The sequence below is a fragment of the Corynebacterium pacaense genome (assembly GCF_900169525.1).
Lineage (GTDB): Bacteria > Actinomycetota > Actinomycetes > Mycobacteriales > Mycobacteriaceae > Corynebacterium > Corynebacterium pacaense.
Window position 1 is genome coordinate 930,237 of record NZ_LT821239.1, and the last position, 115,343, is coordinate 1,045,579.

The 115,343-nt window shown below is 59.6% G+C and carries 100 protein-coding genes, 1 tRNA gene, 4 pseudogenes and 2 other annotated features (2 of these 107 cut by a window edge); of the genes and pseudogenes, 69 read left to right on the forward strand and 36 right to left on the reverse strand.

What is annotated here, in order from left to right:
• Positions 1-1,284: the 5' portion of a type VII secretion integral membrane protein EccD gene (gene eccD / locus B7E02_RS04485; protein WP_245802158.1), read on the reverse strand. 66 nt of this gene lie to the left of the window's left edge; the window shows 1,284 of its 1,350 coding nt (coding positions 1-1,284); the start codon lies at positions 1,282-1,284; the stop codon falls past the left edge of the window.
• 191 nt (positions 1,285-1,475) lie between these two features.
• On the opposite strand from eccD, the gene B7E02_RS04490 reads away from it, so the two are divergent.
• The 13 genes from B7E02_RS04490 (at position 1,476) to B7E02_RS04555 (ending at position 19,534) form a co-directional block, all read left to right on the forward strand.
• Positions 1,476-2,870 (forward strand): cell division protein FtsK, encoded by a 1,395-nt coding sequence (locus B7E02_RS04490; RefSeq protein WP_245802159.1) that lies wholly within the window; start codon positions 1,476-1,478, stop codon positions 2,868-2,870.
• Between the two features lie 4 nt (positions 2,871-2,874).
• Positions 2,875-4,338: a recombinase family protein gene (locus B7E02_RS04495; RefSeq protein ID WP_080793458.1), complete on the forward strand. Its 1,464-nt coding sequence runs from the start codon at positions 2,875-2,877 to the stop codon at positions 4,336-4,338.
• Positions 4,339-4,731: 393 nt separating this feature from the next.
• Positions 4,732-4,935 (forward strand): helix-turn-helix domain-containing protein, encoded by a 204-nt coding sequence (locus B7E02_RS04500; RefSeq protein WP_080793460.1) that lies wholly within the window; start codon positions 4,732-4,734, stop codon positions 4,933-4,935.
• Complete coding sequence (locus B7E02_RS14000; protein ID WP_143336640.1) at positions 4,932-5,624, forward strand: hypothetical protein; 693 nt, start codon at positions 4,932-4,934, stop codon at positions 5,622-5,624. The genes B7E02_RS04500 and B7E02_RS14000 overlap by 4 nt, the downstream gene beginning before the upstream one ends.
• A 33-nt stretch (positions 5,625-5,657) precedes the next feature.
• Positions 5,658-6,946, forward strand: a protein-coding gene (locus B7E02_RS04510) for an IS3 family transposase (RefSeq protein WP_143336607.1) whose coding sequence is annotated in 2 segments (ribosomal slippage) — positions 5,658-5,931 and positions 5,931-6,946 — 1,290 coding nt in all. Because the reading frame shifts where the segments join, the coding sequence is not laid out codon by codon here.
• A 142-nt stretch (positions 6,947-7,088) separates the two neighbouring features.
• Positions 7,089-9,470, forward strand: a complete 2,382-nt coding sequence (locus tag B7E02_RS14320) for a hypothetical protein (RefSeq protein WP_179129653.1) — start codon at positions 7,089-7,091, stop codon at positions 9,468-9,470.
• Positions 9,471-9,472: 2 nt separating this feature from the next.
• Positions 9,473-9,772 carry a DCL family protein gene (locus B7E02_RS14925; RefSeq protein WP_080793464.1) on the forward strand — a complete coding sequence of 100 codons (300 nt, stop codon included), beginning with the start codon at positions 9,473-9,475 and terminating at the stop codon, positions 9,770-9,772.
• Between the two features lie 2,309 nt (positions 9,773-12,081).
• Complete coding sequence (locus B7E02_RS04530; RefSeq protein ID WP_080793466.1) at positions 12,082-14,016, forward strand: type I restriction-modification system subunit M; 1,935 nt, start codon at positions 12,082-12,084, stop codon at positions 14,014-14,016.
• Positions 14,017-14,021: 5 nt separating this feature from the next.
• Positions 14,022-15,125, forward strand: coding sequence for a restriction endonuclease subunit S (locus tag B7E02_RS04535; protein WP_179129654.1), 1,104 nt, complete (start codon positions 14,022-14,024; stop codon positions 15,123-15,125).
• 2 nt (positions 15,126-15,127) lie between these two features.
• Positions 15,128-15,832: a type I restriction endonuclease gene (locus B7E02_RS04540; RefSeq protein WP_080793471.1), complete on the forward strand. Its 705-nt coding sequence runs from the start codon at positions 15,128-15,130 to the stop codon at positions 15,830-15,832.
• Entirely contained in the window at positions 15,790-16,101 is a 312-nt protein-coding gene (locus tag B7E02_RS04545) for a transposase (protein WP_080792459.1), read from the forward strand. The genes B7E02_RS04540 and B7E02_RS04545 overlap by 43 nt, the downstream gene beginning before the upstream one ends.
• Positions 16,062-16,190: a sequence feature (AL1L pseudoknot), on the forward strand. Its footprint overlaps the gene before it by 40 nt.
• Complete coding sequence (locus B7E02_RS14325) at positions 16,113-17,006, forward strand: IS3 family transposase (RefSeq protein WP_245802197.1); 894 nt, start codon at positions 16,113-16,115, stop codon at positions 17,004-17,006. It overlaps the preceding feature by 78 nt.
• Positions 17,007-17,113: 107 nt before the next feature.
• Positions 17,114-19,534: a type I restriction enzyme subunit R domain-containing protein gene (locus B7E02_RS04555; RefSeq protein ID WP_245802160.1), complete on the forward strand. Its 2,421-nt coding sequence runs from the start codon at positions 17,114-17,116 to the stop codon at positions 19,532-19,534.
• 400 nt (positions 19,535-19,934) lie between these two features.
• Here the strand turns inward: B7E02_RS04555 and B7E02_RS04560 are convergent, their stop codons facing one another.
• The 5 genes from B7E02_RS04560 to B7E02_RS04575 all read right to left on the reverse strand — a co-directional run bounded on the left by B7E02_RS04560 (position 19,935) and on the right by B7E02_RS04575 (position 24,083).
• On the reverse strand, positions 19,935-20,417 hold the full coding sequence (locus B7E02_RS04560; RefSeq protein ID WP_003854469.1) for a DUF4411 family protein: 483 nt from the start codon (positions 20,415-20,417) through the stop codon (positions 19,935-19,937).
• Positions 20,417-21,562 (reverse strand): ImmA/IrrE family metallo-endopeptidase, encoded by a 1,146-nt coding sequence (locus B7E02_RS04565; RefSeq protein ID WP_003854472.1) that lies wholly within the window; start codon positions 21,560-21,562, stop codon positions 20,417-20,419. Before B7E02_RS04565 ends, B7E02_RS04560 begins: the two co-directional genes overlap by 1 nt.
• 340 nt (positions 21,563-21,902) lie before the next feature.
• Positions 21,903-22,745, reverse strand: a complete 843-nt coding sequence (locus B7E02_RS04570; RefSeq protein ID WP_245802204.1) for a hypothetical protein — start codon at positions 22,743-22,745, stop codon at positions 21,903-21,905.
• Positions 22,746-22,831: 86 nt separating this feature from the next.
• Positions 22,832-23,005 (reverse strand): hypothetical protein, encoded by a 174-nt coding sequence (locus B7E02_RS14330; RefSeq protein ID WP_003854477.1) that lies wholly within the window; start codon positions 23,003-23,005, stop codon positions 22,832-22,834.
• 67 nt (positions 23,006-23,072) lie between these two features.
• Positions 23,073-24,083: a recombinase family protein gene (locus B7E02_RS04575; RefSeq protein ID WP_080793475.1), complete on the reverse strand. Its 1,011-nt coding sequence runs from the start codon at positions 24,081-24,083 to the stop codon at positions 23,073-23,075.
• Positions 24,084-24,261: 178 nt separating this feature from the next.
• Between B7E02_RS04575 and B7E02_RS04580 the strand changes: the two genes are divergently transcribed.
• Positions 24,262-24,588 (forward strand): hypothetical protein, encoded by a 327-nt coding sequence (locus B7E02_RS04580; RefSeq protein WP_080793477.1) that lies wholly within the window; start codon positions 24,262-24,264, stop codon positions 24,586-24,588.
• A gap of 482 nt (positions 24,589-25,070) precedes the next feature.
• On the opposite strand, the gene B7E02_RS04585 is transcribed toward B7E02_RS04580, so the two are convergent.
• Positions 25,071-25,667, reverse strand: coding sequence for a hypothetical protein (locus B7E02_RS04585; protein WP_080793479.1), 597 nt, complete (start codon positions 25,665-25,667; stop codon positions 25,071-25,073).
• A gap of 399 nt (positions 25,668-26,066) precedes the next feature.
• Between B7E02_RS04585 and B7E02_RS04590 the strand changes: the two genes are divergently transcribed.
• The 3 genes from B7E02_RS04590 to B7E02_RS04600 all read left to right on the forward strand — a co-directional run bounded on the left by B7E02_RS04590 (position 26,067) and on the right by B7E02_RS04600 (position 29,617).
• Positions 26,067-26,315: a restriction endonuclease gene (locus tag B7E02_RS04590; RefSeq protein WP_080793481.1), complete on the forward strand. Its 249-nt coding sequence runs from the start codon at positions 26,067-26,069 to the stop codon at positions 26,313-26,315.
• 15 nt (positions 26,316-26,330) lie between these two features.
• Positions 26,331-28,391, forward strand: coding sequence for an nSTAND3 domain-containing NTPase (locus B7E02_RS14010; RefSeq protein ID WP_143336641.1), 2,061 nt, complete (start codon positions 26,331-26,333; stop codon positions 28,389-28,391).
• Between the two features lie 404 nt (positions 28,392-28,795).
• Positions 28,796-29,617: a TIGR02391 family protein gene (locus tag B7E02_RS04600; protein ID WP_080793484.1), complete on the forward strand. Its 822-nt coding sequence runs from the start codon at positions 28,796-28,798 to the stop codon at positions 29,615-29,617.
• A 300-nt stretch (positions 29,618-29,917) separates the two neighbouring features.
• Here the strand turns inward: B7E02_RS04600 and B7E02_RS04605 are convergent, their stop codons facing one another.
• Complete coding sequence (locus B7E02_RS04605; protein WP_080793486.1) at positions 29,918-30,670, reverse strand: ATP-binding protein; 753 nt, start codon at positions 30,668-30,670, stop codon at positions 29,918-29,920.
• Entirely contained in the window at positions 30,667-32,226 is a 1,560-nt protein-coding gene (gene istA, locus B7E02_RS04610) for an IS21 family transposase (RefSeq protein WP_080793488.1), read from the reverse strand. The genes B7E02_RS04605 and istA overlap by 4 nt, the downstream gene beginning before the upstream one ends.
• A 205-nt stretch (positions 32,227-32,431) precedes the next feature.
• On the opposite strand from istA, the gene B7E02_RS14015 reads away from it, so the two are divergent.
• Positions 32,432-32,983 carry a hypothetical protein gene (locus tag B7E02_RS14015; RefSeq protein WP_143336642.1) on the forward strand — a complete coding sequence of 184 codons (552 nt, stop codon included), beginning with the start codon at positions 32,432-32,434 and terminating at the stop codon, positions 32,981-32,983.
• Positions 32,984-32,996: 13 nt separating this feature from the next.
• On the opposite strand, the gene B7E02_RS04615 is transcribed toward B7E02_RS14015, so the two are convergent.
• Positions 32,997-33,686, reverse strand: coding sequence for a Fic family protein (locus B7E02_RS04615; RefSeq protein ID WP_080793490.1), 690 nt, complete (start codon positions 33,684-33,686; stop codon positions 32,997-32,999).
• A gap of 694 nt (positions 33,687-34,380) precedes the next feature.
• Here B7E02_RS04615 and B7E02_RS04620 point away from each other — a divergent pair.
• The 12 genes and pseudogenes from B7E02_RS04620 (at position 34,381) to B7E02_RS04680 (ending at position 45,413) form a co-directional block, all read left to right on the forward strand.
• The gene (locus tag B7E02_RS04620; RefSeq protein WP_245802161.1) at positions 34,381-35,058 is read left to right on the forward strand and encodes a hypothetical protein; all 678 of its coding nucleotides are present in this window, start codon (positions 34,381-34,383) and stop codon (positions 35,056-35,058) included.
• 89 nt (positions 35,059-35,147) lie between these two features.
• Positions 35,148-35,468, forward strand: a complete 321-nt coding sequence (locus B7E02_RS04625) for a hypothetical protein (protein WP_245802162.1) — start codon at positions 35,148-35,150, stop codon at positions 35,466-35,468.
• 786 nt (positions 35,469-36,254) lie between these two features.
• Positions 36,255-38,549, forward strand: a pseudogene (gene eccCb / locus B7E02_RS04635) (type VII secretion protein EccCb); the annotation flags it as partial.
• Positions 38,546-39,493, forward strand: a complete 948-nt coding sequence (locus tag B7E02_RS04640; protein ID WP_080793497.1) for a type VII secretion-associated protein — start codon at positions 38,546-38,548, stop codon at positions 39,491-39,493. The pseudogene eccCb and the gene B7E02_RS04640, both read left to right, overlap by 4 nt.
• A 128-nt stretch (positions 39,494-39,621) precedes the next feature.
• Complete coding sequence (locus B7E02_RS04645; RefSeq protein ID WP_080793499.1) at positions 39,622-39,948, forward strand: WXG100 family type VII secretion target; 327 nt, start codon at positions 39,622-39,624, stop codon at positions 39,946-39,948.
• Positions 39,949-39,986: 38 nt separating this feature from the next.
• Positions 39,987-40,277: a WXG100 family type VII secretion target gene (locus B7E02_RS04650; protein ID WP_080793501.1), complete on the forward strand. Its 291-nt coding sequence runs from the start codon at positions 39,987-39,989 to the stop codon at positions 40,275-40,277.
• A gap of 378 nt (positions 40,278-40,655) precedes the next feature.
• Entirely contained in the window at positions 40,656-41,099 is a 444-nt protein-coding gene (gene rplM, locus B7E02_RS04655) for a 50S ribosomal protein L13 (RefSeq protein ID WP_080793503.1), read from the forward strand.
• Positions 41,099-41,647, forward strand: coding sequence for a 30S ribosomal protein S9 (gene rpsI, locus B7E02_RS04660; protein ID WP_080793505.1), 549 nt, complete (start codon positions 41,099-41,101; stop codon positions 41,645-41,647). Before rplM ends, rpsI begins: the two co-directional genes overlap by 1 nt.
• Before the next feature lie 161 nt (positions 41,648-41,808).
• The gene (gene glmM / locus B7E02_RS04665; RefSeq protein ID WP_080793507.1) at positions 41,809-43,152 is read left to right on the forward strand and encodes a phosphoglucosamine mutase; all 1,344 of its coding nucleotides are present in this window, start codon (positions 41,809-41,811) and stop codon (positions 43,150-43,152) included.
• Between the two features lie 109 nt (positions 43,153-43,261).
• Complete coding sequence (locus B7E02_RS04670) at positions 43,262-43,585, forward strand: hypothetical protein (protein WP_080793508.1); 324 nt, start codon at positions 43,262-43,264, stop codon at positions 43,583-43,585.
• Entirely contained in the window at positions 43,582-45,129 is a 1,548-nt protein-coding gene (locus B7E02_RS04675) for a hypothetical protein (protein WP_080793510.1), read from the forward strand. Before B7E02_RS04670 ends, B7E02_RS04675 begins: the two co-directional genes overlap by 4 nt.
• Positions 45,129-45,413, forward strand: a complete 285-nt coding sequence (locus B7E02_RS04680; protein WP_080793512.1) for a hypothetical protein — start codon at positions 45,129-45,131, stop codon at positions 45,411-45,413. The genes B7E02_RS04675 and B7E02_RS04680 overlap by 1 nt, the downstream gene beginning before the upstream one ends.
• 15 nt (positions 45,414-45,428) lie before the next feature.
• Here the strand turns inward: B7E02_RS04680 and B7E02_RS04685 are convergent, their stop codons facing one another.
• Positions 45,429-46,283, reverse strand: a complete 855-nt coding sequence (locus B7E02_RS04685; RefSeq protein WP_080793515.1) for a poly(ethylene terephthalate) hydrolase family protein — start codon at positions 46,281-46,283, stop codon at positions 45,429-45,431.
• 115 nt (positions 46,284-46,398) lie between these two features.
• On the opposite strand from B7E02_RS04685, the gene alr reads away from it, so the two are divergent.
• The 12 genes from alr to groL all read left to right on the forward strand — a co-directional run bounded on the left by alr (position 46,399) and on the right by groL (position 58,016).
• Positions 46,399-47,499, forward strand: coding sequence for an alanine racemase (gene alr / locus B7E02_RS04690; protein ID WP_080793517.1), 1,101 nt, complete (start codon positions 46,399-46,401; stop codon positions 47,497-47,499).
• Positions 47,496-47,987 (forward strand): tRNA (adenosine(37)-N6)-threonylcarbamoyltransferase complex ATPase subunit type 1 TsaE, encoded by a 492-nt coding sequence (gene tsaE / locus B7E02_RS04695; RefSeq protein WP_080793519.1) that lies wholly within the window; start codon positions 47,496-47,498, stop codon positions 47,985-47,987. The genes alr and tsaE overlap by 4 nt, the downstream gene beginning before the upstream one ends.
• 171 nt (positions 47,988-48,158) lie before the next feature.
• Complete coding sequence (locus tag B7E02_RS04700; RefSeq protein WP_080793522.1) at positions 48,159-49,760, forward strand: aspartate:alanine exchanger family transporter; 1,602 nt, start codon at positions 48,159-48,161, stop codon at positions 49,758-49,760.
• Between the two features lie 52 nt (positions 49,761-49,812).
• Entirely contained in the window at positions 49,813-51,069 is a 1,257-nt protein-coding gene (locus B7E02_RS04705; protein WP_080793523.1) for an alpha/beta fold hydrolase, read from the forward strand.
• 6 nt (positions 51,070-51,075) lie between these two features.
• Positions 51,076-51,750 (forward strand): tRNA (adenosine(37)-N6)-threonylcarbamoyltransferase complex dimerization subunit type 1 TsaB, encoded by a 675-nt coding sequence (gene tsaB / locus B7E02_RS04710; protein ID WP_080793524.1) that lies wholly within the window; start codon positions 51,076-51,078, stop codon positions 51,748-51,750.
• On the forward strand, positions 51,747-52,235 hold the full coding sequence (gene rimI / locus B7E02_RS04715; RefSeq protein ID WP_080793526.1) for a ribosomal protein S18-alanine N-acetyltransferase: 489 nt from the start codon (positions 51,747-51,749) through the stop codon (positions 52,233-52,235). Before tsaB ends, rimI begins: the two co-directional genes overlap by 4 nt.
• Positions 52,232-53,266: a tRNA (adenosine(37)-N6)-threonylcarbamoyltransferase complex transferase subunit TsaD gene (tsaD, locus tag B7E02_RS04720; RefSeq protein ID WP_080793528.1), complete on the forward strand. Its 1,035-nt coding sequence runs from the start codon at positions 52,232-52,234 to the stop codon at positions 53,264-53,266. Before rimI ends, tsaD begins: the two co-directional genes overlap by 4 nt.
• 20 nt (positions 53,267-53,286) lie before the next feature.
• The gene (locus tag B7E02_RS04725; RefSeq protein WP_080793529.1) at positions 53,287-54,975 is read left to right on the forward strand and encodes a bifunctional ADP-dependent NAD(P)H-hydrate dehydratase/NAD(P)H-hydrate epimerase; all 1,689 of its coding nucleotides are present in this window, start codon (positions 53,287-53,289) and stop codon (positions 54,973-54,975) included.
• Between the two features lie 52 nt (positions 54,976-55,027).
• Positions 55,028-55,450 (forward strand): hypothetical protein, encoded by a 423-nt coding sequence (locus B7E02_RS04730; RefSeq protein WP_080793530.1) that lies wholly within the window; start codon positions 55,028-55,030, stop codon positions 55,448-55,450.
• A complete protein-coding gene (locus B7E02_RS04735; RefSeq protein WP_080793532.1) occupies positions 55,447-55,875 on the forward strand; it encodes a hypothetical protein in 429 nt (142 codons plus the stop codon). Before B7E02_RS04730 ends, B7E02_RS04735 begins: the two co-directional genes overlap by 4 nt.
• 216 nt (positions 55,876-56,091) lie before the next feature.
• Positions 56,092-56,391, forward strand: coding sequence for a co-chaperone GroES (groES, locus tag B7E02_RS04740; RefSeq protein WP_143336699.1), 300 nt, complete (start codon positions 56,092-56,094; stop codon positions 56,389-56,391).
• An 11-nt stretch (positions 56,392-56,402) separates the two neighbouring features.
• Complete coding sequence (groL, locus tag B7E02_RS04745; RefSeq protein ID WP_080793535.1) at positions 56,403-58,016, forward strand: chaperonin GroEL; 1,614 nt, start codon at positions 56,403-56,405, stop codon at positions 58,014-58,016.
• Positions 58,017-58,097: 81 nt separating this feature from the next.
• Here the strand turns inward: groL and B7E02_RS04750 are convergent, their stop codons facing one another.
• Positions 58,098-58,397: a WhiB family transcriptional regulator gene (locus B7E02_RS04750; RefSeq protein ID WP_080793536.1), complete on the reverse strand. Its 300-nt coding sequence runs from the start codon at positions 58,395-58,397 to the stop codon at positions 58,098-58,100.
• A gap of 384 nt (positions 58,398-58,781) precedes the next feature.
• On the opposite strand from B7E02_RS04750, the gene B7E02_RS04755 reads away from it, so the two are divergent.
• Together B7E02_RS04755 and B7E02_RS04760 are read left to right on the forward strand one after the other, a co-directional pair.
• Complete coding sequence (locus B7E02_RS04755; RefSeq protein WP_080794437.1) at positions 58,782-59,351, forward strand: sigma-70 family RNA polymerase sigma factor; 570 nt, start codon at positions 58,782-58,784, stop codon at positions 59,349-59,351.
• Positions 59,348-60,226 carry a hypothetical protein gene (locus B7E02_RS04760; protein ID WP_080793538.1) on the forward strand — a complete coding sequence of 293 codons (879 nt, stop codon included), beginning with the start codon at positions 59,348-59,350 and terminating at the stop codon, positions 60,224-60,226. Before B7E02_RS04755 ends, B7E02_RS04760 begins: the two co-directional genes overlap by 4 nt.
• 105 nt (positions 60,227-60,331) lie before the next feature.
• Here the strand turns inward: B7E02_RS04760 and B7E02_RS04765 are convergent, their stop codons facing one another.
• Positions 60,332-60,703 (reverse strand): DUF5319 domain-containing protein, encoded by a 372-nt coding sequence (locus B7E02_RS04765; protein WP_218672375.1) that lies wholly within the window; start codon positions 60,701-60,703, stop codon positions 60,332-60,334.
• Positions 60,704-60,888: 185 nt separating this feature from the next.
• Between B7E02_RS04765 and guaB the strand changes: the two genes are divergently transcribed.
• Positions 60,889-62,409, forward strand: coding sequence for an IMP dehydrogenase (guaB, locus tag B7E02_RS04770; protein ID WP_080793539.1), 1,521 nt, complete (start codon positions 60,889-60,891; stop codon positions 62,407-62,409).
• Here guaB and B7E02_RS04775 read toward each other — a convergent pair.
• The 5 genes from B7E02_RS04775 to B7E02_RS04795 all read right to left on the reverse strand — a co-directional run bounded on the left by B7E02_RS04775 (position 62,400) and on the right by B7E02_RS04795 (position 67,377).
• Positions 62,400-63,062 carry a response regulator transcription factor gene (locus B7E02_RS04775; protein WP_080793542.1) on the reverse strand — a complete coding sequence of 221 codons (663 nt, stop codon included), beginning with the start codon at positions 63,060-63,062 and terminating at the stop codon, positions 62,400-62,402. The two genes, guaB and B7E02_RS04775, sit on opposite strands and share 10 nt — an antisense overlap.
• Positions 63,063-63,178: 116 nt before the next feature.
• Positions 63,179-64,300 carry a sensor histidine kinase gene (locus B7E02_RS14020; protein WP_143336643.1) on the reverse strand — a complete coding sequence of 374 codons (1,122 nt, stop codon included), beginning with the start codon at positions 64,298-64,300 and terminating at the stop codon, positions 63,179-63,181.
• Between the two features lie 35 nt (positions 64,301-64,335).
• Positions 64,336-64,974 (reverse strand): ATP-binding cassette domain-containing protein, encoded by a 639-nt coding sequence (locus B7E02_RS04785; protein ID WP_080793547.1) that lies wholly within the window; start codon positions 64,972-64,974, stop codon positions 64,336-64,338.
• A 20-nt stretch (positions 64,975-64,994) separates the two neighbouring features.
• Entirely contained in the window at positions 64,995-67,091 is a 2,097-nt protein-coding gene (locus B7E02_RS04790) for a hypothetical protein (protein ID WP_143336644.1), read from the reverse strand.
• Positions 67,092-67,110: 19 nt separating this feature from the next.
• Positions 67,111-67,377 carry a lactococcin 972 family bacteriocin gene (locus B7E02_RS04795; RefSeq protein WP_080793551.1) on the reverse strand — a complete coding sequence of 89 codons (267 nt, stop codon included), beginning with the start codon at positions 67,375-67,377 and terminating at the stop codon, positions 67,111-67,113.
• A 266-nt stretch (positions 67,378-67,643) separates the two neighbouring features.
• Here B7E02_RS04795 and B7E02_RS04805 point away from each other — a divergent pair, with 266 nt between their 5' ends.
• A complete protein-coding gene (locus B7E02_RS04805; RefSeq protein WP_080793556.1) occupies positions 67,644-68,816 on the forward strand; it encodes a GuaB3 family IMP dehydrogenase-related protein in 1,173 nt (390 codons plus the stop codon).
• On the opposite strand, the gene B7E02_RS04810 is transcribed toward B7E02_RS04805, so the two are convergent.
• Complete coding sequence (locus B7E02_RS04810) at positions 68,740-69,651, reverse strand: EamA family transporter (protein ID WP_080793559.1); 912 nt, start codon at positions 69,649-69,651, stop codon at positions 68,740-68,742. The genes B7E02_RS04805 and B7E02_RS04810 overlap by 77 nt on opposite strands.
• An 85-nt stretch (positions 69,652-69,736) precedes the next feature.
• Between B7E02_RS04810 and B7E02_RS04815 the strand changes: the two genes are divergently transcribed.
• The 3 genes from B7E02_RS04815 to B7E02_RS04825 all read left to right on the forward strand — a co-directional run bounded on the left by B7E02_RS04815 (position 69,737) and on the right by B7E02_RS04825 (position 72,721).
• On the forward strand, positions 69,737-70,648 hold the full coding sequence (locus tag B7E02_RS04815) for a LysR family transcriptional regulator (protein ID WP_080793561.1): 912 nt from the start codon (positions 69,737-69,739) through the stop codon (positions 70,646-70,648).
• Between the two features lie 6 nt (positions 70,649-70,654).
• Positions 70,655-72,226: a glutamine-hydrolyzing GMP synthase gene (guaA, locus tag B7E02_RS04820; RefSeq protein WP_080793563.1), complete on the forward strand. Its 1,572-nt coding sequence runs from the start codon at positions 70,655-70,657 to the stop codon at positions 72,224-72,226.
• 144 nt (positions 72,227-72,370) lie between these two features.
• On the forward strand, positions 72,371-72,721 hold the full coding sequence (locus B7E02_RS04825; protein WP_425429787.1) for an imm68 putative immunity domain-containing protein: 351 nt from the start codon (positions 72,371-72,373) through the stop codon (positions 72,719-72,721).
• 88 nt (positions 72,722-72,809) lie between these two features.
• Here the strand turns inward: B7E02_RS04825 and B7E02_RS04830 are convergent, their stop codons facing one another.
• Entirely contained in the window at positions 72,810-73,952 is a 1,143-nt protein-coding gene (locus B7E02_RS04830) for a PspC domain-containing protein (RefSeq protein ID WP_080793569.1), read from the reverse strand.
• Positions 73,953-74,067: 115 nt separating this feature from the next.
• Between B7E02_RS04830 and B7E02_RS04835 the strand changes: the two genes are divergently transcribed.
• The 3 genes from B7E02_RS04835 to B7E02_RS04845 are packed head-to-tail and all read left to right on the forward strand — an operon-like array spanning position 74,068 to position 76,274.
• A complete protein-coding gene (locus B7E02_RS04835; protein WP_080793571.1) occupies positions 74,068-75,279 on the forward strand; it encodes an ATP-binding protein in 1,212 nt (403 codons plus the stop codon).
• Between the two features lie 38 nt (positions 75,280-75,317).
• On the forward strand, positions 75,318-76,010 hold the full coding sequence (locus B7E02_RS04840) for a response regulator (protein WP_080793573.1): 693 nt from the start codon (positions 75,318-75,320) through the stop codon (positions 76,008-76,010).
• Between the two features lie 6 nt (positions 76,011-76,016).
• On the forward strand, positions 76,017-76,274 hold the full coding sequence (locus tag B7E02_RS04845) for a hypothetical protein (protein WP_245802163.1): 258 nt from the start codon (positions 76,017-76,019) through the stop codon (positions 76,272-76,274).
• Here B7E02_RS04845 and B7E02_RS04850 read toward each other — a convergent pair.
• Both B7E02_RS04850 and B7E02_RS04855 read right to left on the reverse strand, forming a co-directional pair.
• Positions 76,266-77,027: a nuclear transport factor 2 family protein gene (locus tag B7E02_RS04850; RefSeq protein ID WP_080793575.1), complete on the reverse strand. Its 762-nt coding sequence runs from the start codon at positions 77,025-77,027 to the stop codon at positions 76,266-76,268. The genes B7E02_RS04845 and B7E02_RS04850 overlap by 9 nt on opposite strands.
• A gap of 16 nt (positions 77,028-77,043) precedes the next feature.
• Positions 77,044-78,477, reverse strand: a complete 1,434-nt coding sequence (locus B7E02_RS04855; RefSeq protein WP_080793578.1) for a gamma-aminobutyraldehyde dehydrogenase — start codon at positions 78,475-78,477, stop codon at positions 77,044-77,046.
• A 219-nt stretch (positions 78,478-78,696) separates the two neighbouring features.
• On the opposite strand from B7E02_RS04855, the gene B7E02_RS04860 reads away from it, so the two are divergent.
• Together B7E02_RS04860 and B7E02_RS04865 are read left to right on the forward strand one after the other, a co-directional pair.
• A complete protein-coding gene (locus B7E02_RS04860) occupies positions 78,697-79,440 on the forward strand; it encodes a FadR/GntR family transcriptional regulator (RefSeq protein ID WP_080793581.1) in 744 nt (247 codons plus the stop codon).
• Complete coding sequence (locus tag B7E02_RS04865; protein ID WP_143336645.1) at positions 79,437-80,111, forward strand: PDC sensor domain-containing protein; 675 nt, start codon at positions 79,437-79,439, stop codon at positions 80,109-80,111. Before B7E02_RS04860 ends, B7E02_RS04865 begins: the two co-directional genes overlap by 4 nt.
• A 118-nt stretch (positions 80,112-80,229) precedes the next feature.
• Here B7E02_RS04865 and B7E02_RS04870 read toward each other — a convergent pair whose 3' ends face one another.
• Positions 80,230-80,673 (reverse strand): hypothetical protein, encoded by a 444-nt coding sequence (locus B7E02_RS04870; protein ID WP_080793585.1) that lies wholly within the window; start codon positions 80,671-80,673, stop codon positions 80,230-80,232.
• A 115-nt stretch (positions 80,674-80,788) separates the two neighbouring features.
• On the opposite strand from B7E02_RS04870, the gene B7E02_RS14740 reads away from it, so the two are divergent.
• The 4 genes and pseudogenes from B7E02_RS14740 to B7E02_RS04890 all read left to right on the forward strand — a co-directional run.
• Positions 80,789-81,199 carry an ATP-binding cassette domain-containing protein gene (locus B7E02_RS14740; protein WP_179129655.1) on the forward strand — a complete coding sequence of 137 codons (411 nt, stop codon included), beginning with the start codon at positions 80,789-80,791 and terminating at the stop codon, positions 81,197-81,199.
• Complete coding sequence (locus B7E02_RS04875) at positions 81,084-81,653, forward strand: ATP-binding cassette domain-containing protein (RefSeq protein WP_179129618.1); 570 nt, start codon at positions 81,084-81,086, stop codon at positions 81,651-81,653. The genes B7E02_RS14740 and B7E02_RS04875 overlap by 116 nt, the downstream gene beginning before the upstream one ends.
• A 251-nt stretch (positions 81,654-81,904) precedes the next feature.
• Positions 81,905-82,825: pseudogene (locus B7E02_RS14025) on the forward strand (IS3 family transposase); the annotation flags it as partial.
• A gap of 45 nt (positions 82,826-82,870) precedes the next feature.
• Positions 82,871-83,739: pseudogene (locus B7E02_RS04890) on the forward strand (transposase); the annotation flags it as partial.
• Between the two features lie 2 nt (positions 83,740-83,741).
• Here the strand turns inward: B7E02_RS04890 and B7E02_RS14340 are convergent.
• From B7E02_RS14340 to B7E02_RS04905, 3 genes and pseudogenes are all read right to left on the reverse strand, one after another.
• Positions 83,742-84,647 (reverse strand): IS3 family transposase, encoded by a 906-nt coding sequence (locus B7E02_RS14340; RefSeq protein WP_342743706.1) that lies wholly within the window; start codon positions 84,645-84,647, stop codon positions 83,742-83,744.
• Positions 84,558-84,686: a sequence feature (AL1L pseudoknot), on the reverse strand. (Overlaps the previous gene by 90 nt.)
• Complete coding sequence (locus tag B7E02_RS04900) at positions 84,647-84,958, reverse strand: transposase (protein ID WP_080792459.1); 312 nt, start codon at positions 84,956-84,958, stop codon at positions 84,647-84,649. Its footprint overlaps the feature before it by 40 nt. The genes B7E02_RS14340 and B7E02_RS04900 overlap by 1 nt, the downstream gene beginning before the upstream one ends.
• 46 nt (positions 84,959-85,004) lie before the next feature.
• Positions 85,005-85,703: pseudogene (locus tag B7E02_RS04905) on the reverse strand (IS256 family transposase); the annotation flags it as partial.
• Between the two features lie 140 nt (positions 85,704-85,843).
• Here B7E02_RS04905 and B7E02_RS04910 point away from each other — a divergent pair.
• A protein-coding gene (locus tag B7E02_RS04910) for an IS3 family transposase (protein ID WP_143336607.1) occupies positions 85,844-87,132 on the forward strand; the annotation gives its coding sequence in 2 pieces (ribosomal slippage) (positions 85,844-86,117 and positions 86,117-87,132; 1,290 coding nt in all).
• Positions 87,133-87,232: 100 nt separating this feature from the next.
• Complete coding sequence (locus B7E02_RS14345; protein ID WP_179129656.1) at positions 87,233-87,394, forward strand: hypothetical protein; 162 nt, start codon at positions 87,233-87,235, stop codon at positions 87,392-87,394.
• Between the two features lie 81 nt (positions 87,395-87,475).
• Here the strand turns inward: B7E02_RS14345 and B7E02_RS04920 are convergent.
• A tRNA-Lys gene (locus B7E02_RS04920) sits at positions 87,476-87,548 on the reverse strand.
• Between the two features lie 389 nt (positions 87,549-87,937).
• Here B7E02_RS04920 and B7E02_RS04925 point away from each other — a divergent pair.
• Both B7E02_RS04925 and B7E02_RS04930 read left to right on the forward strand, forming a co-directional pair.
• A complete protein-coding gene (locus tag B7E02_RS04925) occupies positions 87,938-89,152 on the forward strand; it encodes a L,D-transpeptidase (RefSeq protein ID WP_143336646.1) in 1,215 nt (404 codons plus the stop codon).
• A 93-nt stretch (positions 89,153-89,245) separates the two neighbouring features.
• Positions 89,246-90,535, forward strand: coding sequence for an alpha/beta hydrolase (locus tag B7E02_RS04930; protein ID WP_245802164.1), 1,290 nt, complete (start codon positions 89,246-89,248; stop codon positions 90,533-90,535).
• On the opposite strand, the gene orn is transcribed toward B7E02_RS04930, so the two are convergent.
• Both orn and cmrA read right to left on the reverse strand, forming a co-directional pair.
• Positions 90,523-91,173 (reverse strand): oligoribonuclease, encoded by a 651-nt coding sequence (orn, locus tag B7E02_RS04935; protein WP_080793596.1) that lies wholly within the window; start codon positions 91,171-91,173, stop codon positions 90,523-90,525. The genes B7E02_RS04930 and orn overlap by 13 nt on opposite strands.
• Positions 91,174-91,176: 3 nt before the next feature.
• On the reverse strand, positions 91,177-91,977 hold the full coding sequence (gene cmrA / locus B7E02_RS04940; protein ID WP_080793598.1) for a mycolate reductase: 801 nt from the start codon (positions 91,975-91,977) through the stop codon (positions 91,177-91,179).
• 359 nt (positions 91,978-92,336) lie between these two features.
• Between cmrA and B7E02_RS04945 the strand changes: the two genes are divergently transcribed.
• From B7E02_RS04945 to B7E02_RS04955, 3 genes are read left to right on the forward strand one after another with little or no spacing between them, the layout of a single operon-like run.
• On the forward strand, positions 92,337-94,226 hold the full coding sequence (locus B7E02_RS04945; protein WP_080793600.1) for a beta-glucoside-specific PTS transporter subunit IIABC: 1,890 nt from the start codon (positions 92,337-92,339) through the stop codon (positions 94,224-94,226).
• A 17-nt stretch (positions 94,227-94,243) separates the two neighbouring features.
• Positions 94,244-95,686 carry a 6-phospho-beta-glucosidase gene (locus tag B7E02_RS04950; RefSeq protein WP_080793602.1) on the forward strand — a complete coding sequence of 481 codons (1,443 nt, stop codon included), beginning with the start codon at positions 94,244-94,246 and terminating at the stop codon, positions 95,684-95,686.
• A gap of 11 nt (positions 95,687-95,697) precedes the next feature.
• Positions 95,698-96,537, forward strand: a complete 840-nt coding sequence (locus B7E02_RS04955) for a PRD domain-containing protein (protein WP_245802165.1) — start codon at positions 95,698-95,700, stop codon at positions 96,535-96,537.
• A gap of 105 nt (positions 96,538-96,642) precedes the next feature.
• Here B7E02_RS04955 and B7E02_RS04960 read toward each other — a convergent pair whose 3' ends face one another.
• Positions 96,643-96,903: an anthrone oxygenase family protein gene (locus B7E02_RS04960; protein WP_080793606.1), complete on the reverse strand. Its 261-nt coding sequence runs from the start codon at positions 96,901-96,903 to the stop codon at positions 96,643-96,645.
• A 129-nt stretch (positions 96,904-97,032) separates the two neighbouring features.
• On the opposite strand from B7E02_RS04960, the gene B7E02_RS04965 reads away from it, so the two are divergent.
• Complete coding sequence (locus tag B7E02_RS04965; protein ID WP_179129657.1) at positions 97,033-97,647, forward strand: TetR/AcrR family transcriptional regulator; 615 nt, start codon at positions 97,033-97,035, stop codon at positions 97,645-97,647.
• 320 nt (positions 97,648-97,967) lie between these two features.
• Positions 97,968-99,680 (forward strand): CocE/NonD family hydrolase, encoded by a 1,713-nt coding sequence (locus B7E02_RS04970; protein ID WP_080793611.1) that lies wholly within the window; start codon positions 97,968-97,970, stop codon positions 99,678-99,680.
• Between the two features lie 5 nt (positions 99,681-99,685).
• Here the strand turns inward: B7E02_RS04970 and B7E02_RS04975 are convergent, their stop codons facing one another.
• Positions 99,686-101,458: an FAD-dependent oxidoreductase gene (locus tag B7E02_RS04975; RefSeq protein WP_080793614.1), complete on the reverse strand. Its 1,773-nt coding sequence runs from the start codon at positions 101,456-101,458 to the stop codon at positions 99,686-99,688.
• Positions 101,459-101,995: 537 nt separating this feature from the next.
• Here B7E02_RS04975 and B7E02_RS04980 point away from each other — a divergent pair.
• Both B7E02_RS04980 and B7E02_RS04985 read left to right on the forward strand, forming a co-directional pair.
• Positions 101,996-102,514 carry a DUF1707 SHOCT-like domain-containing protein gene (locus tag B7E02_RS04980; protein ID WP_080793616.1) on the forward strand — a complete coding sequence of 173 codons (519 nt, stop codon included), beginning with the start codon at positions 101,996-101,998 and terminating at the stop codon, positions 102,512-102,514.
• Between the two features lie 613 nt (positions 102,515-103,127).
• Positions 103,128-106,628, forward strand: coding sequence for a hypothetical protein (locus B7E02_RS04985; protein ID WP_143336647.1), 3,501 nt, complete (start codon positions 103,128-103,130; stop codon positions 106,626-106,628).
• A gap of 134 nt (positions 106,629-106,762) precedes the next feature.
• On the opposite strand, the gene B7E02_RS04990 is transcribed toward B7E02_RS04985, so the two are convergent.
• From B7E02_RS04990 to pglZ, 5 genes are all read right to left on the reverse strand, one after another.
• Positions 106,763-108,718 (reverse strand): hypothetical protein, encoded by a 1,956-nt coding sequence (locus B7E02_RS04990; RefSeq protein WP_080793621.1) that lies wholly within the window; start codon positions 108,716-108,718, stop codon positions 106,763-106,765.
• 408 nt (positions 108,719-109,126) lie between these two features.
• On the reverse strand, positions 109,127-110,878 hold the full coding sequence (locus tag B7E02_RS04995; RefSeq protein WP_245802205.1) for a hypothetical protein: 1,752 nt from the start codon (positions 110,876-110,878) through the stop codon (positions 109,127-109,129).
• 220 nt (positions 110,879-111,098) lie between these two features.
• Positions 111,099-111,413: a hypothetical protein gene (locus tag B7E02_RS05000; protein ID WP_080793623.1), complete on the reverse strand. Its 315-nt coding sequence runs from the start codon at positions 111,411-111,413 to the stop codon at positions 111,099-111,101.
• Complete coding sequence (gene brxL, locus B7E02_RS05005) at positions 111,410-113,536, reverse strand: BREX system Lon protease-like protein BrxL (protein ID WP_080793625.1); 2,127 nt, start codon at positions 113,534-113,536, stop codon at positions 111,410-111,412. Before brxL ends, B7E02_RS05000 begins: the two co-directional genes overlap by 4 nt.
• Before the next feature lie 14 nt (positions 113,537-113,550).
• Positions 113,551-115,343, reverse strand: the 3' portion of a protein-coding gene (pglZ, locus tag B7E02_RS05010) for a BREX-1 system phosphatase PglZ type A (protein WP_080793628.1). Its footprint extends 703 nt past the window's final position; the window shows 1,793 of its 2,496 coding nt (coding positions 704-2,496); the start codon falls outside the window, past its right edge; it ends in the stop codon at positions 113,551-113,553.

The window sequence follows — 115,343 nt, forward strand, 5'->3', positions numbered from 1 at the left end:
CGGCAGCGCGGCGGCCATGCACAGTGATTCCAGCCGCTCCAGCCACACCAGGGTGGTGGGTTGCAGAGTCGGCATCAGCGGCATCCACGCAGGAACGCCGACACAGAACCCGGTGAGCACCACCGCGAGCGCGAGCGGCGGCCAACCCTGGTCCTGCAGACAGCTCGACACCACTGTGGCGATCAGGGAGGCGCAGCCGAGAAGCACCAGCGACCACAACGGGATCGTCCGGTTGTGGCGCAGTCCGTGCAGCAGGCATGCCACCGCGATGCACAGGCAGAACGCGGTGGAGGCCCAGGTTCCGGTGAGCGCGGTGAGGATCACCATGGGGCCGCCGACCAGCGCCGTGGCCAGCAGCTGGACATCGTGGAGGGTCTGCGCGGCGCGGGCGCGCCTCTCCGGATCCGGCAGCTCGGCATCGGAGACGGACAGATCCTGGCCGGCGGTGGGCAGTGTGGGTACGCGCAGCCCCGCCAGTTGGGCCGAGACGCCAGGGGCGAGACTGATCAGGATGAGCGCGACCGCCACCGTCAGTGCGGCCGCACCTTCCGTCCTGATCGCCAGCGCCGAGGCGGTGACCAGCAGCAGGGCGTAGATGGTGGCCATCGTCATGCTGATGAGCAGGCGCGGTGCGAAGAACAGGTGCAGCAGCAGCGTGACGAGCAGCCCCGCCGCGCAGGCCGCAAGCAGCGGCCACGGGCCGGGGGAGGCGTCGACACGCAGTCCCGTTGCCACTGCGCACAGCAGGCTGGCCGCCACCGGCAGGGCGGCTGTGGACACAGGGGCCTGCACGCGGGGAAGCCAGGCCAGGACCAGCAGGCAGATCGCCGCGGTCACGGCCATGCTTATCGACGCCCCCAGCGATGCCCCCAGGCCGAGCAACAGGGCCACACCGCAGAGGCCGCTGAGGATGACCGCATCCGGGAGTCCGTGGGGGCTGGCACGCGTGGACAGCTCCACCAGGGCCTCGGCCGCGTCGCGGACAACCGGTGCCGGCAGTTCGCGCTGCGGCGACAGCACCAGCACCCCTCCCTGCTCCAGCTGGGTGCGGGCAAGCGGGATCCCGGCATCGATGCGGCCGCCCGCCGCGGTGCGGGCTATCCAGGGACGCGAGATCACCGGCGCCCCGGTGAGCTCGAGAACCTCATCGAGGATCTCGGCGAGACTTGACCCTGCCGGCAGCGCCAGATCGGCCACCGCGACAGGGTTCTCGCCCACCGTTAGATCGATGCGGACGTGGATCCGCAGCATATTGTCATTGACCATCTCCGCCCCTTCACGCATGAGTGTCCTGCCCGCCAATCTTGCATGCCGCACCCGGTTTTGCAAAGCTCGACCTCTTCAAAACCCCAGGTCAGCAGGGATCGGAGTGAGAATTCCCCCAGTTGTTTCCGGGAGGGAACCGGAGCGGGACTTTCGCAGTCAAACAGGAGAGACGAAGGTAGTTTCTCCGATCCCGGACAAGGGGATGATCCATGGGTGCGCAGATGTCCACCGCCGGTGCCGATCAGATTGTGCAGGAGGGTGATCCCACCCGGATCCTCGGCTATGTCGTGGAGCCGCTGGCCCTTCCCGAACGTGACCCCGCGCCACCGTTGCCGGGTACACCCCTGGTGGCCGAACCCGTTCCATCCGTGGAACGGCACCGTCCGGCACCGATCATCAGGGTCCTCATGCCGGTGATCATGGTCGTGGTCGTGCTCGCCATGGTTGCGCTCATGGTGATGAGCAGCGGGATGATCAATCCGATGATCCTGATCTTTCCGCTGATGATGGGACTGTCCATGATGATGATGTTCACGCCGCAGGACGGCGATGATATCGATGAGACCCGTCGCACCTACCTCCGCCACCTCGGTGCGCTGCGGGAGGAGGCGCTCGCCCACGCCCGTGCGCAGCGCAACCACGAGTGGCACCGGCATCCGGCCCCGGATCTGCTGTGGTCGCAGCTGGGCAGCCGGCGGATGTGGGAGCGGGCGCGGGAGGACCCGGACGTCCTGGAGGTCCGTCTGGGGTTGGGCGTGACAAGCCTGAACCCCGCGATCAAGGTCAGTGAGACGGGGGCACCGGAGGACCTGGACCCGGTCTGTGCCGTGTCACTGCGCCGGACCATGCGTGCGGTCGGCTCGGTGGCGGATATGCCGGTGGTCGTCCAGCTGCAGGCCTTTCGCTTCCTCGGCCTCAGCGGCCCCGGCGCGCAGGATCTCGCCAGGGCCCTGGTGGTCCAGTTGCTTTTTCACCACGGACCCGAAACGGTGGGGGTGCAGGTCCGCGGAGTCGCGGGGAACTGGGAGTGGTTGAAATGGGTGCCCCACGCCCGCGCACCGGAGCGCGCGGTGCACCGCGTGCTCATTCTGGATTCGGAACTGACCACCGGTACGGAGAGTTTCATCGATGATCCCGCCTGGACCTGCATCATCAACGTCGGGGCACTGGGTACCACGGCCCTGGGGCAGCGCGCGGAGCAGGAGGGACTGGTCATCCATGTCGATGAGCAGCTCAGTGTCTTCACCGCCCAGGGGCCAGAGCACCTGGGCGCGCCCGACCGTGTGGGGGAGGAGGGTGCAACGGTGTTCGCACGGATGCTCACCGGATACCGGCGTTCGGCGGGCGCGGGGGCGGGGACCTCGGGTGAACTGCTGCCGCTGCTCGGTATCGCCGATGTGGAGCAGCTGACCCCGGACCGGATGTGGCCGGTGAAGCGGCGCTCCCCGCGCACCCGGTTGAGCGTGCCCCTGGGCCTCACGGAGTCCGGCGCACCGATGTTGCTGGATCTCAAGGAGTCCGCGCAGGGCGGCATGGGTCCGCACGGATTGTGCATCGGGGCCACCGGATCCGGCAATAACGAATGTGGTTTGTGGGTACGATAGAATTATGACCCTCAGAGCAGCTATTTATGCACGTATTTCCCTTGATCGCAAAGATGAAGCAGGCGTCAAGCGTCAGGCTCACCTAGCTACAAAACTAGCTGAGGCTGAGGAAGCGACAATCGTAGCGGAGTACACCGATAACAACGCCTCGGCTTTCTCAGGTGCGTATCGGCCTGAGTATGAGAATTTGTTGAAGTCTATTGAAGCTGGTGAATTGGACGTTGTGTATGTGTACGCGCTGGACCGGTTAACTCGGCGTACGAAGGATACCCTTGCACTTTTTGAACTGTGCGAGAAACATAATGTGCGTATCAAAGCGACCCAAGGCTACAGCATCGACCCTTCTGACCCGTCTTCCCGAATTATTATCGTGATTCTGGGTTTGATCGCAGAGCAAGAAAGTATTGACCGCGCTGCGCGTATTCGGGCTTCTTACGTAGACCGTGCGCGGGTTGGGCGACCAAAGACGGGAGGTCGTCGCATGCTTGGATATGAAGCTGATGCTGAGACCATCATCGAGACCGAAGCTCAAGCAATCCGCGATGCAGCCGTCATGATTCTTGCTGGTAAGACTCTTCGTGAAACCGTCCGAGAGATTTTCAAAGCTAGAGGAATTACAGCGACGTCTGGGAGGGATATGACAGCCCCGACGTTGAGAGATATTCTGCTTAATCCTCGGGTCAGGGGCATTAGTACTTTCAACCCTACTGATCCTGTTACCGGTTACCGACTAATAAGAGATCGTCAAATCATTGGACCAGGGCAATGGCCTGCGATCATTGACGAAGCTACTGGAGAAAAGCTCGACGCCGTGCTGCGCGATCCGTCTAGGCGCAGATCCCATGCAGGTAACGCGCCGACGCGATATCTTGCTTCGGTGCTCACCTGTACCTGTGGTGATCCCATGTACTCACGCACTCGAGCACGCGAAGATGGTTCTAGAAAACGCTATTACGCTTGCGGACGCGGTATTCCCGGTGGAACTCATGTAACCATTGGGGATGAGGTTGATTCATTGATCGAACGCGTCATTATCGGGCGTATGTCTAAACCTGATGGTCTGGAGCTGCTACAACAGTCGTTGTCTACTAACAAGGACTCAACGGAGACTGAGGAGCTACAAGAGCTCGTTAGTCAACGTAACGCACTACTCGCTCGTCTTGAATTGCTTGAAGATTCACTTGTCGACGGTGAGATTGGTGTCGACGCGTTTACTCGCCTAGAAAAGAAAATTGCTGAGCAGCTCACAGGAATTGATGATCGACTCCAGAATCTGACTTCAGCGCGTAGCGCTGATCCGCTGGCAGCCGAGTTAATAGGTGTTAAAGACTTTGCGCAGTGGTGGGTAGGAGCTTCGGTCGAGGATAAACGCCGGCTCACTCGTATTTTGATGGACATCCATATTCTTCCAGGTACTCATGGTGCTAAGAAGTTCGACCCAACTCGTGTGCAGGTGACGTGGCATTAAGTGGGTTTGATGCGTGCCCTGTCGTTTAGACAGTCACCGGTTACATCGACATTGCACCGACGATGGGGTGCGCCTTCCGGGGGCTGTAATTTATCGACAAAATCCACTTTTATTGCTGCATAGGATCTGGTTACAGCGTAGTTCATCGCGTATGGTCGTAGATATCGACGAACATCGTCGACCACCCGCCGGATAAAAGGGATGGACTCCTCCGGTGCAAATTCTGTTTCCAGGCATATGGGGAGCGCGGCCGCTTGCGCGCAGAGATCCATATGAGAACGTCAAGCGTCGTGGGTTATCGTGCCCCGAAACAATGCGATAGCTGGCGGAAAACATCCTTGGCAGAGGCCGCGCGAAAAGTGACAGGTGGAATTCTGATTTTAGGGAATTCTTATGTCTATATCTGCCCACACACTAGATATTGCTTCTACTACAGAAGCTGCTACCTACTTGGGATTAAGCCCACGCACCCTCGAGAAGTGGCGATCGACTGGTAAGGGGCCTGTTTATGCTCGTCTCGGTCGTCTTATTGTTTATCGCTTTGAAGATCTCGACAACTGGGTTATGGCCAACCGCGTAGGCGGTGAATCAGAGTGACCGCAGAGAAAAACCCCGGAGTCGCAACCTCCGGGGCATCAAATGATCTGAACGGATCTGACTGTAATGATACCACTTCGGTATCACAAGACTACAGTGTCACAGCTAGAAAGACCGCAGTTGAAGCAGCCAAGAGAGGTTGGTCTTCGGAGATCCTCAGGGAAGGTGTTCGTGGAGACGGAGCAGCCTTTCAAGTCCTCTCGAGAAGGCGTCATCGATCGGAGAAAATATCATTTACGGACGAATCAGATGACAGCGAATCACACGACGATTCAGAGTCGTCGTGTGATTCAACTACCTCGGAGGGGGACGTTTGTGCATGTCAAAGCGTAGACAACTCGGTACGGTCGCAAGCCCCTATGGGGATCCCCATATTACGACCGTGCGACTGTACCGTCGCCGAACTTGAGACGGACGATGACAACGCAGTCGCTTCCTTGGCTGTTGCCGACTCGTCTAGATTCGGCGACTTGGCTTCGATGAAGGCCATGGGAACTGGACGTAAAGGACTGATTGTTGGTTTTGATACCGAGTTCTTCAGCATCGGAGGCGAAAAGGGACGGCGGGAGATTTTGTCATATCAGTTCGCTGTCGTTGACGTACATGACCCTGAGGTCATGGTCGAGGTTGTGATACTTCCACTAGAGGGAGAGCGGATCAGTATGCATGTTGAACCGGCCCAGGTTTGATGCCGCATCTTTTCGAGTTGAGAGGATGGCTTCATGCCAAAGAAGATTGATGCGCAGGTCCGTGAACGAGCGGTCAGGCTGGTGCGCGAGCACCGATCGGAGTACCCATCGAACGCGAAGGCGATCGCAGCCGTTGCGCGTCAGGAGGGCGTCGGCGTGGAGTCGCTGCGCCGGTGGGTGATCCAAGCTGAGATCGATGCCGGCACCAGAGAAGGTCAAACCAGCGAAGAGCACGCTGAGATCAAGCGGCTCAAAGCCGAGAACCGTCGGCTCCGTGAGGACGTAGCGATCCTGCGCGCGGCGACGACTTTCTTCGCGGGGGAGCTCGACCCCCGCAACCGTTGATGATGGGCTTCATCGACCAGATGCGTTCGGAGGGCTTCGCCGTCGAGTCGATCGTTCGCGTCCTGCGTGAGCAGGGCATGAAGATCGCGGCACGCACCTACCGGTCCTGGAAACGCCCCCGGATTTCGGCCCGTACAGTAGCCGACGCGATGGTCGTGGACGCGGTCCGTGACGCCGCCTGGACGACCGTCGAGGATCAGGCCGGTGAGCAACGTCGTCGGATGACTCCGGAGGGGTTGTACGGGCGGAAGAAAATGACCGCCCTGATCCGCCGCACCGCGCTCCCGGAGGCCTCCCGCGGGGCAGTCGACCGTGCCATGCGGGCATTGGGGCTTTCGGGCGTCACGCGGGCGAAAGCGATCCGTACGACGATCCGTGTGAAGGACGGGATCCGGGCCGGGGATCTGCTGAACCGGGACTTCACCGCCCCGCGGCCCGATCACACGTGGGTCACCGATTTCACCTATGTCCGCACTTGGGCGGGATGGGTGTATGTCGCGTTCATCCTCGACGTGTTCTCGCAACGCATCGTGTCTTGGCACGTCCAGACCACCAAGCATGTCGACCTCGTCATGATCCCGCTGCGCATGGCGCTCTGGGAACGTGACCGGCAAGGCCACCGAGTCGGCCCCGGACAACTGCGGCACCACTCGGATGCGGGGGCCCAATACACCTCCGTGATGCTCACCGAGCATCTCGCGCTCGAGGGTATCGCCGCCTCGATCGGGACCGTCGGCGATGCGTACGACAACGCGCTTATGGAGACGATCAACGGGCTCTACAAGGCCGAATGCGTGCGTACGACGATCTTCCACGACGGCCCCTACAAGACAATCGCAGACGTCGAGTTCGCGACCGCCGGATGGGTCGACTGGTACAACAACCGAAGGCTTCACGGTAGCCTTGGAATGGTCAGCCCCGACGAGTTCGAGGCGACCTACTACGCGGCCCTCACCGAGGAGTCGCTCCCCGCATAGAAGCGGCACAGAACCCGGGCCGGTTCATGTTGCTTTGTGGAAGGTTGTTGAAGTTGCCGGCCTCTGGGAATCTGACTTGGTACCGGAGGTTGTGACGTCGAAAGGGGTGGGTCTTCGTGACTTCTGGACGTTGGAAGACGAAATGGAATTCGATGAGAGGTATGGCGATGCACACCCAGATCGCACTGAGAATCTCCGGTTTGAACGAAATGAGGCTCTACTGAAGTCTCGTGCACGGGTGCCCATTACTCTCGTCTCTCACTTCGGTGCTGCTGACCTCAGTGCTTTTAAGCAGTCTCGATATCTTGTGGATCATATGCGAAATCTGACTTCTGCTGCCGGTGGGTTGGTCACGCTGATGCCCTTCAAACTTATTCGCAGCGATCACTCTCGGTGGTGGTGGCAGTGGATGACGGTTGATATTAGAGACACAATGGCTCATGCTCCTGCAGGACAGCAGTCTCTAGCAGCTCTTGGCCTAGCTTGCGGTGTTGAGAAGTTAAATGTGGATGACTCTATGAAATCTCATATGGATATCTACAAACGAGACCACCTGTTGAACTTCTTGGAATACGGTATCAATGACTCTGTCATTGTGGTGGAATATTTCGCACGGATGTGGGGCGATAGTATTGTGCCTCCGATTACACTCGGTGGTGGAGCCGCTCGTGCCATGGTCGCTTCTGGTATGGACTACCTCGGGTTGTCTAGTTCCGAAGAATTCAGACGAATCTTCTCAGGACTTGTTAGTGAGGATCAAGGCTTGGACGCCGTGGAAGAAGGGGATAAGTTGAGTTTCTACGCTAAACGTCGCCGTGCCCCTGTTGATGGTTCGGCAAATCAGTTTATGGCCGCTTTCGCTGCTGCGTATCACGGCGGGCTCAATGGTTGTCCTTCTCCTGGTTATTACACGACTCGAACATTGGATGTGGATGCGCAAAATGCCTATCCAACAACCATGGCGTGTGTTGAGGACATTGATTTCGAGGCTGGGTGTATCGAGGAGGTTATTCATGAGCGAGAGCTGACTCTTGAGGACGTACCCAGTCCCGTGTCACCGGTTGTGGCTTTCGTGAATTTTGAGTTCCCCGACGATGTTAAATACCCGTGTGTGCCTGTCAATGCTGACAACACTTTGATTTATGCACTTAGTAGTGAAGGGATTGCTGGTACCTGGGTAACCGGTCCTGAACTATGGCTTGCTTTGAAAATGGGGGCGAGGATCACCGCTCAGATTGGTTATCGAGGGCGACTGCTTTCAGGCCCTGATGATGGACGGTCGCTAACTCTTCGACATGGTGTTCGTTCTTTGATCGATGATCGAAACATTGCTAAAGCGATATATGGCAAGGACAGTCTGGAAGAAAAGACGCTTAAGACTGCGGTTGTCAGTATCTATGGCAAGACAGCTCAGGACGTCAGTGAACGACGATCATGGAATGCCAAGGGGCAGGAAATGGACGCTGTCGGTGGCAGTGCGATTACATCGCCCTATCATGCAGCGATGACCACGGGTCTGGTGCGGGCACAGTTGCACGCGACTATGCAGCAACTTCATGATCATGGGCACAAGGTTTACAGTGTCACGACTGACGGGTTTATTACTGATGCGACCTTAGACGACGTTGAGGGGCTCGATCTCTTCGGTTTGGCCGATCATCTGCGGGAAGCGAGACAGTTCTTGGTAGGTGACTCTTCTATGTGGGAAGTTAAACATGAACAGGAGACTTTCTTGAACTTCGTAACTCGTGGCAATGTCTCCCTGGACGACGAAGGGGTGTGTGCTCATGCTGGTCTGAAATTTGACCTTAAAGAAGAAGAAAAAGACACCGCTAAAGATCGAGAACTACTCTTAGAAACTGTTGTTACTCGTGAAGGGCGTGTTCAGAATAACTACGTTGGGCTCTCAACGTTCAAGGAACTTAGTCGAGTTGAACGGCGTGAAGATTTTGGTGCCCGTGAGGTTAATAGGACTGTCTCCCTTGATTATGACCTAAAGCGTCGTCCTGATATGGCGACGATGAAGCCTGTGATGGTGAAGACGAAGGACGATTCTGAGTGGGAGGTAGCCAACTTTGATACTAATCCGTGGGAGCGTATCGAAGACGCCCTCAGAGGCAGGATGATAGCCCGCACGATCGCTGAGACAGGGTGTTTACGAACCGTAGCTGAATGGAAGGAGTGGGAGGTCAAGAATACGCACGGAAAAGGCAGAAGGATTGCAACACACGGGCGTGTGATTTTGATGAGTATTGTTATAGCTCACCGCACCGGTGTTGTTTTAATTCCAACGCTTGCTGACAGTTCCCTCACCGTTGCTCAGAGATTGGAATGGCTGTCCGAATGGGGACTTGGAACACTGTCGCGAGGTGATTGGGATAATGCTCGTCGGCCCGAACGTGCGAGTCAGATGCTTCCCCTTGATGTTCTCGAACCTTTCCTGACGAGAATGCGAGAGATGTCTGTTGGCGATCATCCAACCGAGGATGACTGCTTGCCCTACAATTTGTCAGGGGCTGTGTAACAATGAGCTATTCGATTGGTCACGTGGGGTTTAAGACAAAGTCGGACGTTGCGCAGCACGCGAAAGCGTTGTTGAACAGAGCGGAGCTCGGTAGACCTCTTAATGATGAAGACACTGAATTCGTTGCTGGCCTATTTTCGAATCATCCTGACTATGTAAACAAATGCGGTCTGGGTGTGCAGTTTTTCTACGTCGGTATTATCCCAGCGTGGGGAACTCGTAACTTCTTGCTGTATCGGGTTGATGGGTCTGTCGATAACTTCAGCATTAAGAACTGCATTTCCCATCTGCGTCCTAATTAGCACCAACTTTTTGTATCACACCCAGTACTTCTTGTGCGGAATGTACTGGGTGTTTTTTCATGTCTAAACAACCTTGATGTTTCAGAGTTGAGTTGGTCTTGAGGGTCCACACTTACCCCTGTTTACGAACTTATTTCATAAACTTATACACAAATTTAAAATATGGGGGTTTTTATTAAAACTAGTTCTTCTTTTGGGATGGCTTAGTTTTGTGGATGTATTTTCTTTGGATTTTTCGGTGCAGGTAACGGGGGTAATAGATTTTCGCTTGTTCCCTAATTGGTGACAAGTTTTCTGATACTCCGGAGATCGTGGTGTTTTGCGTTGGTATTAAGCATCACATTGCTGTGCTGATGTCTTTTATCGCAACTGAAGTCTGTGCGTATCTTTACGTCCGTCACTGTCTTATGGGCACTGGTGTGACGTCTTGAAGGGGCATCGTCTTTATGTTCTCAAGGGCTGGTCTGTGCACCGAACTAAAGCCCTGACGCAGCGACAGCTGCAGTCAGGGTGGTGGCACAAGGGCTTGGTTACCCGGAAGCGAAACGATAGCGGCGCCAGCCGCATCGCTTCCGGGTTGGGGCACCCCGAAGGGGCGCACAGCGGAGAGACGAAGAGGGGAGGGAAGGCAGCGCAGCAACTGACCCCTCTTCGGCTTAGGAGCTGGGCGATAAGGGCCGTCCGAAGGACGGGGGTTTGCGTCAGCAAACCAGGTGTATCGGCTATGCCGATCGGATTGAGAATTGAGCGCAGCGAAAGGCTCAATGCGTCACACCCCCTTATGCCCTTCCATTCTTTTTCCCCTGTGGAGGGAGCTTTAGCGACTGGAAAAGGGGTGAATATGCTTGTTAAGCTGGGGAAATTAAGTCCATATATACGTATATATGAGGGGTGTTTTTGCTGAAATCAGGGCTATCTACGTAGATATGGTTTTGCATTTCCCCAGGTAGGAGAGGTCTGCTGTGTATACGAGCGAAGCGAGGGTGACGCCGGTGTATTTCAGTGGGGTTCGAGGCACGAGAACGAGGGTCCCACTGGAATACACCGGCGATGGAGATTAAGCAGACGTTGCGGCTTGATAAGTGCTTTTTCAGCTCTGTTGAGACCTCTTTTGAGAGGGTCTGGGATGAAAGGTTTAGACGTCTCTGGTTGGGAGTCTCTGGGCTGAATGTAGAGGGCTTAGAGAAGGTTTACTGCGTCGTGGGTCTGGCGTGGTATTCGTTTCTAAATCCTTCTGCGTGTCGGTTGGTGGGTGTTGCTCTCGAGTGTTTGTCGATTTGTTGATGCGTGCTGATCCAGGGGCAATCTCAGACTTGTATTCGAGTGGTTCTCGTTGATCGTTGTTATTCCTTAATTGGTGGGGGTCTCTTTCAGTCGGGTGTCAAAGGCCGATCGAGGTGCTGTGGCATCGGGTAGCGATGGAAGTTTTCAATGGAACTTTTTGGCGGAGTGCGTCTTGGTGGACGTGTCGTGGCTTGGGTGTGTGTTGCGTGGTTCGATTCTGGCGCCACTGACTTGTGCTTGACTGCGGGATTGGCTGGTCTTGGAGTCGCTGTCTTTTCAGATGTTTTCAGGTAATGGACGGGGGTAATTGTAGTGTTTGTTTTATTGGTTAAATCTAGGAATGAGGTCTCTTTGTTGCGGTTTACGGGGGTAGGTAGCTGCCTGGGGTGATTGAGTTGTCACTTCAGTAGAGATAGCGATTCGTCACTTTATCGACCGCTTAGAGGCTTTTACGGTGCGACTGTTTTGCCCCTTGAGGGGAGATAGCGATTCGTCACCTTATCGACCGCTACGAGGCTTTTACGGAACGATTGAATCGACCCTTGAGGGGAGATAGCGATTCGTCACTTAATCGACCGCTACGAGGCTTTTACGGAACGATTGAATCGACCCTTGAGTGGAGATAGCGATTCGTCACTTAATCGACCGGTTGCTGGCTTTTACGGAACGATTGAATTGTCCCTTGAGCGGAGATTGCGATTCGTTACCTAATCGACCGTTGAAAGGCTTTTACGGTGCGACTGTTTTGACCCTTGAGTGGAGATTGTGATTCGTTACTTAATCGACCGCTATGAAGCTTTTACGGCACGATTGAATCGACACTTGAGCGAACGCGCAGGTGAGGCGCCTCAGAAGGCGTGTGCTGTGGCGGTTATTCGCTAGAAATTTCGACCACATCGATGTGATGTCCTATTTATGAGGCAAGATCATGACTGAGTGCTGAGCCCAGCTGCCTTTTCGGAGCTGAGAGCTGGGTACTGTTGTTTTAGATTTTTATTGGCACCGAATCAAGGGGAACTTTGGCTATGGCTTCATCAGCGTCACTCCATCAAGCGGTCTGGCAGACTGCTGACACGTATTTGCGAGGTGTGGTTCCGCGCCAGTCCTACGGAGACTATATTCTTCCTTTCACCGTACTTCGTCGCTTGGAGTGCTTGCTTGAGCCAACCAAGGCTGAGGTTCTGCAGACCATCAAGCACACAAAATTCCCGGAGAGCATGTGGGGCGCTCAGATTCGTGCTGAGCACAATCTGTCTTTCTATAACACCTCAGAACTGTCGATGGGTGTTATTGGTGGTAGTGACGACCACGTGAAGAAAGGCATGTTCACCTACCTGGATGCTTTCTCAGACAACGTGCGTGACGTGTGGACAGCGTTCAAATTTCCAGAGCTGCTCAACAAACTGGAAGAGAACAACGTCCTCTGGGGTGTGGTGAAGCACTTCTCTAATATTGATCTTTCCGATGACGCTCTTGGCGAGAATTCCATGGGTGAGCTCTTTGAGAACCTTATGTATCGAAGCTTCAGTGAAAATGGTCAGGTGGCTGGTGAGTTTTACACCCCGCGTGATGCTATTCGTTTGATGGTCGATGTGCTTCTATCCAGTGACGATGACGGACTCTACGGTCAGGCGCCGGCGCGAACTGTGTACGACCCTGCGGCTGGAACTGGCGGTATGTTGTTGGTTGCCAAGCGCGCGATGGAGGAGCTGAACCCAAAGATTCAGGTCTCTGTCTTTGGGCAGGAGTTGATGGCTGAGTCACTTGCCTTGGGCAAATCGGATCTCATTGTCTCAGGCATTTCCCCAGATGCGATTCGTGACGGCGACACGCTCGCTGATGATCGCTACGAGGGGGAACAGTATGACTATGTCCTATCAAATCCCCCTTATGGCTCTGATTGGAAGAGGTCGAAAGACGCTGTTGACCGTGAATCGAAGATTGAAGGCTCTCGTTTTAGTCATGGACTACCACCAGTTTCTGATGGTCAGATGCTGTTCTTGAGCCATGTTGTTCACAAGCTTAAAGAAAAAGAACACGGTACGACCAAAGGTGGTCGAGCCGGTGTTGTTACTAATGGTTCGCCGCTGTTTACCGGTGCTCCAGAATCGGGTGCTGACAAGATCCGTAACTGGTTGATCAACGGTAATCTCATTGACGCGATTATCGCTTTACCCACAGACATGTTCTACAACACCGGTATCGCTACCTACGTGTGGATTCTTGATAAGAATAAGGAAGACAAGCGTAACGGTAAAATCCAGCTCATCGATGTGACGGGCACCTGGACGGCAATGCGAAAGAGCATGGGCAGTAAACGGCGTGAGCTTTCTGAGACTGATCGTGAATTCGTTCTCGGTTTGTATAACGAATTCGAAGACGCTGATCCAGATTATTCCAAGATCGTCACCCCCGATGAACTGGGCTTTATCGATGTTCCGATGTACCGGGTGATGCGATACTCAACGCTCATTGATGACAGTACGGTTGCTGCTGCGATATCTCATAAGCAAGCTTTGACTGGTCATGAAGCTGTGGTGCGTTCGTGTGAAGGGGTTGCGTGGAATGATTTGCCTGATCATCTGAAGAAGGCTGCTAAGACTGCTGGTTTGAAGATGAGCGTTACTTTGCTGGGGCACATCATGAACTCTGTTTGTGTTGAAGATCCAAATGCTCCCGAAGCGATCGATCACAAGGGTAATAAGGTTATCGACAAGGCCTCGAAGATCACCGAGCGTATTCCGTTGACTGAGGATGTTGCCGAACATATGGAGCGTGAAGTCCTACCATTCGCTCCAGACTTGGTCTGGGACATGGCTGAGGCTAAAACTGGTTATGAGATTCCGATGACCAGGTTGTTCTACAAACCAGAGATCATGCCAACCTTGGAAGAGCTAGACGCTGAGATTGAGACTGTATTGGATTCGATTCGTGCACGCTTCTTAGAGGTGAAGGAATGAGTGACGTGTCATCTGTAAAGCTCGCTCACTTAGTGAAGTTTGGGCACGGGAAGGACTGGAAAACTGTGGAATCCCCGAATGGTAATTTTCCGGTATACGGTTCCGGAGGTAAATTCGGTCTCGCATCAGATTTCTTGCACGACGGTGAGGCTGTTCTCTTTGGACGTAAGGGGACCGTTGATCGTCCGATTTATGTTAATGAGAAATTCTGGACCGTAGACACAATGTACTATGCCATTCCACATAGTGACAGAGCTGTTGGGAAATACCTTTACTATTGGGCGACTACGATCCCTTTCCAAACGATCACAACTAACACTGCCTTACCAAGTGTTACCTCGATGGACCTTTCTCAGCTTTATGTTCCACTCCCGACTCTCGTAACCCAGCAGCGTATCGCTGACTACTTGGATCGAGAGACTGTCGAGATCGATGCTGCGGTGGCCGACCTGGACAGGTATGTGGAGTTATTAGAGAAGCGACGGCTAATCGCTATTGAGAATGCCATCGAAGGGAAGCCCATACCGCTTCACTGTATGTCTCGAATTGTAGATTGCGTGCACACAACACCTGATAGAGACGATGCAGGCGTAGCGGAAGCAGTTCGGACTAGCTCGATTCGAAATGGTAAGTACATTCCAGGTGTCGGTATTCCGATTTCCCTCGAGACGCTGACTCTTCGAACGAAGGAGCTTTCACCTCAACCCGGTGATCTATTCTTCACACGGGAAGCTCCAGCAGGTGAAGCCTGTCTTGTTCCAAAGGATAAGCCTTATGCGTCGGGGCAGAGAGTAGTTACTATAAGGCCTGATGTTTCGGTCGTTTTACCTGAGTACCTTCTTTTTGCGCTGTATTCATCACAAATTCAGTTGCGTTGGGAAACTACTTCAACTGGTTCAACTGTTACAAATATTAAAATGGATACCATTGGACAAACACGGATTCCTACTCCTCCAGTCGACCTTCAACATCAAATTATTGAAGTGTTGAAAAAGGAATTCGACGAAATTGATTCGCTCGTCGCTGAGTCCAGGAAGCTCCGAGAGCTTCTCCTCAAACGTCGTTCTGTCCTCATCACTGATGTTGTCACTGGTCGGAAGCAGGTTTAACCATGGGTATTCAATCAACGATGGAACAAGCTTTTGAAGACGCCATCGTCAATCACCTTTCTAAAAACGGCTGGCTCACGGACACTGGGAGTAGTGCTGGCTGGGATAAAGCCCGAGCTCTCTATATTCCAGATGTTCTCCATTGGCTTGAGACACAGCGCCACGACGAGTTTCTCAAAGCTGTACCGGAGTCCCTCACAGGTGTTCAGCGAGAAGTTTACGTAGCGAAACTACTAGACCGTCTCGTTTCTATGTTAGATAAGACACCAGTGCTCAACACTCGTGATAAGAAAGTTCATCACGGATTGTTAGGGACACTCCGCAATGGGTTTTCCCATGCGCAGCGTGGTCAGCAGAAAGCTACCTTCGACAACATGGTGGCTTTTTATCCTGAAAACCCTCTGTACACTGAAGCCACGAAAGACGCTCAGGAGAACCGTCTCCGCGTATTGCGGCAGGTTCCATTCGATACAACCGGTACCGATACTCTCGATCTTGTCCTCACTGTCAACGGTATCCCTGTCGTCACACTTGAGCTGAAGACGGACAACACTCAGGCCGTTCGCGATGCGGTGAAGCAGTACAAAGTCGACCGGAAACCCAATAAGAACTGGTTCGCCCCGGGTTTAATGGAGGGTAGGAAATTGGAAAAGGAAACCCTTACATGCCCACCAAATACACTGTCGAGCTCAAGCAGCGCGCTGTAGAACTCGTGCTCCACGCTCAAGCTGATCCCGTCACCGCCCGGGGCGCGGTCACCCGCATCGCCGACGAACTCGGCGTGAGCAAGGAAACCCTGCGCGTCTGGGTCCGCACCCACAAGCAATCCGGAACCGACACACCGGCCGAATCGATGGACCTGGAAACAGAAAACCGCAGGCTGCGGGCCGAGCTCGCCGAAGCCAAACGCGCCAACGAGATCCTCAAGAAAGCCTCGGCTTTTTTCGCGGCGGAGCTCGACCGCCCACACAAGTAATCGTCACCTTCATCGACGACAACCGTGCTCAGTTCGGGGTCGAGCCCATCATCCGCGTCCTGGCCACCACCAGCGCGAAGATAGCCCTGAGCACGTATTACGCCCACAAATCACGGCCTGAATCAGCCCGGTCCATCCGGGACAAGCAGATCACCCGGGCACTGCGCCGGATCTTCGAAGACAACTACTCATGTTACGGCGCCCGGAAGCTGTGGGCGGAGATCAACCGCGAGGCCACCTTCGGTCACGTCGCCCGCTGCACCGTCGAGCGTCTCATGGCGACCGACGGGCTGAAGGGGATCCGGCGGCGGAAGAAAAGACCGTCAACTCGCAGCGCCGACGCCGGCGAGTGTCCTGTCGACCTGGTGGAGCGCAACTTCGCCGTGACCGCGCCGAATATGCTGTGGGTCGCCGATATCACCTATATCCCCACCCGGGCCGGGTGGGTGTATGCGGCGTTTGTGTTGGACGCCTACACCCGTGAGATCATCGGTTGGCAAGTGACGAACCACATGCGGGTCTCGTTGGCCCGCGATGCCTTGGATATGGCCCTGTCGGCTCGTCTTCGCGCTGGTGAGGACGTCTCTGGGCTGATCCACCACAGCGACCGTGGAGTGCAATACCGCTCTATTACCTACGGCGAGTCATTGGCGGAGTCGAAGGTCGTGGCCTCGGTCGGATCCCGCGGCGACTCCTATGACAACGCGATGGCCGAGGCGTTGAATTCGATGTTCAAGGCCGAGCTGATCGACCGCAGGACGTGGCCGGCGCTGACCGATGTGATCGTGGCGACCTCGAAGTGGATCGGGTGGTACAACAACCGCCGGTTGCACTCCGCACTGGCTCATCGCCCGCCGAAGGAAGTTCACCAGGAATGGCAGAAGTATCAGGCCTACGCGGCCTGATCGACAAGTAAATCACCCTCTACAAAACCCGGGGCTTGACAAACCGTCCGCTGTTAAAGCCTGGTCGTGCGCTTGTCCACTTCGCTGTCTCTAATCAAGAAGTACAGATGACCACGGTTCTTGCTGGTCTGGACACATTCTTCTTACCTTTTAATAAAGGTAACGATGGACATGCCGGTAACCCTGTTAATCATTCAGGTTCCGATACCTCATACCTGTGGGAAGAAGTTTTCGAGCCTGAACTGTTCTTACGTATTCTGCGTGACTATGCACTGTGGGAGCCATCGTCGAAGGGTAATTCTGGAAGATTGGTGTTTCCTCGTTACCACCAGCTTCGAGCGACTGAGAAGGTCGTTGACGACATTGCTGTCCGTGGTGCTGGTGGACGTTACCTGATCCAACACTCTGCTGGATCGGGTAAAACAAAGACAATCGCCTGGCTAGCCCACCGAACAGGTCGGGTTATTGATTCAACCGGTAGTCCAGTTTTTGATTCCGTGATCGTTGTCACTGACCGCACTGTGCTTGACGACAACGTCAGGGAAGGTCTAGACCTGCTTCGAGCGTCTGAGGGACTTGTGGTTAACGTCGACAATGCACTCGGTTCTAAGTCGAAAACGCTGGAGGCAGCTCTCATTGACGGTGGACACATCATCTCGTGCACCATCCAAACATTCCCAGCATTGGCAAAGATGATGGAAAAATCTCAGAAGCTTGCCGGTCGAAAATACTGCGTGATCATGGATGAAGCACACTCGTCCCAGCACGGTGAAGCTGCTATTCGCCTGCGTGAGATGCTAGTCGACACTGATATAGCCGAGGATGAAGAGATCACTGCTGATGACGTTCTCCTAGCTATGGATAAATCGGTAGCGAATGCCCCTAACCTGAGCTTTATTGCTTTAACAGCAACGCCGAAACCTAAGACTTTGGCAGCATACGGTAGCGAGGTTCCAGACCACCCGGATAAGCGCGTAGCGTTTGACACTTATCAAATGAGTCAGGCGATCGAAGAAGGATTCATTCTTGATGTGCTGGCGAATTACAGCACGTATTCGATGTTTGCTCGCATTAGGGATGATCTGGGTCGTGAAGACACCGTCGACTTTGGTGAAGCCGTGTCAGATATGGTGCGATTTGTTCGTATCCACCCCACATCGATTGCTCAAAAGGTCGAAGTTACGGTGGAACATTTCCGCCGCAATGTCATGCATCACTTGGGCGGTACTGCTAAAGCTATGGTTGTGGCGCCTGACCGAATGTCAGCGGCGACCTGGTCCCACAAGATGAATGAGTACATCGCGAAACGTGGTTATGACGACATGACCACACTTGTCGCGTTCTCGGGCTCGTTGACTTACGGCGATGGTGAGAACGCAGTCGAGATCACTGAAGCATCAATGAACGGCGTGAAGGACACAGCTCTTCATTTCCGGGAACACGACGAATCCAAAGTCCTGATTGTGGCGAATAAATTCCAGACCGGGTTCGACGAGCCACGTCTGTGCGCGATGTATGTGGATCGAAAACTATCTGGTGTCCAGGCTGTGCAGACCTTGTCAAGGCTTAATCGGGTGTTCCCGGATAAGCCGAAGCCTATGGTCGTGGACTTTATCAACGAGCCTTCTGCGATTCTCGATTCATTCACCCCGTATTACAACGAGGCTTATATCGATGATGAGATCCCCGCAAATGCGTTGTCGGACCTTGGTGACATCCTCGATGCGGCTGCGTTCTACACCGCAGATGAGCTGGATAAGCTCGCGTCCGCTTATGTTGCTCGTGAGGATGCTGAGACGTTGCAGGGTTTGGTGTCACCGATTCGTGCTCGGTGGAATGAGCACATGCGTGATGCTCGTTTTATGATTGACAAGGAAGCTTATGAGTTCGGTAAGTCCTTCCGTGCGAACCTTATCAAGTACGCCCATGCTTGGGAGTTCCTCAGTCAGATCGTTGATTTTCAAGATGCTCTCCTCCATAAGCGTGCCATCGTTGCCGGCTTGTTGGCGAAGAACCTCAACATGGAACGTCAAGACGACGATGACGATTACACCGTTGGTATCGAGTTAGTTGGTGTTGCTGTAGAGCCTGTGGGCGATGCTCAGGATCTGGGTCTTGCTGGTCAAGACATTGATGGGCATTTGGAACTGCCTGGGTTTGATGGTCGACCTGTGGGAGATAACTCTCCAGTACAAGCGGCGTTCGATGAGGCAGTGGACGAAGTCAATCAAATCTTGGCTGCTGTGGGAATCGATGCGTCAGATGAAGCCACTAAATCTGCGATTCGGGCTAGCTATGGCATTCTCGTGGAAGATGCGACTGTCCAGGCGCTTGCGCGTGAGAATGATTCTTCGCAGGTCGCTGGTACTGATGTGTTCAAGACCAAAGGGTTTGGAGCGATTCTTGCTGCTGCCAAGCAATCGAACGAGGTGTACGAAGCGATCACCGCTGATCCCGATAACTTGGATAAATTCCTTACTGCACTAGCTCACATGATTGTCGCTGCGAAAGATGATGAAGGTGTTTAGGTTGTCGCTGTCGTAATACTATCGTCTACGTCGCAAAGGGTTGAAGATCTTTACATAAAGGCCTGTTACGGAAACGCCTGAAAGTCACTCGTGTGAAAGCATGGTTCGTCGCGACGAAAAAAGCTCTCAAATTGATTGAGAGCTTTTTTAATTGATTGAGAGCTTTTTCTCGTTTAACACGTGGTTGTCTATGGCTAGTTGTAACCCGTTTATTGGGTACCTGGTCAGTGTCTTTTCGCTGGCTAGAAGTAGAACGTACGCCTAAGCCGAAACTATTTTCTGGATACCAGACCTATCTCTTGACTAAAAACATAGAGACACCCCTGCTCTACAAAAAAATAAGGTGTTGTTTATTATTTGCACCGAAAAACAATAGTTCCAGCGACCCTAATTGAGAACCTCACTTGAGCACGAATGAGGCTTTTTCATCTCGTAACATGTCGAATGGACCTTTCCACTTAACTCCCATAGCAACACACGCGTCCGGTATCTTGATCTTATTCTTACGCTTCGGATCAGCCTTCTCCATAGTAACTACAGTCATATTGTGAGCCCGTGCATAGGCTACCAACTGATAATCTGCCACGCTCAGAAAATCATTGATAGCGGCTTGTGTGAAATGGTGAGTAGTCGCCCACTGGGAAAGTTTAGCAAGGTGAGGTCCACAGCTGGAATCAAGCGTCGCAAACAGGTATGGGCGGTTTGCCGCCCAAGTTGTAAGGTCATCATTACCCGCAGAGATTTCATCCCCGACCTTTTTAATGGATTTTAATAAACCCGCATTGTATGAGTCATCAAGCCAATCCCAAAAAGCTGGGACAAAGTCTAAACCATAGTGTGCCCGGTTTGACTGAATGAAGATGTTTGCATCTAGAAGGTACACTACGCTACCCCTAACCGTTCAGCTAAACCTTCGAATGTACTCACCTTAGACGTCCCTAACAGACGGAATGCATCTCGATACAATGTTCGTCCTTCGTATGTGTCAATAATTACGGCTTTGGAAAATTGTTGCCCGATCTGCAATGGGCGCGAGTTGTAGTAATCACCACCGGGAGACTTTTTCCTACGCGCAGCAATCTCCTTAAGACGTCCTTCTTCAGCTCGATAGAATTTAATATACTTATCCCAACTAACTAGTCCAGCGTCATGGATTCGTTTTATTACGACCAATGTGCTTGCTTTATAACGTTTTGCAAGCCGAGACACCTCGGGGTCAGTTAACGACCCGTTATAATCCAATCGAATTTGCTCGAGGGGGATTAACACTTCCGCAGCTACAGAATTGGCCCAACGCTCATTCCCCAAGCTATTCGTATTTTTCATATCCTCATTGGATACTCCGCTTTCACCTAGCCATACATGTGCAAGCTCATGGACCAAGGTAAACATTTGCGCAGATTTTGAATCCGAGCCGTTAACGAAAATTATTGAAGCAAATGGGTCCCCCAAAGTGAAACCCCTGAATTCTTGAAGGCTTAAACTCCTGTGCGTATTATTGCCCACCACACTACTCACCATAACGAGGACTCCGATATCCTCGATAGCGTCGATAAGGTAACGAAGTGCTTCTTCCCATGTACGGAATCCCCCGCGCTGTTCCATATCGAAACTAAGTGCTTTTCGTATCTGACTAGCCACATCAATTGGAGAATCATTGAGTGAAGCAGAGCCAAAGAACTCTAATGGCTCGGCATCTTGTGATTTAGAGTAATCCCTGTACCAGTCCTGGCGCATCTGCGCTTCATAAATCACATCTAAGAGATTTGCGCTAGGCTGATCAACCCCAACATTGCTAAAAGTGCGATAGTCGGGAATCGGAATTTCTTCCTGAGGGGGTTCGGGAAGAAAGAGGTAGCCGAATGGAACATGCACCGCTCCGGCAAACTCCTCTAGTTGTGCGAGGGTAGGAGATTTTTTACCCGATGCATACGTTTCAAAGCGTGCGTAGCGCTTTGTATTGGTATTCAGGTTGGCGCGATCAAGCGCCCATCGAAGCATCGAGGGTGCAACGTCCATGGTGGACATCTTTCCAGCTCCTTATCGGCAAATGGATATTGTATTTAGAGTAAACGACTCGTAGAGTAAGGGCTATCCCGACGCACTTAAATTTAATTATCGGTAATACCCAGACGGCGAGCGTTGATTCGTAGTCTTTAAACTAGAGTTAGGTGCCTTTACTGTTGAGCATTCAAAGCCCAATAGGCTGGCTGCTACAGTATCTCAGAATTGATGGTACATCTCGAATAATGAACCCATCGTCCTGCACTCCTGCCGAGGATCGCTAGAGAAACCCAAATGTTCCCATGCTGTATACCTCGTACAAGTCTCCCTACTCAACAGGCTAACTATCACCAGACCTTAATCTTCACGTTGACTGGGTCGTCGAAGACGGGGCATGGGGCACACTTTCCGAAGCATGTGTAACACAAGAGGAAGACCTAGAACTCGAAATGTGGTTTTCTATAGGTTTTTTAGCAGTTTCGTCATCTTGAGCGGGCTCAGCTGCAATCTTATTGTTTGGGTGCTCGACTAAAACTAATTGTGCTATTACCTGTAAACTTCTAATTTTCTTCTGGATATCGGCTGATGGAAAAGTTAAATTGTTAATTTCTTTCAACCACTCCGCTCCACCTTGGTTTTTAGCTTTTTCAAGAGCTGTTGATTCATTTATTAATGCATCCCATAGCGCTTCGAGAGCTACGCGTATTTCAGCGTCGTAGACTTCAAGGTCTAGCAGAATAAGTGCGTCTTGAGCTTTTTGGTGGTAAATCAGGATTTCCGCACCTTTTAAAGCCTCAAGTATTTCAACATTGAAATTACCACTAGGCGCTTTCTCTAAGACTAATTTATCGATCTGTCGAGCTGCGCTGTTTATGGTTTTTATGCATTCAGCTACTGCTGCTCTCTGGGAGATTCGAAGTTCTCTATCGAGTTGCTCTCGACGTTCTCGCTCTCGGTCATCTCGATCTTGTTGTCGTCTCGCCTCTGCTGCAGCGATATCTTCTTGTCTACGTTTCTCTGCTGCGTCCTGATCGGCTCGACGCCTTTCGCCTTCAGCTTTTTGGTCTTCTTGTCTGCGCTTATCGGCAGCTTGTTGATCGGCTAGACGTCTTTTATCTGCTGCTTTGTTCGTCAAGTAAGTACTGATCAAAACTCCAAAAAGAGCGATAACAGCGACACCAAACGCAGTGAGGTTGTTCTCCATCATTTCATTCACGATTGTGACAGTAGTGTGTAATTATGAAGAGTAGGAACTTTGTGAATCTGTGGTAGCAGTACCAACAAGGTTATTTGCTAATTCTCGCGAGTCCACTGGCGCCTGTACACAGCACCCCCACCTGTTTTCTCAGAAAGCTCGAGAGCCTCCTCTTTTGTTGCACATGCTTCGGAGAGCGTGCCCCATTCTTCATTTTCAACAACCCAATCAACATGGTTGTTGAGGTTCGTTGATGTCTTGTTGTGATTCATGAGGGTTACGTTAGCTGGTGGGGTAGGAGAGTGCTGTAGTCCCCGGGCTAACGACCTGCGTGACCTGTTACTGCTGGCCTAGCGCTCGATACAGAGTCGCACGTCCAACACCAAGCTCTTTAGCGATCGATGTTTTTGATTGTCCTTCCTCGATCCGTGCACGTGCCTGCTCAATCTGCTCAGAGGTGAGGGCTTTCTTGCGACCTTTATACTTGCCCTGCTTCTTGGCGAGAGCGATGCCTTCCGCCTGCCTCTCGCGAATGATGGATCGTTCGAACTCTGCAAATGAACCTAGGATGCCCAGCATGAGCGAGGCACGGGGGTCTCGTGATTCGGCTGAGAAATCAAGATGTTCTTTGACGAAGTGGATGCTCGCCCCTTTGCTGCAGATCTGGTCAATCAAGGTCTGAAGATCGCTCAGAGACCTAGCGAGACGGTCTATTGAACCGACGACCAGCTGGTCACCTGCACGTAAGTAGTTGATGCAGTCCTCTAGCCCCTGGCGTTCAGCCCGTGATCGAGCAGATATTTTGTCTTGAAACTCGCGATCAACAGAACCGATTGCTTCTCGCTGGCGCGCGAGGTTCTGTTCAGCAGTGGACACTCGAATATAAGACACTCTTTGGCCTGTGTGATGCGTGCTTGTAGTCAGGGGGTTTGGTTCTTGAGTCTCCGCAGTAGGCGCTAATTTGTCTGTTTTCTCTTTCGGCCATGCTTTACCGGCATCGAAGAGAACCTGGTCTGGAGGGAAGTCTGTTATCTCGCTCCATCGGCCACCACCCTCGTACACCTTTGCCTTGATGACATGTTTATGCACCCTGTGCACGCTTAAGTATCCGTTTGGTTGCTTCCCGAATGTTAGCCACGTCGCCGCATCAGGTGTGCGCTGGTATTTTTCCCACAGCACACCACCGTCATCGAGTACTGTCTCAGCCTCGACGAGCTCTCCGTCGAGGTCCCACGTTTGACCGTTATCGGTGGAGAAGCCTACTCGAGTTTGTTTCGACCCCTTGCGGATAATGAGGACACGATCTTTGGGTTTCCCGTGTAGTCCCAGCAATGTTCCGTAGCGTTTCATAGTGCCCACTGTCTCGTTAGGGTTAATAAGATGTAGAGACAGTGTATCAAAATTGGGCTTTATGACATGGTGAGACAGCATTTCCCGGATCAGACCGTCTGTCTCACATGGGTATACCCCAGTGCGGCATACACAGCGGCCAAACGAAACTTTCAGAAGAAAATGCTATCATGGTTCCATGACATGGCTTCTGGTGCTCGCGGTCCTTATCGTTCTCACTGTCGCCGGGGCAGTCCTTCCCCGTCGGGCCAAGCAGGAGCAGCTCGGCTTTCCCTGGTTCTGGGTGGTATTCCCCATCACAGCCTTGGCCGTGGCACTCACCGTTTATTCATTCCTCCCCATTGCGCCTCTGGGCGTGGAATATGGATGGACCATGTACGCCCCGTTGTCCGATGCCATTGACGAGGACGCTGACCCATTTTGGCCAGGAAAAATCCTGTGGGTTATTACCGCTGTGGTGGGTATGGGTTTATCGGTATGGACTTGGCGCCGCGGGAGCGTATGACCTCGCTGTAAGGAGGACAGGTGCTGTTGTGAACTCGGGGGGCACAGCTGAGATGACTCAGTTTCTCACCGCCTGAGGAGCGCTCAGTGCCAGCATCCTCAGCAGGTGCTCGAGACGACCTGAGGCTCATTCACGCAAAGGCTTTCTAACTCTGACACTAACTGCCCCGCTGCTCCCCAGGGCATACCTCAAGGGGCAAGGTGATGAAACGGATCTTTACAACTGTCTTGACCAGTAGCTAAGCATTCCTGGAAAACGTGCATACGTTAGTTTTCTCTCTCGAAAAAGAATGGTGGATGCTGTGAACATACGGACGAAGGAGAAGTAGCTGGCGGTCAGGCTGTAGTACCCCAGAGAAAACACTTTTCGGCTGGGTTAACACGCTGGTGGCAGGCTGTGAGGAATGCTGCGGGTCCGCACTTCTAGGCGGAATGGGGACGCGCTACGGCGCTGGAAGGGCGAGAAAGATGCTCAGTTGAGAGTCAGTCCTTAATCTTTTCGGCTCGATTAAGTTCACCCTCGCAGGTGTCGGTTTCCTTAGATTTTTCACCAAGGAAGAGTTCTCGGTAATACTGCTCAGCCACGTCGTGTACGGTCGCAGAAACCAAGTCTCTTGAGAACCGGTAAATGCGCCACTGCACCCATGCTCTGCGTACTGCATAGGCTGCGTAGGCTACGAAGCCGACTAGAAAAACAGCCACGACAATGCTGTCAGTTTCCAAGACCCAGTTGTTTGACAGGTACCAAAAACCGTATCCGATTGGGACGAGATTACTGAACATCTGAATGGTTGCCCCAACAGCAGGGTCGTTGTTGACCAAGCTGCGATGTGCGCTGCGGCAATCGGCTAGATCTCCGTAGAGAGCTAAGATGGAGTGCGACCAGGCGGATTTTCCCGCTTCTGAACTATCGGGGAATTCGTATTTTGACTCTAACGTCTTGAAACGAGCAAAAGACTCCTGGTACCTCTTAACGGTATCCCGATATTTAATGCCGGGCGAGGTGTACTTCCATTCGCGCGTGATAAACGCGGGTATGCACAGCAGTAAAAGATTAATCAGGGAGTCTGTATCAAGCATGCGCTAAGAATACGGGACGCAACTGGGCTGTCACGTCCGCGACGGTTGTAAGCCTAGCCTATGCTCTAGTGAGGCGGCATAAAAAAAGACTCATGCTGGGAAGGAGACTATCCTTCGGGAAACTTTGCACTTTCCTGATCGTTCGCACACTACCGGTGAAGCCTTCCAGAGACCTACCCCTGGTCTTCCAATTGCCCCTCTATCTCTTGATGTACGCCAGGCATTGATCCAATTTTGGTAATGCTGTGGGTCTGGGATAAAGATGGAATCACCGTGTAGCGATTATGAGACTCTTTCTTGTCTGGCAGTTCCACTTACGAGTTATTGGATCCACGCTGCTCAACGTTGGGCAGTCACTAATTATTGCGTGCTGCTGTAAAGCAAAAGGATGGGTAAACGATGGCATATCAATATAGCGAACTAAGCTCGCACGAATTTGAAGCATTAGCGACACGAGTTTTCTGTAGGATGCGTAACAGTGAGCGATTCCAGCTTTTTCAAGTAGGCCCTGATCGCGGCATTGATGGGGTAGTCACCCTAAAAACAGTGGACGGCTCAAAAAAACGGGTGATGCTCCAAGCAAAGAATCATCGTCGATATAAGAGTGATGCTGTTCTCCCAGATCTTGAAAAATTCAAACCAGATTAGTTTGATGAATATGTCTTGGCTCACGCCGCAAGCCTGTCGGAAAAGGCTGTGAATAGTATTGAAAAGCGTTTTCAGGAATTATTTGGTGATGTGCCTATTACAGTATTAGGTCAACAAACCATTGAACAGGTCTTAAAAGAGCGGGAAAATAAAGGCATCGTTGAAAGTTTCCCGAAACTATTTCTCAATTCTTTAACAGACCTTGACCACATCATTCACCGTGACATGTGGGAGTACTCCCACAACAAGATCAGCACTCTGGAATCTGAATCTGAAAAACTAGTGGAAACCCAGGCTTCACGGGAGATTGCTCAACGCTTGATCGAAGAAAAAGTTTGTGTGGTCGCGGGACCAGCTGGCATAGGTAAGACAGTTAGTACCTTCCTCGCAGCACAACGCATCATTGAAACAGAGAGGGCCCAAGGGCTAGTTGAATACTCACAAATCTGCTTCATCCGAGATATTAGAGACATGTACAAGGTTTCACGCCGACAAAACGGGGTGATATTCATCTTTGATGATTTCCTAGGGGATACCACTCTTAATCCCCAGATCCCTAACGGAAATTTCCGCCAGTTCGTAGATGCTGTTGAAAAAATATTGTTCTCTAAAAACGATCGTCTGGTTTATATTTCGCGTGATTATATTTTGAAAGATCTTCGAAATGCTCGTGAAGATGAGAAAGATGGTGCATTATTTGACCGAATTCACCCGATCTCGCTCGAGGACCGTCAAAGTCGCCTCGAAGTCTTTGCAGCACTTACGTCTCAAAGAATCCGCGAACTTCGTGAGATATCTCCAGAATATGTGACTGACTCCTTCAAGGCAGCGATGATAGTTAAACGTGAGTATGAGCAATTACTAACATTGGAGTTCTTTAATCCTCGTGCTTTACATACGGCATTGGGAAATGAAGAAAGACTCGATGGCACCTCAGTGCATCGATTGAAAAAAGAAGTAAGAAATCCGCTTACCGCGATTAAATCTGCGGCGAAAAGTCTGACTAAAGATACTTTCCTGATTCTGCGCGCGGTGTTTGTCGCTGAACAGTTGAATGTTAAGGACTTACGTAAATTGCACTTCAGTCAGAACATTGACTATCGCGAACTACTTAGCGTCCTCGATGGTATTTGGATAAAGATTTCTTCCGATCATTACTTTTTTTCTACTCGATCGAGCAATGCTACAGATCGAATCATCAGTCTCGCCAACCCCACGGTGAAAGAATTTCTAGCCGAGCGATTCCTGTCAACAAAATTCGAGATCAACGATTCATTCGAGATTTGCCGTAAATTGGGGGTTTATGCTGGCCTCGCCCATGCTGTTCAAGATATTGACAAGCCACAAGGTGATGTAGATCATTTTGCGATAGAAGTATTCCTGAACGACTGCATTGACGCGATGGAAAACAATGAGCTTAATCTCTGGAGCACACATGGCTTTCGCACCCTGGTCCTCTGGATTGCTCAAAGCAATCCAGCCTCAGAGTCAGTAATGCGCATTAAACACCAGCTCCGAAAACAGGCCTTAGATCCACACACATCATTTGTGTATGAGTACGACATTGAAGATTTTCAAATAATATTTAGGTCTCTTTTTAATGACGATGCTTGGACACTTGATGATGCAGATATGTTATCTCGCTTAATTCAAGAATTATTGCAAGAATGTGGAAACACTGATGAACTTGATGCATTCCTAAATTGGTTCGAAACTCTCAACGGCGTGATAGCAGAACATGTGGATTTAACCGATTTTCTTTCTTCTTCTGAGGAAGCATTTGTCGATATGATCAGGGATAATTGGGAGAACTTTGTAGATGGTCAAGAGGTCAATGATTATGTCTCTGATTTTGAGAGGTCTCTCGAGCGTTTAGGATTCAGCAGTGAGTCAATTGATGCAGACCAACTTTATTATGAATTTGACGAATGGCAAGAGCAAAATAGGTTGGACATAGCTGTGTCAAAAGGTGATGGAGGTACTTTAGAGCTCCTTCAATCCATGCGGTCTACTAATCGAGATGAATCTCGTCAGATAAAAAACGAAACAGACTTAGTTAGTGGGATGTTTGACTAAGCTTTTTTCCCTAGAGCCAGTCTGTTTAATAGAGCATTCGTCTAGGACCACTAACGCGATGAACCTGATGGATCTAGGAGAAGATTCTCGATCGGCTGGTGTGCCTCAAAAAAACACATACAGAAGCCAGTGTGAATGAGGCTCGCTTCGTCCTTTTCTAGACCTACATTGCCCTTGGTAAGCTGCTGCCACTACCCAAAGGGGACGACACCCCGGTGCCTAGGCCAGATTCATCGAAGTTATTCAGGGGAGACAGGAACTGTTCAGTGGCTATCGAGACAGTCATGCTTGTCAAATTATTTAAACCAGACCTTCTCCACCGCCATGGTTTAGCGCTCAATCGCTGATGACATGGTTGATCATCAGTGCTATGAGGTTGCTACCAAGTTAGATACATTAGAAGAATGTCTTCTGAAAGCATGCTTCCCGTTGCTAACCCGACTCTCACTAGAGCTCTTTGTAAGACCATCGTAGGCGGGTACGAAGGTATTTCTGTTGAAGAAATGAAGAATAGCTTCGCCGCAGCCAATATCGTGATACCGGGTAATTATTCCTCGAAGACGGATATTGCCTATCATGCGTTGATAAATGAACAAAACTTCGCGAAATCAAGCCAGCCATTAGAACGTTTCATCTTTGAAGCAGTATCCCCAGTCCGCTTCATAGATGATCCTCAAAAACGTCAACGGATCATTTCTGAAGTTGATACAGTGCTCCGCACCTACAAATTCAGTATTTCGGACGAGGGTTATATTACTCCAGCGATCGAGGGGGTTACCGGCGTGGACGCTCTAACCCAGCGATTAAAAGGAAAGTTAGTCTTACGCAGTACCCATGAGGAGGTACTGAAGTTTTGTGATGAAGAACTGATCAATCAGTCGATGTTTCATGCAGTGTCCGAAGCAGTGAAATCGCTGATGGATCGGATTCGGCCTAAGGATTGTACTCTAGATGGTGTACGCCTAACACAGCACGTATTTGGTACGCGCAACAACCCTGGACCTCGTTTTATTAATGATTTCTCGACGCCCGCTGAACAGGCTGAGCATTTCGGATTTATCCAATTGCTGGATGGGATTTATGGGCATCTTCGAAATGATCGATCTCATCGATCGCGTATGGAATCTGTAGAAAATGAGCTAGATTTTCTCGATGCTATGGCGATGATCTCCTACGCACACCGCGTCTTGGACAAGAGTTGGTTGAAAGGTGAATCAGGTAGCTAAGGTCGGGCTGCCCCGTGTGAATGTGGTTTTGGGAAATTACTGGTAGTTGAACATTCATGGAAGTGCTGCTGTGATTGACATTTTGAATTAATCTAATTGATGGCCTGACGTCATGCATTGCTTTTACGATGGCTATGTAACCCCGGTAAGGGGTGGTGAAGGCTAGCTGTGACGGACTAAGTGAATATTCGCGCCTATGGGAGCCACCTGTTCGCGCCCTTGGGATCCAGCGATGGTGCGGATGGGAGCCAGTAGTGGTGTCGACCAGAGCCACTACCGCTCCCCAGGCACTACAGCCGATTATTCCCTGGCTTTAGCCGCAGTGTGTTCCCTCATATTAACCTCACCGGTATTAATCCAGGCGGCGTTATGAACGATCCGATCCATAATCGCATCAGCATGAACCCCACCACCAAGACGGGCATGCCAATCCTTCTTCGCGTACTGGGTGGCAAAGATCGTCGACGTGGTGTCATAGCGGCGTTCCATCAACTCCAGCAACATCGCCAGAATATGCTCATCCGGTTTCTCAAGTAACCATTCATCCAGCACCAGCACGGTAAATGCCGTGTATTTCCGGATGAACTTCGTTGCCCCCTGGGGCTGATCCGCAGCCATCCGCCACGACTCCGCCAGATCAGGCATCCGAATCACATGCGCCCGATACCGGTGATGACAAGCTGCTTTCGCAATCGCTGACGCCAAATACGATTTGCCGGACCCAGTGAACCCCTGCAACACAATATTGCGGTTGCTTCCTACAAAGCTGCAGGTCCCAAGCTCAGCGATCACGGATCGATCCAGGCCACGCTGCTCGATCAGATCAATGGTGCGCAGATCCGCATTCGGGTAGCGCAGACCAGCGCGTTTGATCAACCCGGTGACTTTGGTATCGGTAAACGCGGTGTAGGCATCATCCACAGCCAAGCGGATCCGCTCAGCGAAGGGCAGATCCATCGTGAGGTGAGCATCTTGGGTTTCCAGAGCCGTAAGCAGTTCCCCTGCACCCATTTCACGGAGTTTCGCCTTGGTTGAAATATCAATGATGCTCATTTCTCTCCTCCTGCATAGTAGGACGCCCCGCGGACATAACCGGAGGGTGCGTTGTCAGGCTCTGATAACTCAACTGTGCCGGCCTTGTCCCTGTTGCTAGCCAAAATCGGGTGAAGATGGCCATACCGTGGGGAATAGATCCCACTGGCCAGTGCCAGTGCTGCAGCCGCTTCCAACCGGGCAGGTGAAAAACGCCGCGATAAGCGCAACACTGCCAGGGCAGGGTTAACGGCCTGGTCGTCCACGGGGACGGATCCAAACATCCGCTCCACCACCTGCGCTGTGTGCGAGCCAATCCTGCTGGCCCACTCAGTCAAACGCTCACGATCCCATTCCCGCCACGCTTTACCTTCCGGGAGATCTGCTTCCCGGGTGGCGTACTGGTTGATCGCTGTTGCAGGTAGGAGCACATGCGATGCCAGGCGCCGGTCACGCTGCCACACTTCCAGCAGCTGAGCGGTGATCCTTAGATCCACGTGTTCGCCGACATGGATATATGGCACCGAATAGTAGTTCTTCGCCCAGGTCACATGCCCATTGCGTGCCACCCGACGTCGTCTGACCCAGGTGCTGATCTCATAGGTCACCACCGGCAGGGGCCGCAACAGAGCCTGTTCTTCCTCCTGAAATACGCTGTGGCGACTACCGGGGCGTTTCTGGAAAGCCTCGACGTTATACGCCGTGATTCGCTGGGCGATTGCTGCTTTCAACTCCGACAGGCTGGTGAAGCTTTGGTGCCGCAGGGCTGCGATCACGACGGTGGCGACATGGCCGACGGTGTTTTCCACCGCGGGTTTATCCTTTGGTGCTCTGACCCTGCCCGGCAGGACTGCGGCCGAATAATGCGCTGCCAGTTCCCGGTAGGCATCATTCAGGACGATCTCGCCGTCACGGGGATGCGAGATCACCCCGGTTTTCAGGTTGTCACAGACGATCCTGGGAACAGATCCGCCGAAGAACTCAAACATGGACACATGCGCGCGCAGCCAGGTGTCTTGTTTCATATCCAGGGTCGGTTCGACAAATGCCAGTCGGCTAAACGCCAGGCAGGCGATGAAAAGATAGACTGTCCGCGTCTGACCGGTGACAGGGTCCAGCAATTGCATGGTGGGGCCTGACCAGTCGACTTCGACGGTGCGTGCCGCCTTGTGTCCAACCCGGGAATCGACCCCGGTGACCATGACATGTCGCTCATAACCACGACAGAAACGGTCATAGCTCATGGGCACCCCGACAGATGCTGAGACCTTATCGGCGTATTCACCGTGGAGTAGTTTCAAGGTCACACCGACTTTCGCCAGTTCCTTGTGAACCTGAGCCCAGTCTGGTTGGACGAAGACACTTGTGTGGTCGCCGCGTCCGGGGAACAGCAGGGCGTAGACGTCGGCGTCGTCGACGTCAGCGATGTCCTCGAAATCAATGTCCAGTCTGTCCGCGGCGTCGTAGACCGCGGTGATGCTGTTGCGCGAGATGTGCTGTGAGGCGGCGATTGCTCGCCGTGACAGCCCTTCGGCGCGAAGGCGAAGCACACGCTTCGCTGGTATTCGATTTACCATCAGGGGTAACTCCTTTAAGTCATATGCCTCTCATATGACTTAAAGGAGCCTAAAGATGGTGGCTCTGCTCGACACCACGAATGGCTCTCAACGAGACCAACAGCACGTGAAGGCAAGTGGTTCCCAAGCGCACCATTACTGGCTCTTGTGACCGCGAATATTCAACTAAGAGAAGTTACAAGCGGGCATACTGCATAATGAAGCGATGAAAAAAAGTTTTAAAACTCTTGTTGCTGCAACCACAATCTCTTTATTCCTATCGTTGCCTCTGCAGCAAGCAAGCGGAATTTCATTGTTTTCTTCATCCAGTTCAGATGCTCGGGATACGCCGATCTCAGTGGTGCCCGAAGAGCCCGAGGAACCAGTTGATAATCGCCCATTGTCGATTCGTCTCGTAGAGGCTGCAGAAACTCATTTCAGATCCCAGGGTTTTACAATTAGACCTAAGTTAACTGAGTACGCTCAAAAATATGTTGATACCAATGGAGGTAGATCGAGCTTAACTGATCGGGAAGAGCTTTCTAGGATGGAGAAAGAAAGTGGGTACTGCGGATGGGGAGGTCTGATTACCTATGGGTTACCGATACAGCTGGAACAGTACATTTACAGCTTCAAAGATGGGACGTATTCGACGGATAGCTTTAGCTACGGCGATGTAGGGATAGCTCTGTCTGAGGCTGACTCATACGGAAAAGTGAGGTTCGCTATCTGGGAAGCTGAGCCCTGTTTAGATGAAACATTGGTTGTTGAATCATAAGATTCAACAGATTTTAGGCACCTTGACGTAGCTGAAGTCCATGTTGTTGCAGATACTGTTTGACGTTGAGGTCTTCACCAAGGAGATAGAAACGTGCCAGATAATCTGTAAAACTCCGGGTCACGTCTGAATCGGTATCGTTAAATGGTGCTGTCAATAGAAACAGTGACCCAGCACTGATGAGCATGGAGTTGGCCGCGAATAAAGCGGTTCGCTTATTTCCGTCCTCAAATGGCTGAGCCCGGGAGACATTGATAAATATTTCAATCGCGCGATCTTCTACGGACATCTCCATATCAAGGCGTTTTTCGTGCTGAATCCTGCATAAGTCATCGAGCTTTTCCAGCGTCAGTGCTGGTGGGACATAGCGGCCGTACACGGTGCTAACGCCAATGTTCTGACTATCGGTGCGCAATTGTCCTGGGTTGCGTGCACCACTACGAACAAGCGTGTTGTTAATGCCTCTGAGGTGGTCGGCGTCGACTTCCAATGTTGCGTTTCTGATGACGAAAAGTGCTGCCTCACGAAGATCTTGTAGTAATGCTAGATCTGCACGACTGTAGATTTCTGTTGTGCTACCTGTCTTAAGAAGCGCTCTGGTTGCAGGTCGTGAACAGCGGAGATTATCAAATACCCTTCCTGCGGTAAAGATGACATCGGTCAATTCCAGAAGATCTGTAACTTCGTTTTCTCCTTCCGCCATGATTATCGCTGTCTTCCTGTACTGGTTCCGATTGAATCCGTAACTATCAAAAGGATAAGCCTACGTAGTCTGACCAGTGGCTAGTTAACAGTCTACTCATCCCGAACACAGGCGACTTAGACATCATGCGCGGTCAAGAAATCCCATCGGAGGAGAAACTGATGCTACAGATAGTTTTTAACATCACCCCGGAACAAGAGCGGGCTTTGAAAGGGTTGGACAGTCCACATATTCGCCAGGGAACCGGCGGTGTCTTATTTGCCGTGGAAGTCGTGGACGATAGCGAAGTCAATGCTTACACAGTTGCTCCTGACGGGACGCTTATCTCCGAGAGACTCGAAGGGCTTTGGTCAGGGCTGGTCCCAGTTTTAAATCTAGGTGTTAGACGTTGGCACGGTCGTGTCCAAGCATCGGCGACATGGCTTTGGAAATGATGAGCTAGTGAGCCCCCGGTGTTCTACCCCCGAATCACCTTTTTGAGGTGTTGATTTAGGGTCTTTGGCTTAAACCAACAGTTTTGAGCATTAAAAGACCAGGTTAAACAGGGAAACTGCGTTTTCCATGGGACCACCCTGGGGCCGTCATGTCGACCCCTGGGGCGGGTGTTTAGCCCTAGTTCCTGCTTCCAATTCTTCCTAGGATGAAGCTATGGAACACAAACTTCGACATGATACTCAATGGATTGGGTGAAATAATGACTCACGAAGAATACCTCGCAACGATCGTGAACAATGCTCAGATGCTACCGGGCATCAATTTCTTGGCTGATTTGCTAGGGAAAGACGATGAGGAAGACGATAGACCTGAAGGGGACTTTGACTACACTGCCGACGTTATTAGAGGCGCACTGTTTTTAGCCAGCCTTCAAATGAGCGATGAGCTTTTCAGCGATCTACGTTTGCTGGATCGTAAATACGCAGATGAAGTGCCTAAAAATATTTTGATCGAAGACACGATGGTGCTGTGCGGTCTGCCGCAACGATACGCGCATCGCTATGACATCTTGTTTGCACAGAGATTTCTCATGGCGGTTGCCGATGTGAGCTCATACATGACAAACGGGTGGGTCGCACTGCCTACAGTGGCGCACCAAATGGCGTTCAACCTTCTCCTCAATAACGCTGAAGCGGTGGTCGACGCTCTCACAGCCTCAGATGATCGGGTTGTGCCTATTTGGCGGGGGATTATGGACATGGCTCTGTTTCGGGATAAAGACTTCGAGCTGCTCTATGATCCGAAGTTCGATGGTATCGAAGACATCCAGGACAGCAAAGCTCGGTATGAGAACCTTAATTTTGACGATTGGTTCAGTCCCTTTTTTGGTCCGGACTCGGGACCTTTACCATCCCCATACCCACAGAAAGATACCTAGAAATTAACATGTGCCAGCGCATTGTCGCGTGCCAACGGAATCTCTTCAAACCCCTAGCGAGGACATCAATGACACAAAGGAACAGCAGCTTGATCACGGATGAGCAGTTAAGTCGGGAAAACGATATTTGGGAGAAGTACGAGAGGGGGAGTGCATCCGCTAAAAGAAAGCCTAATCCAGCAAAATCCGAACGCATTGCGAGAAAACGGTACTGGAACGCCATGTGTCAGTACCGAGGGGTTCCCGAAGAGCAGCAACAACGACAAGGGGACATTCCAATCGACCCCTATGTTTCCGATCCGATCACGAATGAGCCCCGGAACATTTACCGACCAACCTGGAAAGATTCACCACTGCTACTTCATCACGGCATCGTCCTCAATGAACCTAAAAGCGCGGACGGGAAATAAACTGCCTAACAAAGAAAAAGTCGCTACCAACTCGAGAAGCTGGTAGCGATAATGCACCCTCGTTACCTGCGAGGGTGTTTTCTCATTCAGCGTCACGTGATCTCACCACCGGAGAGAAGGGTATAGATTCTCGTGCGCTGGCTAGGACTGAACGGCGGTGCGGCGTTGACGATGCTGTCAACAATCGGGTCTGATGCGATGAGCTCTGAGTTGAAGTCGATTGTCTCCGTCAAAGAGGCCTCTAGATCGCTGGCGCCAATTGGATCTGCGCGCTCGATGCTGGGGAAGCCTCGTGTCTGACTGTCGGCGTGGCGCTTTACTAAAGCACCGGGAGACCGACCGACGTAGTTAGAGGTCTCGTGGGTTGTAAGAAGGGTCGAGTCATGGCTGCGTACTTGTGGCACGGTGAAATCCTTTAGAAAGAATTTCCACCAGTACCTTTCGCCTGGACCGTACCCGGTTTAATTCCAGCGGCTATCGCGTTTTGCCGGGGCAGCGAGTCGCCCGCATCGTCTGTCGTCTCCCCATCAGCTCGAATGTGCGCAGACGGCCGCACTTGCTGTGGAGGCTGGGTCACAAAAATTCATATGGTCGGTGCCCAACCCGAGGCTCCATATGGGTGGTGAGCAATGGTTGCTCGACGCTCATCTTACATTCGGTGGGTAGCTGTGCCAAGAGGTGATTATGTGGTGGGTAGGAAGGCGCTTTTTGTCCCCGTCCAGTTCACTCATTTTGTCTTCTGGCGATGTGTTGAGTGCTCAAATTTATCGTACCCACTTCCCGTGTTCTGTTAAGAGCGAGCTTTTAAAAACGGTCATCCTCGGGCTCGCGATCACCCATTCACCGGAGGAGCTCAACTTCGTCCTGGTGGACTTCAAAGGAGGGGCGACGTTCCTCGGTTTCGAGGCGCTGCCGCATACCTCCGCCGTCATCACCAACCTCTCCGAGGAATCGGTGCTGGTGGAGCGCATGCATGACGCGATCTCCGGGGAGATGAACAGGCGCCAGGAGCGGCTCAGGAGTGCGGGCGGCTTCGCCAACGTCGACGAGTACAACGCCGCAGCCGGCACCCGCGGCGATCTGGAACCGATGCCGGCCCTGGTGATCGTGCTCGATGAGTTCTCCGAGCTGCTCGGTCAGCACCCGGACTTCGCCGACCTCTTCGTCGCCGTCGGCCGGTTGGGGCGTTCGCTGCACATCCATCTCCTGCTGGCCAGCCAGCGATTGGAGGAGGGCAGGCTGCGCGGGCTCGATTCCCACCTCTCCTACCGAATCGGGCTGAAGACCTTCTCCGCCTCCGAATCCCGCCAGGTGCTCGGCATCAACGACGCCCACCACCTGCCGGCACAACCCGGTGCGGGGTTCCTGCGCTCGGATGTCGAATCCATCACCCGATTCCAGGCGAGCTACGTCTCCGGCCCGGTGACCAGGCGGGTCACCAGCACCTCGGAGAGCTCCCGCGTCCGGGTCTTCCGTGGCTGGGATGACGAGGAGCAGGCGGAGATCGAATACGGGGAGCAGACGCTTGTCGACGCCGCCGTCGCCCGCGCCGTCGCCGCAGGCGAGGCACGGGGGTGCGCCGCCAGGCAGATGTGGCTTCCCCCGCTGCCCGTGGAGGTGCCGATCGGGGGAATCGCGGAAAGTGATGCCCCGCTCCGTGTGGCCATCGGCATGATCGACCGACCCTACCTGCAGCGCCAGGACCCGTTCATCATCGATTTCTCCGGTGGCGGCGGCGCCGGGCACTGGGTGGTGTGCGGGGGACCGCAGACCGGAAAGTCGACCGCGCTGCGCAGCATCGTCGTCGCGATGTCGGCGACCCACACGACGGCGGACATCCGCTTCTACATCCTCGATCTCGCAGGTGGTGCGATGGACCATCTCGGACGGCTGCCACATGTCGCGGGCGTGGCGCAGCGCACGGACCCCGAACGGGTGCGCAGGGTCATCGATGAGGTCACCAGCCTGATCGAGGATCCGGAGTCCCGGCACACCTTCCTCCTCGTCGATGGGTGGCAGACGCTCACGCAGGAGTTCGATGATCTCTTTGACACCCTCGCCCACATCGCCTCCCACGGACTGGCCGCCCGCGTCCATCTTCTGATCTCGACCAACCGCTGGAGCGCGGTCCGGCCTGCGGTACGCGACCTGGTCACGGGGCGTTTCGAGCTGCGCCTGGGCGAGGCGATGGATTCACTGATCGACCGTAAGGCCCAGCAGCGCATTCCAGCCAGCGCCGGCCGCGGGTTGACGGCACGGGCGGAGCAGATGCTGATCGCCAACACCACCACACAGGACATCGCGCATGTCTGTGTCGCCACGCAGGACCAGCCGCCGGTTCCGGCCCTCAACGTCCTGCCCACCCGCATCGCCCTGCACGAACTGGACGCCGGGGGACCGGGAATCCCACTGGCCCGCGGCGGTCGGAACCTCCGCACCCTGTACTGGGATCCGAGGTCGAGCAGACACCTCATGGCCTTCGGTTCACAGGGCTGCGGGAAGAGCACCCTGCTGCGCACCGTCATGGCAGGGCTGAGCATCCTGGGTAGGGACAGCGCCCGCCTGGTAATCATGGATTTCCACCGCGCGCATCTGGGGGTGGTGGAGGAATCGACGCTCGCCGCCTATTGCGCCACCTCCACCGCGGCGCAGAAGACGGTGTCCGACCTTCTCACCACCCTCACCGCCAGACTCCCCGGACCCGACATCACCCCCGAGCAGTTGCGAGCCAGATCCTGGTGGGAGGGCCCCGACATCTATCTGGTCATCGACGATTGTGACCTGCTGCCCGCGGGCCTGCTGCACCCGCTCCGGGACATTCTGCCCCATGCGCGCGACGTCGGGCTGCACGTGGTCATCGCGCGGAAGTCCGGAGGTGCGCCGCGGGCGCTGTTCGACCCGGTGCTCGCGGAGATCCGCGACCAGTCGCCCCAGGTTCTGCTCTTCGACGCCGATCGCGACGAGGGCCAGATCCTCGGTATCAAACCCGTCAGCCTGTCACCGGGTCGTGCCACCATGCAGATCCGGGGTGAGGTCATCGGGGTCTGTCAGGTCGCGGAGCTGGGCGGTGAAACCGCATGAGGATCGCCATCGACGAGACCGTGAGCATCTTTCAGGGTTCGCGGGGTGCGGACAGCGTGCATCGATACGACCTGCCCGCGGAGGGCATCGTCGAGGGGTGGGCGATACCCGCGATGGTGGAACAGACCAGGGATCTCGCGGAATCCTGGCCGGAGGTCGAGGTTGACGTCGCAGGCGATGGGCCCGCAGCCGAGATCCTCATCCGCACCCTTGCCGCGCAGGGGGTCACCGCCAGGAGGGAGGAGGTCGAACCGGTGGCGGCCGGTGAGCCGGTTCCGGTCCGGCGGCCCACCCACGGCAGGAGGGGTACACGGCACCGGGGGATCAGCGCCCTGCGGCTGGTGCTCTCCCTCGGCCTGGTCTGCGGTATCGCACTGACCTGGTTTCTGGTCGGCGGAATGAACGGCAGGTCCCCGGCCCCGGTTGTGCCCTTGGTGCCGGCCACGCAGGCGGCGGGGCCGGGGCCGGTCGCGGTGAGTTCCGCGGCGGAGGCGTCGACAAGCCCGGTGGCACCGGCGTCGGTGGTGCTCATCGACGGGGACATCCAGATCGAGGCGCCCTTCGGCAGCGAGCTGCGCGCCGGGATCGTCACCGGTATCGATGCCGATCTCCGGGTCCATCTGGCGCTGGATCCGGTGGTCGGGGATGAGCGGCGGACCAGGGATGCGCTGCAGGCGATGATCGATGAGGATCCGACCCTGGAGCTCGCCACGGGTGCGGGTGTTCGCGGGGTGCTCGCCCCGATCAGCTATGTCGAAAGGCCCGGAGACGGCTCGATCGTCACCTGGACCACCTGGTTCGATGCGGGGCGGCGGGTCAGCGTCGGATGCCATTCGCGGCGTGAGCCGCACCCCTCGCATGATTCGGCATGTGCCGGAATCGCCGAGTCGCTGACGGTCATCGAGGGCAGTGGCGGGGAATTTCCCGGAATCAGGGAACCGTAGGGGACCGGGAACAGTCATACATAGACAGAAAAGGAAAACAGCCTTTTCATGGAGATCAAGCCGGGCGCGGGTCATAGCGCCCCGACTCTCCACCCACACCGTTTTGTTCAAGGAGGGGGGAACCCACAATGTCGAATCTTTTCAAGACCGAATCCGATGTGATGGTGGCCACCGCTGGCCGCGTCGATGACACCAATGATCAGGTCCAGGGGGAACTGAACCGGCTTCGCGGAGTCGTGGACTCCGTGCGGGGGAGCTGGGCCGGGCAGGCGCAGGTGAGCTTTGATGAGCTCATGTCGAGGTGGAATGCCTCGGCCCGCGAACTGCAGGAGGCGTTGCAGTCCATCTCGGACAACATCCGCAGCAACGCCAGATCTTTCGAGAACACCGAAACCGACAACGCTCAGGCCTTCAACGCCGTCGGCGGTGGCGCCGGAGCCGGCCTCGCGTTGTAAGAGCACCCACCTACGATTCCCGAAGGAAACCATCAGATATGGATATGATCCGCTATGAATTCGGCGCGATTCAGGGCGCCGCCACCGACATCAATTCGACCTCCGGTCGCATCAACTCACTGCTCGACGGACTCAAATCCCAGCTGCAACCCATGGTCGCCAGCTGGGAGGGCTCCTCCGCGGAGGCCTACAACGAGGCCCAGCTGAAATGGGACCGCGCAGCGGCGGAGCTCAACACCATCCTCGCCACCATCTCCCAGACCGTCGAGCGTGGCAGTGAGCGGATGAGCGACGTGAACAGGATGGCCGCCAACAGCTGGGGCGCCTGAGTACAGTGCGCCGTGGCGCCCTGTGCGTGCATTCCAGATCGCCTCGTTTCCAATCCACGTCCCGAGGCACACCAGCACCCCGTGATCAGGGGCGCACCCACAGCCACGCCATGAGGGCCGCATCCGGGTCCCCGGACCCTCGGACACGCGGTCCAGCCTCCCCCTCCCCGGGGGAGGCTCTCGCCGTTTCACCGGGTTTTGGGCTTTCGGCCGATCAACCTGTAGGCTTCATTGTTTGTATATGGAGTCCGTGCGCGTCCCCCAGTGGGATCGCGGGGACAGCAGGACATTTCGGGTCACCACCGGCCGCCGAGATGGATCCCTCCGCATGCGTTCATGGCTGGCAGTTCTAGACAGACTTATATTTAAGGAGTCATTTTGTCTACTTACCACCCGAAGAGCGGTGACATCACCCGCAAGTGGTACGTCATCGACGCCACTGACGTGGTCCTCGGTCGTCTGGCCACCCATGCCGCCGACCTCCTTCGCGGCAAGGGCAAGCCCCTGTTCGCGCCCAACGTTGACTGCGGTGACCATGTCATCATCATCAACGCCGACAAGATCGCCGTCACCTCCAACAAGCGTGACCGTGAAATGCGCTACCGCCACTCCGGTTACCCGGGCGGTCTGAAGTCCATGACCCTGGGTCGTTCCCTGGAACTGCATCCGGAGCGTGTGATTGAAGAGTCCATCGTCGGCATGATGCCGCACAACAAGCTGACGAGCGCATCCGCAAAGAAGCTGCACGTTTTCGCAGGCTCGGAGCACCCCTACGCGGGTCAGCAGCCTGAGACCTACGAGATCAAGAAGGTGGCCCAGTAATGTCCGAGCCGATCCAGAACGAGAACGTAGAGAGCAACGTCGCCGACGCCGCCGATATCGCCGCAGCTGTTGCCGCAACCGAGGAGTTCACCAACACCATCGGTGAGGCAATCGCGGTCCTCGAAGAGGAAGAGGCCATCGCCGCCACTCCCCTCGAGTTCGAGGGTGCCATCCAGACCGTTGGCCGCCGTAAGCGCGCCATCGTCCGCGTCCGCCTTGTCGCCGGTTCCGGCGAGTTCAAGTGCAACGGCCGCACTCTGGAGGAGTACTTCCCCAACAAGCTGCACCAGCAGCTGATCAAGGCCCCGCTGGTGCTTCTTGGCCGCGAGGACCAGTTCGACATCCAGGCAAACCTGCAGGGTGGCGGACCGACCGGTCAGGCCGGTGCCTTCCGTCTGGCCATCGCCCGTGCGCTCAACGCCTACAACCCGGCTGAGCGTCCGACCCTGAAGAAGGCCGGATTCCTCACCCGTGACGCCCGTGCGGTTGAACGTAAGAAGGCCGGTCTGCACAAGGCACGTCGTGCCCCGCAGTACTCCAAGCGTTGATTCTTCACCGCTTCGCAACAACCCGTTCCACCCTGCTCAACAGGGCTGGGGCGGGTTGTCCGCTTTTCAAGCCAGGGCACCCGCGGTCGGTATCATCGACGGACGGCGCGTAGACGGGTGTGAACTTCGGGCCCGGGGGCACGGCGTGCATAATTGAACGCATGACTCGACTCTTTGGAACCGACGGTGTCCGCGGACTGGCCAACAAAACACTCACGGCCGGACTCGCCCTCAAACTCGGGGCAGCCGCCGCCCAGGTGCTCACAGCGGATATGCGCAGCTCGGGTCGGCGCCCCACCGCCATCATCGGCCGGGATCCCCGCGTCTCCGGTGAGATGCTGGCCGCGGCACTGGCCGCAGGGATGGCCAGTCGCGGAGTGGACGTGCTCAGGGTGGGGGTCATCCCCACCCCGGCCGTGGCCTTCCTCACCGATGACTACGGTGCCGACATGGGCGTGATGATCTCCGCCTCCCACAATCCGATGCCGGACAACGGCATCAAGTTCTTCTCCGCCGGGGGCCACAAGCTGCCCGACGAGGTGGAGGATGAGATCGAGCGGGTGATGAACGGTCTGCCGGAGGAGGGGCCCACCGGTCACGGCATCGGCCGTGTCCTGGAGGAGGCGGCCGACGCCAGGGACCGCTACCTTCACCATCTGGCGGGTGCGGTGCAGACGCGTCTCGACGGCATCACCGTGGTGGTGGACACCGCAAACGGTGCCGCGAGCGAGGTGGCGCCAAAGGCCTATGAGGCCGCCGGTGCCAGGGTCATCGCCATCCACAACAAGCCGAACGCCTACAACATCAACGATAAGTGCGGATCCACCCACATCGATCAGATTCAGGCCGCGGTGGTTGAGCACGGAGCGGACCTCGGCCTCGCCCACGACGGTGACGCCGACCGCTGCCTGGCCGTGGACAGCGAAGGCAACGTCGTCGACGGGGATCAGATCATGGCGATCCTCGCCATAGCGATGAAGGAGAACGGTGAGCTGCGCAAGAACACGCTCGTAGCCACCGTCATGAGCAACCTGGGACTGCAGCTGGCCATGGACCGGGCAGGCATCGAAATGCGCACGACCAAGGTCGGTGACCGTTACGTGCTGCTCGACCTCAACGAGGGGGGCTACAGTCTCGGCGGCGAGCAGTCCGGCCATATCGTCCTCCCCGATCACGGCACCACCGGTGACGGAACCCTGACCGGGCTCTCCCTGATGGCGCGGATGGCTGAAACGGGCAAGTCACTGGCGGAGCTGGCGCAGGCCATGACCGTGCTCCCCCAGGTCCTGATCAACGTACCGGTATCGGACAAGTCGATAATCGTCAACGATCCGACGGTGGTTACAGCCATAGAATCCGCTGAGACGGAACTGGGTGATACCGGCCGCGTCCTGCTCCGGGCCTCCGGCACGGAGGAACTCTTCCGCGTCATGGTCGAGGCCGCGGACAAGGAACAGGCCCGGAAGGTCGCCGGACGCCTCGCCGCTGTCGTCGCGGAGGTGTAGATTCCCCACAAAAACCCGGTGTGAGGGAACCTCCGACCTCTCGGGGCAGTCCAATGTGTTGTAAGGCGAGTATCGCTGTCGTGCTCGCACCGACTGCACAGGGGGTTTCATGTCCGGATTCGAGCTGAACGTGGAAGAGGCACTCACCAATCTCAGGGGCCTGTTGAAGGAGACCACGGCACAAGGTGAGCTCCACCAACAGCAGGTACCGCACTATCGGGCGGTGGACGCAGGACGGGGGTTCGCCGACCGTGGCGCACTGGTCGCGGCGATGTTTACACAGCTGCACCACGGTGGTGGCCAGCGCCTGGGTAATCTCGAATCGACGGTGTCCAGTGCCATTTCGCAGGTGGAGCGCTACATGCAGGCTGAGTCGGCCTTCGCCAGGAGTGTGGAGGGCATCGACGAGACGGTCAAGGAGACAACCGCATGAGCAGCAGCGCACCCATGGACCTCTACCGCGAGGCGGTCGCCCTGCTCACCGCGGCGGGCCGCGGACTCTACCGGGGACCGGCCGTCTCCCCGGACGCCCTGGATGAGGCCTACCTCAGTGTGCAGGATCTGGATACCGCACAGCTGAGGATCGGGGGCAGGGCCGCCTCGGGGGATTCCGACGGTACCGGTGTCGGGGGACTGGCCGGCATGGCAAGGGAGCTGCTGTACTCGGTGGCGGGGGGAACGATCGCCGGGGTGCTCTGGGATATCGCCTCGGACTGGTTGGGAAACCGCGAGGACGTCAGGGGGATAGAGGACGCGACGGGGAAGGCCGCTGATGCCATCGACTCCACCGTCGAGGAAACCTCCACCGGCATCGAGAAGATGATGGGGGAGCTGCTCGAGGTCGTCCGGATGATCGCGGAGATGTTGGAGAACACCGACCCGGAGGAGGATCCGGGCTTCTTTTCCGACTGTGTGTGCCAGGGTGCCGAGCTCATCGACTCCGGGGCCGAGATGGCCCGGGAGGTGTGCGTCGAGCGCGACCGGGCCATCCGTGACTGCTATGACCGTCTCATAGAGCACGGTCGACAGGTGTGCGCGAGATCCGCGGTCGAGGCACCGGTGGATGCGGAGAACTGCGAATCGACCACCGCGCCCACATCCCACGCCACATCTGCACCCGCAGCAGGCGCCTCCGCGCCAGAACCAGAACCAGCACCAGCACCTGGATCCGTTCCCGCGCCCCCGACCACCTCGACCGCCGCGACCGGGGCAGGCGAAGCCCCCACAGCGGGGGCCACCTCCACCGCAGCGGAAAAGGTTCCACCTGCCACCACACCGGCATCGACGGTGACCGAGGTGAGTTCCGGGGAGCCGCAGCCAAAAACAGGGGACAGCTGCGCGTCCCCGCGACCCGATACGGAGGGACGGTCATGTGAGACAGAATCCTCCACCGATTCAGGGAAGAAGACCGATTCCGGCCCCGGGGAGTGCGTGTCAATAGCTGAATCCGAGAACTGCATCCCGCACCCGGACCCGGGGACGGAATCTGAAGAGAACGTGGACATCGGTCACCTGATCATCGGAGCGGTGGGGATAGGGCTTCTCGCCGCCGGTGCCGGTGCGATATGGCAGTTCGTGGAACAGGCGGTGGCGGAGGCCCTGCAGGTTCCGGAATCGGCTCCCGTGCCGGAGCCCGCCGGTGTCCCGGAACCCGCGCCGAAACCGGCCCCCACCGCGGAGTCGGACCTGGCCGGTGTCCCGGAACCCGCGCCGAAACCGATCCCCACCGCGGAGTCGGACCTGGCCGGTGTCCCGGAACCCGCGCCGAAACCGGCCCCCACCGCGGAGTCGGACCTGGCCGGCGTCCCCGAGCCCGCGCCGAAACCGATCCCCACCGGTGAGGCCCAGGCGGTTCCCGCATCCGACAAGGCACCGGATCCCGCACCCGACAAGGCACCGGATCCGGCGCCGCAACCGCCTCCTGCACCGGAGCATGGGACAACGGACACCCCTGTGCGGAAAGCAGGGAACTGGTAATGAATGGGGAGTACCAGGAATTTCTGGCCAGGTTCCGTGAGCGCACCGCCGTTCAGTTCGCGGAGTTCGAGAAGGCGGTGGACAAGGCCAGGACGCGGGCCTCACAAGCCGCACAGGCCCTGGAGGCCTCAAAGGCAGCTGAGGCCGCGAAGGCGGAAGAGCCGGGCCACGGTGTGTCGACACCCACCGAGGGGGCCGTGGCGGCGCAGGGATACCCGCGCCCCAGGCACGCCCGGAGGATGGGTGGAACAGGTCCGGTGCAGTCGATCCTGAGGCGGGGCTGAAGGGGTGAGCGGCTACTACCGGTTCATGAACGCCAGTGGGGAATCCTCCTGCGGATTGGCCCGCTCCCGAAGTTCCGCCCCCCAGTAGGAGTGCACCTTCCTCGCCACCGCATCGGGGTCGGAGAAACCGCTGTACTTCTTGTTTCCGGCCAGCTGATGCAGCAGGAACCCGGTGAGCAGTCCGCGGACGGTTTCCTGCCCGGAAGTCTGGGGGCGGCCGATGCCGACCATTAGCTTGAACACGGTGTCCTCGGAGAATCCCTGCTGATTGAGATTGTCCAGCTCGCGGTAGCACACCGGCCCCGCCCAGTTGGCTGCAATTTTTGCCGGGTCACCGGCCTCGAGGAATCCGTTCTTCGCCGCCCCGATCACCAGCCCCGGTGCCTGCACCGACCGTGCCGCATCGCGTGCGGAGGGTGAGGTGGGGGCGGGGAAGATCGCCCCCACCGCCTTGACGGTCGTGCGGTTGGCCGAGGCGAGGATGGCCGCCCCGGCGCCCATTCCATGACCGGCGACGCCGAGTTTCTGGGGGGAGACCGTGGCGTTTCCGGCGCCGAGTTTGACCCCCGCCAGGATCTGCAGGCAGGACTCCAGGTCCGCGGCCAGACCCCGGTGGCTGGGCATGAAACCCTTCTCAGTATCGGGGGCGGCCACAACAATTCCCCAACTGGCCAGGTGCCGCAGTGTCTGGTGGTAGAACCTGATGGATTTCATCCAGTCATGGCCGAAGGCGACGCCGGGAAGCCCGTTACCCTCGGCGGGGGTGTAGACCTTGCCGGGGATTCCCGCATAGTTGAGGTCCCCGACGAGGACACGGTGGGGACCGCGCTTGGACAGCTTGGACAGGTGTTTGTTCAGATTCTCAGCCACGTGTTCAAGGATAGTGGAAGACAGGTCGTGACAAACCCCGAAGCCGATCCCGGTGCCGTCCGGCCCCCGTGGGCAATCGCTGCGTGCCTGGGCGGCGGTGGCACAATGGTAAAGCATGAATCTCCTGCGCACCCGGATTGATCTCGATGCCATCGCCCACAACACCCGCGCACTCAAGGCCATGGCCGGGCCGGTGGCGCTGATGGCGGTGGTCAAGGCCGATGCCTACAACCACGGGGTCGACCGCGTGGCCCCGGTCATGGCGACCAACGGGGCTGATGCCTTCGGCGTCGCCACGCTCGGGGAGGCCCTGCACCTGCGCTCACTCGGACTCACCCAGCCGATTCTGTGCTGGATCTGGTCACCTGAGCAGGACTTCCGCGCCGCGATCGATGCCGGCGTCGATCTGGCGGTCATCTCCACGCGCCACGCCCGTGCGCTTGTCGACGCCTCCGCCGGCACCCCGGTGCGGGTGAGTGTGAAGGTGGACACCGGACTGCACCGCTCCGGTGTGGACGAGGCCGACTGGGAGGAGGTGTTCACCCTGCTCCGCGACTGCCCCGGCATTGAGGTCACCGGATTGTTCACGCACCTGGCCTGCGCCGATGATCCCTCTGATCCGGAGACCGACCGCCAGGCGGAGAGCTTTTCCAGGGCGATCGGTCTGGCGCGGGATCTCGGACTCGAGGTTCCGGTCAACCACATCTGCAATTCCCCGGCGGCGCTGACCCGCCCGGATCTGTATCACGGGATGATCCGCCCCGGGGTGGTGCTCTACGGCCTGGAACCGGTTCCGGGTCTGGATCACGGTTTGCGCCCGGCGATGAGCTGGGTGGGTGACATCACCGTGGTCAAGCCGATCCGAGCCGGTGAGGCGACCTCCTACGGACTGACCTGGCGGGCGGAGGAGGACGGCTTTCTGGCCGTCGTGCCCGCCGGATACGCCGACGGTGTCCCGCGCATGGCCCAGGGAAGGATCCGGGTCGGTATCGGAGGGCGGTTCTACGATCAGGTGGGAAGGGTGTGCATGGATCAGTTCGTTGTCTCCCTGGGGTCGAATCCGCACGGGGTGACCCCCGGCGATGAGGCCGTGATCTTCGGTGAGGGGGGCATGAGCGCCAGCGAGCTGGCGGCGAGCCTGGGAACCATCAACTATGAGGTGATCTGCCGGCCGACCGGCAGGACCGCCCGTGAGTACGAGGGGCAGGGCAGATGAGGGCCGGTTTTCCGGATTCGGGGGAGCGCCGCCTCGAGACCGCAGAGGAGACCCGGACCTTCGGCGAGCAGCTCGGCCGGGCCCTCGAGGCGGGCGATGTGGTGATTCTCGATGGCCCACTCGGCGCGGGCAAGACCACGTTCACCCAGGGAATCGCCAGGGGAATGCGGGTGGGGGGCAGGGTCACCTCGCCGACCTTCGTCATCGCCCGTGAGCACCGCCCGGTATCCGACGGGCCGACGCTGATCCATGTCGATGCCTACCGGCTCCTCGGTGAGGACCCGGACACCGCCGACCCCCTCGGCGCCCTGGATTCCCTCGATCTGGACACGGAGCTTGAGCGGGCCGTGGTGGTGGCCGAATGGGGTGGCGGACTGGTTGAGCAGATCTCCGATTCCTATCTCCTGATCAGCATCGACCGCGAGACCGCCGTGGCGGAGGACCCCGACTCCGAGGCGCGGATCTTCACCTGGGCGTATCGTCACTGAACCGGCGGCGGGATCCGGTCGGGACGGCGGCCACATGTGAGATATGCCCGCTTGTGTGGCATTGCGTCCGAATTTAGGGAAGTATGTTGGGCAGGTTAACTACTCCGCGCATCCCCTGAACATACCTGCGGCCGGGACGGCACGGAGTGTCTTAGGAGGAGTGGTCCCCCCATGCTCAGTTTCTTCGCCTCGAGTCCCCTGATTTCCCTCGTTCTCATCCTCGCGGTGGGTCTGGCCATCGGCCGTATAAGGCTGTTCGGCATTTCCCTCGGCGCCGCCGCGGTGCTGTTCGTGGCGCTGGCGCTATCCACCGCCAACCCCGACATCCAGATCCCCGCCTTTGTCTACCAGCTCGGACTGGCCATGTTCGTCTATGTCATCGGCCTGTCGGCGGGCTCGGTGTTCTTCCGTGAGTTCCCCTCACGGGGCTGGAAGCTTACGGTGTTCATGATCCTGCTGCTGTTGAGCATGGCCGGGCTGGCGCTGGTCCTGGTAAGGGCGCTGGATCTCGATCCCACGATCGGTGCAGGCATGTTCGCCGGAGCACTGACATCGACACCGGGCATGGCCGCGGTGGTCCAGCTGGTCTCCGCACAGGATCCGTCGATGGCGGGCGAACCGGTCATCGGCTACTCGCTCGCCTATCCCGGCGCGGTGCTCGGGTCGATTCTGGTGGCCGCGGTGGGCGAGAAGGTGTTCCGGATCAACCATGAGAAGGAGGCCAGGGAGGAGGGGCTGATTCTGGAGCCGCTGGTATGGAAGGGTGTGTCCCTGCGGGAGGGACTCAGCGGAACGGTGGGTGACCTGCCGGCACTCGCCGGCCAGGACATCATCGCCACCCGTATCGTCGATGACCCGCACTCCCACCGGCTGGCGGATCCGGCGCTGGAGATCACCGCGGGCATGGAACTGGTGATCAACGGAACCGAGGAGGCCGTCAACGCCGCCATTGCGGAACTGGGAAGCGAATCCGCGACCAAGATCGAGGACACCGAACTCCTCTACTCCCGGTTCACCGTCTCCAACCCCGACGTCGCGGGACGTACCGTGCGTGAACTCGATACCGTGGCCCATGGTTTCATGATTGCGCGCATCCGCAAGGGCGACACCGAGGTGGTACCCACCCTCGACACCGTGATCAACTACTCGGACCGGATCCGGGTCGTCGCCGCCCCGGGCCGCATGGGGGATGTGCGTCGATTCATCGGGGACTCGGAGAAATCCCTCGGTGATGTCAACCTCCTGCCCTTCGCCATCGGCCTCTCCCTCGGCCTGCTTCTGGGGGCGATCCCGATTCCGCTGCCCGGGGGAACCACCATGTCGCTGGGTTTCGGAGGTGGGCCGATCGTCGTCGGCCTCATCCTCGGCGCCCTCAATCGCACCGGGCCGATCACCTGGCAGCTGCCCTTCCACGCCAACAGAACCATCTCCACCCTGGGGCTGGCGCTCTTCCTGGCAGGCGTGGGCACCTCCGCGGGTGCCGGATTCAGGGTCGCACTAACCGATCCCTCCTCCCTGACCGTGATGGGCGCCGGTCTGCTGATCACACTGGCCTCCGCGGTGATCTGCGCCCTGGTGTGCACAACGGTGCTGCGTCTCCGCTGGGATGAGGCGATGGGTGTGGCGGCCGGTGCCACCACCAACCCGGCGATCATCTCCTACATCAACGGTCAGACGGGCACCGAACTGGCCAACCGCGGCTACGCCACGGTCTATCCCACGGCGATGATCGGCAAGATCATCGTCTGTCAGGTGCTCTTCCTGTTGCTGTGACCCCCTCCCCGGCTACCGTCCCGGCCGCCGGATCCGCGTAACCTGGGATGCCATGACCAATCCCACCCGCACCCACCTCGGTGACCTCGCCCTCGAGGAACTCACCCTCACCCTCCCGCTGACCACATCGGAATCGGATGGGCGGACCATTGATGTCTTCGCCCGCATCGCCACCGCGCCGGGCGGGGAGGACCGTCCCTACCTGGTGTTCCTCCAGGGCGGTCCGGGGCACGAGGCGCCGCGGCCGAGCCTGTCCCCGCTCAGCCCGAGCTGGCTGGCCGAGGCGCTCCGGCACTACCGTGTGGTGCTGCTCGATCAGCGCGGAACCGGTCGTTCCACGGCCGTCTCGGACAGCCTTCTCCAGGGGCGGAGCAGCGATGAGGTCGCGGAGTACCTCACCCACCTGCGCGCCGACGGCATCGTGCGTGACTGCGAGGCGGTGCGCGCCCACCTCGGGGTGGACAGGTGGAGTGTGCTGGGGCAGTCCTTCGGCGGTTTCACCACACTGCACTACCTGTCCACCCATGCCTACTCCCTGGACACCGTGTACTTCACCGGGGGGCTCAGCGCCATCGACCGGCCCGCCGAGGACGTCTACACCAACTGCTACTCCAGGATGCGCCACGTCAGTGAGAGCTACTACCGCCGCTTCCCAGGGCACCACGGGATCATCAGGGAGCTGGTGGAGCGTGCCAGGGCCGGGGAGATCGTGCTGCCCACCGGGGAGGTGGTCTCGGAATCGCGTCTGCGCTCCCTCGGTCACCTGCTTGGCAGCGATGACGGCTGGCTGAGCCTGCACAACCTGCTCGAACTCGATCCCGGCTCCAACACATTCCGTCACGACCTCGCCGAACTGCTGCCCTTCGGCGCCCGCAACCCCCTCTACTACGTTCTCCACGAATCCTCCTATGCGGACGGGGTGGTCACCGACTGGGCCGCGGAGCGGGCCTACCCGCGGGATTTCACCGAGGATCCGACCCTGCTCACCGGCGAGCATGTCTTCCGGGACTGGCTGGACACCGTCCCCGCACTGCGTCCCTGGAAGGAGGTCGCGCTGAAGCTGGCGGGAAACCCGTGGCCGAAGCTCTACGATGCCGCGGCACTGGAGCTCTCGGGTGCGACGGGCGCCGCGGCGGTCTACGCCAACGATGTCTACGTCCCCCTCGACTTCTCCCTGGAGACCGCGGCGCACCTCCCCGGCGTGCGCACCTTCATCACCAGCGCCCACGAGCATAACGGTCTGCGCGCGAGCAACGGGGAGGTGCTCGCGCACCTGATCGACCTGGCGCAGGGCCGACGGGTACGCTGACTGGCTGTGTTAGTTCTAGCGATCGATACCTCCACCCCCGATCTGATCACCGGCATCATCGACAGCGACTCCGGGGCCACGCTGGCCGAGCGCGTTGTGGAGGACACCCGGGCCCACAACGAGCAGCTGACCCCGATGGTGCAGGAGGCGCTCGCGGAGGCCGGAGTCTCCTTCGGTGACCTCAACGCGGTGGTCGTCGGCTGCGGACCAGGCCCCTTCACCGGCCTCAGGGTCGGAATGGTCAGCGCCGCCGCCTTCGGCGATGCCCTGGGCATACCGGTGCACGGGGTGTGCTCCCTCGATGCGATCGCCGCCGGCATCGATTGGCGGCGGTATTCCTCGGCACTGGTGGCAACCGACGCCCGCCGACGGGAGATCTACTACGCCACCTACCGCGCGGGCGTGCGTCGCAGCGGGCCGGATGTGGTCGCCCCCGGCGCGCTCGTCCTCGAAGAGGACGTTGATGTCGTGGTCATCCCGCAGCACCTCGTGGAGAAGCTGCCGGCGGCACTTGTGGGCGTCGATACGCAGCGGTTGCGGCCGACGACCGCGCACCTCCTCGCCTGCGCCGACCTGGAGGAGACCCCGGGTCCCCTGGTGCCGATGTACCTGCGCCGACCCGATGCCAAGGAACCCCGGCCGAGGCCGACCTCCGCGGCGATTCCCGAGGTGCGTCCATGAGCGCACAGTTTGAGCTGCGGGAACTCGCACGCGCGGACGCCCAGCGCTGCGCCGAGCTGGAGCAGATCCTGTTCCCCGGTGACAACCCCTGGCCCCGCGATGTCTTCGCGGTGGAGTTTTCCCATCCCACCACCTTCTACCTGGGTGCCTTCGACGGGGACCTGCTCGTCGCCTACGCGGGCCTGGCCATGCTCGGCCCGGCCGAGGATCCCGAGTTTGAGATCCATACCATCGGCGTGGATCCGGACTATCAGCGCCGCGGTCTGGGCCGGGTGCTCATGGAGCAGATGATGCATGCGGCCGACAGCCATGACGGACCGGTGTTCCTGGAGGTGCGCACCGACAACGACGCGGCGATCACCATGTACGAGGCCTTCGGTTTCCGCACCCTGGCCACGCGGAGGAACTACTACCGGCCCTCCGGGGCGGATGCCTACACCATGCAGCGTGACCGCCGCAGTGATCGTTTGGGAGAGAAGAAATGATTGTCCTTGGTATCGAGAGTTCCTGCGACGAGACCGGTGTCGGGATCGTTGAACTGGATGAGCAGGGAAATGTGCGGATCCTCGCCGACAGCGTGGCGTCTTCGATGCAGCAGCACGCGCGTTTCGGGGGAGTGGTTCCCGAGATCGCCTCCCGCGCGCACCTGGAGTCGATGGTGCCGGTGATGCGCGCGGCGCTGGCGGAGGCCGGCGTGGACAAGCCCGATGCGGTGGCCGCCACCGTCGGCCCCGGACTCGCCGGTGCGCTGCTGGTGGGGGCCAGCGCCGCCAAGGCCTACGCCGCCGCCTGGGGTGTGCCCTTCTACGCCGTCAACCACCTCGGCGGGCACGTCGCCGTGTCCAACCTCGAGGGCGCGGAACTGCCGCACTCGGTGGCGCTGCTCGTCTCGGGCGGGCACACCCAGCTGCTCGAGGTGGACAGGGTCGGACTGCCGATGCGTGAACTCGGCTCCACGCTTGACGACGCCGCGGGTGAGGCCTACGACAAGGTCGCCCGGCTGCTCGGCCTCGGTTATCCGGGCGGGCCGGTGATAGACAGGTTGGCGCGCCGCGGTGATCCGGAGGCGATCAGGTTCCCCCGCGGGTTGATGAAGAAATCCGATTCCCGTCATGATTTCTCCTTCTCGGGACTCAAGACCGCGGTCGCCCGCTATGTCGAGGCCGCGGAGCGCAACGATGAGACGATCTCGGTGGAGGATGTCTGCGCCGGCTTCCAGGAGGCGGTGTGCGATGTGCTGACCTTCAAGGCCGTGCGCGCGTGCCGCGACGTCGGGGCCGGGGTGCTGCTGCTCGGTGGCGGTGTGGCGGCGAACTCCCGCCTGCGGGAGCTCGCCGGCATCAGATGCGCCGCGGCCGGGATCGAACTGCGGGTTCCCCGCTTCCCGCTGTGCACCGACAACGGGGTGATGATCGCCGCGCTCGCGGCCCAGCTCATCCACGAGGGTGCCACCGCCTCGTCCATGTCCGTGGGCACCGATCCCTCTTTGCCCGTCTCCACTCCACAGGTGGCCTGAGTTACCTAGACTTAAACGGCATGAAGTCCGTGTTCACCGTTGATCAGATCCGCCGTGCCGAGGAGACGCTCCTGGTGCGGCAGAGCCACCCCGATGAAATGATGATCGCCGCCGCTTCCGCGGTGGCCGATGTCGCCTCGGCGATGCTGGAGCGCGAGCTGCCCGTGGCCTCCGAGGATGAGCGCGTCCTGCTCATCGTCGGCTCCGGTGGCAACGGCGGCGACGCGCTCTACGCGGGTGCCTTTCTCGCCGAGGAGGAATGGCGGGTGGATGCGCTGCTCGTGGGTGACCGCGTCCACCAGGCGGGCCTGGAGTACTTCACCTCGCAGGGCGGAAGGGTTCTTGATTCGGCGCCATCGCACTACAACTACCGTTTGCTCATCGATGGAATCCTCGGCATCGGCGGGCATGGCGGTATCGCCGTTGATATCGCCAGGTACCTGGAGAACTTCTACTCCGCGCAGATTCCGGTTCTGGCCGTCGATGTTCCCTCCGGCGTGGATGCGGACACCGGTGCGCTGCCGGAACCGGCCACCGTTGTTCTCGACGGTTATGAGCAGGACGCTCCGGTGGCGCGCCAGAAGATTCCCACCCACGTGCTGGCTGATGTCACGGTGACCTTCGGTGGTCTCAGGCGGGCGCACGCGGTCAACCGTAGCGGCGGGCAGGGGCTGCTGGTGGGTCTGCACATCGAGGCGGAGGGCGGGGTGTCACTGGCCGCCACACTGGCGGAGATTGAAACGAAGGACGCGGGGCCGAAGGTCTACGCCTCCAGGGCGTGGTCCGAGGGCCCGGCGCTCGACATCGAGGGTGCGCAGCCGATCGGCCGCCAGTTCATCTCCCTCGACCTGGAGCCGCACCCGGATTCGGACAAGTACAGCGGGGGAGTGGTCGGTGTGCTCTCCGGGAGCCGGCGCTACCCGGGCGCGGCCCTGCTGTCCCTGGCAGGTGCCGTGCGCGCCAGCAGTTCCATGGTCCGCTACGTCGGTTCAGCGCCGGTGACCCAGACCCTGCCCGAGGTGGTCGCCGCCCCGACACTTCCGGAAACCGGACGGGTGCAGGCTTGGGTGTTCGGTCCGGGGCGCGGCACCGGGCTCAGGCAGATCGATGAGCTCTCCGCGCTGCTCAGCGCACCGGAGCCGGTGCTTATCGACGCCGACGGCATCACCCTTCTGGCCCGCAGCGCGCGGTTGCGCTCCGCACTCCGGGCCCGCCGGCACGCCACTGTTCTCACCCCGCACGCCGGCGAGTTCTCCAGACTCGCCGAGCAGCTCGGGGAGATCGCGTCGCCGCTGGTGGACCCCATCGGTGCGGCGCTTGCGATGGCCGCTGAGTTCAACTGCTGTGTTCTGCTCAAGGGGCGCACCACGATCGTCGCCACCGGGGACTTCGTCTTCGCCATCGACGCCGGGCATTCCTGGTCGGCTACCCCCGGCTCCGGTGACGTGCTGGCCGGGGTGATCGGCGCGCACCTGGCGCACAGCCGCGCCGAGCTCGACCGCCTGCCGGAGTTCATCCCCGAAATGGAGCTCCCGGAGTCCGCCGTCTACTCCATCGTCGCCGTGGCGGTGACCATCCATGCGGTCGCGGCGGCGCTGTCCGCGCGCACCGAGTTCGGCCCCGCGCCGACCTCGGCATCCCGGATCGCCGATGCCGTTCCGGCGGCCACCGCGAGCGTCAATGCGGGGAAGTCCGTGAACTTTCAGTGAATTCTTGGGGCCCCGAGTCGCCGCTTTCAACCCGATGGGGTTTATTGAGGGTATGACCAAAGGATTTCTTGTCAACCCCGACCTCAGCAACCGCATCATCGAATTTGAGTTGGAGCAGGCCGCGCAGTTTCTCGGCGGCGTGACCGATGACCGCGTGGCTGTGGCGTTCCAGGAGGACGGCTCTACCTACGCCGCCCTGTTCAACGCCCATGCCCGCGAGGACGGTGCCGAGCCCAACCCCGTCGCCTCACTGGGGCGCAACGCCGCGGCGACCGGAAACTCGGCCTTCTTCACCGATCCGGCCACCGCAATCTGCGGATCCGTGATCTTCGTCGGTGCCGAGGGCGAGGATGTGGGCGAGGATGAGATCGGTCGGGTGCGTGACGGTATCCGGGCGACGAGAAACTACCGCGAGGACTTCCCGGAGGAGTTCGGCCTGTGGCGGGCCGCGGTGATCAACTTCGGCAAGGAATGACCACTGGTTTCATCGTTGACACCGATTTCACGGCGTTGACGATAGAATTCGATGATTCCACCCTGCCCAGATACCTGGGCGGGTTTCTTTTCGATCAGGTTGAGGTCTCCTTCAGCGAGATCGGGCCGGTGTTCTCCGCGCTCTTCGATGTCACCGCGAAGATGGACGGGGCCGAACCCAATCCCGTGGCCTCACTGGGGGCTGGCAACCGCGCCACCGGCAACTCCGATTTCTTCACCGACCCCACCGCCGCCATCTGTGGCCGCGTGATATTCCTCGGCCGCGACGGCGGTGATATCGGGCCCGCGCAGATCCGCGAGGTCGAGCGCGGTATCCGTACCGTGCGGACCTACCAGCAGGACAGCCCGGGGGAGTTCGAGTTCTGGCGCAACGCCGCGATCAACACCGGCAGGTTGGAGCCCTAGGCTGCGCAGGGAGCGGGGAGGAAAAATTCACGGCCCTGAGCAGCGGTGACCGGGGATGTTCGCTGAGAGCGTGTACGGGCGCGGTTGAGCACTGGCACTCACAGGGGTAGAGTGCCAATCAGGTTGTTTGACACACAGTTGTTCACCCGCGACGACGGCTGTGCTGGAAAGACGCAACCGGCACAACTAATAACTTTTCTCATGGAGGGATTCATCGTGGCAAACGTCAACATCAAGCCGCTCGAGGACAAGATCCTGGTTCAGATCAACGAGGCGGAGACCACCACCGCTTCCGGTCTGGTCATTCCGGACTCCGCGAAGGAGAAGCCGCAGGAGGCGACCGTGATCGCCGTCGGCCCGGGCCGCTTCGACGAGCAGGGCAAGCGTATCCCGCTCGACGTGAAGGAAGATGACGTTGTGATCTTCTCCCGCTACGGCGGAACCGAGATCAAGTACGCGGGCGAAGAGTACCTGCTTCTGTCCGCACGTGACATCCTCGCAATCGTCGAGAAGTAGGGGACAGGTTCATGGCAAAGCTCATCGCTTTCGACCAGGACGCCCGTGAAGGCCTTCTCAGGGGCGTCAACGCCCTGGCAGACACCGTTAAGGTCACCCTCGGCCCCCGCGGTCGCAATGTTGTCCTGGATAAGGCATTCGGTGGCCCGCAGGTCACCAACGACGGCGTGACCATCGCCCGCGAGATCGATGTCGAGGACCCCTTTGAAAACCTCGGCGCACAGCTGGTCAAGTCCGTCGCCGTCAAGACCAATGACGTCGCCGGCGACGGCACCACCACCGCCACCCTGCTCGCGCAGGCACTGATTTCCGAGGGCCTGCGCAATGTGGCCGCCGGCGCCAACCCCATCGAGCTGAACAAGGGCATCGATGCCGCGGCGCAGAAGGTCATCGAGGAACTGACGGCGCGCGCCACCGAGGTCTCCTCCACCAAGGAGATCTCCAACGTCGCCACCGTGTCCTCCCGCGACGAGGTCATCGGCGAGATCGTCGCCGCCGCCATGGAGAAGGTGGGCAAGGACGGCGTGGTCACCCTCGAGGAGTCACAGTCGATCGAGACCACCCTCGACATCACCGAGGGCATCGCCTTCGACAAGGGGTACCTGTCGCCGTACTTCATCAACGACAGCGACACCCAGACCGCCGTCCTTGAGAGCCCGGCCATCCTCCTGGTCCGCAACAAGATCTCCTCCCTGCCGGATTTCCTTCCGCTGCTGGAGAAGACGGTGGAGAGCGGCAGGCCGCTGCTGATCATCGCCGAGGACATCGAGGGCGAGCCCCTGCAGACCCTCGTGGTCAACTCCATCCGCAAGACGCTGAACGCCGTCGCCGTGAAGTCCCCGTACTTCGGTGATCGTCGTAAGGCGTTCATGGATGACCTCGCCGTGGTCACCGGCGCCACCGTCGTCGACCCCGAGGTCGGTATCACCTTGAAGGAAGCGGGTGCGGAGGTCTTCGGGTCCGCCCGTCGCGTCACCGTGTCCAAGGATGAGACCGTGCTTGTCGACGGCGCCGGCAGCGCCGAGGCCGTCGAGGTCCGCCGCGAGCAGATCCGACGCCAGATCGAGACCACCGATTCCTCCTGGGATCGGGAGAAGGCTGAGGAGCGTCTGGCGAAGCTCTCCGGAGGTGTCGCGGTCATCCGTGTCGGTGCAGCCACCGAGACCGAGGTCGGCGAGCGCAAGTTGCGCGTCGAGGACGCCATCAACGCCGCCCGTGCCGCAGCTCAGGAGGGTGTCATCGCCGGTGGCGGTTCCGCCCTGGTGCAGATCGCCGAGACCCTCAGGGCTTACGCCGAGGAGTTCGACGGCGATCAGAAGATCGGTGTCCGTGCGCTGGCCGTGGCTCTTGCCAAGCCCGCGTACTGGATCGCCGCGAATGCGGGACTCGACGGAGCCGTCGTTGTCGCACGCACCGCCGAGCTGCCCAACGGGCAGGGTTTCAACGCCGCCACCCTCGAGTACGGCAACCTGATCGAGGACGGCGTCATCGACCCCGTCAAGGTCACTCACTCGGCCGTGGTCAACGCCACCTCGGTGGCGCGGATGGTGCTCACCACGGAGGCCTCCGTGGTGGAGAAGCCCGCGGAGAGTGCGGATGACGCACACGCCGGTCACAACCACTAGATAGACAGACAAATCAGGCCCCTCCTTTGCGAGGGGCCTGTTTTGGTATCTTCTCCCGGACTGCGGCGCCGCGGCCGGGTCCTAGGCGGTGACGGGCTGCTTGCGTTCGCTGCGGCGCAGGATCAGCAGACGCTCGGACTCGGACAGCCCGCCCCAGACACCGTAGGGTTCCGCGACGGAGAGCGCGTGCGCGCGGCAGGCCTCCAGAACGGGGCAGGAGGCGCAGATGGCCTTGGCACGCAGCTCGCGGCGCTGGCGGGCGCGGCCGCGCTCGCCGTCAGGGTGGTAGAAGACCTCGGAGGTCTCGCCGCGACAGGCGCCCTGGAGCTGCCAGTCCCAGAAGTCCGCGTTCGGTCCCGGAAGGAGGTGAGGCAATGTCATCTTCAATTACTCCCTAAATTAGCGAGTTCATAGTCACTGTGTGTGGGTGTTTGCCCGAAGAGACAGTGTCGACGCAGGTGGTGAACGAATAGTGTCGGTATGGTGGCGAAAAGTTGACCAAATGCGGGCAGGGCAAAGGTGTAACCAAAAAATAACCCTGTGAACTGCGGATTTGGTCTCAGATGAATCTCCGATGAATTCTTCAGGAGAATGTGAGAGAGGCGCATTTCCGTGTCCGTCCTGGCCGGGAGGGGACGGGTTTGCGGCGGCCGGGGTTAAGATGGGCAAAACGACCCGGCGCGGATCGCCGAATTCGGGTGCGTATCCCAGAGGGGCCCACGGGGGCCGGGTGTCAATGAAACTGCTGGAGGAAGGTGGGTGAAGGTGGCTGAATTGGAGCAGGAACTCGCCGACCTGGTGCCGCGTGCCGCGGCGGGAGACCGTCGCTCGCTCCAGCGGATAATGGAGATTGTCCATCCCATGGTGCTGCGCTACTCCAGGGCCCGGATCGGCGGGGGACGGCAGCCGACCCCCGATGATGTCGCCCAGGAGATCTGTCTCGCGGTGGCGACCTCCATCGGAAACTTCGTCGACCAGGGCCGCCCGTTCATGGCCTTCGTCTACGGCATCGCCTCCAACAAGGTCGCCGATGCGCACCGCGCGATGTCGAGGGACAAGTCCACCCCGACCGAGACCGTCCCCGACAGTGAACCCGATACTTTCACCCCGGAGGAGTTCACGCTGGTCCGGGATGGAAGTAACAAAGTCAGGGAGCTTCTCGATCTACTCAGTGACAAGGCCCGTGAGATCCTGATACTCAGGGTCCTCGTGGGACTGTCGGCAGAGGAAACCGCAGAGATGGTGGGCAGCACCCCAGGTGCTGTGAGGGTGGCTCAGCACAGGGCACTCAACTCACTTCGAAGCGCACTGGAGCAGCAGGAGAGCAGACAATGAATCGACGTCACAATGGTGGTGACAGGGATGGCCGGGAAATCGTCAACGAACAGCTGAAGAAGCTGTTCGAGGACGATTCATTCCTGAGCGACCTGTCCCGCGGCGTTGATCCCTCCGAGGGGTCGGATCCCCTCGCGGGCCTCCTCCTTGATTTCGGGAGAGAGGTCAACGCCGACATGCCCCCGGTTCCCGATCTCGAATCCCTGCTCCCGCCCGCCGGTCAGGCCTCGCCGGACGCCTCCCCGCGGACCACGGAGTTCACCCCTGTGACACCCGAGGCCGACGGTGCCACGGATGTGGTGGACCTTGGGGAGCGTCGAGAAGCACGCCGCAACCGCAAGTCGCACCCCTTCCTCAGCGGACTCGTCGGCGCGGCTGCGGCCACCCTGCTCATCGCCGGTGGTGGAACCGCGGTGTACAACGCCGACGCCGACTCGCCGCTGTACGGAATCAGGAGCGAACTGTTCCACACCGATGATCCCAGTGTGGTCGAGCTCGCCAGCACCCTCGAGGAGGTGGATTCCCGGACCGCCAACGGTGATGTGGAAGGAGCCCGCGAACTTCTCGAGCAGGCGCGCGCGATGATCGGTCAGATGCAGGAGAGGCAGCGCGGTGACCAGCCGCCCGCCACGGAATCCGCAGCCCCCGCGACCTCGGTGACCACGGAGACCCTGACCACCACGGAGGCGCCGGCCGCACCGGCCGCCCCGGAGACCGTCACGCACACCGAGACTTATACAACGACGGTGCAGCAGACGATCATTCCGGCTCCGGTCTATCCCACCGTCGCCCCGACGCAGACACTCGCGCCGCCGCAGACGATCACCGTCACCTCGACCCCGGGGGAGGGTGGCCTGACCCCGCCCCAGGGATAGACTCCCCCGTGCGCAGGGAGGGTTGAACCGAGCGCATACATAACAGTGCACCCCGTGAGCATCCACGGGGTGCACTGTTATGTATGCGGCGAAAGCTCCGGGTGGCTATTTCGCCTCGAGGCCGTCCAGGTAGCCGAGGCAGTAGTCCCATGGGACGTAGGCGTCGACATTGGGGCGCAGGCTCGGCTCGTGGACGGGGCTGAGTTCACCGGCGAGGGTGGCGCGCATGTTCGCGGCCATGATGTCCCATTCGTAGTAGTGGAACTCCTCGCAGTCCTCGCACATGAAGAAGATACCCTCGATGCCGCGGGGACGGAGGATCCGCTTGAACTCGGTGACCAGTTTCAGGTCCTGCTCAACGTGTGGGCGTTCCTCGTCCGAGAGCGGTTCGAGGGCTTCATCCTCGGTGAGGAAGGATGCCGGGTCGTTGGGATCGTCGGCAAACGGGTCGCGGGGCATCATCGCATCAAAGTTCACACCCGTTACCCTATTGGTTGACGGGGGTAATGGGCAACCAGCGGCGGCGCGGCGGGGTGGAGCCGGCCACATGGGTGGCAGCCGGTGGAGAATGTTACACCGCCTGGAGGATGGTTATCTGAATCGGGGATTTGGCACTAAGGTTTAGGACATCGCGGACACGAAATGAGGAGGAACTGTTACCAATGACCACCGAACACCGGGTTTCCACCGGAGGAGACGATCCGAACAAGGTCGCACTCGTCGGCCTGACCTTCGATGATGTCCTGTTGATCCCGGATGCCTCCGATATCGTTCCCTCAGGGGTGGACACCTCCACCCAGCTGACCAGGAACATCCGCCTGAACACCCCCATCATCTCAGCGGCAATGGATACCGTCACCGAGGCGCGGATGGCCATTGCGATGGCCCGCCAGGGTGGGCTCGGGGTGCTGCACCGAAACCTCTCCATCGAGGAGCAGGCACAGAATGTGGAGCTGGTGAAGCGGTCGGAGTCCGGGATGGTCACCGATCCGGTGACCTGCTCGCCGGACATGACCATCGGCGAGGTGGACAACCTCTGCGCCCGCTTCCGCATCTCCGGTCTGCCCGTGGTCGATGACAACGGCAGGCTGCTGGGCATCTGCACCAACCGGGACATGCGATTTGAATCGGATATGTCCCGTCGTGTCGACGAGGTGATGACGCCCATGCCACTGGTGGTCGCGGAGGAGGGCGTGACCAAGGACAAGGCGCTCTCACTGCTCTCGGCCAACAAGGTGGAGAAGCTCCCGATCGTGGACGGCGACGGCAAGCTGGTCGGCCTGATCACCGTCAAGGACTTTGTCAAGACCGAGCAGTACCCCCAGGCCGCCAAGGACGCCTCCGGCCGGCTGCTGGTCGCCGCGGGCATCGGCACCGGTGAGGAGTCCTACCAGCGTGCGGGAGCGCTCGTCGACGCCGGCGTGGACATCCTCGTCGTCGATTCCGCCCATGCGCACAGCCGTGGCGTGCTCGACATGGTCTCAAAGGTGAAGAAGGCGTTCGCCGGAGTGGAGATCATCGGCGGCAACCTGGCCACCCGTGGCGCCGCCCAGGCGATGATCGATGCGGGCGCCGACGCCATCAAGGTCGGCATCGGCCCCGGTTCCATCTGCACCACCCGCGTCGTCGCCGGCGTCGGGGCACCCCAGATCACCGCCATCATGGAGGCATCGGTGCCCGCGCGGAAGGCTGGTGTCCCGATCATCGCCGACGGAGGCATGCAGTTCTCCGGTGACATCGCCAAGGCGCTGGCCGCCGGAGCGAACTCGGTGATGCTCGGCTCCATGCTCGCCGGCACCGCGGAGGCTCCGGGGGAGACCATCACCATCAACGGCAAGCAGTACAAGCGCTACCGTGGCATGGGTTCGATGGGTGCGATGCAGGGCCGTGGCCTCAGCGGTGAGAAGCGCTCCTACTCCAAGGACCGCTATTTCCAGGCTGATGTCAAGAGCGAGGAAAAGCTCGTGCCCGAGGGCATCGAGGGGCGCGTTCCCTTCCGCGGTTCCATCGAGAACATCATCCACCAGCAGGTCGGCGGTCTGCGTGCGGCGATGGGCTACACCGGATCTGCAACCATCGAAGAGCTGCACAACGCCCGCTTCGTACAGATCACCAGCGCTGGTCTGAAGGAATCGCACCCGCACCACATCCAGCAGACGGTGGAAGCGCCGAACTACCGGTAACGGGCTTTTAGTACTTCAGCCACAAGGTGGGTGCGACTTGTGGCGTTGAATGCGCTGAGTAGCTTCGACACGGCCTTCTTGATGGTTCCCAGCGAGTAGCCAAAATCAGAGGCGATCGCTTGATTGGATCGTCCTTCGCACACTGCGTCGAGGATGCGTCGCTCCCAAGGTGTGAGTGAGTCTTCTATTACATGATGTTGACCAGGGTGAGTTGCTGAGATGAGAGTCAGAATGCGTTCCAACGCAACTGGTGACATGGTGCGTTTCCCGGTCGCGGCTCTCTGAATAATGGCGCAGACTTCGTCAGGGTCATCAGTCTTGACAAAGTATGCCGTTCCGCCGAGATCCAATACGCGTAAAAGTGTATCTTCTGTATCAAAAGCGGTCATAGCGACGAAATGAGGGGTCAGGGGCATTTCTTGGAGCATGGTGAGAAGCTCGAGTCCGCCCATGATCGGCATTTTAATGTCGGAGACAACGACGTCCACCGTAGTGTGGGACAGGAAGTCCAGTGCTTCCTTTCCGTTGGCGGCAGTTCCAGCAACATCAATTTCTGGCATGTTCTCGAGATATCTGATCAGCGCCGAATGGACGAAAGCGTCGTCGTCGACGAGAAGAACAGAAATGTGGCGTTCAGTTTGTTCTGTCCGCATTTACTTTTTGCACCAGGGCAGTGATGGGTGGCTCTGGCAAAAGAAGTTCTCTGTTTGCGCCGGCATCTCCTGGAGGATTGGGCCGAGTGCCAAAACGAGTTCCATGAGCAAAGGGGTCATTGTTCTTTCCTAGGATTCAGCGGGATTGAGATTGACGTAGTCCAAAGTCCGTGGATTTCGGAAGATGAGAAATGGCCACCGATGCTCTCGACAGCAGCCTTCATCGCGGGAATACCAAACCCGGTAGAGAGATCTGACGGCGGGTCTTCTTGCTTGACGTAATTGGTGATGGAGACTTCACACTTGCTTGGATCTTCATCAGATGAAATACAAACCTCGGAGATTGGCTCAGCATACTTGCTGATGTTCGTTGAAACTTCAGCGAGAACGAGCCCTAAGATTGAGGTCGTGGAACGATCAAACTCGCGAGGCATCGTTGTTGATTCGCCCGCGATGTTGAATCCGGACTTTTGGAGCTCCTCAACAAACTGAGCCAATGGTTTCTGATTAACGTTTGCGTCAACACTCGGCCAGACAGCGGGAAAGGATCTTATTAGAGACCTCACCTCGGCCATAGCATGACGAGCGGAGGTACTGATTTCCCGAAGCTCGGCGTGCTCGGAGTCGGACAGCAGGCTGTGTGGGTTGCATGTCAGAGCTTCTGACTTCATGACGACACGAGTCAACTCCCGGGCGACTGAATTGTGCAGTTGCGAGGCCATGGAGTCGTGGGTGTCCTTGAGAAGAGCCATGCGTTCCGCTCCTGCTCGTTCGGTGGCTTCCTTCGCCGTGACCAGTGCCACTGCCGCTGACAGGGCAACTATGAAAAAGGTCCCCCAAATGAGAAATGCGAACCCTGGGAATCCAAGTCCCCAGAATGGGCCTGCATCCTCGCTGGATTCAATCCAACACAGGAGAAGTGAGAACACTATGGCGAAAATCTTATGGCCGCGGTAGTAGGAATATGCACAAAGGAAGGGACTGAGTAAACAAATTGAAAAGAGTGGTAGTGGAGCATAAACGAATGAGAACCAAGAAATCGGTACGAGAAATACTACCGAGAGTCGTGGAAACGCCGGTGCTATCGCGACCGTAATTGCGCAGAGGATGAGGATAGAAAGTGACTGAGAGTCAACGGGAATGGATCTGGCGACCATCTCGGTGATGCCGAGGACACAGGTAATGCCTCCGCATGCAATGCCTGGTACGAGATTCCTGACTCCGCTGAGTTTTCCCACCTGTGGCATGTTGCTGGGACGCCTTCCCCTCATGATTATGCTGTGATGAACTTTCCAAGATCGATGCTTACGTCAGAGTGCTCCGTCACCAGGCGTGAATGGGTGGCTATGACCACAGTCGCGCCATCATCTGCTAATCCACGGAGCTTCTTCATCACCATTATCGCATTTGAGTCGTCGAGTGCGCCTGTCGGTTCGTCGGCGAGAATGAGGGAAGGCTTCTTCAGAATCAACCGTGCCAAAGCCACACATTGCTGTTCGCCTCCAGACAGTTCGTGCACCTTTTTTCTTTCGAAACCAGCAAGTCCGACATCATCAAGAGCCATGGACATCGCTTCTCGGGTGGCTTTTCTGCCTTCAGTGGCCAGGGCAAGGTTGTAGCTGACACTTCGATCGGGGATGAGTGCATAATCCTGAAACAGATATCCAACCATGGCCCATCGGAACAGTCGACGCTGTCGCGAGCGCAGCGAAGAAATTTCTACATCGCGAAAAGTGATTGTTCCAGAATCCAGGGTGTCCAATGCTCCCACGCAATTGAAGAGTGTGGTCTTCCCTGATCCGGATACGCCTGTAATGCAGCTGATACCGGCAGTTGGAAAGTCGATGTTGATGTTTTCCCAGAGGGATCTGCCACCGAATGATTTTGACGCGTGGCGGATACTGATGTTCATGTGAGGTGTTCCTCTCGAGATTATGTGTGAGGACGCTTGATCTGCGTCCGATCGAGATAGGCAGTCATAGACAAAGTAAGGAGTGACCAGAAGGTGATGAGAACGAAAATAACGACGATGAGCTGAGGTGATATTGCTCCACTTCTGCTGAGAAAATCGCCTGAAGGGTTGTTCATCGCGGTGTTTTCGTGGAGAACCTGAATCCGACGGATCACCCACACTGCCGGAATTAGCCAGGTGAGAATTTCCATGGCCATTAAGCCTCTCCGGAGGAACCAGGGCTTCCGCCCCAGGAGAAAGCCCACATGTAGGCGGAGGTTATTTTTTATCTGATAGCTGACGGCGGAGACCAGAACTATAGCCGTGATGATGATGGTCGCAAGAAGGACATTTATCCCCTCCATGTGAAGCTGAATACGCAGATTACTTCTGGCTTCGTTCCAGGTGTTCACCGCAGGTGTTGCCGCTGCCACCAATCTGTCATCTGGGGGAACGTTGATCAGCTGTTCTGCCACCATGGAATTGTTTAGAAGGAGGGCGTTGTTTGTCGCCAATGCCCCGATATTGCGATCGGACAATGTGGAAAGCCCACGAGGAAGGACGACGATGATGGGACTATGAACCGTGGACGGCTCCAAGAAGGCACCCCTGGAAAGAGTTCTGTAGGTGAATACCTCTCTGTCATCGGAATAGGGAACCTGCTTGATTGAAGGACTCTCGATTCCCGCCAGGCCTGCTTCAAATTCGAGGGTGGTGCTGATGTGGACGATGTCACGTTCAGGAGTGTCTGCGGGAGTCAACACCGTTACCGTCGTTGCATCACCACCGAGATCTTCTTCCGATAGACCGGCCTCGGTGAGCGCGAAGTGGGTATTGCTGAGTACTAGTGGGTGGGACAGAGCTTCACTACCGCGGGCCCATTCGGTGGAGACCAGAAGTAGTTCATCATTGGAATCGATCATTCTCAGTGTGGCACCCAGTTCCGGAACTGAGTTGATTTTGCCTGCTGCGACGCCAATCTGTACAGCGTCGCCTCGATTGTCCCACCATGGTCGGTCTGCTTCGACCCGGTCGGATTCGATGACTAGTGCCGTCATTGATCCGGCGGTTCCCAGAGTGAGGATAATCGCTAAAATGCGCAGTGCCATGATGCTGATGGATATTTGAGACATCGGGCGTGCGCCTTTGATGGCGTTGACCAATGTAGTGCTGCGAAGCGCCGCCTGACTCAGGAGGTATGCGCTGGCAATCAGCACTGCCTGAACAATCAGGACTATAAGGAAGAACCTGAGAAAGAGACCAATTTCTGCAAATTGGTTATACAAAGCGAGAGAGATGGAGGTGAAACCTCCGGCCGCAGCAGCAAGGATGGCTGTGGGCAGAGCTATTTCTCGTGCTTCCATAAAAATGGTCCTTCTCAGTGGCAATCCCAGCATCTGGTGGATTGCATAGGTACGAGAGCGAAAGATCACATGCGCCGCCGAGAGGCCAAAAACTAGCAATCCAACGAGTGATACGGTGACCAATATCGGCGTCGCCGACAAGGCACCTGTGACACCAACAATGTTTTGGGTCTGACCATTTAAGCCATGCGCCTGAGCCATTTCAAGGAACTTCTGATCCACACCCTTCGGGCCCGAGAGCGCGTAGACTCCCCGTGGATCCAAGGTTGTCTCCTGCATGAGGTCTAACAACTTCATGGGGCTTTGTGGGACAAATTTTCGATTCCCCTTCCGGACCATGTCTGAGAGGGGATGGCCGGGGGGCGCTGTGACAGCATATGTGATGAGTTGAGCGTCGGGATCCTCGAGATGCGCTTCAGTTTCGTACACACTATGCGAAACTGCGGTGTCATGTTCGATGGAAAATTCTTTGATTAACTGGCGAAGTTCCGATGCCGATACAGTTCCATTCGAATCTTCGATCATGACGCGCTGGTTTCCGAATTCCGGAGCAAGCTCCGACAAGGTCGAAGTCATTGAAACGGCTGCCAGAGGTGACAGGAGCAGGGCTGTGGCCACTCCGCTGAAGAGCAGCGACAGGTAACGATGCATGGAAGCAATATCCTTCGAAAGTGCGGAAATGGCCACCGCGGTGAATATGACACCGGTGGCCATTCTTAGCCATGAGTCTGCATCAGCAGAAACGATAGTATGTCTTGTTGGTTCCAATAACCTTGGATGGTGCGCTTGCCCTGGACCACGTATTCCGATTCGTGCATCCGCTGTCACTGGTGATTGTTCCTACCGCGGTGGAACCGTGGGATTTTCCGTTGTGGAAGTAGTTGGACCACACCGTGCCGCTTCCGACACCGTAGTCCCAGACGCCACCATCAATGTTGATTGTTGTTGCTGATGCGGCAGCTGCCCCAGATACTGTTAGACCGGCTATGACGGATGGCACGCTTAAGCGGAACCTGAACCTAGTTTTTTCATTTCGTGTCCTTGTCGGGTATTCGAAGGAGGATTTCCCTCGGGTGGTGGTGCAGTCAGTATCATCCCAATTCCACGTATCGTGCTACAAGGGTCTTGTGGTCCACATTATAGGTGTCAAAGGACCCTTGCTTTACCGCTTCATTTATGCCTTGGACTACATCGAAACCGACCCGCAGTGAACCTCGGGTAGACTCACTCTCCGGTAAGACAACCATCAAGGAAGGCGTTAGTCACATGCGTGACCATGTAGAAATCGGTATCGGCCGCGAGGCACGTCGCACGTACAACCTCGATGACATCTCGGTTGTGTCCAGCCGCCGTACGCGTTCCTCCAAGGATGTGGATACCACCTGGCACATCGACGCCTACCGCTTCGAGGTCCCCTTCATCAACCATCCCACCGATGCCCTGGCCAGCCCGGAGTTTGTCATTGAGATGGGTAAGCAGGGTGGCCTCGGCGTGATCAACGCCGAGGGGCTCTGGGGAAGGCATGCCGATATAGAGGGTGCGATCGCTAAGGTGATCGCCGCCTACGAGGGCAATGAGGATCGCAATGATGCCTCAGGTCTGGAAATCATCGGCGGCGGCGACCAGGCCGCGGCCACCCGCACCCTGCAGCAGCTGCACGCAGCCCCCCTGGACACCGATCTGCTCACCGAACGGATCAGCCAGGTCCGCGATTCCGGCCAGATCGTCGCGGTGCGGGTGTCACCGCAGAACGCCCGCGAGCTGGCACCGGTCGTCGTTAAGGCGGGTGCGGATCTGTTGGTCATACAGGGAACCCTGATCTCGGCGCAGCACGTGGACACCGGTGGTGAGGCACTCAATCTCAAGGAGTTCATCGGTTCGCTCGACGTTCCGGTCATCGCCGGCGGTGTCAGCGATTACACCACCGCACTGCACATGATGCGCACCGGTGCCGTTGGCATCATCGTCGGCGGTGGCGAGAACACCAATGCCCTCGCCCTGGGCATGAAGGTGCCGCTGGCCACCGCCATCGCCGATGTCGCCGCCGCCCGGCGCGACTACCTCGATGAGACGGGCGGGCGCTACGTGCACATCCTCGCTGACGGTGACATCGAGAACTCCGGTGATGTGGTCAAGGCGATCGCCTGCGGCGCGGACGCTGTGGTGCTCGGATCCCCGCTCGCACGGGCGAAGGAAGCCGCCGGACACGGCTACTTCTGGCCGGCGGTGGCCGCGCACCCGCGCTTTCCGCGCGGTGTGGTCTCCGATTCCGGCTTCCTCGACGAGGACGTCCCCTCGTTGGCCCAGATCATCAATGGTCCCTCGCAGCTGCCGTGGGGTGTGGAGAACTTTTCCGGGGGCCTCAAGCGGGCGATGGCGAAGTGCGGTTATACGGATCTGAAGAGTTTCCAGAAGGTGACGCTGCACGTTCAGCGCTAGCCTTCCCCGCGGGCAGGGTGATCACCACGCTCGCGGCCACCACCAGGGCCATCGCCAGCCACTTCAGTGCGCTCGGGTCCTGGTGCAGGAACACCCAGCCTATCGACGCCGCGAACACCGGTTCGAGGCTGAGCAGGATGCCGAAGACCCCGGCGGGCAGGCGCCGCAGGGCGGCCAGCTCGAGGCTATAGGGGATGACCGAGCCGAGCAGTGCGGTGGCCACCGCCAGCAGCAGCAGATGGGAATCGGTGGCGATCACCCCGATTCCGTCACCGGCAAAGGGGATGACCAGCAGTGCCCCGATGACAAAGGCCATCGCCAGTCCGCCCTGTCCGGGAACGAGCTGTCCGGCCCTCTTGCTGGCCAGAATGTAGGCCATCCAGAAGGCACCGGCGATCAGGGCGAAGATGACGCCGCGGGGATCGAGGGGGTTGCCGGTCAGCGAATCGACCCCGATAAGCCCCATGCCGATGACCGCGAGGCCGACGGCCAATCCGTCGCGCAGTGAGCGTGAGAGCAACGCGGAGAGCAGCAGCGGACCGAGGAACTCCAGTGTCACCGCGGTACCGAGTGGGATCAGTTCGATGGAGGCGTAGAAGAAGCTGTTCATTCCCGCCAGGGATATGCCGAAGGCGGTGACCGCCGTCCACTGCCTGCCGCTCCAGCTGCGCACCGCCGGCCGCGCGACGGCGGCGAGCACGGCGCCGGCGATGAGCAGGCGCAGGGCGGTCACCGCCCAGGGCCCGGCGTGCGGGAAGATCTGCGTGGCCACGGCGGCACCGAACTGGAGGGAGAGGCAGGAGCCGAGGACGAGCAGCACGGCGGACTTGTTCATGGGTTATATCATGGCCGAGATCAACCGGTAAGAACAAGCGGAATAAATCGACCATAAAAGTTAAGCAAACCTGTACATTTTAGGCATGCTCTCCCTGGCACGCCTCCGCCTCCTGCAGGAGTTCCACCGTCTGGGCACGATCACCTCCGTGGCGGAGTCACTGAACTATTCACGCTCAGCGGTGTCCCAGCAGCTCACGCTGCTGGAGAGGGAGGTGGGGGTGCCCCTTTTTGAGAAGATCGGCCGCACCCTCCACCTGACCGAACAGGGCGAGATCCTGCTCGCCCACGCCACGGCACTGCTGGCCGCGGCGGACCAGGCACTGGTCGCGGTGCATTCCTATGATGACGCGGTCAGCGGCACACTGCGGGTGACCTCCTTCCAATCGGTGTTGTCGACCATCCTCCCGCCGGCACTGAGCAGCCTCAACGCCCGGTATCCCGAACTGACCGTGGAGGTCGCCCAGCGCGAGGTCCTCGATGCGATGGAGGAGCTGCTGGCCGGGCAGGTCGATCTGGTCCTCGGTGAGGAGTACCAGGGGCAGATTCCCCCGTTGGATCCGGGGATCCACCGCGAGATCCTCCTGGAGGACCCCATGCACCTGATCACACCCGAGGACGGCCCGCTCGCAGTGGACGGCATCGAGGAACTCGACAGGGCGCCGTTCGCCATTGATCCACCCGGGGTCCCGACGGGGGACTGGGCCGCAGCGGTGTGCGGCCGGGCCGGATTCGTCCCGCGCCTGGCCTTCGCCACCATCGATCCGCTCCTGCAGATCCACCTCGTCCGGCTCGGCCACGCCGTCAGCTTCACACCGACGCTGCTCGCCCCGATGCTCGAGGGTGTGCGTGTGGTGGATCTGCCTGACAACCCCACCCGAACCCTCTACACGGCCGTGCGGGCCGGCAGGCAGGAGCTGCCGGCGATCCGCGCCTTCCGTTCGGCCCTGGCGGCGGTGGCCAGGGAGACGATCATTGACAGTGGTCTAGTAGAGTGAACTCCCGTGAGCCTTACAACCAATCATCGCCCCGTACTTGTCGTAGACTTCGGCGCACAGTACGCGCAGCTGATCGCACGTCGCGTGCGTGAAGCCGGTATCTACTCCGAAGTTGTTCCGCACACCGCCACCGCCGCGGAGATCCAGGCGAAGAACCCCGCCGCCCTGGTTCTCTCCGGGGGCCCGTCCTCCGTGTACGCGGAGGGTGCGCCGTCCCTCGATCCCGAGATCCTCGGGCTGGGTCTGCCCGTTTTCGGTATCTGTTACGGATTCCAGGCCATGACCCATGCCCTGGGCGGCACCGTGGCAAACACCGGCTCCCGTGAGTACGGCCGCACCGATCTCCAAGTCGAGGGCGGCATCCTCCACGAGGGATTCGAGCCCACCCATACGGTGTGGATGAGTCACGGTGACGCTGTCTCGAAGGCGCCGGAGGGCTTCACTGTCACCGCAACCTCCGCGGGGGCGCCGGTGGCGGCCTTCGAGAGCGTCGAGAAGCGGATGGCCGGGGTGCAGTACCATCCCGAGGTGCTGCACTCCCCGCACGGTCAGGAGGTGCTCACCCGCTTCCTCACCGAGATCGCGGGTCTGGAGCAGGACTGGACCGCGGCCAACATCGCCGAGGAGCTGGTGGAGAAGGTCCGCGCGCAGATCGGCCCCGAGGGCCGCGCCATCTGCGGGCTGTCCGGCGGCGTGGATTCCGCCGTTGCTGCCGCCCTGGTGCAGCGTGCCATCGGTGACCGCCTGACCTGTGTCTTCGTTGACCACGGGCTGCTGCGTGCAGGTGAGCGTGAGCAGGTCGAGCACGATTTCGTCGCCGCGACAGGCGCGAAGCTGGTCACCGTCGATGAGCGGGCGTCCTTCCTGAGCAAGCTCGCCGGTGTCACCGATCCCGAGGCAAAGCGCAAGGCCATCGGCGCGGAGTTCATCCGTTCCTTCGAACGCGCCGTCGCCGGCGTGCTCGCCGACGCCCCCGAGGGATCCAGCGTGGATTACCTGGTCCAGGGCACCCTATACCCGGATGTCGTGGAATCCGGCGGGGGATCGGGCACCGCGAACATCAAGAGTCACCACAACGTAGGCGGACTGCCCGACGATGTGGAGTTCGAGCTCGTCGAGCCGCTGCGCCTGCTGTTCAAGGATGAGGTCCGCGCCGTCGGACGCGAACTGGGTCTGCCCGCCGAGATTGTCGGGCGCCAGCCCTTCCCCGGTCCGGGCCTGGGCATCCGCATCATCGGTGAGGTCACCGAGGAGCGCCTGGAGACCCTGCGCCAGGCCGATCTGATCGCCCGCACCGAGCTGACCGCCGCCGGCCTGGACGAGAAGATCTGGCAGTGCCCGGTTGTCCTGCTCGCAGACGTCCGCTCCGTCGGCGTCCAGGGCGACGGCCGCACCTACGGCCATCCCATCGTACTGCGCCCGGTGTCCTCCGAGGACGCCATGACCGCGGACTGGACCCGCCTGCCCTACGAGGTGCTGGAGAAGATCTCCAGCCGGATCACCAACGAGGTCGCCGACGTCAACCGCGTCGTCCTCGACGTCACCTCCAAACCGCCGGGAACCATCGAGTGGGAGTAGCGGGCCCCGGAGGGCGGCCCCACGCCTATCGACGCCCCCACCGCAGCGCGTACTGTTGACCGCAGCAGCCAACCAGTACCCGCGCAGAAAGCGAGCCGCACCTTGAGCTATTTGGACAGCTACTTCGGCACCTCCGCAGAGGCGATGGCCTTGATCGCCCACCTGGAGGCCACCGTCGATTCTGGAAACCCGGCCATCGAGGTGCGGCAGGTGTTCTCCGACCTCGGCCTCGACCGGCTCTCCGGAAACTACACCGACACTCGGATCGAGGGCTTCGGGGACGCCTTCATGCTGGTCGCGGCACTCGCCGCCCTCATCGTGGAATCCGAGCGCCTGACCTTCCACGTGGATTCCAAGGAGAACACGCAGATCAACACCGCACTGAAATACTTCGCGCTCTCGCCGGAGGACCATGCCGCGGCCAATCGTTTCGACGAGGACGACCTCAGCGAATTCGCCGATCTCAGTGAGCAGCTGCGGGGAAGGCTGGACTAGGCCGAGGTTGCCGCATCACTCGGCCGGGGCGGGTCGTTTCCCCCGGCGGGAAGTCACCCCCGGTCCGCTGCCGGAAACCGCCCCCGGTTCACTCCCCGCCGACGTTGACCCTCACATCACCCACACCGGATGACAGATTCACCTTCAACCGCTCCCCTTCGGCGCCGTCGTTGTAGGTCCCCGGGGTGCAGTTGCTGTCGCCGATACCGGTGACGCAGGTCAGCTCGACGGGAACGGTGGTGGGCAGAGTGATGGTTGTCTCGCCGATGCCGGTGTTGACGTAGATCTCGCGGGGGCTCTCCAGCGGGGTCAGTTTGCTCAGATCCAGATCCATCTCGCCGATGCCGGAGCTGTAGACCTCCTGGAGCTGATCGTTGGTGGGTGCGACCGAGAAGTCGCCGATGGTCACATCCTCGGAGTTGTCCAGGTGGTAGAAGGCGGAACCGAGGGTCCCGGCGATCATGAGGGAGACGGCGCCGGTTGCGGCCAGGCCCATGAGCACCCACGGCCAGACCCTGCGTTTGCGCCTGGTCGGCGGTTGCTGCTGATAGGCCATGGGCGCGTTCCACGCGTTGTTGTTCACGGCCAGCGGGTTCCAGGCCGGGGAGGTGGCGGACTGCTGGGCGAAGGGGGCGGGGTATCCCTCGACGGGGGTGATCGAACTGAGATCGGGTTGCGGTTGGGGGTAGAGGTTCGGATCGTAGTTCCGGTCGTTCATGGTGTCCTCGCTTCCTGGGGGGAGTAGTCCGAGCGGTGGGATGGGGTGGCGTTTGTACAGCGCCCAGAACATGGCGGCCAGCAGCACATAGGTCAGGGCGGAGGCGGTGCTGAAGAAGTCGGAGGTGCCCGCGGTGAACACTCCGGAGAAGAGCAGGAAGAAGATCAGCAGCCACCAGCCGTGGGTGCGGTCCCTGGGGTGCCCGGGTTTCCAGATCGCCTCCAGTGGTGACACCGGCACGGAGTACCGCGGCAGCAGCAGCCAGATGAGTAGATAGGCGCTGATCCCGGCTCCGAAGAAGCCGAGAATGACAAAGGTCAGGCGGATCAGCACTGGGTCGATCTGGTAGCGGATACCGATACCCTCGCAGACACCGGCGATCTTCGCGTTGCCGCCCTGCTCGGGTGGGATGCGCACGGGGCGGGTGTCCCAGATCTGGCGGACCACCCCCTGGGGACCTCTGGGTGTGTTCGCGCCCTCCTGTGCGAAGGGCAGATAGCCGTCGGTGCTCATGGTTTCAATCTTGGCGCGCCGGGGTGCTGAAAGGAATCGGGGAAGCCCCTGAGATCCGCCGTTTCAGGGTGTTCCCGGATGGTCGGTTCCGGTGACGGCGTGACAAGATCAAGGCATGAGTTCCACACCCGCGCCCTATTCTCCGCAGCCGGCGGGGCAGCTGGCGGCCCCCTATCCACGCTTCCTGCGTGCACGTCAGGGGCGCGTCGTCGCCGGTGTGGCCTCCGGGCTCGCCGAGCACCTGGGTGTCTCGGTGTTCTGGGTGCGCGCCATCCTGATCATCTCCGCCCTCCTGAACGGGGTGGGGTTGGTCGCCTACGCCCTGGTCTGGATCTTCACCGCCCTGGATTCCGCACCCGAGGGGGATGCGGGGTCCGCGCCGGCGGAAGGGGCGTCGATGGGCAGGGTGCTCTCCTGGGTGCTGGTGGTGGTCGCGCTGCTGGGCGCGGCCTTCTCACTCATGCTGACCACGGGTTTCGGGCTGGCGCTGATTATCCCGATCGTCATCGTCGGTGTCGGCATCCTCATGGTGTGGCTGGCCTATGACCGCGGGCTGGATTCGGGGGCGAATATCCTGATCATCGTCGCGGGCGGGGTGCTGGTTCTGGCGGCCATCGTGGTGGTGGTGATGAACTGGGACTCGCAGGCCGGTTTCGGGGCGGCGCTGACCACCGTGGTGCTCACCCTGCTGGGTGTGGCGGCGCTCGGTGTGCCGCTGTGGCTGCGGCTGTGGGACCAGCTGGGGGAGGAGCGTGCGGAGAAGGCCGCCGCCGCAGAGCGCGCCGAGATCGCCTCCCGGCTGCATGATTCGGTGCTCCAGACCCTGGCGCTGATCCAGAAACGCGCCGCCGACCCGGCAGAGGTCGCACGTCTGGCCCGTGGCCAGGAGCGCGAGCTGCGGCAGTGGCTGTTTGAATCCCAGGACAAGACCCCGCAGACCACCGGGACGGTGTTCACCGCACTGGAACGAGCGTGCGCGGAGGTGGAGGATCTCTTCGGTCTGCGCATCGTGCCGGTGACGGTGGGCACGGATGAGCCCTTAACCGATGCGACGCAGGCGGCGGTGCTGGCGGCGAGGGAATGCCTGGTCAACGTCGCCAAGCACGCCGGTGTGGAGACCGCCGATGTCTATGCCGAGATCCTGGCGGGGGAGCTCGGCATCTTCGTCCGCGACCGCGGCCGTGGCTTCGATCCGGACGAAGTTCCGGAGGGGCGCCACGGGCTCGCGGAGTCCGTGCGCGGGCGTGTGGAGCGTGCCGGGGGAACCGTGACGGTGAAGTCCACACCGGGGGAGGGAACCGAGGTTTCCATCACGATGGCCGTGTGAGGGGCGGCGCGTGCCCGTGGCGCGGTACCCTGAGACACATGGTTGATGTGTTCCTGGTTGATGATCACTCGGTGTTCCGCTCCGGCGTCAGAGCGGAGCTCGCCGACGCCGTCAGCATCGTCGGTGAGGCTGGCACCGTGGCCGAGGCGGTCAGTGGCATCACCGGGACACATCCCGACGTCGTGCTTCTCGACGTCCACATGCCCGACGGTGGCGGTCTCGCGGTGATCCGCGGCGTCAGTGAGGCGAAGGTGGACACCACCTTCCTCGCACTCAGCGTCTCCGACGCCGCCGAGGATGTCATCGCCGTGATCCGTGCCGGGGCCAGGGGTTATGTGACCAAGTCCATCTCCGGCGCCGAGCTCGTGGAGGCGATCGAGCAGGTCAACTCCGGTGACGCCTTCTTCTCCCCGCGGCTGGCGGGATTCGTGCTCGATGCCTTCGCCGCCCCCGACTCCGCCGCCGGCGCCGGCATCGTCGACGCCCCGGAGAAGGATGCCGCAGTGGAGAAGGGGGCGGTGGTCGATGATCCGGTGGTCGATGCCCTCACCCGCCGTGAACTGGAGGTGCTGCGCCTGCTGGCGCGCGGCTACACCTACAAGGAGATCGGCAGGGAGCTGTTCATCTCGGTCAAGACCGTGGAAACGCACGCCTCGAACATTCTGCGCAAGACCCAGCAGTCCAACCGCCACGCCCTGACCCGCTGGGCGCACTCACGGGATCTGGATTAGCCGCCCATGGACCCGAAATTCACCTTCCAGCCCACCCGTACCCTGCTGTTCAGCATCATCTTCACGGTGCTGGTGATGTGGCAGTCCGGTTTCTCCCTGTGGTTGGCGCTGCCGATCTGGTTCTTCATCTGGGCGGTGTTCATCTTCGGCCACAGCTTCTACAACTGGGCCAACCTCCAGCTGACCGCCCTGGGCAAACGCAACAAGGAGAAGCTGGATGAGATGGAGCGGGAGAAGAAGCGCCGGGGTCGGAGCTCAAAATAGTCCGTAGGTGTGCACCGCCTCCGCATCGGAGGGGATCGGGGTGATCGCATCCCAGAGTTCCACGATCCGGCCGTTGTCCACCCGCCACAGCTCATGGTAGGAGTGGCGCTGACCCGCGATGGATCCCTCGGACTGGGTGAGCACGAAGGGTCCGTCGGCCACGGTGCGGTGGATGCGGTCGTAGACCAGGCCCTGGCCGGAGTCGCGCAGCTCCTCCAGGAAGGTGATCACGTTATCCACGCCGTCGGCGATATCGGGGGAGTGCTGGGTGAGGTGGACGCCGTCGGTGTAGGTGCGGAAGGCCTCGTAGTCACCGTTGATCAGCGCCGCGGTGAAGAACTCGGTGACCAGCGCGCGGTTGGCCTCCGGGTCGCCGGTGGAGGTGTCGGTGGGGCCGTCGAGCTGGGTGCGCCCGGAGGCGTTCGGTGCGGCGACCGGAACCAGTCCGTCCCAGTGCTCGATGAGCAGTCCGTCGGCGACGCGGTAGAGATCGAAGCCGATGAGGTCGGTGTCGTCGAGGCCGGTGTAGCGGCCGTGGAGTGCCACCAGGTCGGCGTCGGCAAGCACGCGGACGTTGGTGTAGCTCAATGCCTCGCCCGCCTCGTCGACGAGGGTGGCCAGACCGGCGGCGCCGCCGGCGACCAGCGGCGAGTGCTCGATGAAATCGGGGTGGAAGGCGGTGTCGAGGACGGAGGTGTCGCGCGCATCGAAGAGCGTGGTGTGCGCGCTGAGCACGAGTTCCCTGTTGTTCATGGTGTGGTTCTTCCTGCTAGTCGGTGGCGCTCATGATGTGCTTGACGCGGGTGTACTCCTCGAGGGAGTACATCGACAGGTCTTTTCCGTAGCCGGAGCCGTCGAAGCCCCCGTGCGGCATCTCGGCGGTGAGCGGGATGTGGGTGTTCACCCACACCGCACCGAAGTCGAGGTCGCGGGTGAAGCGCAGTACCCTCTTGTGGTTGCTGGTCCACACACTGGAGGACAGGGAGAAGTCCACGTCGTTGGCCTTGTCTAGGGCGTCATCGTCATCGCGGAAGCTCTGCACGGTGATCACCGGACCGAAGATCTCCTGCTGGATGGCTTCGTCGTCCTGCTGCAGGCCGGTGATCACGGTGGGTTCGAAGAAGTAGCCGGGCCGGTCGATGCGGCTGCCGCCGGTGGCGATGGTGGCGTGGCCTGGCAGCCGCTCGATGAAGCCGGCGACGCGCTCGAGCTGCCGCGGGTTGTTCAGGGGACCGTAGAGGACATCCTCATCGTCGGGGTCACCGACCTTGACCTTGGCCACCTCGGCCAGGAGCTTGTCCACGAACACGTCGTGGATGCCCTCGGCCACCAGCACCCTGGTGGCGGCCGTGCAGTCCTGGCCGGCGTTGAACAGCCCGGTGGTGGCGATGGTCTCGGCCGCGACGTCGAGATCGGCATCCTCGAACACGATCACGGGGGCCTTGCCCCCGAGCTCGAGGTGCGCACGGGTGAGGTTGCGGGCGGCTGCGACCGCGACCTCGATACCGGCGCGGACGGAACCGGTGATCGAGACCAGGGAGGGCGTGCGGTGCGAGGCCACGAGTTCGCCTGTCCCGGCATCGCCGAGCACCACGTTGAAGGTGCCTGCGGGGAGGAACTCCGCGGCGATCTCGGCGAGGAGGAGGGTGCTCAGCGGTGTGGTGTCACTCGGCTTGAGCACGACGGTGTTGCCCGCGGCCAGGGCGGGACCGATCTTCCAGGCCGCGATCATCAGCGGATAGTTCCACGGCGTGACCTGCCCGACCACACCGAGGGGCTCGCGGCGGATCTGTGAGTTGTAGCCCTCGAGGTACTCGCCGGAGGAGCGTCCCTCCAGGACCCTGGCCGAGCCGGCGAAGAAACGCAGCTGGTCCGCCGTGGTGTCCACCTCCTCGGTGGAGACCAGGTGCCTGGGCTGGCCGGTGGTGATCACTTGGGCGTCGATGAGGCGGTCCCTGTTCGCCTCGACCGCGTCCGCGATGTGGAGCAGCGCCTGCTGGCGCGCGGAGGGGGTGGTGCGGCCCCAGACGGTGGCGGCGGAGCGGGCCGCGGCGTAGGCGGCGTCGATGTCCTCGGCGGTGGAGGCGGGGGAACGCCCGACCACGGATTCATCGACGGGGTTGATGATGTCGAAGAAGGTGGTGGCGGTCGAGTCGACGTAGGTGTTGTTGATGAAGTTCTGCAGTGGAGAGTTCTCGGGCATGGTGTCGTGCCTTTCTGCTGGTGGAGCTCGGTGGGTGTTGTGGGTGCTGAGGGTGCTGAGGGTGCTGAGGGTGCTGAGGGTGCTGAGGGTGCTGATTAAACCTTTAACTCCATAGGTTTAACTCAAAGCTATACCTCGACAGGTTTAGTGTCAACAGTCACATTCACCGACGAGGGGCCCGATGTGTCACCCGGGTGTGCATGGCCTATCGTTGAGTGCATGTCCGCCTCGGCCCCCACCCTCACCTCCGCCTTCCTCGGTCCGCTGCGCACGGATTCCCGACGCAGTGAGGTTGAGCGCCGGCTGGCGGATTCCATCCGGCTGGGGTTGATCGCCGAACGCGAGCAGCTGCCGAGCGAGGAGACCCTCGCCCAGCAGCTGGAGGTGTCCGTGGTCACGGTGCGCGAGGCCCTGGCGGGACTGCGCGCCCGCGGACTGATCACCACGCGCCGGGGTCGGGGTGGCGGGAGCTTCGTGTCCCCTGACCCACCGCTGCTCCAGGCCGAGGTCAGGGTCAGTCCCACCGAGCTCCGCGACCTCGCCGAGCACCAGGCGGCGATCGCGGGGCGCTCGGCGTGGCTGGCGGCGCAGAAGGCGAGCCCACGCGATCTGGAACGCCTGCGGGGGCTGGTGGACGCCTACACGGCGGCCACCGCGGCCAGCGCCAGGGTGCGCGCCGACAGCGGCATCCTCGTTGACCTGGCCACCGTGGCGCAGTCACCCCGGCTGACCAGGGCGCAGCTGACCCTGCAGATCGAGTGGGCGCCGCTGACACTGATGGTGCACGCCGATGAGCACGCAGCGGGCAGGGTGCGGGCGGATCTGGAGGATCTGCTGGGAGCGCTCGGTGATGCTGAACCACCGCGCGCCAGGCAGAGCGTCGAGGCCCATATCGCGGCCAACGTCACCGATATTTTGCGGGCGCACGTGGCGGCCCTCCGCGGTGGACTCGCGGGGCAATGATGGCCCATGGTGCAGTGATGGAGACCGCGGAGGTGATCGGTGCGGTGGAGGCGGAACTGCGCCTGATCCTAGATCCCGCGGTCGCGCTGGTGGAGATGATCGCCGATGCGTGCACCGGAACCGCCGCGACCGGTCCCGCCGCCCTCACCGCCCACATCGCGCCCCTGCTGCCACGGATTCCGGCAACCATCGCCGGAGTCGGCCTGGCCTTCCGCCCCGACCTCGTCAGGGCCGGGACGGGGAAGGGAAACGGGCACGTCGAGTGGTTCTCCACACTCGGCGGCGGGGCGTTGCGCACGGTGATCGACACGACCACCGCCATCACCTACACCGACCTGGAATGGTACCGGCTGGCCATCGGCGTCCCGGCCACGACGATCCACGGCCCCTACGTCGATGCGCTGTGCAATGACCGCTACACCGTCACCGTCAGCAGACCGGCCGGCGATCAGCCGCCGATCGGCGTGGCGGTGGCCGATATCCTCGTCTCCGAGATCGAGGCCCGACTGCTGCCGCTGATGGTGGCAACGCCCACGCCGCTGGCCGTGGTCAACAGCGACGGGCGCGTGCTCACCTCCACCGATGTTGAGGTGACCACCGGTTCGATGGTGCCACCCCCGCCCGCCGGCGACCGACCTTTCCATGTGCTCGAGGTCCCGCGAAACCATTAGGACGGACGGGGTGGCGCACGGGGGAGCGTTAAGGGGGAGTTGCGTTACCCGGGGAACGTGCAGGGGGTTCGTGCAGCGCGGGTGCGTGCCGACGCCCACCGCGGGTGCGTGCTCGTACCTAGGTGTTCCTGCGGGGCTGATCAACGAAGGCCAGCGCGCGGCTGCCGTCGATGTGCGGGAAGGTCAGGAACATCCACCCGGACACGAGCAGCCACACCAGAACGGACAACCACAGCGGTGCGCAGCCGAGCAGGGGTGCGAGCATGAGTGCCAGCCAGGTGATGAACAGTGGCAGCACCCCGCCGGGGGTGGGCATGGCGCTGAGGTTGTGCTGGTCCCGGAATGCCTTGATGTGCCCGCGATAGGGATGGGCGAAGGTGATCAGGATAGCCAGTGCCAGACAGGCCGCCACCACACCGAATCTGACTCCGGGTTCGAGACCGGTTGTCAGCACCGCCACCGCCGCACCCACGAGTATGGAGGCGGAGCCGCGGACGATCGCCGGGGTGGGGATCGGGGTGGTGTGGGATTTCATGTTGGCGTAGCCGCTCAGTGCATCCATATCCGATAAGCATATGAGAATCCCGGTTGGGTGGCGAAACTCCCGCCGCGGGCAGCGGTGGCAGTGGTGGCGGTAGGACCAAGGGTGGTCCAAGCGCTACGGGCGCACGACCGCGGTGTCCAAGCTGAGCTTCACCGCGCCAAACGGTAGCATCACCGGCTTCCTCGGCCCCAACGGTGCGGGCAAGTCCACCACGATGCGTTGCATGCTCGGCCTGGACGGTGCCGATGCGGGCACCACGCTTTTCGACGCCCGCCCGCTTCACGCCTCACCGCACCCCGCCACCGTCGTCGGGGCGGTCCTCGATGCCGGCTGGTACCACCCGGGCAGGACCGCCAGGGGCCACCTGCAGGTCACCGCGGCATCGGCGGGTCTCCCGCTGAACCGGGTTGGACAAGGTCCTCGACACCGTGGGACTCACCCCGGCCGCGCACCGCAGGGTCGGTGGATTCTCCCTCGGCATGAAACAGCGCCTCGGCCCGGCCTCGGCGCTGCTCGGAAATTCGAAGAACCTCATCCTCGATGAACCGGTCAACAGCCTAGATCCGGGGCGTGTGCACTGGATGTGCGGAGCGATGCGCAGCGCCGTAGCGGAGGGCAGGGCCGTACTGGTGTCCTCGCATCTGCTCTCGGAGATACAGATCATCGCCGATCGTCTGGTGGTCATCGGGCGCGGTGAGCTGATCGGCGATCACTCCATGGCGGAGTTCCTCGCGCAGGGTACGAAGACCATCCTTGCGCACACCGATGACGATCCACACCTGCGCACCGCCCTGGAAAACCGGGGTGCTGAGGTCCGCATCAGCCAGGAGCGCCTCGTGATCGCCGTCAACGTCGCCATCCCCGGCACCATCACCGTATCCAGGGCGTGCTGGAACGAGGGGATCCTCATCTTCTCCCTGACACAGTCAACCCCGTCCCTCGAGGAGAACTTCCTCCAGCTCACCGACTCTGCCGCCGTCTTCCGCGCCGACGTCTAAAAGAAAAGAGCCGTCATGCTTGCGCACTCAAGGCCGAGACTCTTCGGCTGTTCACACTGCGCTCCACAATCGTCTACGCCATCCTGCTCACCGGTGCCCTGTACGGTCCGCCCGTGCTCGTTGTTCTGCTCGGCGATGGCGGCTCCACTTACACCGCACCCGATCTGGGCCAGTTCGCCATGATCGGACCTGACCCCTGTTTGGTGGACACCCAGACACCAGCATGATGCTGGGAAAGGTACTCTGCCACCATGCCAAGCAAGACCTATTCGGAGGAGCTCAAGCGCGACGCCGTCGCGCTCTACGAGAACTCCACAGGCGCGTCGATCCAGACCATCGCCAACGACCTCGGGGTCAACCGCAATACTCTCCAGAACTGGCTCAAGAAATACGGCACCGGAGCCCGCACCAACATCACCACCACGGAGTCACCCTCGTCGACCTCGGTGACTGAAGCCGAGCGGATCCGCCAACTGGAACGGGAAGTCAGCCGGCTCAGGGAAGAACGCGACATCCTGCGCAAGGCGGCTAAATATTTTCCCGGCAAGAGACGAGACTTTGATCCGCTTTAAGGTTCGTTGATGACGCTAAGGAAAACCACTCGGTTAAGCGGTTATGTGACGTGTTGAAACTCAACAGGTCTTCCTACTACAAATGGAAAAACAGCAGCTCAGCTCGCAGAAAACGACTCATATCCGACGCAATCCTCGGTGCCAGGGTCAAGACTGCATTCGCCGCAGAACGCGGTTGTTACGGGGCTAAACGCATCACGGCTGAACTCAAGGACCAGGCAGATCATTCCCCTGTGAATCACAAGCGGGTCGCCCGGGTAATGCGTTCGCTGAAGCTGTTCGGCTATTCGAAGAAACGCAAGGTCACCACCACCATGGCCGACAAGACCAAGGCGGTGTTCCCTGACCTTGTCGGCCGGAAGTTCACCGCTGAAAAGCCGAACCGAACTTACGTCGGGGACATCACATATTTGCCGATTGCAGATGGGTCGAATATGTACCTGGCCACCGTGATTGACTGCTATTCCCGCCGGCTGGTGGGCTTCGCGATTGCGGACCACATGCGCACCAGCTTGGTTCGAGATGCCTTGCTCATGGCGAAAGGCCAGCGTGGAAGCCTGGCCGGGGCAGTTTTCCACTCGGACCACGGGAGCGTGGGCGGATTCAACTGGTCGTCGCAACACCTCGATGACATGGAGGTGTGTGATGCTACGTCGTCAGGCGGATGCGGATCGAGCGGTGCGACAACCGATGCGCTCTCCGGGGCGCCCGCCCCCGCGACGTGAGGTCGAGCGGGCATTCTGGGTACAGATCGCTGATGGGCTTACGAGCGAGGATGCCGCGGTTGCTGTTGGTGTGTCAGCACCGGTGGGTACGCGGTGGTTTCGCCATGCTGGAGGTATGCCTCCACTAGATCTTGCTCCAGCTGCTGGCCGTTATCTCTGCTTTGCTGAGCGTGAAGAGATCGCGCTGTTACACGTTCAAAATGTCGGCGTCCGTGAGATCGCCCGACGACTCGGACGCGATCCCGGGACAGTCTCCCGGGAACTGCGGCGAAACGCCGCGACCCGTGCCGGGGAAGTGGAGTACCGGGCTTCCGTTGCGCAGTGGAAGGCCGAGTCTGCGGCCAAGCGGCCCAAACAAGCGAAACTGGTGACCAACACCGCGCTGCGTGACTATGTGCAACAACGCCTTGAGGGCAGCGTCAGTCTGCCGGACGGGACGGTAGCTCAGGGGCCCGATGCACCGCGTTGGAAGGGACGAAACAAGCCACACCGAGAGGACCGTCAATGGGTCACGGGTTGGAGCCCGGAACAAATCTCGCACCGGCTGAAAGTTGATTTCCCTGATGATGGTGCCATGCGGATCAGCCACGAAGCGATTTACCAGTCACTGTTCATCCAGGGGCGCGGCGCACTCAAGCGCGAGCTCGTCACGTGTCTACGCACTGGTCGAGCGCTGCGGAAACCACGACGGCGTTCACGGAACAAGCCACAAGGCCATGTCACAGACGATGTCGTCATCTCCGAGCGTCCTGTCAAGCCCCGGGTTTTGTAGAGGGTGATTTACTTGTCGATCAGGCCGCGTAGGCCTGATACTTCTGCCATTCCTGGTGAACTTCCTTCGGCGGGCGATGAGCCAGTGCGGAGTGCAACCGGCGGTTGTTGTACCACCCGATCCACTTCGAGGTCGCCACGATCACATCGGTCAGCGCCGGCCACGTCCTGCGGTCGATCAGCTCGGCCTTGAACATCGAATTCAACGCCTCGGCCATCGCGTTGTCATAGGAGTCGCCGCGGGATCCGACCGAGGCCACGACCTTCGACTCCGCCAATGACTCGCCGTAGGTAATAGAGCGGTATTGCACTCCACGGTCGCTGTGGTGGATCAGCCCAGAGACGTCCTCACCAGCGCGAAGACGAGCCGACAGGGCCATATCCAAGGCATCGCGGGCCAACGAGACCCGCATGTGGTTCGTCACTTGCCAACCGATGATCTCACGGGTGTAGGCGTCCAACACAAACGCCGCATACACCCACCCGGCCCGGGTGGGGATATAGGTGATATCGGCGACCCACAGCATATTCGGCGCGGTCACGGCGAAGTTGCGCTCCACCAGGTCGACAGGACACTCGCCGGCGTCGGCGCTGCGAGTTGACGGTCTTTTCTTCCGCCGCCGGATCCCCTTCAGCCCGTCGGTCGCCATGAGACGCTCGACGGTGCAGCGGGCGACGTGACCGAAGGTGGCCTCGCGGTTGATCTCCGCCCACAGCTTCCGGGCGCCGTAACATGAGTAGTTGTCTTCGAAGATCCGGCGCAGTGCCCGGGTGATCTGCTTGTCCCGGATGGACCGGGCTGATTCAGGCCGTGATTTGTGGGCGTAATACGTGCTCAGGGCTATCTTCGCGCTGGTGGTGGCCAGGACGCGGATGATGGGCTCGACCCCGAACTGAGCACGGTTGTCGTCGATGAAGGTGACGATTACTTGTGTGGGCGGTCGAGCTCCGCCGCGAAAAAAGCCGAGGCTTTCTTGAGGATCTCGTTGGCGCGTTTGGCTTCGGCGAGCTCGGCCCGCAGCCTGCGGTTTTCTGTTTCCAGGTCCATCGATTCGGCCGGTGTGTCGGTTCCGGATTGCTTGTGGGTGCGGACCCAGACGCGCAGGGTTTCCTTGCTCACGCCGAGTTCGTCGGCGATGCGGGTGACCGCGCCCCGGGCGGTGACGGGATCAGCTTGAGCGTGGAGCACGAGTTCTACAGCGCGCTGCTTGAGCTCGACAGTGTATTTGGTGGGCATGTAAGGGTTTCCTTTTCCAATTTCCTACCCTCCATTAAACCCGGGGCGAACCACCTTCCTCTTTCGCCAACCAGATACCCAGAATGTGCTTGATCCCGTCCATGTCTACTCCGATGGCTAGGTAAGCAGACTTGTTGACTACCCGACCCCCGTCACGGACTTTGATACGTAACGCGTCGAGGAAGATCACCGGGTAAAAGTCATCGAGCTGGCGGTTTTGCCAGATCATCACCTCATCTAAAACAGCATCAGTAACTGCGGAAATAGTTTCATGGGAGATATCCACGCCCATCGAGGTGATCATGTGGTGTTGGATGTCTCGTACAGTCATGCCCCCGGCGTACAAGCTGATGATCATGTCGTCAACGTCGGTGAGCCGACGGGAGCCTTTGGGCACCATCGCCGGTAGGAACGAGCCGTTACGGTCCCGAGGGACTGACACGTCCACAGGCCCATAGTTCGAATCAACTCGCTTGGGGTAGGAACCGTTGCGGGAGTTGTTCTGCCCAGCAGCTGTCTTGCTGTTTCGGTCGCCATGCTGGTAGCCGAGGTGGGCGTCCATTTCCGCGTTCAAACCCCGATTGATCGAGGCCTGAAGCAGACCCCGGACAAGGTCGTTGGCATCGGTAGTTGAGGTACCAAGCTCGTCGATCAGCTTGGCCATTTCCGGATTAGCCAGGAGCTTTTCCTCAATTGCTTTGATCCGTGCGGAATCTGCTGGGTCTCGTTTAGCCACAGTGGTCATTATGGTTTATCTCCTTGATGTGAAGGAAGTCCCTCACACACAAACCATTAGACACTCTCGATTCAGCAGAGAATCCCGGCCATCTCAGTGAACCGGCCCAGGTTTGATGCCGCATCTTTTCGAGTTGAGAGGATGGCTTCATGCCAAAGAAGATTGATGCGCAGGTCCGTGAACGAGCGGTCAGGCTGGTGCGCGAGCACCGATCGGAGTACCCATCGAACGCGAAGGCGATCGCAGCCGTTGCGCGTCAGGAGGGCGTCGGCGTGGAGTCGCTGCGCCGGTGGGTGATCCAAGCTGAGATCGATGCCGGCACCAGAGAAGGTCAAACCAGCGAAGAGCACGCTGAGATCAAGCGGCTCAAAGCCGAGAACCGTCGGCTCCGTGAGGACGTAGCGATCCTGCGCGCGGCGACGACTTTCTTCGCGGGGGAGCTCGACCCCCGCAACCGTTGATGATGGGCTTCATCGACCAGATGCGTTCGGAGGGCTTCGCCGTCGAGTCGATCGTTCGCGTCCTGCGTGAGCAGGGCATGAAGATCGCGGCACGCACCTACCGGTCCTGGAAACGCCCCCGGATTTCGGCCCGTACAGTAGCCGACGCGATGGTCGTGGACGCGGTCCGTGACGCCGCCTGGACGACCGTCGAGGATCAGGCCGGTGAGCAACGTCGTCGGATGACTCCGGAGGGGTTGTACGGGCGGAAGAAAATGACCGCCCTGATCCGCCGCACCGCGCTCCCGGAGGCCTCCCGCGGGGCAGTCGACCGTGCCATGCGGGCATTGGGGCTTTCGGGCGTCACGCGGGCGAAAGCGATCCGTACGACGATCCGTGTGAAGGACGGGATCCGGGCCGGGGATCTGCTGAACCGGGACTTCACCGCCCCGCGGCCCGATCACACGTGGGTCACCGATTTCACCTATGTCCGCACTTGGGCGGGATGGGTGTATGTCGCGTTCATCCTCGACGTGTTCTCGCAACGCATCGTGTCTTGGCACGTCCAGACCACCAAGCATGTCGACCTCGTCATGATCCCGCTGCGCATGGCGCTCTGGGAACGTGACCGGCAAGGCCACCGAGTCGGCCCCGGACAACTGCGGCACCACTCGGATGCGGGGGCCCAATACACCTCCGTGATGCTCACCGAGCATCTCGCGCTCGAGGGTATCGCCGCCTCGATCGGGACCGTCGGCGATGCGTACGACAACGCGCTTATGGAGACGATCAACGGGCTCTACAAGGCCGAATGCGTGCGTACGACGATCTTCCACGACGGCCCCTACAAGACAATCGCAGACGTCGAGTTCGCGACCGCCGGATGGGTCGACTGGTACAACAACCGAAGGCTTCACGGTAGCCTTGGAATGGTCAGCCCCGACGAGTTCGAGGCGACCTACTACGCGGCCCTCACCGAGGAGTCGCTCCCCGCATAGAAGCGGCACAGAACCCGGGCCGGTTCACATGCGGACGAAGTTCCGGGACGCGCTCGATCATCAGGTGGAAGGGGCGACGTTGCGGAGTTTCCGGCCGACTGTGGCCACCAGGCTTGAGCGGGCTGTGGGTGTGAAGGAAGCGGCGCGGCAGTTGGGGCACGAGTCCCCGGCGATCACGGGACGGCACTACATTGAGCGGGCGTCGACGGCGGGGGATTACACGGCGGTGCTCGATAGGCTGTTCTCGGGAACTGCGGAGTAAGTGAGGAGTGAAGCAACCCCTATACCAACATGAAAAGAACCCCCGATGACCTGTATTGCCTGGTCATCGGGGGTTTTATTGTGCGCCATCAGGGAATCGAACCCCGAACCCTCTGATTAAGAGTCAGATGCTCTACCAATTGAGCTAATGGCGCATGTTGTTGTTGAGGCGCTGGCCTCGTTGGCAACGAAGAAAAATATAACAGGAGTGGTCGGGGCTTGTAAAATCCGCAGCTGAGAGGCGTCTTTCGTGGGGTCGGGAGGGATGGGTAGGCGCCTTTGATAACGATTTGCCAACGAAACCTGTAGAGGCTTCGAAACCGGTAACAGGGTATCTGGGGGCGTCGATAAGCTTCAGTGAATCATTTGAGCGAAAAATGACTTCCACGCTTGGGAAAAGCGGATCCTAACGATTTGGTGAAGACTGCGATTCCCCGGCGCGGCAGGCTGGTTTCTTACTCGGCCTGGCGAGTAGCGTTATGAAAAGTCTTGATCCCCTGCCTGCCGGCGGGGGAGGAGTGTTGTGCCGGGAAGGGCGAGACAGTTGCATTGGGTTCAAAACAGGCGCGCGGTCGCCTTGTCCTTGTTGGCGGTTCTGACAGCGGGGGCCGTTGCGCTCAGCGGCTGCACCATTGATCGTGAGGGTGCCCGTGATTCGGGTTCCTCCGCATCCACCGGTGAACAGGTGGCCGATGTCAGACATGCCGCTCCGGCGGTGTCCGTCAGTGACGGCGCCGAGGACGTCAATCCGGCGGAACCGGTGGTGGTGAAATCCCTCGGGGAGGGGCTCAGTGACGTCACCATGACAAATGAGGACGGCTACGAGGTCGAGTCCGAGCTCAGCTCGGACAAACTGACCTGGACCACCGATGAAACGCTCGGCTACAACCGGACCTACACCGTGGAGGCGACCGATAACAACGGTGAAAGCACGACGGTGGTCTTTGATACCGCCAGGCCCAGCGCCACCACCACGGTTGCCCTGTCACCGCTGGCCGACTCTACCGTCGGCGTGGGCCAGACGATCGGTTTCCGCTTCGCCTCGCAGATCAAGGATCGCCAGGCCGTCCAGGATGCCATCACGATCACCACCTCCCCGCACGTCGATGGCGCCTTCTACTGGTTGAACAACAACGAGCTGCGCTGGCGTCCGGAGGAGTACTGGACCCCCGGGACCACGGTGTCGGTCGAGGCTGACATCTACGGCAAGGACTTCGGCGGCGGGGTGTGGGGAGATTCCGACAACGCCACCAATTTCACCATCGGTGACCGCGTCGAGGCTGTGGTCGACGATTCCACAAAGACCATGAGCGTCTACCGCAACGGCGAGGTGCTGCGCACCGTTCCCGTGTCCCTCGGGCGCGACACCGCGGACTGGGCCACCCCCAACGGCACCTACATCATCGGCGACCGCAATCCCGAGATGATCATGGATTCGACCACATTCGGCCTCGGCTATGAAAACGGCGGTTACCGGACCCCGGTGAAGTACGCCACCCAGATGTCCTACTCGGGTATCTACGTCCATGCCGCCCCCTGGTCCGTGTGGGCGCAGGGAAGCTCGAACACCTCCCATGGTTGTGTCAACGTCTCCACCGAGGACGCCGCATGGTTCCAGGACACGGTCAAGCGTGGTGACATCGTCACCGTTAAGAACACCGTCGGCGGAACCCTCAGCGGCTATGACGGTCTGGGCGACTGGAACATTCCCTGGTCCGAATGGAGCAAGGGAAACGCGGATGAGACCACTGCGCGCTAAGCCTGCACATTGCCTGGGCTAGGAGCGTGAACTACACTGGCAACCTGTTTTTAAACCGGCGGTCACACTCCCTGTGGAGTCTGGCGGCCGGTATTGCACATTTTTCTCAGCGTCAAGGGCACAAGGGGAGACGAGATGCCACCGATCGGGCAGGCACGGCAGTGGGTGGATCGTTTCGGCTCCATCCATGATGAGCTGTCGCCCGGTGCACCCATGCGGCTCCTGCATTCGAACGCCAGGGTGACCGGACCCCTGGAGGACGCCTGGGCGGAATCGGTGCGCAAGGGCGGTGAGCATTCCGCGCGACGGTGCGGGGATATGGCGGTCAAGGCGTTGGCCACCCCGAACCCGATCATCGAAGAGGATCCCAGCGGCGACCCCGACATGCGCCTCTACACCTGGGTCGTGGAGAGCCCCGGTTCCGCGGGAGTCCTGTTGTGGATCAACGGACTCTTCGACAGCTCCGATGCCGGCGGATCCGAGATGCACCGGCTGGAGGGATCGGACCTGTGGACGCTTTCGGTTCGGATGCCCGCGTCCTGGCGTGCCTCGTACACGATCAGTACCTGGGACGGCGAAGGTCAGGCGCCCTGGCGTGCCGGCATCGACGCCCGTGCCGCCCTGGCCCTCGGCCGCCCCGATGACCGCAACCTCGGGCGTGTGCTGAACTCCTCCCTCGTTGAGGGACCGGATGCGCCGCTGGACCGCTGGGCGGCGGCGTCGACAAGCGTCCCGGTGGTGGAGGAGACCGTCGGTGGCGTGCACTTCTGGGTCTACGCCCCGCCCGTCGGGGTGGAGACCCCGCTGCTCATCCTTTTCGACGGCCAGTACTGGAACGGCGGACTGGAACTGCCGCGCCAGATCGACGCCGCGATCAGGGCCGGCCAGCTGCCACCGGTGCATGTGCTCATGATCGATTCCGTGGACACCGAGGCACGGTGGGACACCGTCGGTGTCCCCGGTGGCCAGGTGGACACGCTTATCGACGCCATCCTCCCGCACGTCCGCAGCCACTTCAGCGTCAGCGACCGCGGCGACCGCACCATCGCCTCCGGCGCCAGCCTCGGTGGGTTGGCCTGCCTATGGGCACTCGCGCTCTCCCGTGGTGAGGTGGGGCACGCGATCGCGCAATCGCCGTCACTGTGGCGCTTCAACGTCGCCGACGCGCTCTCCGCCGCCGAGGACTGGGTGTCCATCCAGCTGCAGGCGGGCAAGTACGAGGGCGAGATGCTCCAGCTGTCCCATCAGCTCGCCGAGGACCTCTCCGGCGATATCAGGGATGTACGTGTGCAGCGCGTCTACGGCGGCCATGACTGGGCCTGGTGGCGCGTGCACATGCTCAATGCGTTGAGCGAGATGCTCAGCGGCTTCTACTCAAAGTAGCCGGCGAAGCGCTCGGTCGCCTGCTCCGCCGCCTCGGTGCACTCCTCGGATGTGGGACCCGGCTCGGCGATGAAGAAGGAACGGCGGTAATACTCCAGCTCACGGATTGATTCCACGATATCGGCCAGTGCGCGGTGCGCGAGACCCTTCTCCGGCTGTTTGTAGTACACACGTGGATACCAGCGCCTGGCGAGCTCCTTGACAGAGGAGACATCGACCATGCGGTAGTGCAGCGCGGCATCCAGGCGGGGCATCTGCTCGCGGATGAAGGAGCGGTCCGTGGCAATGGAGTTGCCGGCCAGCGGTGCCGGATGCGCGGGGTCGCAGTGCTGCTCGATCAGAGCGAGCACCGCATCCTCCGCCTCTCTGAGACTGACACCCGAGCGGCGGATCTCCGCGGTCAGCCCGGAGGAATCGTGCATGTTGGTGACGAAATCATCCATCTGTGCCAGTTCATCCTCGGTGGCGTGGACCACAAGATCCACGCCCTCGCCGATGATGTTGAGTTTCGCGTCGGTGATCAGGGCCGCGACCTCCACAATGACGTGCCGGTCCAGGTCCAGGCCGGTCATCTCCAGATCGACCCATACCAGCCGGTCATCGCGGTGGGCAACGGCGGGGGAGCTACCTTCAGTCATCTTCTAACCCATCTTCTTGTAGATCTGCCCCATCAGCGGGGATAGAACAGCGGTCGGTGCGATTGCGGAAACGGCGTTCATCGCCTTGGCCAGCGGTCCGGGCACCACCCTGCGCCGGTTCCTCGCCAGCGCGCGCAGCGTCTCCGCGGAACAGGATTCATAGGTGGTCCACAGAAAATCCGGTACGACCCTGTCCACCACGGATTTCTCCGCCTCCGGGATCTCGGATTCCCGCACCGGCCCCGGTGCCAGGAGCGTGCAGGCCACTCCCGTCCCGCGCAGCTCATAGTGCAGGGCCTCGGTGAAGGCGTTGACACCGGCCTTGGTGAACACATAGGTCGCATTGTTCGGGATAGGGACATTCCCGGCTGCGGAGCCGACATTGCAGATCGCACCGACGCCGCGGTCGATCATTCCGCCGAGCACTGCGTGGGTCAACTCGAACACGGCGGTCGCGTTGAGATCAAACTGGGTGACCTCGTAGTTCCAATCCTGATCCTTGAACGCCCCGAAGCTGGCTATGCCCGCGGAGTTGATGACAATGTTGATCTCCCGCTGCGAGATCTCCGCGATCAGGGCGGCCCGCTGATCCCTGTCGGCCAGATCCACCGCGCGCACCTCCACGGTGACCCCGTGCCTGCTCTGAAGATCCTCCGCCAGTTCCTTCAACACATCCTCGCGGCGCGCGACGATGATGAGGTTGTGCCCGTAGCGGGCGAGGTCGGCGGCGATAGCCCGGCCTATGCCCTGGCTGGCGCCGGTGACTAGCGCCCGCGCCTCGGGACCGGGGGTTGGCAGTGCCATGGAAACTCCTTAACAGCTCAATTCTCTACCAGGGCAATGCTACGGCACGGCGGACCACCGGTGTGCAGGGCGCTCGGCGATGCCATCCCGGGGTCGGGAGGGTAGGGGACGTGAGATGATCGGGAGGCGGTGAGAGGCAGCTCACTCTTGACTGGCAGTGTGGCGTGGCTAGAATGAAAGATGTTCATCCCCGAAACACAGGACGCCGTTCCTCCGGGGAGCAGGATTGTTACCCTCGATGTCGGGGCAAGACCTGGATGACAACGCAGCTGCTGCGTTGTCATCCAGGTCTTTGTCGTTTTTCGGGGTGACCACCGCTCCCGGAACCACGGCACAACACGAAAGGAGCTGGAGCGGTCATGGTCACAAGGACCGATTTTCAGCCGTTGGCAGCCGATGTCGTCGAGGCCCTGGGAGGCCCGGACAACATTTCCACCTTCACCCATTGCGCAACCCGCCTGAGATTCAAGGTCAAGAACCCGGACAAGGCGGATCTGAAGCGGGCCGAGTCCATTCCCGGGGTGCTCACCGCACTCGCCGCAGGTGGCCAGCACCAGGTGGTCATCGGCAACGAGGTGCCGCTGGCCTATGAGGCCGTGGTGGCCGTGCCCGGAATGAGATCCAAGGGCATCAGGGACAACGACGGTGGCGGGGAGGAGGATTCCGGTACCGAGACGGACAAGAACCTCTTCAACCGTTTCATCGATCTCATCTCAGCGCTGTTCTCCCCGGTCATCTGGTGTCTCGCCGGCATCGCCATCGGCAAGGCGTTCCTCAGCATGTTCTCCCAGTTCGGCTGGATCGATCCGGAGGGCGGCAACTATATTGTCTTCAACGCCGCATTCGACGGCCTGTTCTACTTCCTCCCGCTGTTCCTCGCCCTGACCGCGGCCAGGAAGTTCAAGGTCAACCAGTTCGTCGCGCTGTCGGTGGTGGCGGCCCTGCTTCACCCTTCGATTGTCACCCTGGCGGAGACCGGAGGCTCCACCCTCCTCGGACTGCCCTTCCCGTCGATGACCTATTCCTCCTCGGTGATCCCCGCGATCATCGCGGTGTGGGCCACCGGATACCTGCAACGGTGGTTGGAACGGGTGCTCCCGGGAGCGATCCGCAACTTCCTCACACCCCTGATCTGCGTGGTCATCATGGTCCCGCTGGTGCTGCTGACCATCGGTCCGGCGACCACGTGGCTGTCGGTGGCGATCTCCGACGGAATCGGATACCTCTTTGTCACCGTGCCGTGGCTGGCGGGCGCACTGATGGGCGGTTTCTGGCAGGTGTTCACCATGTTCGGCCTGCACTGGGGTTTCGTACCGATCTTCCTCAATGACATTTCCGCGAGCGGTCACACCTTCCTTCTGGCTCCGCTCATGGCCGCGGTGCTCGCGCAGGCGGCGGCGACGCTGGCGGTGTTCTTTGTCACTCGGAATCCGGACCGGAAGAAGATCGCGGGTCCGGCCGCATTCTCCGGGTTTGTAGCCGGTGTCACCGAACCGGCCATCTACGGTGTGAATCTGCCGCTCAAGGTCCCCTTCTACATGGGTCTTGCGGGCGGTGCGGTCGGAGGTGCGATCATCGCCAACAGCCACAATGCGGCCACCGCCTTCGTGTTCCCCTCCCTCCTGGCACTTCCGGCGTTCACCTCCGTGGGTTCCTTCACCGTGCAGCTCCTGGGCTCCGGCATTGCGATTGCCATCGGGTTCTTCGGCACCCTTGTCCTCGCCCGCAGGGCGGAGAGGAAGGAGAGCGAGTCCGGGGCCGCGGCACAGGATACCGCGGCGCGGGACCAGGCGACGAGTCAGATCCTACTTCCGGTGACTGGTCGGGTGGTTCCACTCGAGCAGATCAATGACAAGGTCTTCGCCTCCGGTGCCATGGGCCAGGGAATCGGTGTCGTACCCTCCTCCGGCACGGTGACCTCGCCGGTCACCGGCACCGTCATCGCGGTGCAGAGCTCCGGCCACGCCTACGGCATCAAAACCGATGATGGTGTGGAGGTGCTCGTCCACGTCGGGATCGACACGGTGTCGCTGAAAGGTGAAGGGTTCACTTCCCTGGTCACCCGTGGTGACCGCATCGCCGCAGGGTCACCCCTTGTTGAGGTGGACCTCGCCGGCGTCGAGAAGCAGGGTTTCGACACCACCACCGTGCTGGTGGTGACCAATTCGGCCAAGCTGACCGCGGTCACCCCGGTTCTGGGTCCGGATGAGGCACAAGCAGGTACCGTTGCCCTCAAGGTCACGGTCTGAGAGAAGGAGATTCAACCATGGCTGAACAACAATCCACCGCATTTCCCGAGGGTTTCCTCTGGGGCGGTGCCATCGCCGCCAACCAGGTCGAGGGTGCCTTCACCGACGGGGGCAAGGGACTGTCCATCCAGGACGTCATGCCCCATGGTATCCAGACGCCACCGACGGTGGGGCCCACCGCCGATAACCTCAAGCAGGAGGGCATCGACTTCTATCACCGTTACGCCGAGGACATCGCGCTGTTCGCGGAGATGGGCTTCACGGTGTTCCGCTTCTCCATCGCGTGGTCGCGGATCTTCCCCAACGGGGACGAGACCGAACCGAACGAGGAGGGTCTGGCCTTCTACGATCGCGTGCTCGACGAGCTGGAGAAGTACGGGATCGAGCCGATGGTGACCATGAGCCACTATGAAACCCCGCTCCATCTCGCGAGGGAGTACGGCGGGTGGCGCAACCGGAAGCTCGTTGGATTCTTCGAGCGCTACGCCCGCACCATCCTGCAGCGCTACGCAGGCAGGGTGAGGTACTGGCTGACCTTCAATGAGATCAACTCGATCCTCCATGAACCCTTCCTGTCCGGCGGTATCGAGGCGCGGCCGGAGGAGATCGGTGACCAGGTGCTCTACCAGGCCATTCACCATGAAATGGTGGCCTCGGCCCTGGCGACGAGAATCGCCCATGAAATCGACCCGGACAACAGGGTCGGCTGCATGATCCTTGCCGTGCCGCGCTACCCCTTGACCCCGGACCCGCGGGACGTGCGCCGGGCCCAGTGGGAGACACAGCGGGATCTCATCTTCGCCGACATTCACACCCGCGGCGAATACCCGCACTCGGCTCTGCGCTATTTCCGGGACAACGGCATCACCATCGACTTCGCCGACGGCGATGCGCAGCTGCTGCGGGAGCACACTGTGGATTTCGTCTCCTTCTCCTATTACATGTCCGCCTGCGCGACGGCGGATCCGGAGAAGCAGAACCCCGGTGAGGGAAACATCATCGGAGGAGTGCCCAATCCGCTGCTTCCCCGGTCGGAATGGGGATGGCAGATCGACCCCCTCGGGCTGCGGATCATCATGAACACCTTCTGGGACCGGTGGAACAAACCGCTGTTCATCGTGGAGAACGGTCTGGGGGCGAAGGACGTGCTTATCGACGCCCCCGACGGCGGCAGGACGGTCGCCGATGACTACCGCATCACCTATCTCAACGACCACCTGTACCAGGTGGGGGAGGCCATCAGGGATGGCGTGGAGGTCTGGGGTTACACCACCTGGGGCCCGATCGATCTCGTCAGTGCGGCGACCGCACAGATGTCCAAGCGTTACGGATTCATTTATGTCGACCGTGGTGATGACGGCGGCGGAACGCTCGAGCGGTACAAGAAGGCGTCCTTCGACTGGTACGCAGACGTCATCGCCACCAACGGAGCCTCGCTGAGAGGGGACACCCCGAAGTGAAGGTGCTGCGGGTGCTCAACAACAATGTTGTGCTCTCCCGGCGTGATGACGGTACCGCGGTGGTGCTCACCGGGCTCGGCATCGGGTTCAGGGCGAAGCCGGGGGACGGTGTGGATGAGGCCGCAGTCAGCCAGGTCTTCGTGCCGGAGAACAACCGTGACTCCGATGCGATGGCGGCCATGCTCGCGGCTATTCCACAGCGCTTCCTTGAGCTGACGACCCGTGTGCTCGAGGCCACCCACCTGCGCGATGACTGGGCCTCGGCGACGGTGATCGCGCTGGCCGACCACCTGTCGATGGCGGTGCGCCGGGTGGCCATGGCTGGTGACACACCCAACCCCCTGCTGGTGGAGGTCTCCCACCTCTACCCGGATGAGTACGCGGCGAGCCTGCGGATTCTGGAGGCGGTGAACGCGGAGCTGGATTCCCCGCTGCCGGAGTCTGAGGCAACGGCGATTGCCATGCACCTGGTCAATGCGGGTTTCCGGACCGGTGATCTCAGCGACACCTATCTGATGACCGGGGTGTTCAGCCAGCTCTTCGAGGTGATCGATTCATCCTTTGGAATCCGGGTGGACCAGGGGTCGGTGACCGCCGCCAGGTTCATCACCCATATGCGCTACTTCTTTGTCCGTGCGGCGCAGGGGGCGCAGTTGCGCGAGGGGATGTCGGTGCTTCTGGACAGCCTCGAACACAGTCATCCTGAGGCGGTGGACTGCGCGCGGAGGACCGGTGTCATCCTTGAGCTCCGCCTGGGCACTGCGCTCACCGAGGATGAGGTGGCCTACCTGTCGCTGCACATCGCCAGGTTGGTGGCGGAGGCGGCACCGGGTGTGGACCGTTCATCTTGAGGAGTCAGGCCCGACCCCTGAGGTCACAGGAGCGGGACAAAGCCGCCAGACCTCACCTGCCCGGCGTCAACCGGATCGCCGGGCACCGGGGTCGATTGCAGGGCCTCATTCATCGGGACGTTGATCATGGCGGTCAGCATCGGGCCGCCGTGAGCAGGAGTGCGCCACCGCTGCGATGATCAGTACCAGCGGTGTGAGGAAGAAGACGGGGAAGAACACCGCATTGCTCACGGAGGCGTTCATCTCCTGCATGGGGCCCCACATCGTGGAACAGACCCAGGCGTAGAAGAACCTGGCGATCAGTCCGGTCAGGAGCACGGCGGACAGCGTTGCATATAGGGAGGGGGAAAGGAACAGTGGTCGCATCGCGACTCCGTAAAAGCGAACCGTTGTCTATCCGTACTTCTGAGTACGGTTGTCACGGGTTTCCCGCGGTGCACCGGGGTCGGTGCAATAGGATCGGGAGGCACGGACAACAAGGCAAGGGGTGGACGGTTGCCCAGACACCTCCGAGATGCGCGCAGAACGGAGATTCTGCGGATCGCGATCGGGGAGCTGAGGGACCACGGATATGAAAAGACCTCGATGACGCGCATCGCCGCCCTGGCGGGCGCCTCGAAGGAGACCCTGTACTCCTGGTTCGGCAACAAGGAGGAGCTCTTCGCCGCCGCCATCGAGGTCAACGCCGATGACGCCGCTAAGCTGCCCGACCTTGCCGTTTCCGGGCCGCCGCCAAGCCCCGCCGAGGTCCCCGAGACCCTGCTCCGCAGCGCCAGGGGGCTCATCGATCTGCCGACGGGGCCGGATTCCATCGCCCTCAATCGCGCAGCCAACTCATCACCACAGCTCGCGGAGGTGCTCACCCGCGCCGGCCGCGAAAGGGCGGGATCCGCCATGGTGCGCTACCTTGAAAGGCTCTCCGATCAGGGGATGCTCCACATAGATGATGCCCATGATGCCTCCACCATCTACTTCGGGCTCGTCAACCGCGATTCGCAGATCCGCGCACTTCTCGGGGGCTCGGCTCCGGATCCACGAGCTCGGGCCGAGCAGGGCGTCGATGCGTTTCTCAACCTGTTCGGAAAGGACGACACAGGTCGCGGCAGATGAGGAGAGAGATTCCGTGGCCGGTGTCTTTCGGGGTGGCTCGGGTGGAACCCCAGGTGGTTTTGCCCATTCTGCGGCGAGCCGAGGTATGTTCCGGCATCCTCGGTCACCGGGGAATCGACGGTCCAACCGAGATCAACGCCCGCTGAACCCGTCGGGGTGAAAGCCCCGACCATCCACTCTAAAAGGAAGGTCGGATAGGGAAACGTAGCCCGAAAACATCGGGAACCCGATCCTCACATCGCGCATCCTTGATCCGTATTCCTGAAAGCAGCTGCGCGTATAGGGTGACATCTACATATATTGGGCGGTGGGTAGATGACATGCGGGAGGCTGCGGTGAAGTCCCAAACACTTGATAAACCCTGGAAACGTCCGGGTGGGGCAGCATATGCGATTCGGCGGGTGTCGGCATTTCTGCGGCCCCCGGTCGAGGTGTATGAGATGCCCGCCGAGGTACATAAGGACGCCGACATACCGGTGCGTATGCGTGATGGCGTGACCCTGCGCCTCAACCTGTTCCGCCCGGCGGATCACGAGGGTCCGCAGGGTCCGCTTCCCGTGATCCTCTCCGCCCATCCCTATGGAAAGGATGCGGTGCCGAAGAAGACGAGGTTCGGCCGCTGGTCATTGAACCCGCAGTATCGGATCATGAACCAGTCGGAGCCGGTGCGCATTTCCGATCAAACCAGCTGGGAGGCACCTGATCCCGTCTGGTGGGTTCAGCAGGGCTATGCCGTGATCAATCTTGACACCCGGGGTGGCGGACATTCCGAGGGACGCGGGGATCTCTTCTCTGATCAGGAGGCGGATGATATCGCCCAGGTGATCGCATGGGCAGCGGCGCAGCCCTGGTCGAATGGCAAGATCGCCATGCTCGGCGTCTCCTACCTGGCGATCTCCCAGTACAAGGTCGCCGCCCTCCAGCCACCGGCCCTGAAGGCCATCGTCCCGTGGGAGGGCTTCAGCGATGCCTACCGCGATTTCTTCACCTCAGGCGGAATCGTTGAGAATGGATTCGCCCGGGTCTGGTTGTTCCTGAGTTCACGTGCGGCACGGTTGTCCACCAATCTTGCTGTCGAACGGCGCAAGCATCCGTTGCGCGATGACTGGTGGGCCGGACTCTCACCGGACCTGTCGAGGATCACCGTCCCCATCCTTGAGTGCACGAGTTTTTCAGATGCGAATCTGCACAGCATCGGCTCCATGCGCGCCTTTGCACGCAGTGGGTCCAGGCAGCGTCACGCCTTTGCGCACCGTGGACCGAAATGGGCAACGTTCTACGGCAATGAGGCACGCCGCCATCAGCTGGCGTTCCTGGACAAGCACCTGCGTGGCCAGGAATCGATGGAGATTCCGCCGATGCGGTTGGAGATCCGGGACCGCGGTGACCACGTCGTCGAGGTGCGCGATGAACAGGAATGGCCGCTCGCCCGAACCGAATGGCGGCGATTGCATCTCCAGGCCACCGGAGTTCTTTCCACGGAAGCCGCTCGCGAAGGGGCTGTCACCTTCAACCTTCGCCGCGACGCTGTCGCCTTCGACCACCACTTTCCCGAGGATACGGAGGTGACCGGGCCAATGCTGCTGCGGCTGCAGGTGGCAACGTCCGGGGCGCGGGATCCACGCATTCTTGTCGGGGTTGAAAAGCGTGTTGCCCACAGGATGGTTCCCTTCGAGGGATCCTATGGATACGGCCGTGATCGTATCGCCCAGGGCCGATTGCGGCTCGCACTACGCGAGCTTGATCCGGTGTTGAGTACACCGCACCAGCCGGAGCACACCTTTCGCACCGCGGAGCCGCTTGTCGACGGCGAGGCCACCGAGATTCTCATTCCCCTGAGTCCTTCTGCGACGCTCTTCCGGGCGGGAGAGTCCCTCCGGCTGATGATCGCGGGCCGGTACCTTGAGCCCCGCAATCCGCTATTCGGCCATTTCCCCACGCACTACGTCCCCAGCAGCTCAGGAAGGGCAATAATCAGCTGGGATGCGGATCATCCCTCCTACCTGGAGATCCCGGTGATCCCCCGGCGCTGAGGGAACTATTTGTCGGCTTTTCCGGCCACCGCGCCTTCGAGATCCGCGAAGGCCAGGTCGCCGTGCACGGCGGCGCCGGTCATGACCCCCGCCGCGGCGGCGCCGACGACCATGGACATGGGTTGGTTGGCGTTTCCGGCGGCCCACACCCCGGGCACCGTGGTCTTCTCCTGCGGATCGCTGGGAATGTGACGACCAAAGGGGGAGGTCTCCGCGGTGGCACCGAGACCTTCAAAAAGAGAGGTCCTGGCGTTGAATTCAGGCGCCACCACCGCGACATCGGCACCGTGGACCGCTCCGTCCTCGGTCTCCACACCGGTGACCTGATCACCGTCCATGACAAGTCGTCTGATCCTGCGGCGCACGGAGGTGACACCGAGTGCGTCGAGCTGGGCGCTCTGGGTGTCCGTCAGATCCTGCAACTCGTGGAGAAAGACGGTCACACGGTCGCTGAGCTGGCGAAACAGCACCGTCTGGTGCAGGAACATCTCAGTGGTGGCAATGATGGCGATGCGCTTTCCGCGCACCTCCCACCCGTGGCAGAAGGGGCAGTGCAACACGCTGTGGCCCCATCCCTGCTCGAGACCGGGGATGTCGGGCAGTCCGTCGACGAGGCCGGTGGCGAGGATGATTCTGCGGGCATGAAGCCGGCGTTCGGTGTCCTGCACCTGCACGGTGAAATCGTCGATCGTGCCGGAAATGGCGGACACCTGCCCGTCGAGAATTCTCACGCCGTAGGACCGCGCCTCGGCGCGCCCGCGCCGGAGCAGTTCGGCAGGGGAGATTCCCTCATTGCCGAGCACATTGTGTGCCCCCGCCGCCGGAGCGTTCCGCGGATGGCCGGAATCGACCACGATCACCGAACGCAGGGAACGCCCGAGCGCGACCGCTGAGGCCAGTCCGGCGGCGCCACCGCCGATGACGATGACATCGACGCGCTCCCGCGGGCGCGTGGCGATGAGCACGTCCCGCCGCGAGCTGAGCTCGATGGGGGAGGTGCCGGCTTTCAGCTTGTCGACGGCCACGTCAACAGCACGCAGGTCCTGCGCGCTGAGCTGCTCCGCCAGGTGCTGTGCGTGCCCGTCCAGGAGATCCGCCAGATAGCGGGCGCCCTCGGCGTTTGATCCAGAGACAGTAAGCTCCCTGTCGGTGGGCGGGCTGAGGTGGAAGCCGGCGTCGATAAGCACCTGTGGCCAGTTCGTTGCGTGATTCGGGCGGGCGGTGGAGATCGCCGCACTGATGCGCTCCGCGAGGCCGGGTACTCCGACACCGAGATCATCGGGGGTGATGGTCAGGGAGTCGCTCAGTTCCGTAATTGCGAACACGCCGCCCGGCCTGAGCACGGAGAACACCTGCCGCGCCAGGCGCGCCGGGTCCTGGGCATGGTGCAGCGAGAGCGCCGCCCATGCGAGATCGACGGGTTCGGAAAGGTGGGTGGTCCAGTTGCTGTCAAGATCGACCTCGGTCGCTGTGATTCTGCCGGCGGCACCCGCCTTGCTCGCGGCATCGGTCACGCGCCCGAGCAGCTGCGCGGACACATCAAGGGCGTTGATTCGGGCGGAGGGGAAGCGGCGGGCCAGGGCGAGTGTTCCGTCGCCGGTGCCGGAGCCGAGATCGATGATGGACTCGGGTTCAGTGCCCAGTTCGTGTGCTGCGTCCTCGATGACTGCGCCGGTCAGTTTGCTGGCCAGCCGGGACTCCAGGTCGAGGTGGTTGACAAAGGACTCGGGGAGTTCGGACCATTGGTCGGAATGCATGTGTGGATGATCGGTGGTCATGGAGCCACCGTATCCACCATTCCCGGATGGGGCATGCCATCTTGCCTATGGCGCAAGGATTCACAGTAAGGCTCGACGGAGCAGAGGATTCGTGCACTGTGTCTGCCCCTCGGTTGGACCCCTGATGCCCTGGCGGCGGGGTGTTTTTCGTCGACATCAACGCTTAGCCGCAATGCAACCGGATGCCAGCGGATAGCGCTGGAGCAGGTTGTGAAATATCGCCCTGGATCTTCGGAGGTGGTGACGGCCTGAATCTGAATCTGAGGACGGGGCGTCGCATTCTGGGGCTGTCCAGGGAGCGGGCGCCTCGCGGCGGTTTTAACCATTAACGCCGCCTGCGCGAAGCGCAAAACGGGCCCGTTGAACTGCTCACCATCTTCGACGGTGACGGTGGGAGCACCGACCTTCCGGTTTATGGGAGGGGACGAGGGGCTCATCCCGCTTATCGACGCCCCGGTATCGAACCAGGGCCCACCCGGCGCACGGGCTGAGGCTGCGTGCAATCCAGGGTCACCCGTGTTGGGATAAATTGAAGGCATGGATGAGAACTCCAACCTGAGAATCGGCGATCCCGAGCGACATTCCGCGCTGGACCGCCTCGGTTCCTACTTCGCAGACGGTTACATCGACATCAACGAGTTCGATGAGCGCTCCGGTAAAGCGGCCGTGGCGCAGACCCGGGGCGAGTTGGCGCATCTGTTTGACGACCTTCCCGCCCTGCGCGCCGCCGAAGCGGAAAGCGGGCTGGTCCGAGAGACCAAGACGCAACAGGAACTGGACGATGTGGTCAAACGCAACCGCCGGGTGCAAGCCATCGATGGAGTGATCTGGTCGGTCGCGATGATCACCTTCTTCCTCGGGTTGTTCGTCTTTGACTGGGACTATTTCTGGGTGGTCTTCCCCGTGGCAGGCGTGGCTTCCTGGGGTGTGCGCGCCGCATTCCGCCTTGATTCGGAGGATGAGGAAGTGGCCGAACAGCTTGAGCGGGACGAGAAGAAGGCCCGCGCGGAACGCCTCCGTCACGCGGCCAACAAACGAAGGGAACTGGGTAGCTAGGGTCTGGTTGTGGGTTTTGGAGGGGCTATGGTGTGTGGGGTGGATGGAACTGGCTAAGACTGGTGGGCAACTTGTGGGGACAAACAAGGAAATAGGGCAGGACAGTTAATCTAAAACCCATTCTGCCTTGCTCATTCTTCGGGGTGGCAAAAGTAGTGCGTCCGTAAGCTTTGCCCAGCTGCTAGAGGCCTTGTTGGGACGGCGGAAGCGAGGTTCCTCAAACTCTCCTCAGTGCTTCCTAAGTCCATCGGCGTCTTTGATGAATACAGCAGCAAGCGTCAACGGGCTTGCCGAGAGTCACGACATGCACCAGGTTACGGTGTCGGCTCACCTGAGTCTTTGAGGGGAGTCGAGGCGCCGTCCTGGGCTGGGTATCGATGAGGCGGTCGAGGCTGTCAGGCTGTTCCAGGGCGAATGCATAAGCGCAGATGCAGTTGCGCCACGTACGAAACATCCAGGGCACTGCTTCGCGACAGAAGTCAAAGGTTATTCGTCAGCCGTCGTGTTCGGCGATGGTTGGACACGTCGCATTGTGTCGTGGTAGCCGAAGATTGCGCCGACTCGCTAGAATCGTATTGCCAATTGGCACTGAGCAGAGAGGTGGGTGCTAATCGTGAACCTGCTCGACCGTATCGACCAACGTCTAAATGACACTCGGTACCGCCTGCAGCAATCCGACTTCGAAGACTGCGCTTCTGCTCTCATCGTGCATGACTACGCGGGTCTCGTTCCTGTCACAGGCGGGACCGATCACGGGCTTGACGCCGAACTCGTCAAACCGAACGGTCAGGTTCTCGGCCTCATTATCACCTCATCCCGCACCTGGGAGGGAGCCAAGAGAAGCCTACGCGGGAGCCTTAAGTCGGCCCGAGACCACAAGAGGCGCGTTGACCAGGTTGTTGTCGCGAACCTTGCCGAGGTCAACCGGCAAAAGCGCATTAAGTTGGCCGTCATCGCCCACGAGTTCAAGTGCGAACTCATCCAGGTCTACGACCGCCCATGGTTCGCTACCGCGTTCCGAGATGAACCTGACTGGCGCCGCAGAATTTTGCACATTGAGGGCGGCGCGTTTAGCCTTTCTCGATCACCTCGCGGAGCGCGCTCGGACGAACATCAGCTTCCCACCGTCGGACGCGACGAACTCCTCGACCGAGCCGGGAACTCCGACCAGGATCTGATCCTCTGGGGTGTCCCCGGAGCAGGCAAAAGCCATGTCGCCGGACGGATGCCCGGCGCGCTGTTCCTCGAACGGGGCTTCGCACCCGATCGGTTGCTCGACGACCTCCTGTCCGCGAAGCCGACGCTAGTTGTCGTGGATGACGCCGGCGGACGAGCCGACGATATTGAACAGCTCTTACATGCTCGGCACGCAGAGGAACTCAAGTTCCGCGTCGCAGTAACCTGTTGGCCTCACGAAAGGGAAGGCGTCGCTGACCACCTTCCGAATGCGCTCGACCTTGAGGTGGATCTCCTCACTAGGGAGGAAATCGGGATTCTCCTCCGCGAGAGAGGCATCACACGTACCAGGGTCATCGCTCATCTGCTTGAGCAAGCACAAGGGCGGCCCGCCTGGGCGCTCAACCTCGCAGGCCTCCTCGTCCAACAAGGCGCCTGGCAGGCCGTATGGACCGGCCAAGCACTCAGGGACCATATCCGGGCGTTCCTTCGCCGCTCCAAAGCACCATCTGAGGCTATCCAACTGCTTGCCGCCATCGCTCTTGTGGGTGACGCCAACGAGAACCAGACCAGAATCATCGCGGCGCTATTCGAACTCCGCCCCACGCAGTTCGAGGAGCTCATCCGCTCGGTCGCAATCGCCGGACTCGTGGATGTTCGCCGTAACCAACTGCGAAACCCCTCAGACGGACGTACCTTCGAGAAATCCTACCGCGTGGTTCCCAGCACCATCGCGGCGAGCATCGTGGCAGATGTCTACTTCTCCGGCCACGTGACCGCCATACGTATCAGCGACATCAAGACTGCGTTACCGAAACTTCGCCCAGGCATATTACAAACGCAGATTAGTGCCGCGCTACTCGGTGCCGAGGAACCGATGGTGCCCCCTGCAACCGAGCTTCTCACTGTTCTGCCCGACCTAGGGTTGGGCCCGGAGACCGACGAGCTTCTGCGCACCTACGCGCTCATCAACTCTGAGTGTGCTTGTTTCGTCTTCGAGTACCTCAAGCAGGCAGTGCTAGACGCGGCCGTAAGAGACGATGAACAGGTTGCCGTCACTGCAACGCAGATCCTTGCCGCACGAGTCGCCGACTCGCTTCAGGCAGACGAAACCGAGCATGTCACCCACTTCTTTGACTCACTGACCGAGTTGGCTTCACGAGGGTGGGATTGCGCGACGCCCATCAAGGCGGTGGTTGAGGCTGTCCAAGACGCCAGCACCGGTGATTTCCCCACCTCGACAGCCATCGTCCACCTCTGCGCGGCAATGGGGAGCGACCGAGCTCAAGATTTGCCTGACGACGTCTGGCTCAAACTCACATGTCATGTCCTCCAACCGACCTTCGACGGCAACTATATGAGCCCCGAGAAGGTGAACTCGTTCGTCCTGCAATCCTTTACCTGGCTCGAAGAAGACATTGACGCCATGTTCGTTGCGATCGAGCCGGAGTTGGGAAGGCGAATTGCCCTAACCACGAGCGAGAGGATCGGCGACCTCATCGAGGTGATGAGCAAGTGGGCCCACGTTGCCAGCGGCTACTCATTGCCGCTCGGTGCCGTCCCAAGTTTAGGACAGCAGACCGCAGCACGGCGGGTTGCAGTCTCGATCTCCAAATCCATCGCCCCGCTGATAAATACACCAGGCTTACGGGCAGTATTCAATCGAAAAGCCACCAGCCTCGACATTAAGCTCACTGAGCCGGATCAGCTCTTCGTGGCGCTGACCGTCGAGAGAGACTTCGATGAAGACCGGGAGCAGTATCGCCGCACCCGAGACGCGGAACTTGACCATGCACTTGCGGTCTACATCGAGCAACCGCCTAGCGTTATCATGACGTGGCTCGTGAACCACGACGCCGACCTCGCTATGGTCAAGCACGGCTCAGCAGCGTGGAGTGTCATGTACCGTCTCTCCATGCGTCCCGACCCGGAGGTTTGGCTCAGTGCAGCGCTGGACTTCGGGCTGGGTCGCGCAGCCAGTCCTCTTATCAGTAGGTGTGTCAATAAAGGGGTCATGACTGTTTCTCTTGCTACCGAGCTTCTCGGCGACGTAGGCGGGCGAGCCCTCCTGATCAGCTCGATTATCAGCGAGTGCGAGGATACCGAGCTCGCGAGTCTCGTTGTCGACGCGCTCAAGGTCGAAGACATCCAGGACCTCGAATCGTCCTACGCCATACTTCAGGCTTCTGATTCCACCCGTCAAGCATTGTTCACCCATCCTAACCCCCAGATACGAAGCAGTGCCGCCGCACTGTGGGCTGCGGAGTTGTCGTATTCTTCAGAAGAAATGCCTGATGATCCCACATGGGTTCCGGCCATGAACGACCTCGTCGTCTCTTCAGGCACCGTACGCAACGACTTGCAGTCCCAAGCGCTCAAGATCCTCGCGAAAAGGCAGCCGCAGACCTACATGAATTTACTGGTCAAGCACGTTGAAATGCTTGTGGGTTACGGCGACTTCGGTGCGTGGGAGAAAAGCGCAGGCGAACTAAGCAGCGCGCAACGCTTCGAACTTTGGAACCGGGTGCGCGAGAGCCCGATGGCGGCGAACCTCTTTTGGGTCATCTCATCCGACGACGTTGAGTGGATAACTACCGCAGTATCTGACCCGACCTTCCCGATATCGATCCATAACCTGCTGCACGCAACACGGTTCCAACTCGGCAATCGTTACCCGCTGCAGGTTCTCGCCGTCATGTTCCGACCGCTCCGGTGGCAGCCTGATGACCTTCTCTGGACACTCGAGGTCGGAACGCACTTGGGTGAAAAGCACGAACGACTCGAACGACACTTAAGTGAGTGTCGCGAGCTGGCGGAGTCATCTGAGTCGGATCTCGTACGCCTCGGGGAGCGAGGGATTGAGATCTTCGAACCGCGTTTCGTGGAGGCGCGAGCTGCTGCACGGCGAGCTGCGGTGCGTGGCACACTCGGCTACTGACAGTACCGTTGACGTCTGCTGACGAACGGCACAGCGCACAAAATGACGTTCGCATAGCGGACCAGCTTAGAATGCGCTCTGAGATCACAACTGGCCGGCGTCAAGTCCATCGGCGCCATCGCTAGCTCGGTACTTTACGTAGCTTTCTCAGCGGCGGCGAGGCAGAATTCGTCGTTGATTTTGATCACCAGCGCTACGGTCAACCGCAACGCGATTATGTAGGTGTAGAAGTGTGCATCGTCTCCCTTAGTATTGACTTGTGATCCGTGCAGGTATTTGTTCCGAAACTCGGGACCATTGCTGAAGTAAACTGCGTTGAGAAAGTAGTTGAAGTACTCTCCTTCGGCCTCCGACAGCAGCGAAGACCGTCGTTCCACCCACCCCCTAGAGACCATCGCGTCGGCCACGGCGCGGCCGCGGTCGGAGAGATGGAAGTAGTTGGCACACTGCGTGTTGAAGAGATCAGACAGGATTAAGTACTGTTCGACGTTGACCAGCTGGACCCTGTTCCCATCGTTGTCAACTATTCCAAGCTTTATAAGGTGATCGATCGCTGGCTTCTGGAAGTCATGGAAGTCGTCGTATGTGACGTTGTTGTTCAATAGGAGCATTGCTCCGTTGTCGCCTTGCAACTCCTCGCTGATGTAGTTCACGGATGCCTGGTCGGAGAATAACAGGTTCAGGATGCTTGTAATCTCATCGGTTTCAGTCGAGTAGAGGTACTTGCCCTCAAGGAGGCTCGACATTTCCCTATAACGAACCTGTTCTGACCCCATAGAGAGTAGTTCGCGGTCGAGTTCGCCGTCCCTGGCGAACAGGCTGAACTGACTCGCTACGCTCTCCATTTCCGCGAACATATGCCGCACTTTCTGAAGATGGGAAGCTCCGGCATCAGATGGCGTGAAGGAGAAGTTCTCGGCCTGGAACTCATCGACAAGGTACTCCTCGAAAAACCAGGAGATCACCCGCTCTAGGTCGACGTCCTTGGTCTTCAAGAAGTCGTGGTACATGCGGGTCTGGAGGAGCGAACTTGCGTCGGTCATCCGGAACACGGTGCCGATCTTGTAATCGGTCCTTCCTGGCATCCCGATTGACCGCTCCATCGTGCTAAGGCTCGCCGGATACGACGGGAGAGCAAGAAGCACATTCCGGTCGACGAACCCGAACAGATGAATGAAGTTATTTAAGATGCTGGGGTTGTCGCACGTCTCTTCAAGCCAACGCCGGCTGTAGGTGTAGCGACACACCAAACCGTCCGACTTATCAAGTTCCGCAGAAGCCGGTTCTTCCTGGTCGGCGATGCTTACTTCGCAACCGGTCCTCATACCGTCGTTGTCCTTGAAGAGCTTCACATTGAGTTCCTCACCACGCCGTTTCGCGCGCAGCTTAAGTCGCGCGTCGATTCCTACCGCTGGCGTCTCCTTGGCAGAGGCAATTAGTCCGACATAGTTCAGATTGGCGTCCTCCCCATCGATGTACTGCTCCAGAAGTGCTCGAGAGTCCTCAGGGGTGAAGCTCCGTGGAAGGTAGATGTTGTCCCGCACATCATCCTGGAGGAGTTTGCTTATCACATGCTCGGCACTTCGAAGCGAATTCAGCAGTTCCGTGCGAACCTCGGCGTCGTAGGCCTGAACCAACTTCTTGCACCCCAGAATATCGCCGAGATGCACCCCGGCAGCCGATAGCGCAGGCAGGACCGTTGCGGCGGCGCAGCGTTCGTATGCCTTGTTCCGACCGAGAAGCTCGAGAAGGTCTCCGTGGTAGTCGTGCCCGCCTTCTGCCGCATCTTTGATCACTGTCGCCACATTCTTGTCGTCGACACTCGAGAAAAACCGCGCTACCGCACCGCGTATCTGCGGTATGCGTGTCTTCATCAGGGCGCGCTGCTCCTCGCCATAAGCCACCGGCAAGAAGCCGTGCTCAAGGTACTGCTGAACGTTGTGGAGCTCGAGGATGTCGATAGCGCCTGTGGGCGGGTTCTCAGGGGCGAACTGTTCAGCGAGATCGGCCGCCCGCTGAACGAACCAGCCTGTTGCCAGGTCGTTCGGACCGAAGAAGCGGACCCTCCGAAATTCATCTTCATCACTCACTTAGAGGCTCACCTCTCCTCGCGAACTGGGACAATGTAAACGTAACCCACAGGACTGACACAACTGATCGCAGGACGCGTAATAACTGATGCGCCCTCGGTTCTCAAGCACCGCCCGCCTCCAGTTTGGTCGACACTCGATCCCTTCTGAAGCGTATCGCTGTGCGTGTGTCTTTCCGGTGATTGCGACTTTCTTGTGCCGAAAGTCATCCAGGAGTCAACAGAGGTGTTCGAGACGTGAAAATCTTAGTTTGCGGTTGTGCCTCCCGATGAGCACCTCCCTTTGCTCGGCGCAACCTTTGGTGAGCTTTTGACCGGGCCTCACGCAGTGCGTACCTATCGTTCTTCGTTTAGCTATTTCTATCGTTCGGAAGATATCCTGCTCACCCATGCGGTCCTACGCAAGTCTCTAGGAGTCGACGGTGGAGTCTGCCGTGGCGAGTCGTTCAGTCGGTGTCTGGACCGAAACTGCGTGGGGCGTTCCTTTGGAGAGCGCCACCGCGAGGCTATCGATGTCCTCGTGTGTCGCGGAGTCGGGAAACATCCAGTGCAGATCGCGCTCCTTTGTGGCCACGTCGATTGTGGGTCGGACACCCGATCCCTGGTGCGAGCGACCGCGAACATTACGGACCTCATCCAGGGGGTAGATCGGGCCGAGTTCACCTCGTTTGAGGAGGTCCCCTGGGTTGGCGGTGACGATCCGTCGGTCAGTTACCGCTACGAAGGTGCTTGACGCGAATCTCTCAACGATGGCGCTGGCTCTTCCTGGTGCGAGTGCGTCCCAAGTCGCATCAACTCGTTTAGCAAGCATGGCCGGCACGACTCCAGTGAAGTTGTGGGTTCCCACTTCGTATGGGAAGGCAACGCTGCGAAGCGCCTCGCCGTCCTCAAGGAACCACCGAAGTATGTGTAGGTAAGGATCGAGTACGAGTTCCTCGGGTCCGCATACGGACGCTGGTACTGCTGGCATATCGACTGTTGGGTGAAGCATCTCGGCCAAGGGGCCGATCGCTTCGAGGAGCTGCCTGCACGTGAGCTGAGAAGCCTTTGCGCCCTTCCTCTTCTTCGTGAGAGGCACGGTAGCGCGGCCGGGGAGTTCGGCGATGATCCGCAACTCGCGAAAGAGTGACTTTGTCAGCGATTGTATTTCGGAGAGCGACTCGTCGATTTCGACGGGAGTGTTCCGAGCGATCCGGTTGAAGAGTTGCGCTTCGCTCTCGTCATCGGTGCTTCGTGTTCTGGCGAGGGCAGCTCGGACAGCGTGGTACTCAGCGTGCGTCTTGAGCGAGCTGAGAAGCGCGTAGGTATCGAAGACGATTGCTTCGGCGTTGGACTCGAGGTACTGGCGGCGAGCGTGACCGTCCAGTTTCCCGAGTTCCTGGATGTGGCCTGCCACGTTTTTGCGGTATAGCTTTAGTTGCTTGCGGATGTTGGGACCGCTGGGAGCGATGGGCTCCCAGACAGAGTCAGTGATGGTGTCGAGTTCGCGGGTCTCCTTGACTGCCTCATCGACGGACTCCGCCAGCCCTTCAAGCTCTGCCCATTGTTCATTTCGGATGGCTTTGAGCGTCTGCGTTGTGAGCTGGATGCTGGAGCGGACGAGGCCGGAAATCTCGCCGAGCTGCATTTGGAGGGCGATCATGGCAACGGCCGGGCCGATGGCTGCGATCGCCGTGGCGGCCGTCATCGAGGCGGGGATGAAACGCGCCTGGGCGACCAGTTCACCGTTCTTGAAGATCGCTCCAAGCTTGGCGCCGTCCTTTGCTGCCATCTGGCCGCCGCTCTTCAGCAGAGAGAGTGTCGCTTCGTTGACGCGGAAGAGGCCTTGCGCGCTTGATACTGCCTCTGCGACGTTTCCGACGATAGTGCCTGCGCTGCCGAGGGAGCCGAGAGCGGTGGAGAGCTGAGAGCGGTCGAAGGAAGGCACCATGTCAAGACTGATGAGTTCAAGACCGTCAGGGACTTCGCCGAATACGATTGCGACGCCTGGCGTCACTTCGACGAGGACCGTGGACGCTGCGAGTTCAAGCGCGTCGCACATGTCCTGACCATCTTCCGAAGTCTCCCTGCCAATGGTGTCTCCGATACCGGACTCGTCCATGTGGGCTCTCCTTCTCACTGGTGACTGCGTCGTTCTCCCTACGACGCCTTTGACGAGCATATCAGCCACCTCGGACAGCGCCTTGGGTCGGCGCAGGGTTTAACCACAAAGTAGTTGCTAGGTATCCGCATTCGACAGCAGCTCACAACACGTAAACAGTGTGTGAATAGCTTCCTTACAACTATTCGCCCAGGATAGGTAACAATAACTGCTTAGTAATAACTACTATTCAGATGGCTCAACGTTGGCAGACCGTGCGCAAGAATCTTGCGTATGAAGTTTAGACGACCTCCGTGTCAGGGGGGCGGTTCACAACCTTCAGGTTCGGCGCGAGCACCGAGTAGAAGAAATACTCATAGATGGAGGTTCGGATAATCTGCTTCCTATCGTCGGACTCACCCAGCTCAGAAAGCTCGGTGAGTGCGTCCTCGACATTTCTCAGCAGTCCGAAGAACGATGAAGGAGTTCCGGCTCCAATCAGGAAGCGTGGGTGGGAGTCTTGAACGATCGTGCGAAGACGTTCTGCACTGATGTCGTCAACCGAGTTGCGTGCCGCGGGTGTACTCGGGACGCCATTGATGCTTACATCGGTCACGAGTTGTCTTCGCCTTCGTTGATGTAAGTGATGCCGAAGGCAAAGACCTGGCGGAACTCCTGGCGGCGGGAGCCGAGGTCGAACTGGCTGCCGGAACCCTTCTGGAAGATGTCGAGGCCGCGCCCGAGGAGGAGCTTCCAGCCATGGTCGGTGCGGATTGATCTGTCGTGGATGGTTTCATCCCAGGTCACGTCGAAATGGATGCCAGCGGTAGCGGCGCTGTCCTGGATGTCCTTGAGCATCAAAAGGTGCTGTTGAGCGTACTCGCTACGGTCTTCCTTGGTCACGAGGGTCACTGCGATCTCCTCGGCAGGATCCTTGGCGGCTGCCAGGAGAGCCAGCAGATCGACGAGGTTGCGACCCTGGTGCGGGAGCCGGATGTACGGATCGATGATGGTGATGTTTGCAGCACCCCGCAGATATGGCATCAGCAGCGTCTCGTACGAGACTCCGCGTTGGTTCTCTTGAAATTCGCGGTGCCCTTCGAACAATGGCGCGGCCACTTCGGCTATCGGCGGTACTGGAGCCGCGTCCTTTTTTCGCGCGGGCTCGGGCTCCACCGACAGTTCTTCTGTATCCTCGGTTTCGGCAAGCCGGGGTTGGTAGTAGTCGGGGTGTTCGTCCTCTTCGAGTGTCGTGACGCCGTGCCATGCGCCGGTCATGTCGGAGTAGCCGAAGTTAACGGCGGACATTGTGGTGTCGATGCGCAGAATCTGGTCTTTGACTCGCTTGCGTCCTTCGATCGCGAGGCGCAGCAGTTCCTCGATTTCCGAGGGTGTGGCCTTTCCTCCCGGGTAGATGAGCTTCATCAAGCCAGAGAAGGTCTTGTGGATGCCGTCGCGGTCTCGTGTGGAGATGTCTGTGCCGAGGGTGAAGTGTTGCTGGTAGCGGTCGGAGTAGTCTGTGTTGCGCATATAGCGCAGCACTTCGGCGATGTAGTCGACGACAAAGCCATAGCCGGAGGAAAACATTTCGCTACGGATCGTGTCTATTTCCCAACCTGGGATGTAGAAGTGAAGTCGGTCGAGGTAGGCGGAATCGTGGTACGCCTCAGGTAGTTCGTCGAACAAGTCCGAATGCTTAAGCATATAGGGGACCGTGTGGGAGGTGTTGCCCACGAACACCATCGAAGCTTCGGCTCCAAGTGTTTCCACGCCACGGGAGAATGATTTGTTCGCCATGTAGTTCTTCATGATGTCGACGAGTGCCTTGTCGGTACGTTTCTTCTTTCCGGCGAACTCGTCGAATGCTACGACGTCCCAGTAGCCGACCAGTCCGATGCGGCCGTTAGCATTGTTCACAAAGAGCTTTGGGACGGTTATCTCGCCACCGGAGATCAGCATGCCATGCGGAGAGAACTCGGAGTAGATGTGTGATTTTCCGGTGCCCTTCGGGCCTAGCTCGACCAGGTTGTAGTTCCGCTCGACGAACGGAATGAGACGCACGAGTTGTAGGAGTTTGGCTCGTCGTCCGAACATCTCGGGGTTGAATCCGATGGACTGGATCAGCAGGTCGATCCACTCTTCGGTGTTGAATCCCTCTCTTGATGCGAGGTACTCTTCGTAGTCGAAACTCGACATCTGGATGGCTTTGAGGCTCCCCAGAATCCAGGGGACAACGTGGGAGTCATCGCTATGGAAGTACTCGATGTCGCAGATGCACCACACGCCGCCGACTAGCAGCTTCGGGTTGGCTTTCACTGTTGCGGGATCAACGATCACGTTGGTGATCCCGAGGTTGGCGAAGGACGCCTGGTACACGTCCTCCTTGTCGTTCAGGGTTACGGTGACTTTGTCGATGATTCGGTGGCGGCCCTTTTCCTTGATGGTGGACTTCACCAGTTCTGACTCATTGCGGTGAACGTAGTGCGTGCTAAGAATTTTGCGCACAGCGTCAATTCCGGCCTGGATTGTCGCTTCGTCGTCGGAGGCGGCGTACTGGCCGAGTAAGTACTCCAGCACGTAGGAGGGGACGATTGCATTGCCCTTGACAGCTTTCACGAGGTCTTTGCGGACGACGGAGCCGCCGAAGAGCAGGTTGATCTTGTAGTCAAGCTCGCCCTGCTGCGGTGTGTCTGAGTCGGCGCCTGGTTTTCTGCCGGAGTGGCTTTCGGTGTCCGTCATAGCTGCTGCTTCCTCTAGAAATCGAAGTCCGATGTGAACGAGCGCTTGAGCAGGTACGGAGCCCGCTTGTAGACGCGCCACTGTGTGGTGTTAGGTATCTGCTCTTCGAGCCGGAACTCGACCTTGCGATTGTTGAACTCATTGGAGTCCCGGCTGAGGAGCATCCGTGCATTCTGGTAGCGGTCCCGCTTGTCATCCGAGGGCTGGTTGAAAAGCAACTCGGGCTGGTTTGAGATCAATGTCTCGCCGAGGTAGATGCCAGCCCGTAGCGTGCGTGCCTGGATTTTCTCGCTGACCGGCTCGGACTGGAAGAGCTTCACGACGAGCTGGCCGGTGGTGATCTTGTCGGTCTCGGGCAGCACCTCAACGTTGACGGGCCGAGTGTCGCTCTTGCGTTTCTTCTTGACGGTGAGAACCGGAACAACGACTTCCTGGAGCGTGGCGCCACCGTGGACGAACCGGGAGCCCGCGCCCGGTAGCTTGAGTCGATGGATTGACTTTGGAATCTGAACCTCAAGGTCGCTGCTGAGTCCGAGCTGTTCAGGCTCGAACTTTCGGAACGCGGGATCGTCCTTGAGTCCTCTGCCGAGCACGTATCTGCGATTCGTCACGATGAGTTTGTCGCCCTGCGGTTTAGTCGAGAGATAGGAGGCGTCGGCAAGCGCGGTGTCCTGGTAGAGGAATCCGTGGTCAGCAGTCACCAGGATGTTTGTGGCGTTCGCGTTCGTCAGTCGTTTGATGAGGTCGACCAGCTCGCGTAGCGCATCGTCGGCGGCTTCGAACACTTGGCGTTCGGTGCGGGCCTTGTCACCCCTGGCGTCGATCTGGTCGTGGTACACGTAGAGCACTTGGTAGGCGCCGTAGAGTTCGCGAAGCTCGCCATGCGGCATCGCGAGAACATCTTCAGCCTGGATTGCGAATCCGTCTACAGAAGCCAGTACCTTGTTGCGGTTCGCTGTTCCGTCGGAACGCATTCCGTCCACGAGCACCGGATCGCCATCGTGCGAGTGAGCCAGTGTCGTGTGCGGGAGCAGGGCGGCCATACCGAGTTGCGTGTAGCTCGGAAGTACTCCAAGCATCGCGTCGAGTTCTGCGTCGAAGCGGTCTTCCTGACGGATGCGTGAGCCCAGTTCGTCGGCGACCTCGTAGCGTAGCGCATCGGAGATAATGACCACCGCCTTCCGGTTGCCCTTGCTGATAATCGGATCGACGTGATCGGTGAAGAATCTCGCATGCGGGCGCACCGCGACCGACCGCCAGTCAGTCATAACATCGATCTGCTGCTGCCAGGCGTTGCCGAGTTCGTAGAGGTATCTGTTCGCGTAGTGCTTCTCCACCTCAATACGGAGTGCTTCGAGAGGGCCGGCGTACTCCGTGGTGCGGGCGGCAAAGTGGAACTGTCGGTATAGCTGGTCGATGCGGAACCAATGTTTGCGATACTGGTCGAGTCCGTCGTCAAACGACGCGATCTCGAATTTTGCGGTCGCGAGTTTGCTCAGCAGATCGGAAGCAGTGGCGAGCGCGGTGTACAACTCCCGGTAGCTATCAATCCAGATGCTGCTCTGTCGGGCGCGGATCGTCTCGGACACATCGCGTGCACTCATTGTCCGCTCGACGATTGCCTGCGTCAGCGCGCTGATGATCTTGCGTTCCACGTCCTCAAAGAGGTCGTTGTCCACTAGCTCGACCAGCTCGGCATCTTCGATTGTGTTGGCATAGCCGAGGTTATTCGCTGTGCGGCGGGCCAATGTGGAGAGGGCACCAGCGCTACGCCGGTCATTGCGTAGGCTCGCGAAGTCGAGCTGAA

What these genes read in the sequence shown, in the direction of transcription:
- B7E02_RS04540 (WP_080793471.1), top strand. Translation starts at nt 15,128, where the DNA reads ATGGGTATTCAATCAACGATGGAACAAGCTTTTGAAGACGCCATCGTC.
- B7E02_RS04645 (WP_080793499.1), top strand. Translation starts at nt 39,622, where the DNA reads ATGTCGAATCTTTTCAAGACCGAATCCGATGTGATGGTGGCCACCGCT.
- B7E02_RS04675 (WP_080793510.1), top strand. Translation starts at nt 43,582, where the DNA reads ATGAGCAGCAGCGCACCCATGGACCTCTACCGCGAGGCGGTCGCCCTG.
- B7E02_RS04700 (WP_080793522.1), top strand. Translation starts at nt 48,159, where the DNA reads ATGCTCAGTTTCTTCGCCTCGAGTCCCCTGATTTCCCTCGTTCTCATC.
- B7E02_RS04995 (WP_245802205.1), bottom strand. Translation starts at nt 110,878, where the DNA reads ATGCTCGTCAAAGGCGTCGTAGGGAGAACGACGCAGTCACCAGTGAGA.
- B7E02_RS04500 (WP_080793460.1), top strand. Translation starts at nt 4,732, where the DNA reads ATGTCTATATCTGCCCACACACTAGATATTGCTTCTACTACAGAAGCT.
- B7E02_RS04640 (WP_080793497.1), top strand. Translation starts at nt 38,546, where the DNA reads ATGAGGATCGCCATCGACGAGACCGTGAGCATCTTTCAGGGTTCGCGG.
- B7E02_RS04570 (WP_245802204.1), bottom strand. Translation starts at nt 22,745, where the DNA reads ATGATGGAGAACAACCTCACTGCGTTTGGTGTCGCTGTTATCGCTCTT.
- groL (WP_080793535.1), top strand. Translation starts at nt 56,403, where the DNA reads ATGGCAAAGCTCATCGCTTTCGACCAGGACGCCCGTGAAGGCCTTCTC.
- alr (WP_080793517.1), top strand. Translation starts at nt 46,399, where the DNA reads ATGAATCTCCTGCGCACCCGGATTGATCTCGATGCCATCGCCCACAAC.
- B7E02_RS04950 (WP_080793602.1), top strand. Translation starts at nt 94,244, where the DNA reads ATGGCTGAACAACAATCCACCGCATTTCCCGAGGGTTTCCTCTGGGGC.
- istA (WP_080793488.1), bottom strand. Translation starts at nt 32,226, where the DNA reads ATGGTAAATCGAATACCAGCGAAGCGTGTGCTTCGCCTTCGCGCCGAA.
- tsaE (WP_080793519.1), top strand. Translation starts at nt 47,496, where the DNA reads ATGAGGGCCGGTTTTCCGGATTCGGGGGAGCGCCGCCTCGAGACCGCA.
- B7E02_RS04580 (WP_080793477.1), top strand. Translation starts at nt 24,262, where the DNA reads ATGACATGGCTTCTGGTGCTCGCGGTCCTTATCGTTCTCACTGTCGCC.
- B7E02_RS04810 (WP_080793559.1), bottom strand. Translation starts at nt 69,651, where the DNA reads ATGAACAAGTCCGCCGTGCTGCTCGTCCTCGGCTCCTGCCTCTCCCTC.
- B7E02_RS04830 (WP_080793569.1), bottom strand. Translation starts at nt 73,952, where the DNA reads ATGAGCACCGACGGCTATCTGCCCTTCGCACAGGAGGGCGCGAACACA.
- B7E02_RS04585 (WP_080793479.1), bottom strand. Translation starts at nt 25,667, where the DNA reads ATGCTTGATACAGACTCCCTGATTAATCTTTTACTGCTGTGCATACCC.
- B7E02_RS04735 (WP_080793532.1), top strand. Translation starts at nt 55,447, where the DNA reads ATGACCACTGGTTTCATCGTTGACACCGATTTCACGGCGTTGACGATA.
- B7E02_RS04605 (WP_080793486.1), bottom strand. Translation starts at nt 30,670, where the DNA reads ATGAGCATCATTGATATTTCAACCAAGGCGAAACTCCGTGAAATGGGT.
- B7E02_RS04945 (WP_080793600.1), top strand. Translation starts at nt 92,337, where the DNA reads ATGGTCACAAGGACCGATTTTCAGCCGTTGGCAGCCGATGTCGTCGAG.
- B7E02_RS04825 (WP_425429787.1), top strand. Translation starts at nt 72,371, where the DNA reads ATGGCCTTGATCGCCCACCTGGAGGCCACCGTCGATTCTGGAAACCCG.
- B7E02_RS04680 (WP_080793512.1), top strand. Translation starts at nt 45,129, where the DNA reads ATGAATGGGGAGTACCAGGAATTTCTGGCCAGGTTCCGTGAGCGCACC.
- B7E02_RS04835 (WP_080793571.1), top strand. Translation starts at nt 74,068, where the DNA reads ATGAGTTCCACACCCGCGCCCTATTCTCCGCAGCCGGCGGGGCAGCTG.
- tsaD (WP_080793528.1), top strand. Translation starts at nt 52,232, where the DNA reads ATGATTGTCCTTGGTATCGAGAGTTCCTGCGACGAGACCGGTGTCGGG.
- B7E02_RS04775 (WP_080793542.1), bottom strand. Translation starts at nt 63,062, where the DNA reads ATGCGGACAGAACAAACTGAACGCCACATTTCTGTTCTTCTCGTCGAC.
- rimI (WP_080793526.1), top strand. Translation starts at nt 51,747, where the DNA reads ATGAGCGCACAGTTTGAGCTGCGGGAACTCGCACGCGCGGACGCCCAG.
- B7E02_RS14925 (WP_080793464.1), top strand. Translation starts at nt 9,473, where the DNA reads ATGAGCTATTCGATTGGTCACGTGGGGTTTAAGACAAAGTCGGACGTT.
- B7E02_RS04670 (WP_080793508.1), top strand. Translation starts at nt 43,262, where the DNA reads ATGTCCGGATTCGAGCTGAACGTGGAAGAGGCACTCACCAATCTCAGG.
- B7E02_RS04495 (WP_080793458.1), top strand. Translation starts at nt 2,875, where the DNA reads ATGACCCTCAGAGCAGCTATTTATGCACGTATTTCCCTTGATCGCAAA.
- B7E02_RS04845 (WP_245802163.1), top strand. Translation starts at nt 76,017, where the DNA reads ATGGACCCGAAATTCACCTTCCAGCCCACCCGTACCCTGCTGTTCAGC.
- B7E02_RS04615 (WP_080793490.1), bottom strand. Translation starts at nt 33,686, where the DNA reads ATGGCGGAAGGAGAAAACGAAGTTACAGATCTTCTGGAATTGACCGAT.
- B7E02_RS04870 (WP_080793585.1), bottom strand. Translation starts at nt 80,673, where the DNA reads ATGGATGCACTGAGCGGCTACGCCAACATGAAATCCCACACCACCCCG.
- B7E02_RS04960 (WP_080793606.1), bottom strand. Translation starts at nt 96,903, where the DNA reads ATGCGACCACTGTTCCTTTCCCCCTCCCTATATGCAACGCTGTCCGCC.
- B7E02_RS04600 (WP_080793484.1), top strand. Translation starts at nt 28,796, where the DNA reads ATGTCTTCTGAAAGCATGCTTCCCGTTGCTAACCCGACTCTCACTAGA.
- B7E02_RS04575 (WP_080793475.1), bottom strand. Translation starts at nt 24,083, where the DNA reads ATGAAACGCTACGGAACATTGCTGGGACTACACGGGAAACCCAAAGAT.
- rpsI (WP_080793505.1), top strand. Translation starts at nt 41,099, where the DNA reads ATGTCCGAGCCGATCCAGAACGAGAACGTAGAGAGCAACGTCGCCGAC.
- B7E02_RS04730 (WP_080793530.1), top strand. Translation starts at nt 55,028, where the DNA reads ATGACCAAAGGATTTCTTGTCAACCCCGACCTCAGCAACCGCATCATC.
- B7E02_RS04705 (WP_080793523.1), top strand. Translation starts at nt 49,813, where the DNA reads ATGACCAATCCCACCCGCACCCACCTCGGTGACCTCGCCCTCGAGGAA.
- orn (WP_080793596.1), bottom strand. Translation starts at nt 91,173, where the DNA reads ATGACTGAAGGTAGCTCCCCCGCCGTTGCCCACCGCGATGACCGGCTG.
- B7E02_RS04650 (WP_080793501.1), top strand. Translation starts at nt 39,987, where the DNA reads ATGGATATGATCCGCTATGAATTCGGCGCGATTCAGGGCGCCGCCACC.
- B7E02_RS04805 (WP_080793556.1), top strand. Translation starts at nt 67,644, where the DNA reads ATGCGTGACCATGTAGAAATCGGTATCGGCCGCGAGGCACGTCGCACG.
- B7E02_RS04620 (WP_245802161.1), top strand. Translation starts at nt 34,381, where the DNA reads ATGACTCACGAAGAATACCTCGCAACGATCGTGAACAATGCTCAGATG.
- B7E02_RS04790 (WP_143336644.1), bottom strand. Translation starts at nt 67,091, where the DNA reads ATGGCCACCGGTGTCATATTCACCGCGGTGGCCATTTCCGCACTTTCG.
- B7E02_RS14320 (WP_179129653.1), top strand. Translation starts at nt 7,089, where the DNA reads ATGGAATTCGATGAGAGGTATGGCGATGCACACCCAGATCGCACTGAG.
- B7E02_RS04750 (WP_080793536.1), bottom strand. Translation starts at nt 58,397, where the DNA reads ATGACATTGCCTCACCTCCTTCCGGGACCGAACGCGGACTTCTGGGAC.
- B7E02_RS04530 (WP_080793466.1), top strand. Translation starts at nt 12,082, where the DNA reads ATGGCTTCATCAGCGTCACTCCATCAAGCGGTCTGGCAGACTGCTGAC.
- B7E02_RS04555 (WP_245802160.1), top strand. Translation starts at nt 17,114, where the DNA reads ATGACCACGGTTCTTGCTGGTCTGGACACATTCTTCTTACCTTTTAAT.
- B7E02_RS04725 (WP_080793529.1), top strand. Translation starts at nt 53,287, where the DNA reads ATGAAGTCCGTGTTCACCGTTGATCAGATCCGCCGTGCCGAGGAGACG.
- B7E02_RS04545 (WP_080792459.1), top strand. Translation starts at nt 15,790, where the DNA reads ATGCCCACCAAATACACTGTCGAGCTCAAGCAGCGCGCTGTAGAACTC.
- B7E02_RS04785 (WP_080793547.1), bottom strand. Translation starts at nt 64,974, where the DNA reads ATGAACATCAGTATCCGCCACGCGTCAAAATCATTCGGTGGCAGATCC.
- guaB (WP_080793539.1), top strand. Translation starts at nt 60,889, where the DNA reads ATGACCACCGAACACCGGGTTTCCACCGGAGGAGACGATCCGAACAAG.
- B7E02_RS04970 (WP_080793611.1), top strand. Translation starts at nt 97,968, where the DNA reads ATGCGGGAGGCTGCGGTGAAGTCCCAAACACTTGATAAACCCTGGAAA.
- B7E02_RS04900 (WP_080792459.1), bottom strand. Translation starts at nt 84,958, where the DNA reads ATGCCCACCAAATACACTGTCGAGCTCAAGCAGCGCGCTGTAGAACTC.
- B7E02_RS04980 (WP_080793616.1), top strand. Translation starts at nt 101,996, where the DNA reads ATGGATGAGAACTCCAACCTGAGAATCGGCGATCCCGAGCGACATTCC.
- B7E02_RS04815 (WP_080793561.1), top strand. Translation starts at nt 69,737, where the DNA reads ATGCTCTCCCTGGCACGCCTCCGCCTCCTGCAGGAGTTCCACCGTCTG.
- B7E02_RS04760 (WP_080793538.1), top strand. Translation starts at nt 59,348, where the DNA reads ATGAATCGACGTCACAATGGTGGTGACAGGGATGGCCGGGAAATCGTC.
- B7E02_RS04855 (WP_080793578.1), bottom strand. Translation starts at nt 78,477, where the DNA reads ATGCCCGAGAACTCTCCACTGCAGAACTTCATCAACAACACCTACGTC.
- cmrA (WP_080793598.1), bottom strand. Translation starts at nt 91,977, where the DNA reads ATGGCACTGCCAACCCCCGGTCCCGAGGCGCGGGCGCTAGTCACCGGC.
- B7E02_RS04490 (WP_245802159.1), top strand. Translation starts at nt 1,476, where the DNA reads ATGGGTGCGCAGATGTCCACCGCCGGTGCCGATCAGATTGTGCAGGAG.
- brxL (WP_080793625.1), bottom strand. Translation starts at nt 113,536, where the DNA reads ATGACGGACACCGAAAGCCACTCCGGCAGAAAACCAGGCGCCGACTCA.
- B7E02_RS04975 (WP_080793614.1), bottom strand. Translation starts at nt 101,458, where the DNA reads ATGACCACCGATCATCCACACATGCATTCCGACCAATGGTCCGAACTC.
- B7E02_RS04850 (WP_080793575.1), bottom strand. Translation starts at nt 77,027, where the DNA reads ATGAACAACAGGGAACTCGTGCTCAGCGCGCACACCACGCTCTTCGAT.
- B7E02_RS04860 (WP_080793581.1), top strand. Translation starts at nt 78,697, where the DNA reads ATGTCCGCCTCGGCCCCCACCCTCACCTCCGCCTTCCTCGGTCCGCTG.
- B7E02_RS04865 (WP_143336645.1), top strand. Translation starts at nt 79,437, where the DNA reads ATGATGGCCCATGGTGCAGTGATGGAGACCGCGGAGGTGATCGGTGCG.
- B7E02_RS14330 (WP_003854477.1), bottom strand. Translation starts at nt 23,005, where the DNA reads ATGAATCACAACAAGACATCAACGAACCTCAACAACCATGTTGATTGG.
- B7E02_RS04590 (WP_080793481.1), top strand. Translation starts at nt 26,067, where the DNA reads ATGGCATATCAATATAGCGAACTAAGCTCGCACGAATTTGAAGCATTA.
- B7E02_RS04840 (WP_080793573.1), top strand. Translation starts at nt 75,318, where the DNA reads ATGGTTGATGTGTTCCTGGTTGATGATCACTCGGTGTTCCGCTCCGGC.
- glmM (WP_080793507.1), top strand. Translation starts at nt 41,809, where the DNA reads ATGACTCGACTCTTTGGAACCGACGGTGTCCGCGGACTGGCCAACAAA.
- B7E02_RS04565 (WP_003854472.1), bottom strand. Translation starts at nt 21,562, where the DNA reads ATGTCCACCATGGACGTTGCACCCTCGATGCTTCGATGGGCGCTTGAT.
- B7E02_RS14015 (WP_143336642.1), top strand. Translation starts at nt 32,432, where the DNA reads ATGAAAAAAAGTTTTAAAACTCTTGTTGCTGCAACCACAATCTCTTTA.